Annotated in this window: 105 protein-coding genes, 1 tRNA gene and 8 pseudogenes (1 of these 114 cut by a window edge); 48 read left to right on the top strand and 66 right to left on the bottom strand. The window is 60.0% G+C overall.

Going from position 1 to position 112,018, the window contains the following annotated elements; translation table 11 throughout:
- The 7 genes from P0N66_RS04195 to corA form a co-directional block, all read right to left on the bottom strand.
- Window positions 1-1,056, bottom strand: partial view of an ABC transporter permease gene (locus tag P0N66_RS04195; protein ID WP_431190009.1) — the 5' portion only. 207 nt of this gene lie to the left of the window's left edge; 1,056 of the gene's 1,263 nt are visible here — the first part of the coding sequence; it begins with the start codon at window positions 1,054-1,056; its stop codon lies beyond the left edge, outside the window.
- Window positions 1,053-1,787: an ABC transporter ATP-binding protein gene (locus P0N66_RS04190; protein WP_275802741.1), complete on the bottom strand. Its 735-nt coding sequence runs from the start codon at window positions 1,785-1,787 to the stop codon at window positions 1,053-1,055. The genes P0N66_RS04195 and P0N66_RS04190 overlap by 4 nt, the downstream gene beginning before the upstream one ends.
- 84 nt (window positions 1,788-1,871) lie before the next feature.
- Entirely contained in the window at window positions 1,872-2,432 is a 561-nt protein-coding gene (locus P0N66_RS04185) for a DUF2796 domain-containing protein (protein WP_275802740.1), read from the bottom strand.
- An 85-nt stretch (window positions 2,433-2,517) separates the two neighbouring features.
- Window positions 2,518-2,925, bottom strand: a complete 408-nt coding sequence (locus P0N66_RS04180) for a single-stranded DNA-binding protein (RefSeq protein WP_275802739.1) — start codon at window positions 2,923-2,925, stop codon at window positions 2,518-2,520.
- Window positions 2,926-3,021: 96 nt separating this feature from the next.
- Window positions 3,022-4,203, bottom strand: coding sequence for an SPL family radical SAM protein (locus P0N66_RS04175; RefSeq protein WP_275802738.1), 1,182 nt, complete (start codon window positions 4,201-4,203; stop codon window positions 3,022-3,024).
- A complete protein-coding gene (trxB, locus tag P0N66_RS04170; protein ID WP_275802737.1) occupies window positions 4,200-5,171 on the bottom strand; it encodes a thioredoxin-disulfide reductase in 972 nt (323 codons plus the stop codon). The genes P0N66_RS04175 and trxB overlap by 4 nt, the downstream gene beginning before the upstream one ends.
- A 47-nt stretch (window positions 5,172-5,218) precedes the next feature.
- The gene (corA, locus tag P0N66_RS04165; RefSeq protein ID WP_275802736.1) at window positions 5,219-6,358 is read right to left on the bottom strand and encodes a magnesium/cobalt transporter CorA; all 1,140 of its coding nucleotides are present in this window, start codon (window positions 6,356-6,358) and stop codon (window positions 5,219-5,221) included.
- A gap of 146 nt (window positions 6,359-6,504) precedes the next feature.
- Between corA and P0N66_RS04160 the strand changes: the two genes are divergently transcribed.
- Window positions 6,505-7,341 (top strand): ion transporter, encoded by an 837-nt coding sequence (locus tag P0N66_RS04160; RefSeq protein ID WP_275802735.1) that lies wholly within the window; start codon window positions 6,505-6,507, stop codon window positions 7,339-7,341.
- A gap of 18 nt (window positions 7,342-7,359) precedes the next feature.
- Here the strand turns inward: P0N66_RS04160 and htpX are convergent, their stop codons facing one another.
- The 4 genes from htpX to P0N66_RS04140 form a co-directional block, all read right to left on the bottom strand.
- Window positions 7,360-8,247 (bottom strand): protease HtpX, encoded by an 888-nt coding sequence (htpX, locus tag P0N66_RS04155; RefSeq protein WP_275802734.1) that lies wholly within the window; start codon window positions 8,245-8,247, stop codon window positions 7,360-7,362.
- A 72-nt stretch (window positions 8,248-8,319) separates the two neighbouring features.
- Window positions 8,320-8,976 carry an ABC transporter ATP-binding protein gene (locus P0N66_RS04150; protein WP_275802733.1) on the bottom strand — a complete coding sequence of 219 codons (657 nt, stop codon included), beginning with the start codon at window positions 8,974-8,976 and terminating at the stop codon, window positions 8,320-8,322.
- Window positions 8,977-9,143: 167 nt separating this feature from the next.
- Window positions 9,144-10,313: an ABC transporter permease gene (locus P0N66_RS04145; protein ID WP_275802732.1), complete on the bottom strand. Its 1,170-nt coding sequence runs from the start codon at window positions 10,311-10,313 to the stop codon at window positions 9,144-9,146.
- On the bottom strand, window positions 10,310-10,705 hold the full coding sequence (locus P0N66_RS04140) for a DNA-binding protein (RefSeq protein ID WP_275802731.1): 396 nt from the start codon (window positions 10,703-10,705) through the stop codon (window positions 10,310-10,312). The genes P0N66_RS04145 and P0N66_RS04140 overlap by 4 nt, the downstream gene beginning before the upstream one ends.
- A gap of 552 nt (window positions 10,706-11,257) precedes the next feature.
- Between P0N66_RS04140 and P0N66_RS04135 the strand changes: the two genes are divergently transcribed.
- From P0N66_RS04135 to P0N66_RS04125, 3 genes are all read left to right on the top strand, one after another.
- Window positions 11,258-11,761, top strand: a complete 504-nt coding sequence (locus tag P0N66_RS04135; protein WP_275802730.1) for a GNAT family N-acetyltransferase — start codon at window positions 11,258-11,260, stop codon at window positions 11,759-11,761.
- A 145-nt stretch (window positions 11,762-11,906) separates the two neighbouring features.
- Window positions 11,907-12,212 carry a P-II family nitrogen regulator gene (locus P0N66_RS04130; RefSeq protein WP_275802729.1) on the top strand — a complete coding sequence of 102 codons (306 nt, stop codon included), beginning with the start codon at window positions 11,907-11,909 and terminating at the stop codon, window positions 12,210-12,212.
- Between the two features lie 42 nt (window positions 12,213-12,254).
- A complete protein-coding gene (locus P0N66_RS04125; protein WP_275802728.1) occupies window positions 12,255-12,731 on the top strand; it encodes a hypothetical protein in 477 nt (158 codons plus the stop codon).
- A 48-nt stretch (window positions 12,732-12,779) separates the two neighbouring features.
- Here P0N66_RS04125 and P0N66_RS04120 read toward each other — a convergent pair whose 3' ends face one another.
- The 3 genes from P0N66_RS04120 to P0N66_RS04110 form a co-directional block, all read right to left on the bottom strand.
- The gene (locus P0N66_RS04120) at window positions 12,780-15,497 is read right to left on the bottom strand and encodes a cation-transporting P-type ATPase (RefSeq protein WP_275802727.1); all 2,718 of its coding nucleotides are present in this window, start codon (window positions 15,495-15,497) and stop codon (window positions 12,780-12,782) included.
- A gap of 17 nt (window positions 15,498-15,514) precedes the next feature.
- Window positions 15,515-15,736: a hypothetical protein gene (locus tag P0N66_RS04115; RefSeq protein ID WP_275802726.1), complete on the bottom strand. Its 222-nt coding sequence runs from the start codon at window positions 15,734-15,736 to the stop codon at window positions 15,515-15,517.
- Between the two features lie 253 nt (window positions 15,737-15,989).
- Window positions 15,990-16,433, bottom strand: coding sequence for a Smr/MutS family protein (locus tag P0N66_RS04110; protein ID WP_275802725.1), 444 nt, complete (start codon window positions 16,431-16,433; stop codon window positions 15,990-15,992).
- Window positions 16,434-16,641: 208 nt separating this feature from the next.
- On the opposite strand from P0N66_RS04110, the gene P0N66_RS04105 reads away from it, so the two are divergent.
- Both P0N66_RS04105 and P0N66_RS04100 read left to right on the top strand, forming a co-directional pair.
- Window positions 16,642-17,544, top strand: coding sequence for a M23 family metallopeptidase (locus P0N66_RS04105; RefSeq protein WP_275802724.1), 903 nt, complete (start codon window positions 16,642-16,644; stop codon window positions 17,542-17,544).
- Window positions 17,545-17,553: 9 nt separating this feature from the next.
- A complete protein-coding gene (locus tag P0N66_RS04100; protein ID WP_275802723.1) occupies window positions 17,554-18,075 on the top strand; it encodes a bactofilin family protein in 522 nt (173 codons plus the stop codon).
- Between the two features lie 146 nt (window positions 18,076-18,221).
- On the opposite strand, the gene P0N66_RS04095 is transcribed toward P0N66_RS04100, so the two are convergent.
- Entirely contained in the window at window positions 18,222-19,619 is a 1,398-nt protein-coding gene (locus P0N66_RS04095; protein ID WP_275802722.1) for a DEAD/DEAH box helicase, read from the bottom strand.
- A 172-nt stretch (window positions 19,620-19,791) separates the two neighbouring features.
- On the opposite strand from P0N66_RS04095, the gene ettA reads away from it, so the two are divergent.
- From ettA to P0N66_RS04070, 5 genes are all read left to right on the top strand, one after another.
- Window positions 19,792-21,480: an energy-dependent translational throttle protein EttA gene (gene ettA / locus P0N66_RS04090; protein ID WP_275802721.1), complete on the top strand. Its 1,689-nt coding sequence runs from the start codon at window positions 19,792-19,794 to the stop codon at window positions 21,478-21,480.
- A 4-nt stretch (window positions 21,481-21,484) separates the two neighbouring features.
- Window positions 21,485-23,476 carry an ATP-binding protein gene (locus tag P0N66_RS04085; protein ID WP_275802720.1) on the top strand — a complete coding sequence of 664 codons (1,992 nt, stop codon included), beginning with the start codon at window positions 21,485-21,487 and terminating at the stop codon, window positions 23,474-23,476.
- 77 nt (window positions 23,477-23,553) lie between these two features.
- Entirely contained in the window at window positions 23,554-24,570 is a 1,017-nt protein-coding gene (locus tag P0N66_RS04080; protein ID WP_275802719.1) for a diguanylate cyclase domain-containing protein, read from the top strand.
- Window positions 24,571-24,622: 52 nt separating this feature from the next.
- Window positions 24,623-25,066 carry a LexA family protein gene (locus tag P0N66_RS04075; RefSeq protein ID WP_431190008.1) on the top strand — a complete coding sequence of 148 codons (444 nt, stop codon included), beginning with the start codon at window positions 24,623-24,625 and terminating at the stop codon, window positions 25,064-25,066.
- A gap of 8 nt (window positions 25,067-25,074) precedes the next feature.
- Window positions 25,075-26,370: a Y-family DNA polymerase gene (locus P0N66_RS04070; protein WP_275802717.1), complete on the top strand. Its 1,296-nt coding sequence runs from the start codon at window positions 25,075-25,077 to the stop codon at window positions 26,368-26,370.
- A 236-nt stretch (window positions 26,371-26,606) separates the two neighbouring features.
- Here the strand turns inward: P0N66_RS04070 and P0N66_RS04065 are convergent, their stop codons facing one another.
- The 3 genes from P0N66_RS04065 to P0N66_RS04055 form a co-directional block, all read right to left on the bottom strand.
- Window positions 26,607-27,083: a YbfB/YjiJ family MFS transporter gene (locus P0N66_RS04065; protein WP_275802716.1), complete on the bottom strand. Its 477-nt coding sequence runs from the start codon at window positions 27,081-27,083 to the stop codon at window positions 26,607-26,609.
- A gap of 6 nt (window positions 27,084-27,089) precedes the next feature.
- A complete protein-coding gene (locus tag P0N66_RS04060) occupies window positions 27,090-28,265 on the bottom strand; it encodes a pyridoxal phosphate-dependent aminotransferase (protein WP_275802715.1) in 1,176 nt (391 codons plus the stop codon).
- A gap of 360 nt (window positions 28,266-28,625) precedes the next feature.
- Window positions 28,626-28,701: transfer RNA gene (locus P0N66_RS04055), tRNA-Lys, on the bottom strand.
- Window positions 28,702-28,847: 146 nt separating this feature from the next.
- Here P0N66_RS04055 and P0N66_RS04050 point away from each other — a divergent pair.
- Window positions 28,848-30,035 carry a saccharopine dehydrogenase family protein gene (locus tag P0N66_RS04050; RefSeq protein ID WP_275802714.1) on the top strand — a complete coding sequence of 396 codons (1,188 nt, stop codon included), beginning with the start codon at window positions 28,848-28,850 and terminating at the stop codon, window positions 30,033-30,035.
- A gap of 2 nt (window positions 30,036-30,037) precedes the next feature.
- Complete coding sequence (gene nspC / locus P0N66_RS04045) at window positions 30,038-31,288, top strand: carboxynorspermidine decarboxylase (RefSeq protein WP_275802713.1); 1,251 nt, start codon at window positions 30,038-30,040, stop codon at window positions 31,286-31,288.
- 18 nt (window positions 31,289-31,306) lie between these two features.
- Here nspC and msrB read toward each other — a convergent pair whose 3' ends face one another.
- The gene (gene msrB, locus P0N66_RS04040; protein ID WP_275802712.1) at window positions 31,307-32,347 is read right to left on the bottom strand and encodes a peptide-methionine (R)-S-oxide reductase MsrB; all 1,041 of its coding nucleotides are present in this window, start codon (window positions 32,345-32,347) and stop codon (window positions 31,307-31,309) included.
- A 285-nt stretch (window positions 32,348-32,632) separates the two neighbouring features.
- On the opposite strand from msrB, the gene P0N66_RS04035 reads away from it, so the two are divergent.
- From P0N66_RS04035 to P0N66_RS04025, 3 genes are read left to right on the top strand one after another with little or no spacing between them, the layout of a single operon-like run.
- A complete protein-coding gene (locus P0N66_RS04035; protein WP_275802711.1) occupies window positions 32,633-33,097 on the top strand; it encodes a hypothetical protein in 465 nt (154 codons plus the stop codon).
- Between the two features lie 7 nt (window positions 33,098-33,104).
- Window positions 33,105-33,296 carry a hypothetical protein gene (locus P0N66_RS04030; RefSeq protein WP_275802710.1) on the top strand — a complete coding sequence of 64 codons (192 nt, stop codon included), beginning with the start codon at window positions 33,105-33,107 and terminating at the stop codon, window positions 33,294-33,296.
- A 24-nt stretch (window positions 33,297-33,320) separates the two neighbouring features.
- Window positions 33,321-33,674, top strand: coding sequence for a DsrE family protein (locus P0N66_RS04025; RefSeq protein WP_275802709.1), 354 nt, complete (start codon window positions 33,321-33,323; stop codon window positions 33,672-33,674).
- Here P0N66_RS04025 and P0N66_RS04020 read toward each other — a convergent pair.
- From P0N66_RS04020 to gdhA, 6 genes are all read right to left on the bottom strand, one after another.
- Window positions 33,664-33,843: a hypothetical protein gene (locus P0N66_RS04020; RefSeq protein WP_275802708.1), complete on the bottom strand. Its 180-nt coding sequence runs from the start codon at window positions 33,841-33,843 to the stop codon at window positions 33,664-33,666. The genes P0N66_RS04025 and P0N66_RS04020 overlap by 11 nt on opposite strands.
- Window positions 33,844-34,026: 183 nt before the next feature.
- Window positions 34,027-36,102: an FAD-dependent oxidoreductase gene (locus tag P0N66_RS04015; RefSeq protein ID WP_275802707.1), complete on the bottom strand. Its 2,076-nt coding sequence runs from the start codon at window positions 36,100-36,102 to the stop codon at window positions 34,027-34,029.
- Window positions 36,103-36,234: 132 nt separating this feature from the next.
- A complete protein-coding gene (locus P0N66_RS04010; RefSeq protein ID WP_275802706.1) occupies window positions 36,235-37,890 on the bottom strand; it encodes a glutamate synthase-related protein in 1,656 nt (551 codons plus the stop codon).
- Window positions 37,851-38,984 (bottom strand): class II glutamine amidotransferase domain-containing protein, encoded by a 1,134-nt coding sequence (locus P0N66_RS04005; RefSeq protein ID WP_275802704.1) that lies wholly within the window; start codon window positions 38,982-38,984, stop codon window positions 37,851-37,853. The genes P0N66_RS04010 and P0N66_RS04005 overlap by 40 nt, the downstream gene beginning before the upstream one ends.
- 39 nt (window positions 38,985-39,023) lie before the next feature.
- Window positions 39,024-41,711, bottom strand: a complete 2,688-nt coding sequence (locus P0N66_RS04000) for a PEP/pyruvate-binding domain-containing protein (protein WP_275802703.1) — start codon at window positions 41,709-41,711, stop codon at window positions 39,024-39,026.
- A 367-nt stretch (window positions 41,712-42,078) separates the two neighbouring features.
- Window positions 42,079-43,413, bottom strand: coding sequence for an NADP-specific glutamate dehydrogenase (gene gdhA, locus P0N66_RS03995; protein WP_275802702.1), 1,335 nt, complete (start codon window positions 43,411-43,413; stop codon window positions 42,079-42,081).
- A gap of 29 nt (window positions 43,414-43,442) precedes the next feature.
- Between gdhA and P0N66_RS03990 the strand changes: the two genes are divergently transcribed.
- The gene (locus P0N66_RS03990; protein WP_275802701.1) at window positions 43,443-43,631 is read left to right on the top strand and encodes a hypothetical protein; all 189 of its coding nucleotides are present in this window, start codon (window positions 43,443-43,445) and stop codon (window positions 43,629-43,631) included.
- Here P0N66_RS03990 and P0N66_RS12875 read toward each other — a convergent pair.
- On the bottom strand, window positions 43,569-43,892 hold the full coding sequence (locus P0N66_RS12875; protein ID WP_431190003.1) for an MATE family efflux transporter: 324 nt from the start codon (window positions 43,890-43,892) through the stop codon (window positions 43,569-43,571). The genes P0N66_RS03990 and P0N66_RS12875 overlap by 63 nt on opposite strands.
- Window positions 43,893-44,127: 235 nt before the next feature.
- Between P0N66_RS12875 and P0N66_RS03985 the strand changes: the two genes are divergently transcribed.
- The 4 genes from P0N66_RS03985 to P0N66_RS03970 all read left to right on the top strand — a co-directional run bounded on the left by P0N66_RS03985 (window position 44,128) and on the right by P0N66_RS03970 (window position 48,717).
- On the top strand, window positions 44,128-44,466 hold the full coding sequence (locus P0N66_RS03985) for a P-II family nitrogen regulator (RefSeq protein ID WP_275802700.1): 339 nt from the start codon (window positions 44,128-44,130) through the stop codon (window positions 44,464-44,466).
- A gap of 57 nt (window positions 44,467-44,523) precedes the next feature.
- A complete protein-coding gene (locus P0N66_RS03980; RefSeq protein ID WP_275802699.1) occupies window positions 44,524-45,843 on the top strand; it encodes an ammonium transporter in 1,320 nt (439 codons plus the stop codon).
- Window positions 45,844-46,021: 178 nt separating this feature from the next.
- A complete protein-coding gene (locus P0N66_RS03975; RefSeq protein WP_275802698.1) occupies window positions 46,022-46,741 on the top strand; it encodes a type 1 glutamine amidotransferase in 720 nt (239 codons plus the stop codon).
- A gap of 221 nt (window positions 46,742-46,962) precedes the next feature.
- Entirely contained in the window at window positions 46,963-48,717 is a 1,755-nt protein-coding gene (locus tag P0N66_RS03970; RefSeq protein WP_275802697.1) for a bifunctional diguanylate cyclase/phosphohydrolase, read from the top strand.
- Window positions 48,718-48,842: 125 nt separating this feature from the next.
- On the opposite strand, the gene P0N66_RS03965 is transcribed toward P0N66_RS03970, so the two are convergent.
- The 9 genes from P0N66_RS03965 to nifE form a co-directional block, all read right to left on the bottom strand.
- Window positions 48,843-49,220, bottom strand: coding sequence for a winged helix-turn-helix domain-containing protein (locus P0N66_RS03965; RefSeq protein WP_275802696.1), 378 nt, complete (start codon window positions 49,218-49,220; stop codon window positions 48,843-48,845).
- Between the two features lie 66 nt (window positions 49,221-49,286).
- Complete coding sequence (gene modA, locus P0N66_RS03960) at window positions 49,287-50,090, bottom strand: molybdate ABC transporter substrate-binding protein (RefSeq protein ID WP_275802695.1); 804 nt, start codon at window positions 50,088-50,090, stop codon at window positions 49,287-49,289.
- 82 nt (window positions 50,091-50,172) lie between these two features.
- Entirely contained in the window at window positions 50,173-50,850 is a 678-nt protein-coding gene (gene modB / locus P0N66_RS03955) for a molybdate ABC transporter permease subunit (protein WP_275802694.1), read from the bottom strand.
- Between the two features lie 175 nt (window positions 50,851-51,025).
- Window positions 51,026-52,252 (bottom strand): LeuA family protein, encoded by a 1,227-nt coding sequence (locus tag P0N66_RS03950; RefSeq protein WP_275802693.1) that lies wholly within the window; start codon window positions 52,250-52,252, stop codon window positions 51,026-51,028.
- A gap of 43 nt (window positions 52,253-52,295) precedes the next feature.
- On the bottom strand, window positions 52,296-53,609 hold the full coding sequence (gene nifB, locus P0N66_RS03945; protein ID WP_275802692.1) for a nitrogenase cofactor biosynthesis protein NifB: 1,314 nt from the start codon (window positions 53,607-53,609) through the stop codon (window positions 52,296-52,298).
- 193 nt (window positions 53,610-53,802) lie between these two features.
- Complete coding sequence (locus P0N66_RS03940; protein ID WP_275802691.1) at window positions 53,803-55,257, bottom strand: nitrogenase component 1; 1,455 nt, start codon at window positions 55,255-55,257, stop codon at window positions 53,803-53,805.
- Window positions 55,258-55,506: 249 nt separating this feature from the next.
- Window positions 55,507-56,241: a DNA/RNA nuclease SfsA gene (gene sfsA / locus P0N66_RS03935; RefSeq protein WP_275802690.1), complete on the bottom strand. Its 735-nt coding sequence runs from the start codon at window positions 56,239-56,241 to the stop codon at window positions 55,507-55,509.
- 5 nt (window positions 56,242-56,246) lie between these two features.
- Window positions 56,247-56,408 (bottom strand): HNH endonuclease family protein, encoded by a 162-nt coding sequence (locus P0N66_RS03930; protein ID WP_338140539.1) that lies wholly within the window; start codon window positions 56,406-56,408, stop codon window positions 56,247-56,249.
- 194 nt (window positions 56,409-56,602) lie between these two features.
- Complete coding sequence (gene nifE / locus P0N66_RS03925) at window positions 56,603-57,949, bottom strand: nitrogenase iron-molybdenum cofactor biosynthesis protein NifE (RefSeq protein WP_275802689.1); 1,347 nt, start codon at window positions 57,947-57,949, stop codon at window positions 56,603-56,605.
- 374 nt (window positions 57,950-58,323) lie between these two features.
- On the opposite strand from nifE, the gene P0N66_RS03920 reads away from it, so the two are divergent.
- Complete coding sequence (locus tag P0N66_RS03920; RefSeq protein WP_275802688.1) at window positions 58,324-59,055, top strand: type 1 glutamine amidotransferase; 732 nt, start codon at window positions 58,324-58,326, stop codon at window positions 59,053-59,055.
- Window positions 59,056-59,103: 48 nt separating this feature from the next.
- On the opposite strand, the gene P0N66_RS03915 is transcribed toward P0N66_RS03920, so the two are convergent.
- The 10 genes from P0N66_RS03915 to nifH all read right to left on the bottom strand — a co-directional run bounded on the left by P0N66_RS03915 (window position 59,104) and on the right by nifH (window position 66,173).
- Window positions 59,104-59,562, bottom strand: a complete 459-nt coding sequence (locus tag P0N66_RS03915) for a hypothetical protein (RefSeq protein WP_275802687.1) — start codon at window positions 59,560-59,562, stop codon at window positions 59,104-59,106.
- A 77-nt stretch (window positions 59,563-59,639) separates the two neighbouring features.
- Window positions 59,640-59,939 carry a hypothetical protein gene (locus P0N66_RS03910; protein ID WP_275802686.1) on the bottom strand — a complete coding sequence of 100 codons (300 nt, stop codon included), beginning with the start codon at window positions 59,937-59,939 and terminating at the stop codon, window positions 59,640-59,642.
- 239 nt (window positions 59,940-60,178) lie between these two features.
- Window positions 60,179-60,484, bottom strand: coding sequence for a (2Fe-2S) ferredoxin domain-containing protein (locus tag P0N66_RS03905; RefSeq protein WP_275802685.1), 306 nt, complete (start codon window positions 60,482-60,484; stop codon window positions 60,179-60,181).
- 114 nt (window positions 60,485-60,598) lie between these two features.
- The gene (locus tag P0N66_RS03900; RefSeq protein ID WP_275802684.1) at window positions 60,599-60,820 is read right to left on the bottom strand and encodes a Nif11-like leader peptide family natural product precursor; all 222 of its coding nucleotides are present in this window, start codon (window positions 60,818-60,820) and stop codon (window positions 60,599-60,601) included.
- Between the two features lie 74 nt (window positions 60,821-60,894).
- Window positions 60,895-61,155, bottom strand: a complete 261-nt coding sequence (locus tag P0N66_RS03895) for a hypothetical protein (protein ID WP_275802683.1) — start codon at window positions 61,153-61,155, stop codon at window positions 60,895-60,897.
- 57 nt (window positions 61,156-61,212) lie between these two features.
- Entirely contained in the window at window positions 61,213-62,586 is a 1,374-nt protein-coding gene (gene nifK, locus P0N66_RS03890) for a nitrogenase molybdenum-iron protein subunit beta (RefSeq protein WP_275802682.1), read from the bottom strand.
- Window positions 62,587-62,769: 183 nt separating this feature from the next.
- A complete protein-coding gene (nifD, locus tag P0N66_RS03885; protein ID WP_275802681.1) occupies window positions 62,770-64,407 on the bottom strand; it encodes a nitrogenase molybdenum-iron protein alpha chain in 1,638 nt (545 codons plus the stop codon).
- 143 nt (window positions 64,408-64,550) lie between these two features.
- The gene (locus tag P0N66_RS03880) at window positions 64,551-64,925 is read right to left on the bottom strand and encodes a P-II family nitrogen regulator (RefSeq protein ID WP_275802680.1); all 375 of its coding nucleotides are present in this window, start codon (window positions 64,923-64,925) and stop codon (window positions 64,551-64,553) included.
- Window positions 64,922-65,272 carry a P-II family nitrogen regulator gene (locus P0N66_RS03875; protein ID WP_275802679.1) on the bottom strand — a complete coding sequence of 117 codons (351 nt, stop codon included), beginning with the start codon at window positions 65,270-65,272 and terminating at the stop codon, window positions 64,922-64,924. Before P0N66_RS03875 ends, P0N66_RS03880 begins: the two co-directional genes overlap by 4 nt.
- Before the next feature lie 73 nt (window positions 65,273-65,345).
- Window positions 65,346-66,173 (bottom strand): nitrogenase iron protein, encoded by an 828-nt coding sequence (nifH, locus tag P0N66_RS03870; RefSeq protein WP_275802678.1) that lies wholly within the window; start codon window positions 66,171-66,173, stop codon window positions 65,346-65,348.
- Window positions 66,174-66,769: 596 nt separating this feature from the next.
- Here nifH and nifA point away from each other — a divergent pair.
- The 4 genes from nifA (at window position 66,770) to P0N66_RS03850 (ending at window position 72,758) form a co-directional block, all read left to right on the top strand.
- Entirely contained in the window at window positions 66,770-68,377 is a 1,608-nt protein-coding gene (nifA, locus tag P0N66_RS03865; RefSeq protein ID WP_275802677.1) for a nif-specific transcriptional activator NifA, read from the top strand.
- 140 nt (window positions 68,378-68,517) lie between these two features.
- Entirely contained in the window at window positions 68,518-70,779 is a 2,262-nt protein-coding gene (locus P0N66_RS03860) for a glycoside hydrolase family 15 protein (RefSeq protein ID WP_275802676.1), read from the top strand.
- Between the two features lie 5 nt (window positions 70,780-70,784).
- Window positions 70,785-72,080, top strand: coding sequence for a glycosyltransferase (locus P0N66_RS03855; RefSeq protein ID WP_275802675.1), 1,296 nt, complete (start codon window positions 70,785-70,787; stop codon window positions 72,078-72,080).
- A 3-nt stretch (window positions 72,081-72,083) separates the two neighbouring features.
- On the top strand, window positions 72,084-72,758 hold the full coding sequence (locus P0N66_RS03850) for a TVP38/TMEM64 family protein (RefSeq protein WP_275802674.1): 675 nt from the start codon (window positions 72,084-72,086) through the stop codon (window positions 72,756-72,758).
- Here the strand turns inward: P0N66_RS03850 and P0N66_RS03845 are convergent.
- From P0N66_RS03845 to P0N66_RS03835, 3 genes are all read right to left on the bottom strand, one after another.
- On the bottom strand, window positions 72,755-75,751 hold the full coding sequence (locus tag P0N66_RS03845; RefSeq protein WP_275802673.1) for a pyridoxal phosphate-dependent decarboxylase family protein: 2,997 nt from the start codon (window positions 75,749-75,751) through the stop codon (window positions 72,755-72,757). The genes P0N66_RS03850 and P0N66_RS03845 overlap by 4 nt on opposite strands.
- Before the next feature lie 237 nt (window positions 75,752-75,988).
- Window positions 75,989-77,287, bottom strand: coding sequence for a hypothetical protein (locus tag P0N66_RS03840; protein ID WP_275802672.1), 1,299 nt, complete (start codon window positions 77,285-77,287; stop codon window positions 75,989-75,991).
- Between the two features lie 13 nt (window positions 77,288-77,300).
- Window positions 77,301-78,056, bottom strand: coding sequence for a hypothetical protein (locus tag P0N66_RS03835; protein ID WP_275802671.1), 756 nt, complete (start codon window positions 78,054-78,056; stop codon window positions 77,301-77,303).
- Between the two features lie 375 nt (window positions 78,057-78,431).
- Here P0N66_RS03835 and P0N66_RS03830 point away from each other — a divergent pair, with 375 nt between their 5' ends.
- The 3 genes from P0N66_RS03830 to yedF all read left to right on the top strand — a co-directional run bounded on the left by P0N66_RS03830 (window position 78,432) and on the right by yedF (window position 83,847).
- Window positions 78,432-81,527 carry a S8 family serine peptidase gene (locus P0N66_RS03830; RefSeq protein ID WP_275802670.1) on the top strand — a complete coding sequence of 1,032 codons (3,096 nt, stop codon included), beginning with the start codon at window positions 78,432-78,434 and terminating at the stop codon, window positions 81,525-81,527.
- A gap of 181 nt (window positions 81,528-81,708) precedes the next feature.
- Complete coding sequence (locus P0N66_RS03825) at window positions 81,709-82,977, top strand: hypothetical protein (RefSeq protein ID WP_275802669.1); 1,269 nt, start codon at window positions 81,709-81,711, stop codon at window positions 82,975-82,977.
- Window positions 82,978-83,244: 267 nt separating this feature from the next.
- On the top strand, window positions 83,245-83,847 hold the full coding sequence (gene yedF, locus P0N66_RS03820) for a sulfurtransferase-like selenium metabolism protein YedF (RefSeq protein WP_275802668.1): 603 nt from the start codon (window positions 83,245-83,247) through the stop codon (window positions 83,845-83,847).
- A gap of 32 nt (window positions 83,848-83,879) precedes the next feature.
- Here the strand turns inward: yedF and P0N66_RS03815 are convergent, their stop codons facing one another.
- The 3 genes from P0N66_RS03815 to P0N66_RS03805 all read right to left on the bottom strand — a co-directional run bounded on the left by P0N66_RS03815 (window position 83,880) and on the right by P0N66_RS03805 (window position 86,986).
- Window positions 83,880-84,881 (bottom strand): serine/threonine protein kinase, encoded by a 1,002-nt coding sequence (locus tag P0N66_RS03815; RefSeq protein ID WP_275802667.1) that lies wholly within the window; start codon window positions 84,879-84,881, stop codon window positions 83,880-83,882.
- Window positions 84,882-85,532: 651 nt separating this feature from the next.
- On the bottom strand, window positions 85,533-86,318 hold the full coding sequence (locus P0N66_RS03810; protein WP_275802666.1) for an NF038132 family protein: 786 nt from the start codon (window positions 86,316-86,318) through the stop codon (window positions 85,533-85,535).
- Between the two features lie 470 nt (window positions 86,319-86,788).
- A complete protein-coding gene (locus tag P0N66_RS03805) occupies window positions 86,789-86,986 on the bottom strand; it encodes a hypothetical protein (protein ID WP_275802665.1) in 198 nt (65 codons plus the stop codon).
- Window positions 86,987-87,048: 62 nt separating this feature from the next.
- On the opposite strand from P0N66_RS03805, the gene P0N66_RS03800 reads away from it, so the two are divergent.
- Entirely contained in the window at window positions 87,049-88,215 is a 1,167-nt protein-coding gene (locus tag P0N66_RS03800) for a mechanosensitive ion channel (protein WP_275802664.1), read from the top strand.
- A gap of 3 nt (window positions 88,216-88,218) precedes the next feature.
- On the opposite strand, the gene P0N66_RS03795 is transcribed toward P0N66_RS03800, so the two are convergent.
- Window positions 88,219-88,392 carry a hypothetical protein gene (locus P0N66_RS03795; RefSeq protein WP_275802663.1) on the bottom strand — a complete coding sequence of 58 codons (174 nt, stop codon included), beginning with the start codon at window positions 88,390-88,392 and terminating at the stop codon, window positions 88,219-88,221.
- A gap of 685 nt (window positions 88,393-89,077) precedes the next feature.
- On the opposite strand from P0N66_RS03795, the gene P0N66_RS03790 reads away from it, so the two are divergent.
- Window positions 89,078-89,281, top strand: a complete 204-nt coding sequence (locus tag P0N66_RS03790; protein WP_275802662.1) for a hypothetical protein — start codon at window positions 89,078-89,080, stop codon at window positions 89,279-89,281.
- A 243-nt stretch (window positions 89,282-89,524) separates the two neighbouring features.
- Window positions 89,525-90,715, top strand: a complete 1,191-nt coding sequence (locus P0N66_RS03785; RefSeq protein WP_275802968.1) for an ATP-binding protein — start codon at window positions 89,525-89,527, stop codon at window positions 90,713-90,715.
- Window positions 90,716-90,741: 26 nt separating this feature from the next.
- Here P0N66_RS03785 and P0N66_RS03780 read toward each other — a convergent pair whose 3' ends face one another.
- Both P0N66_RS03780 and P0N66_RS03775 read right to left on the bottom strand, forming a co-directional pair.
- A complete protein-coding gene (locus tag P0N66_RS03780; protein WP_275802661.1) occupies window positions 90,742-90,873 on the bottom strand; it encodes a PIN domain-containing protein in 132 nt (43 codons plus the stop codon).
- 125 nt (window positions 90,874-90,998) lie between these two features.
- The gene (locus P0N66_RS03775) at window positions 90,999-91,265 is read right to left on the bottom strand and encodes a hypothetical protein (RefSeq protein WP_275802660.1); all 267 of its coding nucleotides are present in this window, start codon (window positions 91,263-91,265) and stop codon (window positions 90,999-91,001) included.
- Window positions 91,266-91,288: 23 nt separating this feature from the next.
- On the opposite strand from P0N66_RS03775, the gene P0N66_RS03770 reads away from it, so the two are divergent.
- The 5 genes and pseudogenes from P0N66_RS03770 to P0N66_RS12870 all read left to right on the top strand — a co-directional run.
- Complete coding sequence (locus P0N66_RS03770) at window positions 91,289-91,921, top strand: YchE family NAAT transporter (protein ID WP_275802659.1); 633 nt, start codon at window positions 91,289-91,291, stop codon at window positions 91,919-91,921.
- 203 nt (window positions 91,922-92,124) lie between these two features.
- Window positions 92,125-92,358, top strand: a pseudogene (locus P0N66_RS03765) (hypothetical protein); the annotation flags it as partial.
- Window positions 92,359-92,614: 256 nt separating this feature from the next.
- Complete coding sequence (locus P0N66_RS03760; protein ID WP_275802657.1) at window positions 92,615-93,829, top strand: hypothetical protein; 1,215 nt, start codon at window positions 92,615-92,617, stop codon at window positions 93,827-93,829.
- A gap of 154 nt (window positions 93,830-93,983) precedes the next feature.
- The gene (locus P0N66_RS03755; protein ID WP_275802656.1) at window positions 93,984-95,048 is read left to right on the top strand and encodes a clostripain-related cysteine peptidase; all 1,065 of its coding nucleotides are present in this window, start codon (window positions 93,984-93,986) and stop codon (window positions 95,046-95,048) included.
- Between the two features lie 169 nt (window positions 95,049-95,217).
- Window positions 95,218-95,412 (top strand): annotated as a pseudogene (locus P0N66_RS12870) (hypothetical protein); the annotation flags it as partial.
- A gap of 36 nt (window positions 95,413-95,448) precedes the next feature.
- On the opposite strand, the gene P0N66_RS12965 reads toward P0N66_RS12870, so the two are convergent.
- Complete coding sequence (locus tag P0N66_RS12965; protein ID WP_489667344.1) at window positions 95,449-95,676, bottom strand: PIN domain-containing protein; 228 nt, start codon at window positions 95,674-95,676, stop codon at window positions 95,449-95,451.
- Window positions 95,673-95,981 (bottom strand): UPF0175 family protein, encoded by a 309-nt coding sequence (locus P0N66_RS03745; protein WP_275802654.1) that lies wholly within the window; start codon window positions 95,979-95,981, stop codon window positions 95,673-95,675. Before P0N66_RS03745 ends, P0N66_RS12965 begins: the two co-directional genes overlap by 4 nt.
- Before the next feature lie 147 nt (window positions 95,982-96,128).
- Between P0N66_RS03745 and P0N66_RS03740 the strand changes: the two are divergent.
- From P0N66_RS03740 to P0N66_RS03720, 4 genes and pseudogenes are all read left to right on the top strand, one after another.
- Window positions 96,129-97,012: pseudogene (locus P0N66_RS03740) on the top strand (DEAD/DEAH box helicase family protein); the annotation flags it as partial.
- 79 nt (window positions 97,013-97,091) lie between these two features.
- Window positions 97,092-97,445 carry a transposase gene (locus P0N66_RS03730; RefSeq protein WP_275802651.1) on the top strand — a complete coding sequence of 118 codons (354 nt, stop codon included), beginning with the start codon at window positions 97,092-97,094 and terminating at the stop codon, window positions 97,443-97,445.
- Complete coding sequence (locus P0N66_RS03725; RefSeq protein ID WP_275802650.1) at window positions 97,420-97,608, top strand: hypothetical protein; 189 nt, start codon at window positions 97,420-97,422, stop codon at window positions 97,606-97,608. The genes P0N66_RS03730 and P0N66_RS03725 overlap by 26 nt, the downstream gene beginning before the upstream one ends.
- A gap of 38 nt (window positions 97,609-97,646) precedes the next feature.
- Window positions 97,647-98,231 carry a nucleotidyl transferase family protein gene (locus P0N66_RS03720; protein ID WP_275802649.1) on the top strand — a complete coding sequence of 195 codons (585 nt, stop codon included), beginning with the start codon at window positions 97,647-97,649 and terminating at the stop codon, window positions 98,229-98,231.
- A gap of 127 nt (window positions 98,232-98,358) precedes the next feature.
- Here P0N66_RS03720 and P0N66_RS03715 read toward each other — a convergent pair whose 3' ends face one another.
- The 4 genes from P0N66_RS03715 to phnD form a co-directional block, all read right to left on the bottom strand.
- A complete protein-coding gene (locus tag P0N66_RS03715; RefSeq protein ID WP_275802648.1) occupies window positions 98,359-98,913 on the bottom strand; it encodes a hypothetical protein in 555 nt (184 codons plus the stop codon).
- Between the two features lie 87 nt (window positions 98,914-99,000).
- Entirely contained in the window at window positions 99,001-100,959 is a 1,959-nt protein-coding gene (locus tag P0N66_RS03710; RefSeq protein WP_275802647.1) for a PhnE/PtxC family ABC transporter permease, read from the bottom strand.
- An 18-nt stretch (window positions 100,960-100,977) separates the two neighbouring features.
- Window positions 100,978-101,838, bottom strand: a complete 861-nt coding sequence (locus P0N66_RS03705; protein WP_275802646.1) for a phosphonate ABC transporter ATP-binding protein — start codon at window positions 101,836-101,838, stop codon at window positions 100,978-100,980.
- A gap of 49 nt (window positions 101,839-101,887) precedes the next feature.
- Window positions 101,888-102,793, bottom strand: a complete 906-nt coding sequence (gene phnD / locus P0N66_RS03700; RefSeq protein WP_275802645.1) for a phosphate/phosphite/phosphonate ABC transporter substrate-binding protein — start codon at window positions 102,791-102,793, stop codon at window positions 101,888-101,890.
- Window positions 102,794-103,387: 594 nt separating this feature from the next.
- Here phnD and P0N66_RS03695 point away from each other — a divergent pair.
- Both P0N66_RS03695 and P0N66_RS03690 read left to right on the top strand, forming a co-directional pair.
- On the top strand, window positions 103,388-104,287 hold the full coding sequence (locus P0N66_RS03695; protein ID WP_275802644.1) for a bifunctional nuclease domain-containing protein: 900 nt from the start codon (window positions 103,388-103,390) through the stop codon (window positions 104,285-104,287).
- A gap of 100 nt (window positions 104,288-104,387) precedes the next feature.
- Window positions 104,388-104,813 carry a transposase gene (locus P0N66_RS03690; protein ID WP_275802643.1) on the top strand — a complete coding sequence of 142 codons (426 nt, stop codon included), beginning with the start codon at window positions 104,388-104,390 and terminating at the stop codon, window positions 104,811-104,813.
- A 500-nt stretch (window positions 104,814-105,313) separates the two neighbouring features.
- Here P0N66_RS03690 and P0N66_RS03685 read toward each other — a convergent pair whose 3' ends face one another.
- Window positions 105,314-106,486 (bottom strand): ATP-binding protein, encoded by a 1,173-nt coding sequence (locus tag P0N66_RS03685; protein ID WP_275802642.1) that lies wholly within the window; start codon window positions 106,484-106,486, stop codon window positions 105,314-105,316.
- 360 nt (window positions 106,487-106,846) lie between these two features.
- Between P0N66_RS03685 and P0N66_RS12865 the strand changes: the two are divergent.
- From P0N66_RS12865 to P0N66_RS12860, 4 genes and pseudogenes are all read left to right on the top strand, one after another.
- Window positions 106,847-107,002 (top strand): annotated as a pseudogene (locus P0N66_RS12865) (DEAD/DEAH box helicase family protein); the annotation flags it as partial.
- 249 nt (window positions 107,003-107,251) lie between these two features.
- Window positions 107,252-107,482 carry an antitoxin TumA gene (gene tumA / locus P0N66_RS03675; protein WP_431190007.1) on the top strand — a complete coding sequence of 77 codons (231 nt, stop codon included), beginning with the start codon at window positions 107,252-107,254 and terminating at the stop codon, window positions 107,480-107,482.
- Complete coding sequence (gene tumE, locus P0N66_RS03670) at window positions 107,472-107,870, top strand: toxin TumE (protein ID WP_275802639.1); 399 nt, start codon at window positions 107,472-107,474, stop codon at window positions 107,868-107,870. The genes tumA and tumE overlap by 11 nt, the downstream gene beginning before the upstream one ends.
- A 308-nt stretch (window positions 107,871-108,178) precedes the next feature.
- Window positions 108,179-108,331: pseudogene (locus P0N66_RS12860) on the top strand (DEAD/DEAH box helicase family protein); the annotation flags it as partial.
- A gap of 91 nt (window positions 108,332-108,422) precedes the next feature.
- On the opposite strand, the gene P0N66_RS03660 reads toward P0N66_RS12860, so the two are convergent.
- The 5 genes and pseudogenes from P0N66_RS03660 to P0N66_RS03645 form a co-directional block, all read right to left on the bottom strand.
- Window positions 108,423-108,791, bottom strand: a complete 369-nt coding sequence (locus P0N66_RS03660) for a DUF1638 domain-containing protein (RefSeq protein WP_275802637.1) — start codon at window positions 108,789-108,791, stop codon at window positions 108,423-108,425.
- Complete coding sequence (locus tag P0N66_RS03655) at window positions 108,758-109,159, bottom strand: carboxymuconolactone decarboxylase family protein (protein ID WP_275802636.1); 402 nt, start codon at window positions 109,157-109,159, stop codon at window positions 108,758-108,760. Before P0N66_RS03655 ends, P0N66_RS03660 begins: the two co-directional genes overlap by 34 nt.
- A gap of 33 nt (window positions 109,160-109,192) precedes the next feature.
- Window positions 109,193-109,306: pseudogene (locus P0N66_RS12855) on the bottom strand (EF-P lysine aminoacylase GenX); the annotation flags it as partial.
- 162 nt (window positions 109,307-109,468) lie between these two features.
- On the bottom strand, window positions 109,469-110,209 hold the full coding sequence (locus P0N66_RS03650) for an MEDS domain-containing protein (RefSeq protein ID WP_275802635.1): 741 nt from the start codon (window positions 110,207-110,209) through the stop codon (window positions 109,469-109,471).
- Between the two features lie 147 nt (window positions 110,210-110,356).
- Window positions 110,357-110,551: pseudogene (locus P0N66_RS03645) on the bottom strand (selenoprotein B); the annotation flags it as partial.
- A gap of 198 nt (window positions 110,552-110,749) precedes the next feature.
- Between P0N66_RS03645 and hsdR the strand changes: the two are divergent.
- Window positions 110,750-112,018, top strand: a pseudogene (gene hsdR, locus P0N66_RS03635) (EcoAI/FtnUII family type I restriction enzme subunit R); the annotation flags it as partial.

The raw sequence follows: 112,018 nt of genomic DNA, 5'->3' as shown, positions 1-112,018 counted from the left end.
CAGCACCGCCCCCAGCAGGGCCAGCATTAGTGCTTCCCCACAGATCAGCAGCAGAATATAACGCGGTCCGGCCCCCACCGCCCGTAAAATCGCCATCTCCCGGCGACGGGCCTCCAGGTTGCTGAGTTGGGCGCTGAGCATCCCCAACAGCCCCACTCCCACCACGAACCATGATACCAGCAGCAGGGCCTGTTCCGCCATCCCCAGCAGGTCCCAGAGCTGGTGTAGGGCAACCCCCGGCAGGATGGCGGTCAGGGCCTCGCGGGGGTAGTCGTTGACGTAGCGCTGGAGCTGGAAGCTGGCGGCCCGGGAGTCCAGCCCCACCAGGAAGGCGGTGATCTGGCGGGGGGTGAGGTCCCGCTGCCGGGCCTCATCCGGGGAGACCTGACGGCCGGGCAGCGGAACGCCGGCCTGCCAGCCCAGGTGAATGGCCTCGAAACCCTCCAGGGAAATATGGATGGTGCGGTCCACCGCAGTGCGGGTGGGAGCCAGGATACCCCTCACCGTAAAGGGCATGTCGTCGTGGCGGACGAAGGCGACATCATCGGCACCATGGGCGATAACAATCTCCCGGCCCAGTTCGTAGCTCAATTCTCGGGCCACTTCGTTGCCCAGCACCGCCTCGAAGACACCACTGAACGGTTCACCCTGGCTCAGTTCCAGCGGCCGGGCGTCGGCGTAGCGGTAATATTTAAAATAATCCTGGTTGGTGGCCAACACCGGGTAGCCCCGGTGGGAATCACCAAGGGAGAGGGGAACGGTCCACTGTACTCGTGGATGATCGGCAATCTGCCGATAGCTGCGCCAGGAGATGTTGTTGGTGGCCTCCCCCATGCGGAAAACCGAGTAAAGCAGGAGTTGCACCGGGCTGCTGCGGGCCCCGACGATCAGGTCGGTACCGCTGATGGTGGCGGTAAAGCCGCTGCGGGCCTCGTAACGCAGCCGTTCCACCCCCAGCAGCAGGGCCACCGCCAGGGCGATGGCCAGCACCGTTAGCCCCACGGTATAACGGCGGTTGAGCAGACTTTTCCAGGCCAGGATCAGGGTTGCCATTATGTCTCTCTCACAATTCCCGGCTCCACCCGGTTGATTTGCCCCAGTTGGATGCTGCGGTCGAAGAGATGTTCAAGGCTGCGATCGTGGCTGACCATGACCAGGGTGGCCTGCTGGCGGCTGCATTCGTTGAACAGCAACTTCACAAAAGCCTCCCGCCGGTCCATGTCCAGTGATGAGGTGGGCTCGTCGGCGATCACCAGTTCGGGCCCGCCGATCAAGGCCCGGGCTGCCGCCACCCGCTGTTGCTGACCGACGCTGAGTTCCGCCACCGGCTGCTGCCGCAGTTTTAGGTCACCCAGATCCAGATGGGCCAGCAGCCGCCGGCCTTCTGCGGCCAGGGCGCCGGGGCTGCCGCCGGCGTTAAGGCGTCGTCGCCGGGAAAAACGACAGGGCAGCAGCACGTTTTCCAGCAGAGAGAGATAGGGTAACAGATTGAAAAGCTGGAAGATGTAGCCCAGGTGGTCGGCCCGGAAACGGTCCCGCCGGCTGCCGCTTAAAGCGGCCAAGTCCTGACCCAGTATCGACACCCGGCCGGTTTCGGCGACCCCGACCCCGGTGAGCAGGCTCAGCAGGGTGGTCTTGCCGCTGCCGCTGGGGCCGGCAATGAAGATCTTCTCCCCCCGCTCGACCCTTAGTTCCGGCAAGTCCAGCACCAGCGGGCCGCGCCGGTACCAGCGAAAACGCAGATCACGGCAGTCGATGGCCGGTTTGTCGAGAGTAGCGTTGGGCATGGGCTGTTTTCTTAGGTTCGCTGGGAGTGAATTTGATGATTACAGGATCGTAACGCCTGCCCGAAAGCGTCACAACCGCTGCGCTTACAGGTCCAGGCGGGCGTTTTGCGGCCGCAATTCTGCCCCAGTCTGGCCGGCCGGGGTAATGGCCTGGATCCGGAGACGCTGGGTGGCGGGAAAATGCTCGAACAGCCGGAAATCTATGTAAGTCAGGCTTGCCGGCTGTTCACAGTGAAACTCCCACAGACCCGTAAAATCGGCGTGGTCATGATCATGGTGGGCGGGCTCATGATCTTGCTGGTGGCCATGGTCATGCCTATGCTCATGGCTATGCTCGAGGTCAAAATCCGAACTGATCTCGGCCTTTACTTGACGGCAATGGGCCGTGGCGGGCAGGGCAAAGAGCTTTTTCCCGTCGCTCAGCAGTTCTTTGGCCGCTTTGATGGCTGCCCGCTGTTCGTGGTTGCGGGGCTGGTGCTCGAAGCCAACCAGGTTCATGGCTGGACTGAGCAAATCAATCACCAGCATGGTTTCTTCCACAATCAGGTTGATTTCCGCTCGCCCATGGACATGGGCACCATGCCCCGAGTGAAGTTGGTGATCATGATCATGGTGCTCGTGCGCCGGAACGGTAGCCGGCATCATGAGTAGCCAGGTGGCAAGGATAAAAAAGGTTGTGATTGACGGCCTCAATACGCTTCTTGGTCGCATAGAATGTACTGTCTCCTGATTAAAAAGGTACATCATCACCGATGGGCGGTTCGGGCGGCGGCGGTTCATCCATGAACTGGTTGCCGCTTTCCCCGCTGGCGCCCCGGGGCGAGAGCATCTTCATCTCGCGGGCGACGATTTCCGTGGTGTAACGGTCGTTGCCGTCCTTGTCCTGCCACTTGCGGGTCTGGATCCGGCCTTCGATGTACACCCGGGAGCCTTTGGAGAGATATTCTCCGCAGATCTCCGCCAGCCGTTTGAAGGTCACAATCCGGTGCCATTCGGTCAACTCGTCTTTGCTGCCGTCCTGCTTTTTCCAAACCTCGGTGGTGGCGATGCGGAAGGTGGTAACGGCATCACCGTTTTGAGAGTAGCGGACCTCCGGATCGGCCCCAAGATTGCCGATAAGAATAACTTTATTGATCATGAAACACCTCGCTGGCTGGCTGAATGGATGTTGGCGGCTGGTTGGTAAAAAAATCCTGGCTATTCTAGAAATTACCGCTGGAGTTGTCAACTCCTATCAATTTTTTTCGGCGGTCCGGGAGGCGGCGTCCAGCATGGCCGGCAGGCCGCCTTTGTCCTCCGGTGTGTAGCCGAACACATCCTGCCAGACCTGGTCATTTTCCATGCAGAAGTAGGTACAGGTGTGGCTGGCGGCGTGGCGGGCCAGTTCCTCCACCAGCACTTGGTAAATCCGGGTGCGGTGGGGGCGGAAGTAACGGAACTTGCCGTCCAGCCCCGGCACAAACTCCCCGTGGATAAAGTTGGCGTTGGGGAAACGGCTGGTGATCACTTCTTTAAGGGCGGGGAGAAAACGAAAAGCTCCCAGGCTGATCCAGACGATACTGACGGCCGGGACCAGTTGATACAGGCGGCGGATGGTGGCCCGGTAGCCCTCTTCCCAACCAGGGTGATGGATTATTGGGTCGAAATGAAAGGCCAGGGGGTAACCCCAGGCGGCGCAGCGGGCAGCGGCCTGGAGGCGGGTGTCGAGATCTGCGGTATGCAACTCCAGTTTGTGCATTACCTCGGTGCTGTTCAGCGACCAGGCCATGATGGTGCGGCCCCGGTGGCCGGTGGGCGGCAAGTGGTCCAGCACCACCGCCTTCGATTTCAGTTCCAGCACCGCGTTGGGCTTGTCCGCCATGTATTTGATCAGCCGGGCGCTCAAGCCGGTGAGCCGGTCCAAGGCCATGCTGTCGGTGAACTCACCGGTGCCGATGCGGAAAATTTGTCCGGGTTTGGCGGCCAGGGCTTGGTCCAGCTCATGGAACAAATCATCGATATTGACGTAAAAGCTCAGCCAGGGGTTGTTGAGATAGGCTTGGAGAATGCAGTAGGCACAGTCCATGGGGCAGCCCGCCCCGATGTTGAGCACCTGGTAGTCGCAGCAGCGGTAGTTGCGGGTGGCGGGGCAGGGTTTTAAAAAACGGCCCCGGTTGCGACCCAGGTGCAGCAGGCGTTTGCCCTGGGTAAGACTCTGGGGGTATGGGGCAAGGTCGGGTGCCGGTTCGCCGCCGTCGGGGATCACGGTAAGCGGCAGGTCGCCGGCTCGTGCCAGAATTTCCCGGGTCAGGGGCAGGTCAAGGCAGGATTCCTCCACCAACAGTGAGGATAGCCGGCGGCTGGGATCCTGCAGGCGGTCACGGGGGGAGCCGTGACCGCCTATGGCGGCAGCTCGGCGGTGCTCATTATTGCTCACTGGCCGTCGCCTTTGCGGTTTTCCACATGGCGGGCGGCGGCCTGGGCGGCGATGCAGCCGTCGGCGGCGGCGGTGATGATCTGCTTAACGTATTTTTCCCGCAGGTCGCCCACCACGAAAATGCCGGGCAGCCTGGTTTCGCATTTTTCATCGGTGACCACGAAGCCGTCGGCGTTCATCTTGGTGCCGGCGGGCACCAGGGAGTTGTCCGGCATAAAGCCGATAAAGATAAAAACTCCGTCGCAGGCCAGTTCTCTCTGTTCACCGCTGGTCGTATCTTCCAGGGCCACTCCGGTAACTCCCTGCCGGTCGCTTTGAATGGCGGTCACCACGGCATTCAGGTGGAGTTCGATGTTTTTTTCCGCCTTTACCCTTTTTTGCAGGATCATCCCGCCCCGGAATTCCTCGCGACGGTGCACCAGGTAAACCTTGGCGGCGATTTTGGCCAGGTAAAGGGCTTCCTCCAGGGCGCTGTCGCCGCCGCCCACCACCACCACGGTCTTGTTGCGGAAGAAAAAACCGTCGCAGACCGCGCAGTAAGAGACCCCTTTGCCGTAGTTTGCATCCTCGCCGGGCACCCCCAGCTTGCGGGGGCTGCCGCCGGCAGCGATGATCAGGGCATAGGCGGCCAGCTTGCGGTCGTCGGCCAGATGCACCAGATGGTGGCCCAGGCAGGGTTCGATTTGCCGTACCTCCTGCTGCTGGATCTCCAGGCCGTAAGAGCGGACATGGTCGGCCATGGCGGTGGAGAGTTCGGCGCCGCTGATGGATTCAATACCCGGCCAGTTTTCCACCATATCGGTGTTGTTCATCTGCCCACCGGGAAGGCCCTTTTCAAGCAGCAGGGTATCAAGGGCCGCCCGCTGGGCGTAGATGCCGGCGGTCAGCCCACCGGGGCCGCCGCCGATGATGATCAGGTCGTGGATGTGAATATTGCCGGTTTCTTTCTCGGGTAGCGGACAGGGCATGGTAATCACCAGCTTGGGAACAGGGTTTAAGGTTTGGCGGTTTTTGTCTACAGCCAGTTTTTACGTCGGAAATAAAACAGCATGCCCCCGGCCACAACGGCCATCAACGCCAGGGCCAGGGGATAACCCAGCGGCCAGCTCAGCTCCGGCATATTCCAGGGGCTGGCTTCCGGGTCGAAGTTCATGCCGTAAACTCCGGCGACGAAGGTCAGGGGAATGAAGATGGTGGCGAACATGGTCAGCACCTTCATGGTCTCGTTCATCCGGTTGCTCAGGCTGCTGAGGTAGATATCCAGCAGGCCGGCGGTGAGGTCCCGGTATGTTTCCACCGTATCAATCACCTGGATGGTGTGGTCGTACAGATCTTTCAAGTAAATGGCAATGTCGCCGCTGACCAGGCCGGTTTCATCGTGGCGCAGCAGGCTGTTGAGCACCTCCCGCAGGGGCCAGACCGATTTGCGCAGCAGGATCAGCTCCCTTTTGAGCCGGTGAATTTTTTCCACCGTTTCCCGTTGCGGGGCGTTGATCACCTCTTCTTCCAGGTTTTCTATCTCTTCGCCCAAATGCTCCAGGGCCTGGAAATAATCGTCCACCACCGCGTCCAGCAGGGCGTAGGCCAGGTAATCCGGCCCCATGGTACGGATTTTGCCCTTGCCGCCGATGATCCGGCCCCGAACGCCATTGAATATTTCGGAGGGCTTTTCCCGGAAACTCAAGAGAAAATTTTCGCCCAGGATCAGGCTGACCTGGTCGGCTTCCAGGCTGCGGTTGGCCGGATTGTAGGTCTGCATCCTGACCACCAGGAACAGGTAGTCATCGAAAATATCCAGCTTGGGGCGCTGGGTGGTGTTGCAGATATCTTCCACCGTGAGCGGGTGCAGTTTGAAACAGGCGCAGATCTTTTCGATGACATCCACCTGGTGCAAACCGTCGACGTTGATCCAGGTAATGCCGGGGCGATCCCGGTAGATGCCGCATTCCTCGACCGCTTCCACGGCCACCGTGCGGCAGCCTTCGCGGTCGTAATCCAGGAGGCTGATGGTTACCTGCTCGGTCTTGCGTTCGCCGACATGGATGGTGGTACCCGGCGGCAGCCCGGCCTTGAGCGGGGCGTTACCCAAAATCCGGGAGATGATGCCGGCCGTTTGCTTCAGTCCGGGCACTTCGATTTTGCTGAGACGGATCATGGCTAACTGGATACCATCATTTAACTGCTGCAAGCAAGCCCAAACTGTCGTAAAGTAGCCCGCTGCTGAAGGTTTGCAGATCGCCCTGGCCGGATTTGCCGGCCTGGTGGCGTGGTGGGACTTACGGACAAACAAGGGGTGTGAAAATGGTGGCACAGGTGGATTCCGGCTGGCGGGAGCGACTTTACCAGTGGATCGAACAGCGTTCGGTGCAGCAGGCGGTGATCGCGGTGATCATCATCAACGCGGTGATCCTGGGGTTGGAGACGGTTCCCCAGGTCAACGACCCCTACGGTGAACTGCTGTATACCCTGGACCGGCTGTGCCTGGGCATCTTCGTGGTTGAGTTGAGCCTGGCCATGATCGCCATGGGGCCGGGGCGCTTTTTCCGCGAACCCTGGCGGGTTTTCGACTTTATCGTGGTGGGGATCGCCCTGGTGCCGGCCACCGGCGCCTTCTCGGTGTTGCGCAGCCTGCGGGTGCTGCGAATATTAAGGCTGGTTTCGGCTTCGCCCCGGATGCGCAAGGTGGTTTCCGCTTTGCTGCAAGCCATTCCCGGCTTAAGCTCCATCGTTGCCCTGCTGCTACTGATCTTTTACGTGGCGGCGGTGATGAGCACCAAGCTGTTCGGCGAGTTATTCCCGGAATGGTTCGGCTCCATCGGCGCCTCCATGTACACCCTGTTTCAGATCATGACCCTGGAAAGCTGGTCCATGGGGATTGTCCGGCCGGTGCTCACCGAATTTCCTTACGCCTGGCTCTTCTTCGTGCCCTTTATCATGGTGGCCACCTTCACCATCCTCAATCTCTTCATCGCCGTTATCGTTGAGGCCATGCAGAGTCAGGCCCAGGACGCCCGGGCCGAACAGATGCACGAAATCGAAGCCCTGGCCGAGGAAAAGGAGTCGGCCCTGCACCGGGACATCGATAAACTGCGGGATGAAATTCGAGAGCTTAAGGCCATTCTGGCGCAACCGCGCTGACGGCGGCGGGCCGGGCGCTTACATCTGGCCGCGTTTCAGGGCCGCAATGCGCTCCTCCAGGGGCGGATGAGTCATGAACAGGCGCTTGAGGCCCTGGCCGACGCCACCGGAAATACCGAAGGCCGCCATCTGGTCGGGCAGGTGGGGCTGGTCCACGCCGCGTTTGAGTTTCTCCAGCGCTGCCACCATCTTCTCGCGGCCGGCTAGCCTTGCGCCGCCATGATCGGCTCGGAATTCACGCTGGCGGCTGAACCAGAAGACGATGGTGCTGGCCAGGATACCGAACACCACCTGGGCCAGAATCGAGGTGATGTAAAAGGCCGGGCCATGGCCGCTTTCGGTCTTGAATACCACCCGGTCCACCAGGTGGCCCACCACCCGGGAGGCGACAATAACAAAGGTGTTGACCACCCCCTGGATCAGCGCCAGGGTGATCATGTCGCCGTTGGCCACGTGGCTTACCTCGTGGGCCAGCACCGCCTCCGCCTCGTCCCGGTTCATGCTTCTGAGTAAACCGGTGCTCACCGCCACCAGGGCGTTGTCCCGGCGGGCGCCGGTGGCAAAGGCGTTGACGTCCGGGGCATCGTAAATGGCCACTTCCGGCATGCCGATACCGGCCACCCGGGCCTGATTTTTCACCGTTTCCACCAGCCAGGCCTCGGCTTCGTTGCGCGGCGAGGTAATCACCTTAGCCCCGGTCATTCGCTTGGCGGTCCACTTGGAGATGGCTAAAGAGATAAAGGAGCCGCCAAAGCCAAACACGGCGGCGAAGATGATCAGGTTGCGCATATCCAGCCCAACCCCGGACTCATCCAGGATCCGACCCACCCCCAACAGGCTCAGCACAACACTGAGCACCAGAACAATGGCCAGGTTGGTGGCGATAAAGAGTGCGATCCTTTTCATGCTGCTTCCTCCAAATTGATGGCTTCGCAAAAAACCGCCAAACGTGTTGGTCGGTAACGCAAAAATAAAAAATTACTGTTCGATTATACCGTCTTTGATGCTGATGGTCCGGCCGGCCCGGCCGGCCAGCTCCGGGTTGTGGGTGATCATAATCACCGTCAGCCCGTTTTGGTGCAGTTTATGCAAAATATCAAAAATTTTCTCACTGTTGGCCGAATCGAGATTGCCGGTGGGCTCGTCGGCCAGGATCACCTCCGGGTCGTTGACCAGGGCCCGGGCGATGGCGGTGCGCTGCATCTCGCCGCCACTGAGCTGGGCCGGCACATGGTGCAGTCGATCACTAAGGCCCACCTGGCGGGCCAACTCCTCGATCCGCCCCGGTGCCGGCTTGTTTTTGCTGAACAGCAGCGGCAGGGCGATGTTGTCCACCACGCTCAGCCCAGGGATCAGATAGAACTGCTGAAATATAAAACCTATTTTGTTGCGGCGCAAGGTCACCAGTTCCGATTCCCGCATCCGGTCCACCCGCAGCCCATCGAAATGCAACTCACCGCTGCTGGGCAGGTCCAGGCAACCCAGGATATGCAATAGGGTGGTCTTGCCGGCCCCGGAAGGACCGATCACCGAAGCAAATTCCCCGGCCTGGATCTCCAGATCAATCCCGCGCAGGGCCCGCACCTCCTCGGCCCCCCGCCGGTATTTCTTCTCCACATTTTTCAGCTTGATCATTTTTATATTCCTTGCCTAAATTTCCGTGCTCCAACAAACTTGCTGTTAAGCCGTCCGACCGTCCGTAAACGGGCAGCAGTGCCGCAGATTGCGGCAAGCGGACCGGCGCCGCGTACACCGGTACGCAAGTCGGTCCGATCGCCGCAAGGTGCGGTGCTGCTGCCCGTTTACGAGCCTTTGATGGCTTCTATGGGGTTGATTCGGGAGGCCTTCCAGGCCGGATAGAGCCCGGCGCCGACCCCCACCACCAGGGCGAAACCCACACAGGCCAGGGCCAGCAGCGGATCGAAGCTCAGCATGTCGCCGCCGGGCACATAGGGCATGATCCGGCGTACGTAGTTTTCAATCAACCTGGCGCCCACGGTGGCAAGGGCAATGCCCGCCGCCCCGCCGACCATGGTGAGGATGGTGGTCTCTTTCAGGATGATCTGGAAAATGTTCCAGCGCGAAGCTCCGATGGCCCGCATCATGCCGATTTCCTGGGAGCGTTCAAAAACTGCCATGAGAATCGAGTTCATCACCCCCACCGCGCCGATCACCAGCGCCACCAGGGCGATGGCCAGGCTCAGGGACTTGGCCGAGGCGGCCACGTTGGCCACCGAGTTCATTACCTGGCTCATGGTGACGGTCTGGATGCCGGGCACCGCCTCTTCCAGTTCGCTGATGATGGAACCCATCCGTTCGGGGCTGGCCACCTTGACCCCGATGGCGGTGGCTCCGTCGGGGTTGTCCATCAGCCGCTGGGCGGTGGCGATATCGAGATAGACAAAGGCGTCGTCCTGGCTGTTGGTGCGGCCGATGATGCCGGTGACGACGAAGGTTTCATCGACGGCTGGGTAACGAAACTCGTCACCCAGCGTCAACCCGGCGTGTTCGGCCACGTCGTAGCCCATCAGCATTTCATGGGGGGCGGTGGGAATCTCGCCGGTGATCTGCCAGTCGGGCTTGATCTCCCGCAATACTTCCATCTCCACGCCATAAATCAGGTCGATACGGTGCCGGTCCGGGTTGGGCAACTGGGCCACCAGAATGGGGGTGGCAAACTCCACCCCGTCGGTGCTGCGGACATCATCGATGACCGTGGCATCAAGATATTTGGGCACCACCGTGCCGTGCAGGACCAGAGCCGCCACCTCGTGGGCGCAGCCCACCGGCACCACCATAAAGTGCAGCCCGGTGGCCTGCAGCTCCCGGGCCAGCCCCTGGTCAAAGCCGCGGTTGAAGGAAAAGACCGAGAAAAGCACACCCACTGCGGCGGCAATCCCCAGCATGGTCAAAAAACTGCGGGTCCGGTGGCGCAGCAGGTTCTGGACGGATAGTTTCAACATGCCGCTCATATGGTCTCCACCCCTTGCGCAATCAACAGCAGGTTGTTCTGGAAGGTGGTGACGGTGCCGGTGGCCTGCACCCGGCGGCCGGGCATGGGCGGCAACTCGAAGTTGTTGGTGGAAAGATCGATATAAATCTGGGCGGTGTCATCCTGGAGGACGAACCAGCAGCCGTTTGATTCACACTGGGTATAGACCGTGCCCTGCACCGTAACTTTCTGGTTCAGCAGTTGCGGTTGCAGGAAAATATCCTGCACCGCCACCCGAGGGGCGTTGGGGTCAATCCCCTCACCATAGGTGTCCTTGCCGCAGCCGCTTAGCAGCAGGACGAAAAACAGTAGGCTTAACAGCTTTAATGGGACAAGCAGTTTGATCGTCCTGTTTGATGTTTGTGTTAGCATGCGCAGGTTCTCCGGATTTTGCAGTTGTTGAGTTATACGCCTGATGACAGAGGGCTGTCGGGGCTGCCAAGATGGAGACATAATGTAAACATAATTGTTCCCGGAAAGATCGTACAATGTGGCAGAAGGCAACGATTGGTCATTACTCGAGATCTTCGAAATCTCGCCGTATTTCTTCCAGCTTGCGGCGATAATTCTCGGCGTCGCCATATTCCAGAAATTTGTGGTAGCGGTTGTGGGTGGCCGTCGCAACGAGTTGCAAACTAAGTGATGGCCGCGCAAGTTGCAAGTTTTTCGGCGGACTGGTCCCCTTGACAAAGGAAGAGTAAGCCTTTACCCTGCCCGACTTTTACCGCCGTTCTGGCGACGGGATTATTTGATTAAAAGTAACTGTCAAGCAGCACCCCATCTTGCGGCGATCAGGTCGGCTTGAGTACCTGATGTACGCTACGCCGACCTGGTCGCCGCAACCTGGGGCACTGCTGAACAGTTACGTGCCAGAATGAGCTGGATAGTTACTATTAAAACAAGAACAGAACAAGGAGATGAGTCGTGTTGCAGGAGGGCGTGGAGTTACGGCGCGAGGTTTATCGGCAGGACGTGGAAAAAATGGCCGAGTGGATGGCCGACGAAGATATCACGGAGTATCTTAATGAAGATCAGAATATCGACCATGAACTAAAAAACCTGCTGTCCCGCACGCAGTTACCAATTTATTCCCCTCATTTCAATCGTAACGGCAGCTTTTTTCTGGTCACCCTGCCCTCGGAAGGACCCATCGGCTTTGTCCGGCTGGTGCCCAAAAGGGAACAGGCGGAGATCGTGGTGGTGATCGGTGAGCGCCGCCACTGGAGCCAGGGTTACGGGCGGCAGGCGATCCGCCAGGCGGCTCGGCATGCCTTTTTTGAGTGGCGCAAGGAACAGGTTGTGGCGACCATTCACCGGGAAAATCGGCGTTCCAAAAAGGTGTTTGAAAAAGCCGGTTTTGCTGCGGCGGAAAAACTGGCCACGGAAACCCGCTACACCATGCCGTTGGAACATTATCTGCGGCATTAAGTAATGTTGATGTCGCTGATCGTGCGGCTTTTTTCCTTGACTTTACCGGTGGTCAAGCTGATACTGCAGAGGTATAGTACCTTACTGGCCGGGACGGCAGAGGGCCATATAGGGTCATTTTTAAAACCATGCCAGCGAGAGAAACGTGTCCAATCCCAATCTGATTACCTGTATCGTGCAGCGTGGAGATGCTGACAATGTCGTGGACGCGGCGATTGCGGCCGGGGCTGAAGGGGCCACCATTTATTTCGGCCGTGGCACCGGGATCCGTCAGCAGCTTGGTTTAGCCGGTCGTTTCATTCGGCCGGAAAAGGAAATTGTCCTCATTGTGACCCGGATTGAAGAAACCGATGCGGTGTTCAATGCTGTGGTTAAAGCCGCTCGGCTGGAGGAAAAAGGCCGGGGATTTGCTTTCTTGCATAAACTAGATCGCGCCGTGGGCTTTTTGTAAATACAAAAGTCCTGCCGCATCGCCGGCGGAGTTGAAGCGCGGATGCTGAAAATACTGACCTTTCTCACACTGCTCTGGGTCGCCGCCCGGTTTGTTTACGGGATAGACTTTTTTCCGTTTGTCGATCTGCTGGGGCGGTATGTCTCCGACCAGGCCTATCCGGTGCTGGGTATCGGTACCGTGGTGGCCCTCGCTCTGCCCGGTATTACCCGGGCCTTTGAGGGGTTCGGTTGGTACTCCCTGATGTATTCGCTGGCGAAGCTCTTTTTTTCCCTGAGTACCTTTTTGATTTGTCTGGTGTCGCTGGCGGCGGTGCTGTTCTGGTTTGATCTGGGGGTTGATGTCTGGTCCCTGTTGGGGCTCCCGGCGCTGCTGCCGTTCATTATTGCCAGCAGCGCCGCTTTCAGCCTTCATATTGCCGACTTCAACTATCCGGTGAAAGAGGCCCTGGTGCCTCTTTTCATGCTGGCCGGTCTTTCCTTATTTATTGTTATCCTGGCCGTTTTTTACGGCGTTTGAAGCCGGTCTCCCCGGTCTCCTCTTTTTTGAAGCCCTGTCGGCGGATCTTTAGTGATGGGCCTGCACCCGGCGCTTGAGGAAAGCCTTTTCCACCTCCACCAGCACGAACAGCAGCAGTCCGAAGGCCAGGATGCGGCCCCAGTCGCTAAGCCCGATGGGGGCGGTGCCGAACAGGAACTGGAGCGGCGGGGCGTAGGTGAAAAGCCCCTGCAGGACGATCAGCACGCCGATGGCGATGAGCACCGCCCGGCTGCCCAGCAGCCCGGCGCGGTTGAACACCGGCTCCAGGATGTAGCGGCTGTTGAAGAGATAGAAGAGCTGGCCCATCACCAGGGTATTGATGGCCACGGTGCGGGCGAACTCCACCGACACCTGCTGCTGCTCCAGCCACAGAAAATGCCCGAAGGTGCCGGCCACCAGCAGCACCGAAACAAAGGCCACCCGCCAGATCAGAAAACCCGATAGTATGGGGGTTTCCGGTGGGCGCGGGGGGCGCTCCATGGCGCCGGGTTCGGTGGGCTCGAAGGCCAGGGCCAAAGCCAGGGTGACGGCGGTGACCATGTTCACCCACAGCACCTGCACCGGGGTCAGTGGCAGGGTCAGGCCCAGCAGGATGGCGGCGACGATGGTGAAGGCCTGGCCGCCGTTGGTGGGCAGTAAAAACAGGATGGCCTTGCGCAAATTGTCGTAGACCGTTCGGCCTTCCTCTACGGCGTGGGCGATGGAGGCGAAGTTGTCGTCGGCCAGCACCATCTCGGCCACCTCCTTGGTGGCCTCGGTGCCCTTGATGCCCATGGCGACCCCCACGTCGGCGCGCTTTAAGGCCGGGGCGTCGTTGACCCCGTCGCCGGTCATGGCCACCACCTGCCGGTTGGCCTGGATGGCGCGCACCAGGCGCAGCTTGTGCTCAGGGGTGGCGCGGGCGAAGACATCCACCTCGCGCACCGCCTGCTCCATCTCCGCGTCGGACATCTGCTCCAGCTGCTGGCCGGTGATTACCCCGCCGGCGGTGGCAATGCCCAATGCGTCGGCGATGGCCCGGGCGGTAACCCCGTGATCGCCGGTGATCATCTTCACCCTTATGCCGGCTCCCTGGCACAGGCGTACCGCCTCGATGGCCTCGTCCCGAGGTGGGTCGATGATGCCGCACAGCGCCAGCATGGTGAGCCCGCCGTCCTCGATGTCCGGAAATTCCAGGGTGTTCTTGTCCGCCGCCACCTCCTTGACCGCCACCGCCAGCAGCCGCTGGCCGCGGGCGGCGATTTCATCCATCTGTTGCTGCCAGCGGTCGGTGTCTATTTCCCGGTCACCGTCTACGGTGCGCTCCTTGTCGCAGACGGCCAGCACCCGCTCCGGCGCCCCCTTGAGGAAGATAAAACGGTGGTTGTTCTCGTGGTGGTGGTGCAGGGTGGCCATGAATTTGTAGGATGATTCGAAGGGGATCACGTCATCCCGGCTGTAGGTTGCATTGGTCTTCCGCTGGTCCAGCCCCGCCTTGCGGGCGGCGGTGACCAGGGAGCCCTCGGTGGGGTCGCCCTCCAGCACCCATTGTCCCTCCCGCTGGTGCAGTTCGGCGTCGTTACAGAGCAGGATGCCGCGCAGGGCCTCGGCCAGCACCGGCTGCTCGTCCGGGTCGACATCCTGGCCATCCAGGGAAAAACCGCCGTGGGGTTCGTAGCCGACGCCGCCGATCTCGAAGGTGTGCTCGGCGGTTACCATGGATTTGACGGTCATTTCGTTGCGGGTCAGGGTGCCGGTCTTGTCCGAGCAGATGGTGGTCACCGAGCCCAGGGTTTCCACCGCCGGCAGGCGGCGGATGATGGCGTTGCGGGCCGCCATGCGCTGCACCCCGATGGCCAGGGTGATGGTCATGATGGCCGGCAGACCCTCGGGGATGGCGGCGACGGCCAGGCTGACCGTCGCCAGGAAGGTCTCCATGATGTCGTAATCGCGCACCCAGTAGCCGAAGGCGAAGGTGACGGCGGCCAGCCCCACGATGGCCGCCGACAGCCAGCGGCCGAACACCGCGATATCACGCAGCAGCGGCGTGGTGAGGGTTTCCACCTCGCCCAGCATGGTCGAAATCCGACCGATCTGGGTATCAGCGCCGGTGCCCACCACCACCCCGCGACCCTGGCCGAAGGCCACCAGGGTGCCGGAAAAGGCCATGCCCATCCGGTCGCCCAGGTCGGCCTCTTTGGCCACCGCTTCCGTCCCCTTGTCCGCCGCCACCGATTCACCGGTGAGTACCGCCTCGTCGATGCGCAGGTTGTGGGCGCGCAGCAGGCGCAGGTCGGCGGGCACCCGGTCGCCGGCCTGGAGGAAGACGATGTCGCCGGGCACCAGATCTTCGGCCGGTACCGTGCGGCGCTGGCCATCGCGCAGGGCCAGCGCCTTGGGCGAGAGCATGTTGCGGATGGCATCCAGGGCCTCTTCCGCCTTGCCTTCCTGGATAAAACCGATGATGGCGTTGATCAGCACCACCCCGAGGATCACTCCGGTATCCACCCAGTGCTGCAAAAAGGCGGTGCCGGCGGCGGCGACGATGAGGACATAGATCAGCACGTTGTGGAACTGCAGCAGGAAACGCTTAAGCGGCCCGGTTCTTTCCGGCTGCGGCAGCTGGTTGGGGCCGAAGCGTTCCAGGCGGCGCTTGATTTCCTCAGTCGGCAGGCCCTTTTCCTGGTCGGCGGTCAATTGCCCGATAACCTGTTCCGGGGCCAAGGCGTGCCATGGCTGGTCGGTGACTTTGCTTTGTTCCGGCATAGAACCTCCTGCTCTGGTTAATCCTGCTGAGGCCAGGTCTCTTCGGCGTGGTCTTCAGCGAAGTAGCAGAAGCGGTCCCAGTTGAACAGGCGTCCTGAGACCGGGCAGCGCAAAGTTATTTTATGTTCGGTGATTTCCATGACCTCCCAGTCGCCCCGGCGAGGGCCGGCGGTGATCCGGATTTTCTGCCCCTGGGAGAATGGGTAGGGGGTGAAAAAAGTAACCTGCAGGCTCGTCATAATAGGCTTTAGCTCCAAGGACAAAAGTTGAAAGTTGTCGGCGTCGCCAAAAGCGGCGGCGCCGACTGGGCACGCATTGTAACTGCTTGTTTCCGCATAGCCGACCAATATATTTGGTAGTTTTTTGCGAGAGTGTCAAAGTTGTCGGCGTCGCAAAAAGCGGCGGCGCCGACTTGGGACGCTTTTTAACTATTTGTTTTACATTGATAAATAATATGGTCGACGGCTTTTGCAAGGCCATCAACATTGGCTGTCAAGGCAGATAGACAATTAATGCGCCACCCCGCTTGTGACGTTTTTTCTCCCAGTGGAAGGAGGCCACTTTTTTGTCTTCCTTTAGTGTTTCCAGGGTGGCTTCCGCCACCGGTGGCAGCACCGGCGGGCCCTGGGAGTGCAGTCCTTTGCCGGTGATGATCCGTAGGGTGGTCAGACGCAGTTCCCGGCAGCCGGAGACAAAACGTTTGATGGCTTTTTCCGCTTCCGGGGTGGTAAGGCCGTGGAGGTCCAATTCCTCTTGGGGAGGGAGGGGCTTTTGCCGACGCTGATCAAGGGGCGGGATGGGTAGGCGGCTTTTGGTTCTTACCTCCATCTCCAGACCGTCAAGATAACGGTCAACCAAGGCGGCAAAGCCGGCTACCGGCCCCGCCTGCTTTGGTGGGTTGACTTGGCTTTCGAGGGTGTTTTTGGGGGTAGTCATAAGGTCGGTAAAAAAAACTGGTGGCCGTTGCAATAGTGTTATGTTTTTTTGTTATAATTGTGGCTCCATAAAAAAAAGGCCGAACAAATAAGGACAAGGTGGAAGAGGCGTCATTTTTTTATGGTTCGGGTCGTTGGTTCCTGCTATTATGACGTCGCCGAACTGTTTCAGTCAATAGAAGAATTTTTAAATCTGCGTGGGGGCTAGCATGGGAAGGAAACTGCATTTCATGGTTACCAGTGAATATGGCAGGACCCGTTCCTTTTCCGTTCGAAAACGGCGCATCATGGCTTTGGGATCGGTGCTGGTGGCCTTGCTGGTAATCAGTGGGGTGGGTTGGCAGGCGGCGGTTGAAAACGTCACCCTGCGGGCCAAAAGTGCGGCGGTTAAATACGAACTGGCGGCGGTCAAGGACAAGCATCGGCAGATGCTGGCCCAGGCGGTCGAAAAGGAAGAAAAGCAACGTTTGATGCTTGACACGGCCATGGAAGAACTGCGCAAACGCAGCGAGGCCATTGAGTCCATTTTGAGCGCCGTGGACATTGATATCGAGGTCGGAGAAAGCGAGAGCAATATCGGTGGTCCTTATATCGGTCTGGATGATGGCACCTACGGAGACCTGACTTTCAAGGTTGATCACTACCTTAATTTTCTCGAATCCATGCCTTTGGGTACGCCGGTTCCGGGTACTTTGACTTCCCCATTCGGCCGTCGCAGCGATCCCTTTACCGGCCAGCCGGCCATGCATGACGGCCTGGATATTCATAACCGGGTAGGGACCAAAATCAAGGCGCCTGCCGCCGGCGTGGTTACCACCAGTAAGTACACCCGATTCAATGGCAATTATATGGTTATTGACCATGGCAACGGTTTTGAAACCCGTTATCTCCACTTGCAGCGCAGTCTGGTCCAGAAGGGAGATCGGGTGGAACGTGGCCAGGAAATCGCCCAGTTGGGCAATACCGGCCGAAGCACCGGGCCACATCTGCATTACACCATTCTTTACAACGGTGAGGCCATTGATCCTTACCGTTTTGTCCGGGTGGCCTCGGTGCTGGATGGTTCTGTATCAGCCAGCGGCGGTACGGTCCGCGGTCAGGAAGTACGCTAAGGGGGAGTCATGGTTTTCTGGAGAAAGAAGAAAGGCGAGGTTGAGGCCGGAGCGGTAACGAGTATTCTCGGGCAGGAACTGCAACTGGAGGGCGATGTCTCCTTCAAGGGCAAGCTCCGACTGGATGGCAGGGTGAAAGGTAATGTTCGCGGGGATTACCTGATCCTGGGGGAAAACGGGGTAGTTATCGGTGATGTACTGGTTAATACTTTCGTCTGTTCCGGCCGGGTGGATGGTAACGTCAACGCCAAGAAGTTTCAGATTTCCAACCGGGGCGTGATCAACGGCAAGGTTGAGGCCTCCGACCTGGCGGTGGAATCCGGGGCGGCGCTGAACGGCGAAGTCAAATCCCGCAGTAAGGAGTTGCGGTTGGTGCCAGGGACTTCCATTCCCAAAGAGGAATGGGATGCCCAAGTTAAAGGCGCTGCCACCGGAGCCGCCGCCGCAAAGAAGGCCGCTACCGGGGATGGTGCCGACGACAAGCCGGTGAAACAGGAAGCCGTTGCTGCGGCCGCCTCCGCTGGCGGCTGATTGTACCAGCTGGAAAACAGCCTTTTTTAAAAAAATCGGCCTTCTTTTGCCAGGAGGCCGATTTTTTGTTTGCAGCAGCGGCCTCCCGGGCAGGTCAGCAGTTGCAGCGTAACCGTTGCCGCCGCATCTTTGCTGAACAGTTGCGCTTATTGCAGGGCCAGAGCCCGGGAGTTGGCCGAGTACTGTAAAACCCCCACCGGATCAACATAATCATATACCTTGGGCTTTTTCCCGGCGGCCGGCCGCAGAATACGGCCCACTACCTGCAGCAGGCGCCCGGTAAACTTGATGGGGGTGGTCAGAAAGAGTGAGCGTAGCCCTGGGCAGTCAAAGCCTTCGCCGATCAGTTGCACCGTGGAGATCAGCACCCGGACCCGACCGGCCTGGATGGCCGCCACAAGTTCAGCCCGCTGCTCCGCCGGGGTGGCTCCGGTCAACACCCGGCAATCAATGTCGCGCCGCTCCAGCAGTTCGGCCAGTTCCCGGCAGTGCTGAACACGGTCGCTGACCACCAGGATGGTGCCCGAATCCAGGGCGCCGTCGCCCTCGGTCAGGACTTGCACTTCCCGGGCAATGTCGTCGGCGATCAGTTGATTGCGTTTTTTGTCGGCGGTCAGGGCTTTCATTAGGGCCTGGTAATTGCCGCGATAGACATAGCGAAATTGGGTGGGTCGCTGAATGAGCTGCGCTTTAAGTATCGCTCCGCTGCGTTGTAAAGCGCCGGTATCGATGCGGTGAACCCGGTCGCCCAAGTAAAAGTTGATCAGTTGGGTCAGGCCGTCGCGGCGGTAAGCGGTGGCCGACAGCCCCAACATGTAGCGGCAGTCAAAGGCAGTGACCACCTCGGTGAACAGCGAGGATGGTACCCGGTGGCATTCGTCGACGCAAAGCTGGCCGAAAAGCGCCGGCAATTCCTGCACCCGGCGTCGGGCCGAATTGACAATGGCCACGGTGATGGACTTAAGCTGCCGGTGCCCGTCTCCCAGCAGCCCGGCTTCAACGCCCAAAAATTCGTCGATGCGTTCGGCCCACTGATAGAGCAGCTCTTTGGTGTGGACCAAAATAATGGTGGGTTGCCGGCGGGCGGCTATTACCGCGCAGGCGACTACGGTTTTACCGGAACCGGTACCGGCTTCCAGCACCCCGAAATCCCGGCCTGAAAAGGCCTCCAGGGCCTGTTGCTGGTAAGGTCGCAACTGCCCTCGGAAGGTAAAGACGTGCGGTTCAACTTCCCGGCGCTGGTCGATGATTTGCGGGTCTCTTCCCAGTTCCTGTCGGCACAACAGTACCGCTTGTTTGGCCCAGCCACGGGGGAAGGCGAGGGAATCGGCGTTCTCCTGGTAAAAATGCAGCCTGGGTGGCAGGTTCTTGCCGATCCAGCGACCGTATTTGCGCGCATCTCGATACTTGGGGTTTTCCAGGGTCAACTGCCCTTTGAGCAGTTCACGTAATCTGGCGTTACCGCCGCTGAGCCGCGCCTGGTGGTCCACCGTCAGGGTCGGGGGATTGGTTGATTGGGGTGATGCCGAGGTTGGGCTTGTCATCTTGTCGCTAACCATGCAGCATATTGTGTTTTATTTCAAGGAATTAGTGCTGGGCTTGCCACTGCCGCCCGGGCCGTCTTGGTCGTCGGTTGCAAAAAAAGGTTGATTGAGGTTAAACTGCGCGGTTCATGGTGTAGCCGCTGCTTAACGTTTATTGAGAAAGGAAGGGAATATGAGCAATAACGAGCCGGACAAAATCATCTATTCGATGATCAAGGTAAGCAAATTCTACGACAAGCAACCGATCCTCAAGGATATCAGTCTTTCTTATTTTTATGGCGCCAAAATCGGGGTCATCGGCATGAATGGCTCCGGCAAGTCCTCGCTGCTGCGGATTCTGGCCGGCGAGGACACCGAGTTCAACGGCGAGACCCACATCTCACCAGGCTACACGGTGGGCTACCTGTCCCAGGAGCCGCAACTGGACGACAGTCTGACGGTGCGTCAGGTGGTGGAGCAGGGAGTGCAATCCACGGTGGACCTGGTCAACGAGTTCAACGAGATCAATATGAAGTTCGCCGAGCCCATGGACGATGAGGCCATGGACAAGCTGATCGCTCGCCAGGCCGAAGTGCAGGAAAAGCTCGACGCTCTGAACGCCTGGGACCTGGATTCCCGGCTGGAGATGGCCATGGATGCCCTGCGCTGCCCGCCGGCGGATGCTGAGATCAAGGTGCTCTCCGGTGGTGAAAAACGACGAGTGGCCCTGTGCCGACTGCTGTTGCAGCAACCGGACATTCTGCTGCTGGACGAGCCCACCAACCATCTCGACGCCGAAACCGTGGCCTGGCTGGAACACCACCTGCAGCGCTACGCCGGCACCATCATCGCGGTGACCCATGACCGCTACTTCCTGGACAACGTCGCCGGCTGGATCCTGGAGCTGGACCGGGGCCACGGTATTCCCTGGAAGGGCAACTACTCCTCCTGGTTGGAGCAGAAGCAAAAGCGCCTGGCCCGAGAAGAAAAACAGGAAAGCGACCGGCAGAAGACCCTGGCTCGGGAGTTGGAATGGATTCGCATGACCCCCAAGGGGCGGCACGCCAAGGCCAAGGCCCGGATCAATGCTTATGAGGAGTTGCTGGGTCAGGAAGGGGAAAAGCGCGGGCGGGAGCTGGAAATTTACATCCCCCCCGGCCCGCGCCTGGGCAAAACCGTTATCGAGGCCGAGGGGCTGAGTAAATCCTTCGGCGACCAGTTGCTCTTCGACAACCTTTCGTTTTCCCTGCCCCCCGGCGGCATTGTCGGGGTGATCGGCCCCAACGGGGCCGGCAAGACCACCCTGTTTAAGTTGATCAACGGCCAGGAGCAGCCCGATGCCGGCACCATCAAAGTGGGGGAATCGGTGCAGTTGGCCAGTGTTGACCAGCATCGGGACGCCTTGAACCCGGAAGAAACCATCTGGCAGGCCATTTCCGAGGGCCAGGAGACCATAACTTTGGGTAACCGCGAGGTCAACTCCCGGGCCTACGTGGCCCGTTTCAACTTCTCCGGCACCGAGCAGCAGCGCAAGGTGGGGATGATGTCCGGCGGTCAGCGCAACCGGGTGCACCTGGCCCGGATGCTCAAAAGCGGTGCCAACGTCATCCTGCTGGACGAGCCCACCAACGATCTGGACGTCAACACCCTGCGGGCCCTGGAAGAGGCATTGGAAAACTTTGCCGGCTGCGCGGTGGTGATCAGCCATGACCGCTGGTTTCTAGACCGCATTGCCACCCACATGCTGGCCTTCGAGGGTGATTCCCGGGTGGTCTGGTTTGACGGCAACTACTCGGAGTACGAGGAAGACCGCCGTCGGCGGCTGGGGGCCGATGCCGACCAGCCCCATCGCATCAAGTACCGTCATTTGACCCGGGCCTGAGCGCATGGCCTTGGCCACCAAGATCAAAAGACGCCTGCTGGCATTGCTGGGCCGTGGTCCCGATGTTTCTTCCGATGCCGAGGAACGCCTGCGGGACAGCGAAGGACGATTGTCGGCGATTTTGCAAAGCATTGGGGCTGGAGTCATCGCCACCGATCAACAGGGGCGGGTGGCTTTCCTCAACCCGGTGGCCGAACGGCTCACCGGTTGGGACTTGGTGGACGCTTTAAACCGCCCGGTAATGGAGGTGTTGAACCTGGTGGATGAAGGAAGTGGGCGGCCCCTGTCGGCCCCCATGCAGCGGGTGCAGGAAGATGGTGAAATCATCGATTGCAGTGGCGAACTGGTGCTGCGTTCCCGCCAGGGTAAAAATTATCCGGTCGCCTGCACGGTGGCCCCCATTGCCAGCTTCTCCGGGATTATTGGTAGCGTTTTTGTTTTTCGTGATACCATTCGCGAACGGGAAAGCCAGCGCAATTTGCTCAGCGCCAAGGAGGAAGCCGAGCGGGCCTCCCAGGCCAAAAGCGAATTTCTCGCCAGCATGAGCCATGAAATTCGGACCCCTCTTACCACCATCCTGGGCATGGCCGACCTGTTGGAAAAAAGTCCTCTGGATACCAAGCAGCGCCAGTATGTGTGGGCTTCCCGGGCCGCCGGCGAGAACCTGCTGGACCTGATTAACGGTATTCTCGATCTGTCCAAGATCGAGGCCGGTAAGCTGGAGATTGAGGTGGTGGAGTTTGATCTCAATCACCTTCTGCGCCAGACCTGTGAAATTATGGCTCTGCGGGCCCACCAGAAGGGATTGAAGTTTACCAGCCGTCTTTCCTGGCAGGGTCCATGCCTGGTGCTTGGCGATGCCACCCGGATCAGGCAGATCCTGGTCAACCTGATCGGGAATGCCATTAAATTTACCGAACGGGGCAAAGTGACGTTGGAGGCGGTACGCTGGTCGGCTAAAGAAACGGGGGAAAACACCCGGTTCAGCTTTGTGGTCAGCGACACCGGGATCGGGATTCCACCGGATAAACAGGAGATGGTTTTTGAAGACTTTGTCCAGGTGGACTCTTCCACCAGCCGCCGTTATGGTGGTACCGGCCTGGGGTTGGCCATTTCCCGCAAACTGGTGCAGATGATGGGCGGCGCTATCCGGCTGGCCAGCCGGGAAGGGGAGGGCAGTATTTTTACGGTGGAAATTCCTTTGCCTTGGCTTGGTAAGAGTTTAGCTGAGTCCAGCAGTTGCGGAGGGAGGGAATGTGTCGCGCCGACCGCCGGGATGGCGACTGATTCGGCGGCCCGGCGGCTGCTGTTGGCCGAAGACGCGCCGGAAAACCGCCTGCTGTTCAAGGCTTATCTAAATGACACGCCATACCAGCTGGAGACAGCGGTTAACGGCGAGGAGGCGGTGGAGAAATTCCAGCAGAGCCGATATGATTTGGTCCTGCTGGACATCCAGATGCCCGGCATGGATGGCTATACCGCTGCCCGGACTATGCGGGTATGGGAGGCCGAACGGGGGCGGGAGCCCACCCCGATTGTGGCTTTAACGGCCCATGCCTTTCGGGAGGATATCCGCAAAAGCCGGGAAGCCGGCTGTGACGGTCACATGGTCAAACCCATCAAGATGGAGGATTTTCTCCGGATCATCGGCCGCTATCTTGGTGCAGCCGGACCGGCCGTTCCGATAGCGGGAGCGGAAAACCAGCCCGAGCAGCCTGATGATCTGCTGGCCGACCTGGTTCCCGGCTATCTGGCCCGGGTAAGCAATGACCTGGGCGAGATGAAGGCGGCGCTGGCCGCCCAAGACTATCAAAAATTGCGCCGTTTGGCCCATACTCTGAAGGGTACCGGCGGTGGCTACGGTTTTAACCGGCTCAGTGAACTGGGAGCGGTGCTGGAAGAGGTGGCCGATCGGGCCGACGACGAAAAGATAGGATTTTATCTTGAAGAATTACACCTTTATCTTGACAAGATAAGGGTGCGTCATGGTATATAGGTAATAGTTCCTAATAATATCACGTTCTGTTGATAAATATAATTGGTAAATATTACGAGGGCGGGCCGGGTTTTGCCATGGGCAGCAATTCTATCCTGATTGTTGATGATGCACTGGAGAGTCGTTTGATCTTGCGCCGGATGTTGAGCGGCAACGGCTACGACAATCTCCATGAAGCCGACGGCGCCGAGGCCACCTTTGCCTTTTTCGGCCTTGGTGCCCAGGGAGCAGGCATCCCCCGCTATAATCTCGATCTTGATCTGATTCTGCTGGATATCGTCATGCCGGACATCGACGGTATCGAGCTATGTCGCCGGCTGAAGGCCAATGAGCAGTTGCGGGATATTCCTGTGATCATGGTGACGGCGGACGACTCCGATGACAACCTGCGTACCGTTTTCGAGCTGGGGGTGGCGGATTACATTCAAAAACCTGTGAAACAGGTGGAGTTGTGCGCCCGGGTTAAATCGGCCCTGCGTCTCAAGCGGGAGATGGATCGCCGCCGGGATTTGACGGAAGCCCTGGAAGAGGCCAACCGCCGTTTGCAGAGGATGGCTCTGGTGGACGGCTTGACCGGCATCGCCAACCGCCGTAACTTCGATGATTTTCTGGACCGGGAGTGGCGCCGTTGCCAGCGGGATGGCCAACCAATTGCCCTTTGTCTGTTCGATATCGATTATTTCAAGCTTTACAATGACTTTTACGGTCACCTGTCGGGTGATGAGGTTCTCAAGCAGGTGGCTACCGCCCTGCAGCAGGTGGCCAGCCGTCCCGGAGACCTGGTGGCCCGTTTTGGCGGCGAGGAGTTTATCTACGTGCTTTCCGGGGCCGATCAGGAAGGGGCGCAACTGGTGGTGCAGCGGGCCATTACGAAGATTAAGGAACTGGCCATTCTCCACCCCCAGTCGCCGGTTAGCGAGTATATCACCGTTTCCTGCGGTATTTCCGCAGTGCGTCCCCACCCCGGACTTTACCCCAACCTGCTGCTGGATTGTGCCGACAAAGCCTTGTACGAGGCCAAGGAGATTCGCAACAATCAGGTGGTAACCCTGCTGCCGCCAGCCGCAGGGGATCTGCCCCTCCAACCCAAGTGAATTGATGCAAAAGCAGGCCAAGGCAGTTATACTGCCGGCCATGAAGCCGCCCATGCCCGCCGCCGACATTGCCGCCGTCTACACCTTTGCCCCGGACTCCCACCAGCAGGAGCTGCGCCGGCCGCTGTTCGTTTGCTCGGTGTCCGCCGGTTTTCCCTCGCCGGCCGATGATTACATCGAAGGCGAGCTGGACCTCAACCGCCTGCTGGTGGACAACCCGCCGGCCACCTTCTTCGTGCGGGTGGCCGGGGATTCCATGACCGGCGCCGGGATTCACCACCACGATATCCTGGTGGTGGACCGCTCGCTTGCGCCAACGCCCGGCAAGGTGGTGATCGCCGTGGTGGATGGTGAACTCACCGTCAAACGCTTCTGTAAAGACGGCGACCGGCTCCGTCTGGCCGCCGCCAACCCCGACTACCCCGACCTGGTGCCCGCCGAGGAAAGCTCCGTGACCATCTGGGGTGTGGTGGTCCACGTCATCCATTCTCTCTAGCCTTAGCCATGCCGACGAGCCTGCCCGCCGCCACTGCCGCCAGATCGGGGCTGTTCGCCCTGCTGGACTGCAACAATTTCTACGTCTCCTGTGAGCGGGTTTTCGATCCTTCTCTTGAAGGGATGCCGGTGGTGGTGCTCTCCAACAACGACGGCTGTGTCATCGCCCGCTCCAACGAGGCCAAGGCCTTGGGCATCGGCATGGGGGTGCCTTACTTTCAGGTGCGCGATTTGCTGGAGTTTCACCGGGTGCGGGTTTTTTCTTCCAACTACGCCCTCTATGGCGACATGTCCCGGCGGGTGATGAGCCTGCTGATGGCCCTGGAGCCGGAGGTGGAGGTCTATTCCATCGACGAGGCCTTTATCCGCCTGCCGGTGGCCGGGCGGCAGCAGCTTGTAAAGATTGCCGCCGATATTCGCCGGGCCATGTGGCGGCAGCTCGGTCTTCCCGTTTCCATCGGCCTGGGGGCCACCAAGACCCTGGCCAAGATTGCCAACCGTGAGGCCAAGCGGGATCCGGCCGGCGGCGGGATTTGCTGTCTGCTGCCGGGGGAGGATCACCGGGAGTTGCTGAGTAAAACGTTGGCGACCGAGGTTTGGGGGATTGGCGCCCGCAGCGCCCGCCGCCTGGCCGCAGGCGGGATTCGCACCGCCCTGGACCTGGCCCTGGCCGATGAGGATTGGGTGCGCCGCCGGCTCAGCATCACCGCCGCCCGCACCCGGTTGGAGTTGCAGGGGATCTCCTGCCTGGCCATGGAAGAGACCCCGCCGGCCAAGCAATCCATCGCCTGTTCCCGTTCCTTCGGCTTGCCCATCACCGAGGCGGCGGAGCTCAAGGCGGCGGTCTTCACCTTCCTGGCCCGGGCGGCGGAAAAACTGCGTAAGCAGCAACTGCTGGCCGGTTGTCTGCAGGTGTATGTCGGCCATCGCGGGGCGCCGGGCGAACGCCGCCTGCGGCTGACCGCCCGTACCGTGGAACTGGCCCCGGCCGGTGCCGACACCGCCGCCCTGAACCGGGCGGCCGGCGCCATTTTAAAAGAACTTTTTCAGCCCGGACAGCAGTACCGCAAGGCCGGGGTGGTGCTGGCGGGGCTGACCCCGGCCGCCGCCCGCCAGGGGCACCTCTTTGCCCCCCAGCCCCGCGCCGCCGAGCCGCTGATGGGGGCCCTGGACCGTATCAACCGCCGCTGGGGGCGAGATACCATCCAGTACGCCGCCGGTTTGGCTCGCTCCTGGCTGCCCCGCCAGGCCCGGCGTTCCCCGGCCTACACCACCGACTGGCACCAACTGCCGGTGGTGCGGTAACTATTCAGTAGCACCCCATCTTGCGGCGATCAGGTCGGCTTGCGTACCGGTGTACGCGGCACCGACCTGCTTGCCGCAACCTGGGGCACTTCTGAATAGTTACCAGCCGGCTTAACAGTCCGTTGAAAACTGGCTGTTAGCGGAAACCGCGTTTTTGCTTTCTGGGGAGCATAAAGTCCATGGACGGACTTTTTGCGACATCATCAATCATCGGTTGGGCGGCTGCCCCCGTGTTGTTACGGTCTGGCCGGTTTCAGGCGCAGGGCCAGGAGCAGGCCGAGGATGGTGCAGAGGCCGGCCATCAGGAAGCTGCCGGTTTTTTCGGCCATCACCTCGGCGATGGCCGGGCCGGCGATCTGGCCGATGGCGAAGATGAAGGTGACCAGGCCGAACAGGCAGACCGAAAGCAGCAGCAGGATGACGGGCAGGCTGCTGCTGAAGCCGATCAGGACCATGGTGAGCCCGCTTAAGCTCAGGGCCAGGGAGATCAGCAGCCGGTAGCCCAGCCGCTCGGCCAGGGCGCCGCAGAAGAGCACGGCGGCCAGGTAGCCCGCGAAGTTCATGGTGCCGATCAGCCCCATCTGGCTGTAGCTCAGCCCCAGGCCCTGGCCCATGCCGGGCAGAATCATCCCCAGGGCAAAGCGGGCCAGCCCCAGGCAGGCAAACACACAGAAGGTGCCGGCCAGAACGATATACCAGCCGTAGTGGGTCAATTACTTCTACTTTTGCTGGGCCGTTACCAATGCGGCGGCAAAGCCGGGGGCGGCACGGCTGATAACATCATCTTCGACACAGAAGGCCAGGCGGAAATACCCCGGCATGCCGAAACCCCGGCCCGGTACGGCCAGGATCTTCTGCTCGGCCAGCAGGCCGACAAACTCGGCGTCATCGGCCAGCGGTGATTTGGGGAAAAGGTAAAAGGCGCCCTTGGGCGGGATAAACTGGTAGCCGGCTTCCTGCAGTACTTTACAGAAAAGCTCCCGCCGCCGGGTATAGGTTTCGGTGTCCACCGTCACCCCCTGCAGTTCGGCCACCACCCGCTGCATCAGGGCCGGGGCGTTGACAAAGCCCAGGATGCGGTTGGCCAGGGTCATGGCTCCCAGCAGTTGCCCCTTGTCGGCAATTTCCGGGTGCACGGCGATATAGCCGATGCGCTCGCCGGGCAGGGAAAGGTCTTTGGAGTAGGAAGAGACCACCAGACTGTGGCGATAGGCCTTGAAGATGCTGGGCACCTCATGGTTATCAAAGACGATCTTGCGGTAGGGCTCGTCGGCGATCAGGTAGATGGGCTGTGCCGCAGATTCCAGTACCGCCGCCAGTTGGGCCAGTTCATCGGCGCTGTAGATCTGGCCGGTGGGGTTGTTGGGGCTGTTAATGATGATGGCCTTGGTCTTGGGGCCGATGGCCGCCTGGATGGCCGCGATATCCAGGCTGAAGTCCTCCCGGGTGTTGACCACTTTGGCGGTGCCGCCGTGGTTGTCGACGTAGAAGTTGTACTCCACGAAGAAGGGAGCCAGGATGATCACCTCGTCGCCCGGGTCCAGCAGGGCCTTTAGAATGACGTTGAGGCCGCCGGCGGCACCCACGGTCATCAGGATCTCCTCTTCGCCCAGGGTCATCTCCTGCTCCTTGCCGATCTGGGCGGCCACCGCCGCCCGCACGAAGGGATAACCGCCGTTGGGCATGTAGCTGTGGCGGCCGGGACCGGCCTGGGCCGCCAACTTCTGCAGCGCCGTGGCGAATTGTGCGGGGGGAGGCAAATCGGGGTTGCCCAGGCTGAAGTCGAAAACGTTGTCGGCGCCATGCACGGCCTTGAGCTTGGCCCCCTCCTCGAACATCTTGCGGATCCAGGAGGAGCGCTCGGCAAAGGCGATCATTTTTTGCGAAATAGCCATGGGGTAGTCCTCTATTTGAGTTCTCGGTTAATTATCCATCTGCATACCAACCGGTAAACGAACAGCCGCGCCGCAGGTTCGGGCAAGCAGCCGGGTGCCGAAATAATTCCCGTTTGGGGGGTGGACACCTGCCGGGTGGCGCTCATTCTCGGCTGGCATCCTGCCCGCCTCCGAAGCGTCCGGGGAGAAGTTGATCGCTGTAACGGGCCAGGAGAGCACTGGTTGAGGCGGGGAGCAGGTTGTTGTTGAGTACTGGTCGGCCCCTGTGTTATGGTCGGTGGCGTTGGGGGCCGGGGCGTCGAAATGGTAGAAGGCGAACAAAAAGGGGCTACGGAATTAACCGCAACCCCTTGCTTTTACTGGTGGGCCGTCGGGGGCTCGAACCCCAAACCTACTGATTAAGAGTCAGTTGCTCTACCAGTTGAGCTAACGGCCCTTTTTTGGCTGATCAAGCCGTGAAAGAGGCTTATTTAGCACACCGCGGGCGGGGCGTCAAGGGTGATTGTCGCCTGATGGTGTGGTTGTTGGTAATAATAAGCGCCGGAGTTTGAAAAAGCGCAACAATGCAGGAGGTTTTCAGTTATGTCGAAGGTTTTGATTATCGGAGCAGGGGGCGTGGGCAGCGTGGCGGCCCATAAATGTGCCCAGGTGCCGGAGGTGTTCAGTGAGATTGTGCTGGCCAGTCGCAGTCTGGACAAGTGTGAGGCCATCCGCGATTCGGTCAGGCAGCGTACGGGCCGCGAGATCGAAGTGGCCCGGGTGGATGCCGACAACAAGGCGGAACTCATTGAGCTGATCCGCCGAACCAGTCCAGTCTTGGTGCTGCACCTGGCCCTGCCGTACCAGGACCTGACCATCATGGATGCCTGCCTGGAATGCGGCGTCGATTACCTGGACACCGCCAACTACGAGTCCCCGGATAACCCCATTTTTAATTATTCCAAGCAGTGGCCCTACCACGATTCCTACCGCGACAAGGGGATCATGGGCCTGCTGGGCAGCGGTTTCGACCCCGGGGTGACCAACGTCTTCTGCGCCTATGCCGCCAAGCATTATTTCGATGAGATTCACTACATCGACATCCTGGACGCCAACGGCGGCGACCACGGCTACCCCTTTGCCACCAACTTCAACCCGGAGATCAACATCCGCGAGGTCACTGCTCGCGGGCGTTACTGGGAAAACGGCCAGTGGGTGGACACCGAACCCATGGAAAAAAAATGGGTTTTTGATTTCCCCGGCGTCGGCCCTAAAGACGCCTACCTGCTGTACCACGAAGAGCTGGAATCACTGGTAAAAAACATCAAGGGGCTCAAGCGCATCCGTTTCTGGATGACCTTTTCCGAGCAGTATCTCAAGCACCTGGAGGTGCTGGGCAATGTCGGCATGACCTCCATCGAACCGGTGATGTTTGAAGGCAAAGAGATCGTGCCGCTGCAGTTTCTCAAGGCCCTGCTGCCGGACCCCGCCTCGCTGGGGCCACGCACCAGGGGCAAGACCTGCATCGGCAACATCATGGAAGGGGTCAAGGACGGCAAGCCTCGCAAGATCTACATCTACAACAACTGCGACCATGAAGAATGCTACCGGGAGGTGGGCAGCCAGGCGGTTTCTTACACCACCGGGGTGCCGGCCATGATCGGGGCGATGCTGATGGTCAACGGCACCTGGAGAAAGCCCGGCATCTACAACATGGAGCAGTTGGACCCCGACCCCTTCATGGAACAGCTCAACCGGCACGGACTGCCCTGGCAGGTTAAAGAGCTGTAAGCGTGGCGCCGATTTCCCAATTTCCTTTTGTCGAGCGGGTGCCCACGCCCTGCTACGTGTGCGACACCGGCAGGCTGGCGGCCAACCTGGCGGTGCTGGACCAGGTGCAACGGCGCACCGGGGCCAGGATCATCCTGGCCTTTAAGGGCTTTGCCATGTGGAGCCTGTTTCCGCAGATTCGGGCGGTGTTGCCGGGAGCCAGCGCCAGCTCCTTGGATGAGGCCCGGCTGGCCGCCGAGGAGTTCGGCGGCCAGGTCCATGTCTACTGCCCGGCCTACCGGGAGGAGGACTTTGCCGAGATGCTGGGGTATGCCGACCATCTGGTGTTCAACTCCTTCAACCAGTGGCAGCACTACAAAGATCAGGTGGCGGCCCATAATCGGGCAATTATAACGGCTGACGGGGGCCAGGGGGTAAGCGGTCACGGGGTGCCGCAGGCTCGATCGTCGCAACCTGCGGTGCCCCGTGATCGCTTACGGGCGATTTCCTGCGGTGTTCGGGTGAACCCGGAATATTCCGAGGTGGAGGTCGATCTTTACAACCCCTGCGGCCGCTATTCCCGCCTGGGGGTCACCCGTGCGCAATTCCGCCCGGAACTGCTGGATGGTATCGAGGGGTTGCATTTCCACGCCCTGTGCGAGCAGAACGCCGACGCCCTGGCCGGTACCCTGGCTTCTTTTAACAAGAAGTTCGGCGATTTTGCCCACGGCATGAAGTGGCTCAACTTCGGCGGCGGCCATCATATCACCCGGGATGACTACGACCGCGAACTGCTCTGCCGCCTGATCGACGAAACCCAGCAGCGCTACGGGCTGCAGGTATATCTCGAGCCCGGTGAGGCCATTGCCCTTAATACCGGGGTGCTGGTGGCCCGGGTGCTGGATATAGTGGAAAACGAAATCAGTATCGCCATTCTCGACACCTCCGCCGCCTGTCATATGCCCGATGTGCTGGAAATGCCCTACCGGCCGGAGATCTTCGGGGCCGGGGAGCCGGGCCGCTACCCCCACACCTACCGGCTGGGCGGCTTAAGCTGCCTGGCCGGCGACATCATCGGCGACTACTCCTTCCCGGAGCCGCTTGTCCCCGGCCAACGCCTGGTCTTCGGCGACATGGCCCACTACACCATGGTCAAGAACACCACCTTCAACGGCGTGCGCCTGCCCAATATCGCCACCTACGACCCCTCCACCGACCACCTGGCGGTTATCCGCCGCTTCGGCTACCAGGATTACCGCAGCCGTTTATCCTGAGAAAGAAATACTCAATAGCTAGAGCTCATCATTGAACTCTGCATAGCCCTCGGCGGCCAGTTGCTCTTTGGGGATAAAGCGCAGGGCGGCGGAGTTGACGCAGTAGCGCAGCCCGGTGGGGGCGGGGCCGTCGGGGAAGACGTGGCCCAGGTGGGAGTCACCCTGGCGGCTGCGCACTTCGGTGCGGACCTGGAAAAGCCGGCGGTCCCGGCGCTCGACAATGTTTTCCGGCACCAGCGGGCGGCTGAAACTGGGCCAGCCGGTACCGGAATCATACTTGTCCCTTGAGCTGAACAGCGGTTCACCGGAGACGAGGTCAACATAGATCCCCTGCCGCTTGTTATCCCAGTATTCATTGTTGAAAGCCGGTTCGGTGCCGTCCTCCCGGGTGACATGGTACTGTAACGGGGTGAGCTGGTCCCGCAAGACCTCCTTTCCTGCGTCCTTCCCTTTGCTTTCCTTTTCCCGGCCCCAGATGCGGGCCAGAAAACCCTCCCGGCCGGAGCCGATGCGGTATTTCTGGTAGTGGCGGGGGTTTTTGCGATAATAAGCCTGATGATACTCCTCGGCCGGGTAAAAGGGGCCGGCGGGGAGAATGGCCGTCACCAGGGGCTGGCTAAAGATGCCCTGCCGGGCCAGCTCCTGCTTGGACTCTTCCGCCTGGCGGCGTTGTTCTTCGTTATGATAAAAAATGGCCGTGGAGTAGCCCCGGCCCCGGTCGGCAAACTGGCCGTCGGGATCGGTGGGGTCGATCTGGCGCCAGAAAATATCCAGCAGTTGCCGGTAAGAGATCACCTGGGGGTCGAAGGTTATTTCCACCGCCTCCAGATGGCCGCCGGCGGCATAATCCTCGTAGGTCGGGTCGGGACTCTCGCCGCCGGTATAGCCGGCAGTAACGGCCAGCACTCCGTCCCGCCGGGCAAAGGGGTTTTCCAGGCACCAGAAACAGCCCCCGGCTAAAGTCGCCCGGCTCGGGGGCGCCGTTGCCCGCCCGCCGGCCAGGGCCAGCGTGCTTCCGAATACCAAGGAAACAAGTATGAAAATTAACAGTAGCTGCATAATCGGCCTCCCGAGGCAGATGTTTTATCTTTTATGAGATTGTTTAATTGAAGGTAATCATTAATTGTGCTGCCACAAGGTGGGCCGGCAAATGATACCAGGCGACCTGGTTGATGGAGGTTGCAGCAAAGGTCGGGGCAAAACCGAAGATTATGCCCTTGACTTCTACGGTCTATCTGCCTAGCCTGTTGTAGGTCTTTGCTGTGACCAGTTCTGATGGACAGGCTTTACCCTGCAATTGACGTAGAGCTAATCCAACCAGATCAACTTGAAGGAGAATAAACCATGAAAAAAATGTCTATGGCGGCTATTACCCTTTTCATGCTGGGTGGGGGATCGGCATTGGCCGGTTCTCACGGTGATTTAACCTATAACGACCACATCAAACCGGTAATGGAGCAGCAGTGCTATGCCTGCCACGGTGCAAGTTCTCCCGGCATTGAGGAGTTTGATGCCGATAAGAAAAAGTACACCTCCATGATGGTGGGGCCAAGGATTACCACCTACAAAGAGCTGGTCGTCTTCATCAATGGTGACGATGCCGGGGCGATCATGCGTCGCTTGGATGATGGTGAAAATACCCCCACTGGCAAGCCCGGCAATATGAATATTTATCTGGGTGACAGTGCGGAAGAGCGGGCCAAGAACCTGGATCTGTTTAAACGCTGGATTGGTAACTGGACCCTGAAGCGGCAGGCGGAGTTGACCGCCGAGGACCAGAAACTTTTCAAGATTATGGAGAAGCGCTAGGCTCAACATGACTGATCAATCCAACCCCAAAGTCAAGCCCAATCCACAGAAGGTGGCCTTTTTGCGGGAGCTGCCCCAGGAGATCAAGGAGCAGATCACCGGTGAGGAGGCCCAGGCCTTTATTTATGATCAGGAAGTGCCGGATTCCATGCTGGATAAACTGAAAGATTATCTGGTGGACGACGAATCACAGCCATGAGCGGCTGCTTAATCAGGAGGAGGCATGATGACTGAAAAACAGATCCTGTTTGCCTTTCGCGGCGATTCCCTCTGTTTTATCCACGTACTATTAAACGCCCTGGACCTGGATGAACACGGGTATGGGGGACAGATTGTCATTGAAGGAGAGGCGGTCAAGCTGGTGGGGGAGATGAGCCGGCCGGAGCATTCCCTCAACGCCCTTTACCGGCAAGTACGGGAAAAGGGGTTGATCGTGGCGGTCTGCAAGGCCTGTTCGGCCAAAATGGAAGCCACCGCCGCCGTGGAGGCCGAAGGGTTGCCGCTGGTGGGGCATATATCCGGGCACCCCTCCATGGCCCATTATCTGGCGGAAGGATACCGGGTGATCACTTTTTAAAGATAATCCGGGTAACCGCCTGGTCGGCCATCTCGGCTATGTCCATCAGTTTTTCCAGGTTGTCGAGCATCTTTAGCCGCTGTTCTTCCGGGGCGGCGGCAAACTCCTGTTCCAACCGGCCCGAGGCGATATACTGCTCCAGGGCCTGCAGATACTCTTCGTCCTGCATGAAATTTTTCGCTCCTGTTGATAATAGGTAACCGTTCGGTAGTTACAGGGTAACTGATCACGGGGTCTACGGGGTAAGCGGTCACAGGGTGCCGCAGGTTGTGGTGAGCGGGACGGCGAAGCGTACCTCAGTACGTGAGCTGGCCCGATCGCCGCAAGATGCGGTGCCCTGTGATCGCTTACGTTACAGGTTCTCTTCCATTTCCCAGATGCCGCAGGGGCAGGTGCCGGCGCAGAAGCCGCAGCCGATGCAGCGGGCTGGGTCCACCACGTACTCGAATTCGCCCGCTCCCAGATCCCGGCGGGAGATGGCGCCGTAGTGGCAGGTGTTTTCGCAGATGTGGCAGTCCCGGCAGAGGCCGCAGGAGACGCAGCGGCCGGCCTCGCTCTCCGGGGTGTCGGCGGGCTTGGCGGCGGGGATGATCGGCCCGATAACCGGCCCGATAACCGGGGTGGTGCCGGCGCCGGTGCCGCCAGTGCCTGTAGTACCGCCGCCGTCGGCGGTGCTGCACTCGCCCCGCTGGAAGGCGAAATATTCCAGCTTGAGGCCGGCATAGGGGATGGTGGGTCGGCTTTCCGGGTGATACTGGCTGTCGGTGAGCAGGGCGTGCAGGGCCAGGGCGGCCCGGCGGCCGCTGCCGATGAGGTGGGTGGGCAGGCCGCGGCTGACCACGTCGCCGGCGGCAAAGACCTGCAATTCATTGGTCTGGCCCTGGTGATTGGTTTTGATTTTGCCCTGCTGCTGGTGGATTTCCGGCCCCAGGAAGCTCAGCCCTTTGCCTTCCTTGTCCTGGGCGCCGCAGGCGATGATGATACCGTCCTGTTCCCGGCGCAGGCTCTGGAAGCGGTCGGCCTCCACGGTGGTGTCGAGTTTGAGCTCTATCCCGCTGGCGCTGATCCGGGCCAGATCCTCCTCCAGGATGTCGGCGGCCACCTTGCCCTGTTCCACGCTCTGCCAAAGCCGGCCGCCCAAGCGGGAGCCGGCTTCGTATAATGTCACCTTATGGCCCTTGAGCCACAGCTGCCAGGCGGCCGACAGCCCGGCGGGGCCGCCGCCGATCACCGCCACCTGCTTGCCGCCGGTTGCTTCCGGTTGGGTCAGGGTCAGGTCGCGGCTGGCCCGGCCCAGGCCCTTGATGTCCAAGGGGCGGTCCACCACCTTGCGGCTGCAGGCCTTCATGCAGATATTGGGACAAAGTTCGCCGCAGACCGTGGCCGCCAGGGGGCTGTATTGCAACACCAGGTCCAGGGCCTCCTGCCGCTTGCCCTGGCGCAGCAACTGAAAGCGGTGGTGCGAGGGAATATCGGAAGGGCAGACCGCCACACAGGGCGGCAGCTGTTTTTCGTTGTTCCACACCGGCTTAAAGCGTCGCTCCCGGCCGGTGGTGATGAAGGGCAGCAGGGTGAAGGGCTTTTCGATCATGTCGCCGAAAATGCCGCCTTTGCCCACTGCCGGCTCCCACTGGCTGCGGCGAAACTCCCAGGTGGACAGACGATGCCCGCTGCGTTCCTTCTTCTCCGCCGGGGTGTAGGCGATGAGCTTGCGCCAGTCGGCGGCGGACCTGGTCAGTTCCGGCAGATGGTCCAGCCGGTCGATGGCCTCGAGATAGGGCTTGATGTTTTCGCACAGCCACTGCCAGTCCTGGTCGCTCAGTTCCAGCAGTTGCACGTCCTTTTCGCTGTAGCCTTCGGTCTTGCCCCGGAAATAGACGGTGCCGCCCACCATGCCGACGCAGGGGCGATAGCCCAGCACATTTTCCGAGTGCCGGGGGTTAACCCCGCAGACCACGGCAATACCGCCGGCCTTGAACTCGGCAAAGGAGTCGCCCACATCGCGGAAGTACCAGGACTGCAAGGGCTCAAAACGGGGGTTGTGCTTGGTCATGGTGTCGCAGCGGGCGCCGCCGCCGCCCTGGACGTAAAGCACTCCCTGGGCCCCGGCGTTGTGGGCGCCGTTGGTGACATCGCCCAGCACGGTGATTTTCGCCCCGCAGTTGAGCCAGCCCACGTCGTCGGAGGAGCCGCCTTCGGCCACCACCTCGGTGCCCATCATGCCCATGGCCCCCAGTCGCTGGCCGATGGGGCCTTGCACCCGGATTTTCACCGGCGCATGCTTGGGCCAGATCCGCCCGCCGATGCCGTGCTGGCCCCGGGCCTCGATCTCCAGTTCATGGGCGCCGCCGTTAACCGCCGCCTGAATCGTCTCTTCCAGCTCCCGGGAAGAAACCCGCTTGCCGTCAATGGTGCCAACAATTTTCATAACTCGTCTCGTTATGCTGGTTGTCATATTTGTAATTCTACTTCATGCCAAGAAAACGTTCAGCAGTGCCGCGTACCCCGGTTACGTAAGCTGGCCCGATCGCCGCAAGATTCGGTGCTGCTGGACGTTTTCCTAGCAGACGTAGCTGATTGATAAGCGATCGGCGATGGCCTGGTCGCCGACGCCCAGGCCGTCGGACATGCCGATGGGCAACTGGGTGCTGCGGCCCATGGGGGCGAAGATCTTTTTCAGCTCCACCTCCGCCGTCTTGAACACATCCACCACCCTTTCGGCCACCCGGTCGGCGTCCAACCGGCGATAGAGCCGGGGATCCTGGGTGGTGATGCCCCGCGGGCAGCGGCCCAGGTTGCAGAGGTTGCAGCGGTTGCGCTCATCACCGTAACACTCCGCCGCCGCCTGCATGATGTACTTGCCGATATCCACCCCCGAGGCGCCCAGCAGGATCAGGGCGGCGGCGTTGGCCGCCAGATTGGCCTCCTTGCCCACCCCGCCGGCGGCAAACAGCGGCAATTCGTTCTGCTGGCCGGATCTGACCAGCTCCAGGTAACAGTCCCGCAGGTTGCTGGCGATGGGGTGGCCCATCTTGTCCATGGAGACGTTGTAGGCCGCCCCGGTGGCGCCGTCTTCGCCGTCGATGGTAAGTGCTGCCGCGTAGGGGTTGCGGGCCAGGTTGTTGAGCACCGCCAACGCCGTCTTGGTACCGGATATTTTAGGATAAACCGGCACCCGGAAGCCCCAGGCCATGCTCACCGACTGGATCATCTTGGCCACCGCCTCCTCAATGGAGTACTTGGTCTGATGGGTCGGCGGCGAGGCCAGGTCCACGTACATGGGCACCCCGCGGATCTTGGCAATCAGCTTGAGCACCTTGTAGGCCATCAGCAGGCCGCCATCTCCCGGCTTGGCCCCCTGGCCGTACTTGATCTCGATGGCCGCCGGTTCCTCGATCATGTCCGGCAGGGCGTGGATAATTTCATCCCAGCCGAAATAACCCGAGGCGATCTGGGGAATAAAATATTTCAGGTAGCGCGATTTGAGCAGCCGTGGCGGTAGCCCCCCCTCGCCGGAGCACATCACCACCGGAATATTTTCCACCTCATTGAGATAGGCCACCCCCATGGCCAGCCCTTCCCACATGGGCGGTGAGAGCGCCCCGATGGACATGCCGCCGATGCGGATGGGGAAAATCTCCCGTACCGGCGGGATAAAGCCGTCGGGTTTGAGCTGCAGCAGCTCGCCGGCGCGCTCGATGGGCAGGGCCTCGGCGGGCAAGCTGCGGCCCAGCAGGGTGCGAATATGAAACTCGTGGCGGCCGGCATCCAGCGAGGGGTCGGTGAGCATGGAGATGCGGGTGAATTTCAGCTTGTCCAGGGTCGAGGTGCCGGGGGCGTTGCGCCGGCCGCCCCGGGCGTAGGGAATGCCGCCCCGGTTCTTGTGAAAGAGGAACTTGTGGCTGGGGTTGTACTCCGGCATGATGGCCATGTTGGGGCAGACCAGGCTGCAGGTGCCGCAACCCACGCAATGGCGGTCGATGTCGTTGACCTGGCGGATCACCTGGCTGACCCGCCGGATGGTGTCGGGCAGCGGCGTGTCGCCCTGGGAGTTGACCAGGCGCTGGGCCATCACCGAGGCCTCGATGGCCTTGCTGGGGCAGACCGCCGTGCAGCGGCCGCAGCGGCTGCAGCGGTCCTCGCGCCAGCGGATGATGAAGGGAAACTCCAGCAGGGTCAGTTCGGAGTTGTGATCGAGCCGTTGAGCTGATTCCATACCTTAACCTCCTGCGCTCCGGGGGGGATGATCACCATATCGGCGCGCATGGGAATTATATCGTTTTCACGCCGGCGCTGGGGCAAAACCTGCTCCAGGCCGCACTCTTCACTCATCAGCCCGTATTTGCCGGGTACTCCACCGACAATGCCGGGCCGCAGTTTCTTGGCATCCTGGGTCAAAAATATGGTGCCGTCGGGGAGAAAACCGATGATGCAGTTGGGGCCGTCGATGCATAACTGGCGCAGGGAACGCTTGAGCAGCCCCAGTACCTGGCCGTCGGCTCGCCCCGAGAGTTCGCTGTCCTTCAAGGGAGTGACCACATCCTTGTAGTAGGGCAGGGGATATTTAAGCTGGTGATGCACGTAATGCAGGGTATGGCAAAAAACCTCGGAGTCGGAGCTGTAGCCGGTGTAGCCGTCCACTCCGCGACCGGTGAGGTAATCCCGGTTGGGGATAAAGGCGGTGTTCTCGCCGTTGGTCATGGTGCAGTAACCCTGCAAGAAAAAGGGGTGGCAGGCGTAAAGCTGGATGGCGTAGTTGGTGTTCTGCCGCCCCTGGGCCAAAATTACCTTGGCGGTGAGCGGGTGGGTGTCGAAACCGAAAAACAGCCCCACCTCCAGCGGGTCGCCCACCTCCTTTAAAGTGATGACATCGGGCCAGAAGGAAAAGACATACAAGGAATCATCGTCGCTTCCCTGGCGGCGCAGTTCCAGGCGGGTGCGGGTGAGCAGTTCCTCTTTCTCCGCCTGGGGGCGATCCAGGTAATGGTCCGGGTACTGGTAGGCGGTGGCCAGGTAATGGCCCCGCTTTTTAACGTTGATCCCCGGACCTTCCTTGATCCGCGGCTCCCACATGAACTTGACCTTGAACCCCTGGGATTCCATGTAGTCGTCGATCTTGCGGCGACCGGCGTCGGTGCAGATGCCCGACAAAATGGGATATTCCTTGAGGTGTTCAAACTCGCCGCCCAGGTTCTGCAGGGTGACGCCGAGGCCGGAGCCGTCGTGGCCCTCCTTCATGGTGTCCAGGGCCAGGATGTTCTCCATCACGGAAAAATACTCGCCGGCGGCGATGGCGCTTAAGCGGCACATAGGTTACTCCTTGCCGGAGAAGATAAATGGAAAGCTCTGTCAGGGAACATTGTTGAAATCCTCTTTGCCTGCTGCGGGTACGCGGTAGAGCTGGTAGTTCTGCTGCACGATATCGGCGGCCAGCACCAGTTCATCCGGGGAAAAATCCACCACCGTGATGATCTCGGCCAGGGTGCGGTACTCCGCCTCGGGCACCAGGTCCAGAAAACGGTTGCGGAAACCGGCCAGCCGCTGGCGGTTAAGTTCGCTGCCCTGCTTGCCGGGGTAGAAGGCCAGGTACATGATGTCGAACTCCACCAGGTCGTTGAAGAAATGGGTACCCAGTGAGACATCGGGGATCAGGCCCTCGTGCATGGCCACCACCTCAATAACACAGGCGGCCTGGCAGATTTCGGAAAAGGTAACCGGAATGCCCAGGGAGACGGTGGTGGTGCCCCAGCGCCCGGGGCCAATGAGCACCGCCGGCAGCTCTTTCGGGGTAACCTTCATGATCTTGCCGATGGCCCGAGCCACCAGGTGTTTCTGGCCCACCGCCAGGGCGCCGTAATGGTCCGGCGAGACCAGCACCAGGCGGCGGGGGCTCAAGGCCCGGCTGCGGCCGATCACCGTGCCTTGCCGGGCGGACAGCAGCACCTGCTTGTCCGCCGCGTCGGCAAAATCGACGCTGGTCTCCTCGTTCTTGCGGACCTCGAAGGGGCGGCACTGGACCAGGTTGATGCGGTAGTTGGCCGCCGGGTCGCAGGCCGCCACCTCTTCGCCGCGGCTCTCCTGGGAGGCGGCCAGGCTGCGACAGCCCTCTTCACCGGTGAAGTTCAGGGTGAATTCTATGTCCACCGGGTACTGGTAGGCGGCATCCAGGGTGCTGAGCACCCGGCGCATGTGGGCCACGAAAGGAGTATCTTTGAACAGGCCGTTGAAGCTGACGTACGGCGCCCCGGTTTCCGGGTCTTGTGAGGCGGCCAGCCGCAGCTCCTGGGGCGGGCTGTGCTTGGCAATTTCATCGAAATCCACCGGCAGCAGGCGGTTGGCGGTGAGATCAATGGCGTCCACCCGTTTCTGGGAAAATTTGCGTAGTTCGTCAATTCCCGATTCGGGCCGTTTGTCCGGGGCGCTCAGGGCGGCGATGCGGGTGTAGTCGTCGTCGGAGCGATCCACCGCCCGGGTGCCCATGCCGTAAACAATACGGATCACCCCGGATTCCGGCTTGATGTCCGGGTGCCAGGCATAGGGGTTGTAGGAATACCCCACGCCGCCCACGGCGGGGAAAAAATAATTGCCATGCAGATCGCCGCTGACCCGCTGGATCAGCAGTGACATCTGCTCGTCCTTGTCCAAGATGTTCATCTGCTCCCGGTAATGCAGGGCCTTCTCGCTCAGGGTGGAGGCGTAGACCAGCTTGATGGCGGTAATCAGGTTCTCCAGCCGCCGTTCGCTGGACCCCTGATTGGGGCAGAAGACCGACTCGTACTTGCCGGAAAAGGCGTTGCCGTAGTTGTCTTCGAGCAAACTGGAGGAACGGACGATGATCGGCGACTGGCCGAAATAATCCAGCATGTCGGAGAGCTTTTTGACGATATCGTCGGGAAAATGGCCGGTCAGGATCACCCGCCGGGCGTATTCGGCCACCCCCAGCAGGGTTTCGGTATCCTTCTGCTGGCGGCGGATCCACCAGCAACCGTTGATCACCATGTAGGTGTAAAAGACATCGGAGCCGACGTAAAAGGAGTCATGCACCTCCACCACGTCGCGCAACTCCGGCGCGTCTTTCTGCAAAATGGCCCGGGCCAGCAGCATGCCGGTGGCCTTGCCGCCGATCAGCCCGGTGCCGATCATCCGCTTGCCGATCTCCAGCAGGTCTTCAATCTCCAGGTAACGGGCGGCCAGCTCCTGCATCCGCTCACTGCGGGTTACCACCATCTCCAACAGGCGCCGCAGGTGTAAGCGCTCACGGGGCACCGCATCTTGGTCTATTTCATTTTTGTTGCTTTGTTGTACCGCCAGGGCCGCCTCCTGGAAGTAGCGGTTCCAGCGGTCCCGCTCCTCAAAGGCGTGGTCGGTGCTGTGAAAAGGGGTAAAGGCCAGGATTTCGGAGTTCAGGGCGCTGTTGGTCACCGGCACGAAGTCGTTGTCCCGCAGGGCGTGCAGCATGTACATGGTGGAAGAATAGCGCTGCTGGGCCTTGAGGGGATGGACGTAAATGTTGTCCCGGCTCTTGTAGATGTCGAAAATCACCTGGGCCGTTTCATGCACCGGGCTCAGGGCGTTGTAGGAATGCTGGTCCCGCAGCAGGGCGAAAAAGGCCAGGGCCTCCATGTCCAGCAGGTAAGGGCAGGTGAGCATGAAGAAGTTGCCCAGCATGCGGTCGCTGTACCAGGCATCGGCCAGATCGCTTAACGAGTCGAAAACATAGTAGCCGCCCCGGCCGTGGCTTTTGATGGTCTCGTGAATCTGGGTGATGAAGGGCTCAAAACCCTCTTCGGGGTCGGGGGTGTAAATTTCGGCGGCGGGGAACTCTTCGGGGTCAAGCAGGGGAGGGTGGGAGGCGAAGCGGAAGTAAACCAGGCGCTGGTTCTTGAGATCGGCGAATTTGGCGTACCGTTGCACGAAGTAGCGGTAGTCGTCGATCTCCCTGACCTGCCAGACGATATTATCCCCCGGCATCACCCCTTTGATGACGCGGTCCAGACCCCGGATGCCGGTGGATAGATGACTGTAATTGTATGACATTTAAAACATGTCCAAGCGGACGGGCGGCAGGTTGCCCGGCGGCAAATCCACCGGACAGCAATTGTCACCATTTTGTAGGGTTCAGCAATGACTCGCAAACGTTAAATAACGGGCATGCAGGGACCCGTCATTGGGTAACTGATCACGGGGGCGACTAGGTAGCGGTCACGGGGTGCCGCAGGTTGCGGCAAGCGAGACGGCGATGCGTACATCGGTACGTGCGCCGGCTCGATCGCCGCAAGATGCGGTGCCCCGTGATCGCTTACGTCATTGGTTGTGGCGCCGGGGTGGGGGCCGTGAAGCCCGGTAGCGGCTCATTCTCGGCCGGCATCCTGCCGGCCTCAAACGGGCGCGGTTGGATCCCCGTCTAAATCACACCCTGCTCAATCATCGCATCGGCCACCTTGACAAAACCGGCGATGTTGGCGCCCTTGACGTAATTGACATAGTCGCCTTCCTTGCCGAACTTGTAGCATGATTCATGGATTCCTTCCATGATCTGCTTGAGCCGGCCTTCCACCTCGTCCCGGGTCCAGGAAAGCTTGAGGCTGTTCTGGCTCATCTCCAGGCCGCTGGTGGCCACGCCGCCGGCGTTGGCCGCCTTGCCGGGGCCGTACATGATCCGGGCCTTCTGGAAAACCCGCACCGCATCGCTGGTGGAAGGCATGTTGGCCCCTTCCGAAACGCAGACGCAGCCGTTCTTGACCAGGGTCTCGGCGTCGTTGGCGTCGATCTCGTTCTGGGTGGCGCTGGGGAAGGCGGCGTCGCAGGGAATCCCCCAGGGCCGCTCATCGGGGTAGTACTTGCAGTCGTACTTTTCGGCGTACTCGGAAATGCGACCCCGCTTGACGTTTTTCAACTCCATTACGTAAGCCAGTTTGTCGGCGTCAATCCCGGCCGGATCGTGGACAAAACCGCCGGAGTCGGAGAGGGTCACGCACTTGCCGCCCAACTCGTTGACCTTTTCAATGGTGTATTGGGCCACGTTGCCGGAGCCGGAAACCACGCAGGTCTTGCCTTCCAGGGAAGTGCCCCGCACCTTGAACATCTCTTCGGCAAAGTAAACCGCGCCATAGCCGGTGGCCTCGGGCCGGATCAGGCTGCCGCCCCAGTTGCGGCTCTTGCCGGTGAGCACGCCGGTGAATTGGTTGGTGATCCGCCGGTACTGGCCGAACATGAAGCCTATCTCCCGGGCGCCGACGCCGATATCGCCGGCGGGCACGTCGGTCTCAGCACCGATGTGCTTGCTCAATTCGGTCATGAAGCTCTGGCAGAAGCGCATTACCTCGTTGTCGCTCTTGCCCTTGGGGTCGAAGTCCGAGCCGCCTTTGCCGCCGCCCATGGGCAGGGTGGTAAGGCTGTTTTTGAAGACCTGTTCAAAGGCCAGGAATTTCAAGATGCTCAAATTGACGCTGGGGTGGAAGCGCAGGCCGCCCTTATAGGGGCCGATGGCGCTGTTCATCTGGATGCGGTAACCGCGGTTAACCTGGACCTCGCCCCGGTCATCAACCCAAGGCACCCGGAAGATGATCACCCGCTCGGGCTCCACCATGCGCTCCAGGATCTTGGCTTCTTTGTATTTGGGGTGCTTGTCGATGAAGGGCATCAGGGTTTCCACCACTTCCAGCACCGCCTGGTGAAATTCGCTTTCCCCGGGGTTCTTCTCGATAACCTTGTTCATGAACTCGGTGACCTGTTCCATCTCTGCGCTTCCCTCCAGATAATTGAGTTTTGAAGACCACCGGCTCGAACTCCAGCGACTGGTTGCTCGGCGGCTGTTTAACACCGACGCTCGCTGGTGGACTACCCCGGCCCGATGCCGATATGCAGCTTGTTAAATTATACGAGCCTGAAAAATTAGCGGGGGATGAATTTACCAGTTTTATGCTCCTGGTGCAAATCATTATCGCTAAAAAATGACTTTGGTCGCAGCAGGCCGGGAATTTGTCGGTGGTTGGTTTCGCCAAAATGCTGGGCCACGATGGGGGTAATGGCCATCAGGATACCGGCGGCAAAGAAAAAGACCGGCAACCAGATGCTGCCGCCAATTGTCACCGCTGCCAGATCCGCCGGGCTGGTGTGTCGGTTAGCCGGGTCAGCATAAAGGATTTTGGGTCCAGCACAAGAGGTTATTGGGGGGGTTGCAAAAACGTAATAATCATGGCGCTGCTGTCCGGGCAAGACACAAAATTGTAAAAACGAAACAGCTCGTGATCGGCTGACAAACGGAAGTTTGTTGTGGTTATTTCGTTAAATCAGTGTGTTAAGAAAATCCGATGGCCGGTGGTGCGGCCTGGCACGCTTCTTGATATCTCCTCCAACTGAACAGACCACGAAACGCTTTCTCTCCGGGTCGGAACCGGAGGGGGAAATTAACGCAGGTCATAAAACAAGCATCAGAACAGGAGGAACAGCAATGAAAAAGGTGGAAGCGATTATCAAGCCTTTCAAGCTGGACGCGGTCAAGGAGGCGGTTACGGCCTTGGGCGTGCACGGCATGACGGTTACCGAGGTCAAGGGCTTTGGCCGCCAGAAGGGCCATACCGAGGTCTATCGCGGCGCCGAGTACGTGGTGGACTTCGTGCCCAAAGTGAAATTGGAAATTGTGGTGGAAAGCGAGCTGGCCAGCCAGGTGGTGGAGACCATCGTGCAGGCGGCCCGCAACGGCAAGATCGGCGATGGCAAGATATTTGTCCTGCCGGTGGAGTCGGTTTGCCGCATTCGTACCGGTGAGCAGGATGGCGAGGCAATCTGAGTCCCGCAGGTAATAACAAAAACAAGTAGTAAAAACCATATTTGCAAGGAGCATGTCATGAACGCCAAAAAAATCTTCGGGGCCGCCGCCTGCGGCCTGCTAATCACCGGCCTACCGCTTACTGTCTGGGCCGGCGACCAGGGCGTGAGCGGGTCCGATGCCATCTTCACCGCCAACAACACCTGGATGCTGGTGGCCACCTTCCTGGTCTTTTTGATGCACCTGGGCTTTGCCTCGCTGGAGGCGGGGATGACCCGAGCCAAAAACACCGTCAACATCCTTTACAAGAACACCGCCATCATCGCCATCGGCCTTCTCACCTACGCCGTGGTGGGCTTCAACCTGATGTACCCGGAAAGCTTTTCGCTGGGTTCCTGGTTCGGCTTTGCCGGCTTCGGGGTGGGAACCTCGCCGGAGGACTTAAAGATTTTGGAAGACGGGGTGGGGGTTTACACCTACTGGACCGACTTCATCTTCCAGGCGATGTTTGCCGCCACCGCCGCCACCATTGTCTCCGGCGCCGTGGCCGAACGGATCAAGCTGCCCAGTTTTTTAATCTTCACTGCCCTGTATGTGGCCTTCATTTATCCCTGGCTGGGCAGTTGGCAGTGGGGCGGCGGTTGGCTTGATGAAATGGGCTTTTACGATTTCGCCGGTTCCACCCTGGTTCACTCGGTGGGCGGTTGGGCGGCCCTGGCCGGGGTGATTGTGCTGGGGCCGCGGCTGGGCAAGTACATAGGCGGCAAAATCAGGCCAATTCCCGGCCACAACATGCCGCTGGCCACCATCGGGGTCTTTCTGCTGTGGCTGGGCTGGTTCGGCTTCAACGGCGGCTCGGTGCTCTCCGCCGACCCGGCCATGGTTTCCTTTGTCTTCGTAACCACGGCCCTGGCCGCCGCCGCCGGGGTGATCAGCGCCATGTTCACTTCCTGGACGGTGACCAAAAAGCCCGACCTGACCATGGCCTTGAACGGTGCCCTGGCCGGTCTGGTGGGCATCACCGCTGGGGCCGACGCGGTGAGTGTGGGCGCGGCGGTAATTATCGGCCTGATCGCCGGCATCCTGGTGGTCTTTTCCATCCTGATCCTTGATCGGCTCAAGCTCGACGACCCGGTGGGCGCCATCTCGGTGCATCTGACCTGCGGCATCTGGGGCACCCTGGCGGTGGGCATTTTCGCCGCCGAGTACTCGGTGATGATCCAGTTGCTGGGAGTAGTGTCCTACGGGGTAGTGGCCTTTGTCGCCGCCCTGGCGATCTTCTACGCCATCAAGAGCACCATCGGCCTGCGGGTGGACGAGGAAGAGGAGCGGCTGGGGCTGGATATCACCGAACACGGCATGGAGGCCTATGCCGGGTTTGAGATGAACACCAAGTAGTCCTGCCGATTCAACCGTGAAACCATGGACGGATAGCTCGTAAAAAGGTTCCGGGTGCCGCTGCCGTAAGGTGGCGCCCGGAACCTTTTTTGTGGCCGTCGTAATGTCAGCGATAAGGTCCGGCTTGTGGCGGCAGCTTTGCTGTTACGGGCTGGGCGTCAGCAAGAGGGAACAGACAATGAACTTTCTGATTTTACAGCACGCCCCCTGGGAAGGCCCAGGGCAGATTCTGCTGGCGGCGGCCCGTAAATTGAAAATACGGCTGCAGGTTGCCCGGGTCTGGCAGGAGGCCATTCCCGATCCGTTGGGCTTTGACGCCCTGCTGATTTTGGGTGGAGGCGCCAACGTCGACCAGGAAGAGCAGTTTCCCTACCTGCGGGAAGAAAAGGCGGTGATTCGCCGGGCGGTGGCCGCCGACCGGCCCTGCCTGGGGATTTGCCTGGGTCATCAGTTGCTGGCCGAGGCCCTGGGCGCTCGAGTGGGGCCCAATTTCCGCAGCAGTGTCGGTTTTGCCGAAGGCCACCTGACCGGCCACGGCCGGGCGCATCCGGCCTTTGCCGGCCTGCAAAGCCCGCTGCCGCTGTTCAAGTGGCACGGCTATACGGTGCTGGAGCCTTTGCCCGCCCATGTGCAGGTGCTGATGACCTCGGGTCATTGCCAGGTGGAGGCCCTGTCGGTGGCGGGCCGCCCCCACCTGCTGGGGTTGCAGTCCGACAACCACGCCGCCGACCCCCGCGATGTCGGCCTCTGGCTGGAGCAAGACCGCCAGTGGCTGGCCTCGCTCCGCGACCAGAAGGTGGACCCTGCCGAGGTTCTTGCCAGGAGCCGGCAGCATCGCGCTGCCATTGCCGGTGATTTTCAACGTCTGCTTAAAAATTATCTGTGTCTGTTGACCTGAGAGAAAAAGCGCTTAATCCAGGTGCCGACTGCCGGTCAGCCCCAAAGGTCAGGCTGGCGATTTGTTCTTTGCGATCAGTCGATCACTCTTGCTCCGAAAGATTGCGGAATATGTGACTTTCTGCTTAACTTATACTGTTGGTTAATTGGCCCCACGGGTACCCTGCCGCATAAGTTGTCCGGCGGACGATCTCAACCTGGCATTTTTTCAAGGTTTTCCCCATGCCCGTCGCTTCACCGGCTATGCCTTTTTCTTACAACCGAGCGATCGTTGCTCTGCTGTTATTGTTGCTGATGACCCTGGCGGTGATCAATTTCTGGGTTATGCAGCAGCAGCGGCGCAGTATCATGGCGGAACTGGAGAGCCGCACCGCGGTTGAACTGGAGCAGGCGGCCACCTTTATGACCGAACCCCTGTTGCGCTACCGTTTTGCCGACGTGGAGTTGTTCATTCAGCATTGGTCGGCCAACAACCCGGAAGTCATCCGTTTTGCCGCCTTTACCCCGCAAGGTTATCTCCTCACCGTTTTTGAACGGCCCGCCGTTTCACCACATCACCTGGTCCGGGAAAAGCGGATTGAGCTGGCTGGCCGGCACCTGCTGACCCTTGAACTGGTCAGAGATTATGGGGAACTGGAACAAATCCTGACGCAACTGCGCAACCGGCTGCTACTGGCCTCTCTATTGATAGCCGGGGCGCTGGGGGTTGGCCTTTGGTGGATTTTTCGCTGGCTGGCCATTCATCCCTTGGAGCAGGAGGTGCTGCGGCGTCGCCGGGCCGAGGAAAAACTGGCTGCGGCCAACCATTTGCTGGAGCAGCGGGTGGAGGAGCGAACCCGTGAAATCGCTGGGCTGCTGGAGCAGGAAAAACAATTGCGTCGGGACAATCTGGCCAGTTACGAGGAGGTTGTCTTCACTTTTGTCGGGATGATCGAACAGCGGGATACCTATACCGCCGGCCATACCGAGCGGGTGGCCTATTATAGCCGCCGGATCGCCCGGGAAATGGGGCTTGATACGGGAGAGGTCTACCGCCTTTACCGGGCTGCCTCGTTGCATGATATCGGTAAGATCGCCACTCCGGACGCGGTCCTGCTCAAGCCCGGCAAGCTCGATGACCTGGAGCGCGACCTGATCAAGCTGCATGTGGTGGCCGGCTATGAAATGCTGGTCAATGTCGAGATGTACCGGGATCTGGCCGAGATTATTCTCCGTCATCATGAACATTATGACGGTGGGGGCTATCCCGACGGCCTGCGGGGAGAGGAGATTCCTCTGTTGGCCCGTATTTTAAGCGTGGCCGATAGCTTCGATGCCATGACCACCAATCGCATTTACAAGCCACGGATGGGCGTGGAAGGGGCTCTGTCCCTGCTTCAGAAGCACAGCGGCGGGCAGTTTGATCCTGCGGTGGTAGTGGCGGCGGTGCGGGTGCTGGATCGGGTGGCGGTCCCGGAAGTGCTGGCCGAAGACAATGAAGACAACCGGTTCTGCGCCGGTCATCGGGGGTTGTGCCGTATCAGCCAAACCCCGGTCAAGGATTTGGAGGAGAAAAGGCTGTCATATTTCTTCAGTGATCACCTAACTGGTCTGTTTAACGAGGATTACCTGAAGATGATGCTGTACAATAACCAGGGGGAGTTCACTTATCAGTGCCTCCATCATCTCCACCTGCAGGGTCTGGCGGCTTACAACCGGCATGGAGGCTGGGAGAAAGGCAACCGGCTGCTCAAAGAATTTGCCGCCGAGTTGCGGAGTAATTTTGCCGATAACCTGCTGTTCAGGGTTTACGGCAATGACTTTATCGTCGTCTGCCGCCGAGACCGGGCCGTGCTCAGTGAGGATTTTAAGGCCTTTGCCAGTCTGCAAGGCACCGGGGTCGAGGTGGTTTGCCACCGGTTGGAACTGGCCCCGGGGCAGCAGTACACCATAGACAAGCTGGAGCGGATCATTCTTCGTCGCGAATCGACTTCATGACAGGAACAGGCTTAAGGGGCACGGCCTGCTGGGTGCTTTAAGGCCTCGGCTGCACTGGACGGTTTTGTTCGAGAAGACGTGCACTCTGGATCAGCAAAAAATGACTTTTCCGAGCTCCAATCCCGTTACCAGGGCAGTTTTGTTGTTTGGGCCGCCAGGAAGGCGTTAAGTTCGGCGTGGACTTTTTTGAATTGGCTGATGACTTCCGCTCCGGCCCCGGTGAGACGGGCACCACCGCCGCCCTTGCCGCCCCGGCAGGAAATTACCAGGGGTTCGGCGGCGTGGCGGTTCATGGCGTTAACCAGATCCCAGGCGTGCTTGTAGGACATGCCCATGGCGGCGGCGGCCTGATTGATGGAGCCCAGTTCCCGGATCTTCTCCAGCAGCACCATCCGGCCGAAACCGATAAAGGTCTCGCCGTTGTGCTCGATCCAGACCCTCCCCCGGCAGTGGTAACCGGGGCGGATTTCCTTGGGCTTGTTTTCAGCGTGGCGTCTTTTCATAATCAGGGCAGACTCTCTGGAGCCGGGGGGTAAGCAAGCAGATTGCCCGTTCCTGGGCGCAAGCGCTCAGTCGGTCGCCCCGGCGACCGGTTTAAAGCCGTGGCGGGCCAGGATTGCTTCGCCCCGCTCCGAGACGCTCAGCTCAACAAAGCGGCGGGCTAATTCCGGTTGCCGGCCCCCTGCCAGGGGGGCGATGAGATAAGCCGGTTCTTCGTCTGACGGCATGATCTCCACCACTTGCACCGCCTCTCCGCCCTTGACCGCATCGGTGGCGTAAACAAAGCCGGCATCCACCTCGCCCCGGCGCAGGTAATCCAGAACCTGGCGCACGTTTTCCCCGAAAATCATCTTGCCGGTCAACTCATGCCAGATGCCGGCCGCCTCCAGAGCATCCCTGGCATAACGCCCGGCCGGCACCGTCTCCGGGGTACCGATACCCACCCTGGTCACGGCCGGAGACTTGAGGTCGCCCAAGTCGGAGATGGTCACCCGCCCGGCGGCTGGTACCGCCAGAACCAAATCGTTGGTAACAAATTGATGTGATTCTTCCCGTTGTACCAATCCCCGCCCGATGGCCTCCGCCATCCAGCGGGGATTGGCCGAGGCAAACACATCCGCCGGCGCTCCTTGAGCAAGCTGGCGATAAAGTGCCCCCGAGGAGGCGAAGTTGCCGATCACCTTTACCCCTGGGTTCTCCTGTTCAAAGAGGGTTGCAAGCTCCGTGAAGGCGTCGTTCAGGGAGGCCGCTGCCGAAACCAGCAGTTCGGCGGCCCGTGCCGGTGAAGCGCTAAGGACGGCGCCGCCCAGCAACATTGCCAGCATCAGCTTGGTCAGGGATCCTTTAACCTTTTGTAATGCAGTTACTTTCATTGTCTTTGTTCCGTGTTGGTGTTTGTCTTTGCTGTCCGGTGGCCCCGGGCCTGTTTGCCCGCAAGCGCTGGCTGGGTTAACCTTAATGGGGATGCCATCGGGTTTTGAGCATCTTGCCGGATGTCCAGAGAATCACCACGCAGACCATCGACAGCAGCAACACCAGGCTGTGGGCCAGGGTGTCATCGCCCCGTTGCACGGCGCTGTAAATGGCCAGGGGCATGGTCTGGGTTCTGCCGGGCAGGTTGCCGGCCACCATCAGGGTGGCGCCGAATTCCCCCATGGCCCGGGCACAGGCCAGCATGGTCCCGGCCAGGATGCCGCGCCCGGCCAGGGGCAGGGTAATCCGCCAAAAGACCTGCCAGGGGTTGCAGCCCAAAGAGCGGGCCGCGTTTTCGTAGTTGTGGCTTACGTTTTCAAAGGCGCTGCGGGCCGCCTTGAAGACCAGGGGGAAAGCTACCACTGTGGCCGCCACCACCGCCCCCTGCCAGGTGAAGATCAGGGTGATGCCGAAGGTCTCCTCCAGCCAGCGCCCCAGCCAGCTGTTGCGGCCCAGGGCCACCAGCAGGTAATAACCCAGCACCGTGGGCGGCAGGACCAGGGGCAGGGAGAAAAGGGCATCCAGCAATTCCCGGCCGGGGAAGCGATAACGATACAGCACCCAGGCGGCGGCCACCCCGAAAATCAGGGCCAGCAGGGTGGCCAACCCCGCCACCCGCAGGGTGAGCTGTAATGGAACAAGAAAGGATGACTCCAGCATGATAACTCACCGGGAATTTTTTAGTAAACCGTTCCGCAGGCAGCCGGCCCTGGTTAACGGTGATGTAAACTCGATCCCAATGTCGTTATGTATAGTTGAATATAACGATAGGCGCAATAAAAGATCACCGTCAATCTGCTCCCCGCAAACTTCACCGGATGGGCAATCCGATTATTCAGGCGTAATTTAGAAAAACCTGTTGCAACTCGTCACAGGTCAGGGGCCGGCGCAAGTCGCGGGCCGCCTGGCGCACCCGGATCATCAGGGCAACGGGGATGGTGCTGTTTTTCGGACCCTCGGCAGTGGTGGCTGGCGCACTCTGCTCTGCGGGACAGTGGGCGCGCCGGCAGCGCTCCCATTGCCGGGCGATGGCCCGGCGGCCGGCCTTGATCCCGTAGAGCAGGGTGCGCCGCCGCCCCACCAGTTCCGGCGCGAAAGGTTCGTAGCTGGCCGGGTCGACCTGCATGGCTGCCAGGTGCAGCCCGGTTTCACAGCTGAACACATCCCGGCCCACCACCGGCCGCCAGGGCGGAATCTCCCGGCCGCAGAAGCCGGCCAGTTGTCGGGCCATTTCCGGCAGCCGCTCCAGGCGGTAGGGATGATCCCGGCGCAGGGCCAGGTAGGCGGCCACCTCTTCCAGGCGGGCCAGGCCGGCCCGTTCGCCCAGGCCAAGCAGAGAAACATCGGCCCAGTCGGCTCCGGCTTCCAGGGCGGCGATGGCATTGGCCGACGCCAGGCCGAAATCGTTGTGAGTATGCACTCCGATGCTTATCGGTTTTCCCGTCGCGCATCCCGCCGGCCTGCCTCTTGCCGCCCTTCCTGCAGCGACATAGCCGCGCACCCGTTCCACCAGTTCGGCAATTTCACCCGGGGCGGCAATCCCCACCGTATCGGCCAGGCGCAGGCGATCCACTCCATGGCTGACCGCCAGCTCCACCATTTGCCGCAGAAAATCCGGTTCCGCCCGGGTGGCGTCTTCCAGGCCCAGGGCCAGGCAGGGCACCAGCCCCCGTGCCCGGGTCAGAGCGGCCTCAACCAGGTTTAAGACCGCTGTCGCCGGCTGGCCCAGCTTGCTTGCCATCTGCAGGGGCGAAACCGGAATGGAGAGGGACAGCACGTCGGGCGCCAGGGCCAGGGAACGCTCAATATCCGCCGGCACACAGCGACACCAGACGGCCAGTCGCCGGACTTCGGCCTCCCGGCGGAGCCGGGGGATCAGGAGCGCCAGCGGGTCAACAGGCTCTCCGCCTGCGGCTTGCGTCAGGCCCACCGGCCCCACTTCCAACTCTTCGATGCCCAGCTTCACCAGTCCGGTGGCCACGACCAACTGTTGTGCAGGGCTCAACTCAACCCTCACCCCCTGGAGCCCTTCCCGCAAAGTGCTGTCGATTAATCCCGGCATGGTTGCTTCCTCTGGTGTATTGGTTGACAACATTCAACAAAACTCAGCCACACCCCACTCCCGTGCCGCTACAGCCGCCCGAGGAGCAGGATTTTACCTGCCGGGTTTTGAGAACAGCCGGGTTGCCGCCTTTGTAAATCGCCTTCAGGCCTTCGTTGATGAAGCCGTTCATCTCCACCACCCGCAGGCCGGATTCTCGCAGGATCTCGGCCGGGGTCTGGCCTACGGCGCTGACCAGCAGTGCCCGACAGTCGTTGAGGGTCCGGCCCACGGAAATCCAGCGGCGGACGCCGCCCCCCTGGGGTGGCGCCGGGCGTTCGGCAACCAGGCGGTATTCCTCGCCTTGGCGCTCGAAAACTTGAAAAGTCTCGGCTTCCCCCAGGTGCTGGTTGACCAGAATGCCTTCCATGGTGGCCACCGCCACATAGGGTCGGTCGGCCGGAGCCGGTGGTGGCAGGGTGGCGCAGGCGGCCAGACAGCCCTGCATTTCGGTGCTGCGGTCCTCCCCCAGCAGGCCCACGGCATCGGCCCGACAACGGGTACAGTGGCGCATCTGGGGCAGAAACTCCTCGGCCCTGGCCCGCATGGCCGCCAGTTCCTGTTTGCCGGGCTCGAGGATGTCGGCAAAGGGGGTGCCGGCGTTGGGAAACAGGGCCATACAGTTGAAGAGATCGGCCCCCAAATCCCGCATCGCTTCCGCCACGGCCGGGATATGGTGGTCGTTAATACCGGGGATCATGATACAGTTGATCTTGACCGTGATCCCGGCCGCCTTCAGCCGCCGCACCGCCTCCAACTGGCGGCTGAGCAGCAGTTCGGCGGCCTGGCGTCCCCGGTAAAGGATTTTGCCGTCCCGCACCCAGCCGTAAATCTTTTCCCCCACCGCCGGGTCCACCGCGTTGACGGTGATGGTAACATGGGAAACATTAAGGGCTGCCAGTTCGAGGATATGGGGGCCGATGTTCATGCCGTTGCTGGAAAGGCAGAGCAGCATTTGCGGGTGTTTTTCACTGATCAGCCGCACGGTTTCCATGGTGGCCTCGGCATTGGCGAAGGGATCGCCGGGGCCGGCAATACCGGCCACGCTGATCCGCGGTTCCTTTTCCAGCACCCGGTCCAGGTAAACCAGGGCCTGATCGGGAGCAAGCACGGTGGAGGTCACTCCGGGCCGCGATTCGTTGACGCAGTCGTACTTGCGGTCGCAGTAGTTGCACTTGATGTTGCAGTGGGGGGCCACCGGCAGGTGAACCCGCCCGAATTGGCCCTTGACCGCCGGATTGAAGCATGGATGCTGTAAGCGATCACGGGGCACCACATCTTGCGGCGATCGGGCCGGCTCACGTGCTGGAGCACGCATCGCCGTCCCGCTTGCCGCAACCTGCGGCACCCGGTGACCGCTTACCTGCGGATGACTCCCGTGATCAGTTATGGGGCCCTGGGCACTGTCCGTTTTTATATTCATTACCTTGCTCCTTTGCTGTTGAGTTAACCGGTTGTAAGCGTTTTGTGTTTGCCAGGTTCCAGGCGGTAATGCCGCCGGGTCAGCTTCTTTACATGTAGCTGTAGCCCACCGGTGAATCGTCTTGTTTACGGGCAATCACCGTATTGACGATGGTGTCGAAAAGTTGCTGGGCTCCCTGGTAGCCGAGATGGAGAATCCGCTGGCCGCCCAGGCGGTCGTGAATGGGGAAACCCACCCGGATCAGGGGAATCCCCAGCTCTCGAGCCAGGGAGTAGCCCTTGCTGTGGCCGATGAGCAGGTCCGGCTTGAGTTGCCGAGCGCGGGCGGCGATATCAAAAAAATCGCAATCTTCCTCAACTTCGGGAAGTTCCGGCAGGAGATCGGCGGCCACTTCCTTAACGGCGGCGGCCAGTTTGCCGCTTTTGCCGCCGGAGGCGCAAAGCACCGTCCGCACCCCGCATTCAGCCAACAGGGAAACCAGCCCCACCACCAGATCCTCTTCGCCGTAAACCACCGCCTGTTTGCCGGCCAGGTACTTGTGGCCGTCCACCATGGCATCCAGTAACCGGCCTCGGGCGGCGGCCTGAAAAGGAGGCAGGGACGAGCGTGAGTCACGCAATTGTGAGTCACGGAGACGGGCGCCGGCGGCAAGCGGCCCGGTGTTGGTCAAATCAGCCAACAGGGCCAGAAAACGATCGGTTTCCCGCAGGCCCAGGGGTAGGCCCAGGCGATGGCATTCCACCCCGTGCTTGCTTGCCAGCCAACCGGCGGCGGATAACGGTTCAGGCAGGGTCCGGCCGAATTCAATACTGGCCTCAGCCCGCCCCATTCGGCGGATAGCGCAGATTTCGGTGCCGCCTTGGGGGATCAGGGGGTAGTCGTCCAGGGCCGGGCCATCCAGGGTCTCGGAAATGTCGGGCAGGATGGTGGCCGACAGTTGAAATTCAGCCATAATCTCTTTAAGCAGCCGCAAATCAGCCGGGGAAACCAGACCGGGAAGCAGGTTGATTACCGGCCCGGCTTGCTCCTTGTCCGTCGCCAACCCGGCTTCTGCCGCATCAGCATCGACTAACTGCTCCACCAGGGCTCGCACCGCCCCGTGGAAGCCTTCCATGTGGCTGCCGGCGTAGCTGGGGGTGGAAACACGGACCAAGAGGGGATCGGATTGATCGCCGGCCAGGAACTCCCGGCGGTACTCACCCAACAGTTGATGGAGGTCGTCACCGATGGTTTCAGTGAGACAGGTGGTGGCGATGCCGATCAGCTCCGGCCGGTACTTGGCGGTAACGTTTTTCAGGCCCATCTTGAGATTGGCGCCGCCGCCGTAGATCGCATTCTTCTCCCCCAAAGAGGAGGAGGCGATATCGATAGGTTCATTGAAATGACTGATGATGTAGCGCCGCATGTAGGTGGCGCAACCCTGGGAGCCATGCAGATAAGGCACGGCCCCGGCCACCCCACGAAAGGCCAGCACCGCCCCCAGGGGCCGGCACAGCTTGCAGGCGTTGGTAGTGGAAACAAAATCCGGTGTTTTCTTGCTCATGACATTCTCCCGCTTTTGACCGAGATTGATCAACTTGCAACGGGACTAGAGCAATGGGCATGCCAAGGTGGGCCCGCACCGATGAAAAGCAGCGAATAAAAACCAGCAATAGTTTTAATAAAATATGTATTTACAAAGAAATAGAAAGAGAGTCCCGGCCGATAATGAGTCCGGAGCCGGCTTCTAACCGGCAGCGAAGATGGGCCGCCGTAGGTCTGGCTTGCGACAAAATGGAAGCACTACCGACATTCAGGTGGCCCGGCCACCCGGACCGCATGGATCTCCGGACAGGTTGACCGGCAGGGGGTGGAGCAGGCGGATTGCGGTGGGGCCGACCTCGGCCCGGTAGGCCAGAACCAGGACGCCTTTGGCTGCGGCGTTGGCCAGGGCGGCGGCATAGGTCGGATCGATCCGGGCGGCCGGCGCGAAGCGGCGAACATCACGGCGCTGGACGCAGAAAAGCACCGCCGCGCCATTACCCTCCTCTCGCAGGCGGATCAGTTCGGTCAGGTGTTTGGCGCCCCGGCTGGTGACGGCATCGGGGAACATGGCGATGCCGTTTTCGGCCAGGGTGCAGTTCTTGACCTCCAGGTAGGTGGTCCGGCCATTATCATGGTCGATCAGGAAATCGAGCCGGCTGCGGGCGGAAACCTTGACTTCGGCCCGGATCGCGGCCACCGGCTGCAGTTCGTCGATCACCCCGTTTTCCAGGGCCTCCCGTACCAGGGCATTGGTCCGGGAGGTGTTGATCCCGATCCAAACCCCGTCCACCCGGACCAATTCCAGGGTGTGGCGGTACTTGCGGGCGGGGTTGGCGGCCGTCGAAAGCAGCACCGGTCCGTCCGTCTCCACGCACCCCATCATGCTGCCGGAATTGGGGCAGTGGACGGTTAGTTCGCTTCCGTCGGACAGCCGAACATCGGCCAGAAAACGTTTGTAACGCCGGATCATCCTGGCCGGGATTAAGTTTTCGCTAAAATCCATGGTGATCAGGTTTTTCGCGGTTCGCTGCCGCCGAGCGGGTTGTTGTTGTGGTGGTCCTTGTGGTGGACCGTCAGTTCCCGCAGCTTCTTGCCGGCAAACTCCCGGCCGCATTTGGCGCATACCCGGGGCAGGATCTTCAGGGTTTGATTGCGGTAGTCCGGTATCATGGTTTTTGCGGGTTATGGTGACAGGTGACGGTGAGGTGATAGGAATTTCCTTTGCTTCATGTCGATAACGACTGCCGACTGGCATGTCAACGAAAAACCCCCTCAAAACGACCTGGTTGCGGAGCGTGAGCAGGAACAGCCTGATCGTTGCCACCCAGGGACCTGCGCCGGGCGGCATAGGCGGAGCACAAGACCTATGCCGCCCGGCGAGGCAGCAGGCGCCAGATCGGGCTCATTACCGAGGCGTGAACCTCGCGGGCGAAGTTGAGCATCCCGGCAAAGCCGGCCAGGATCTCCTTGCGTTCGTGGTTGTGGTCGCAGAAGGCCACCCCCAGCTTGTAGGCGATGGGCCGTTCCTTGACCCCGCCGACGAAGAGGTCCACCTTCTTGTCGCGCAGGAAGGAGGCCAGTTCCAACGGGTTGGAGTCGTCGACGATGATGGTGCCGGGATCGGTGATATCCGCCAGTTCCTGGTAGTCTTCGGCGGTGCCGGTCTGGGAGCCCACCATCACCACCTCCATGCCGATGGTGCGGAAGGCTTTGACCAAAGAAAAGGCCTTGAAGGCCCCGCCCACGTAGATGGCCGCCTTTTTACCCTGTAAGTCCCGGCGGTACTGCTCCAACTCCGGCAGCAGAGTGGCCAGCTCTTCTCGCACCAACTCCTTGGTCCGGGCCATGATGGCCGGCTCCTGTTTGAAAAAATCCGCCACCGCATACAGGGCTGCGGCCATGTCCTCGATGCCGAAATAGGAAACCTTGATGACCGGGATGCCGAAATCTTCCTTCATCATGGTGGCCAGATCCATGGTGGCCCCGGAACACTGGACGACGTTGAGGGCCGCCCCATGGGCCCGCTGGATATCCGCTACCCGGCCATCTCCGGTGATGTTGGCCACCACCTCCACCCCCATGCGGGCAAAGTAGTCGCGAATCAGCCACAACTCGCCGGCCAGGTTGAAATCTCCCAGGATGTTGATGCTGTAAGGTGAAATTCCAGCCGTATCGCCGGTCCCCACCAGACGGCGCATGGCCAGGCAAGCGGCCTGGTAGCCGGCCCGTTTGTTGCCCTTGAACCCTTCCGACTGCACCGGCAGCACCGGAATCCCTTTCTCGGCGCTAACCTGGCGGCAGACCGCCTCCAGATCATCACCGATGATTCCGACAATGCAGGTGGAGTAAACAAAGGCCGCCGCCGGGGCATGACGGTCGATCAACTCCACCAAGGCCCGGTAGAGCTTCTTTTCCCCCCCGAAAATCACATCCCGCTCCTGCATGTCGGTGGAAAAGCTGAGCCGGTGCAACTCCGGCCCCGAAGAGAGGGCCCCGCGGATATCCCAGGTATAAACGGCGCAGCCGATGGGGCCATGCACCAGGTGCAGGGCATCGGCAATGGGGTAGAGCACCACCCGGGAGCCGCAGAACACGCAGGCCCGCTGGCTCACCGCCCCGGCCAGGCTGTCCTTGTCGCAATCCATCACCATGGGGTTGTCGTCCTTGCACCATATCTGCTTTTGTCTGGCTTCTAATGCTGTTGCTTCCATGGTTTTTCCCTCGCTGTAGTGTCCTGTGGCTTTGCATCTTTGCCCCGCACGGCATATTCCAGTTGCGGAGAAAAGACCGGTTCCCGGCCCAACCGGGAACCGTGGTGCCTCATTATGTTTGGAACAAGAGAGCAAGGCCTGTGCCAACCCGCCAATTGTTCACCATGTGGCCGTTCCTGGCCGGTTTTGGGTTTTACTGGAGGCAACTGTAAGGTGCCGAAGATGACGAATAGGTAAGGTAAGCGACAAATTTGTTGGTGTCGAACCTGCTAAACGACTGGTCAGCGTAGCGGCTTGTCGGTTAAATCTCCCTGCCCGGCAGGGTTGGCGGATTATGGCGCTGCTGGCATGGAATTTGTAACCGGTCCGGTGGCATGAAGATCGGTATTCTGTGCACCGGCCGGGCGCCGGCCAGTTTGCGATCGCTCCATGGCGATTATGGCTCCATGTTTCGCCGGCTGCTGGCGGGTAATGGCCTTGAGCTGCAGGAATGGGACGTGGAAAACCGGCACTTTCCGACCACTGTCCATGCCGCCGATGGCTGGCTGATCACCGGCTCCCGTCACGGTGTTTACGAAGATCACCCCTTCATCCCGCCACTGGAAGATTTTATTCTGGCCGCCCGCCAGGCTGACGTGGTGATGGTGGGAGTTTGCTTCGGCCACCAGGTGATGGCCCAGGCCCTGGGCGGCCGGGTGGATAAGTTTGCCGGCGGCTGGGCGGTTGGGCCGCAGCAGTACTCGTTTGCCGGAGAACGATTGACCCTCAACGCCTGGCACCAGGACCAGGTAACCGAGCCGCCGCCAGGGGCGCAATGTGTCGCCGGTAATGACTTTTGCCGCTACGCGGCCTTGGTCTATGGCCATTGGGGGTTCTCGGTCCAGCCGCATCCCGAGTTCTCCCGCTCGTTCATGCGGGAAATGCTGACCCGGCGTGGGCCGGAGCTGGTGCCCGGAGCCCGGCTGCGCACCGCCATCGCCCGACTGGACGCGCCGCTGGATCAACAACGGCTCGCTGGCTTGATGATAAGATTTTTCCGCCGCCGGCATCTCTGCCTGGGTGGCATCCTTCAGGCAGTGCCGACACCCGAGGTAAGCAGGCGGTGACGGATGGTTTCCGGGCTGAGAATGATCAGCAGTTGCTTGCTGTGTTGATTAACGATCAATAACAGAGTTCATGACGCGTGCCTGGATCTCCAAGGCCAGGGTGAGCATACCGCCTATCTGCTCCATGGTCGGGGGGCTGATGGAGTAACTCTCCAGGTCGCAGATATCCTGAAATCCATCCAGCCCCTTGAGCTCTTCGCCAAGCCCCGCCAGTTCGCCGGGCAGAAACTCGTCAATGGCCGCCACCAGATCGTGCATGGTGTGGTTGTACGGCAGCTTGCCGCTTTTCATGAGCAAGGCCATGATCAGTTTTTCAATGGCCATGGCCACCAGGTTATAGAGAATCGCGGTGGTGAAGGCCTCTTTCCGCTGCGCGTAGGCATTGTTGGCCGTGGCCAGAAACTGATTGCCCTCCCGCAGAAAATCCTCCCACCCTTTGATGGGTTCGCTTCCCGGAGCGGGAAACCCGGCCAAGCTGGCAATCACCCCCTTGCGTGATTCCGACATAATGCTCCCTCCTTGCGTAGCAGCCGGTTGCGAAATCGCTCCAGCGGCACAGGGATGCGCCGCCTGATTTCTAAGGTTCAGTCACTGAATTCGATGCGGAGGGAATCCTCCCCCTCCGGAACCAGGGTGTAACGCCCCCCTCGGGTAAGTTGCATCGCGTGGTCGAGCGCGCTCTCCTGCAGGCGAGCTATATCGCCTTGCACCACGGCCTCGTCCGCCTCCCTGTTCACGTGGACCGTAATTTCCCTCTCGTTGTCGGTGAACTGGAGTAAAAAGGAGTTGTGCTCCAGGAAGATCAGATCATCATAGACATAGGAGATACCCATCCCCGCCGCCTCGACGATGGTTTTGACTACCCCCAAGGGTTTGAGAGCCATTATGAATTCCCCCCATGTTTGTCCAAAATCTTCTCCTCGGATTATAAATCCTCAGACTTGCTCAGTGTATAAGTGTCCCGCCATCTGGCGCCGCAGGTCGCGCAGAACATGGCAACCTGCATCTGACCGGGGCCTGTCTTTTCCGCTGGCGCACTCGCCTTAATCGCCGTGGAACCGCATTTAGGGCACTGAGTTCCCCCTGACTCGAGATAGGATCGAAAGGTCATCTGCTTGCCACCCTATGCCGTGATCAGGTACTTGGCCGGGGGCTCGCCATCCTCAAGCCCGTCCAGAATCGCGTCGATCGCCTCTTCGCTGTCCACCCCCTTGAACCACCAGTTCTCCGGTTGGATCACCATGATCGGCCCCGATTCGCATTGCTTGAGGCAGGTGGTGGCACTGATCAGGCAGTCAAGCCCCCGGTCGAGCACCTCTTCTTCGATGTATTGCAGAAACCCTTCGGTCTGCTTGTGGCAAATGCCCTTCTTGTCGCCGGCAACCCGGAAACTCTGGCAAACGATGATCTGACGCGTTGGTATGGCCATTTCCTTTGTCTCCTGCGTTATGTTTTGAATACACTATTTCCTGCACTTACCTTTCTTGCCGCCGCCGTACAGCAGATCCACCGTGCCTTCGGCATTGTTCTTCAGCCTCCTTTTTTATACCCACCAGATCATCCGTTTGGCGGGATTGCCGATCAGATCGAAAGAATCGCCGGCCTCCCGCAGGACTTCGTTGAATTCATCGATGGTGAAATCGTAGCCTTCGCCGTTGGCGGCGGCCACGAAGTCTTCCATGTTTTTGATGGCATCGTAGCGGGCCCGCATTTTGAGGTCTTCGCCGCCGGCAATGAGAAAATCTTCCGCGTTTTTCTTGGCCATGATCTTGCTCCTGGCATTAGTGGTGGACAGATTGGCAATCTGTCCCTGTTTATTGTTGCTTGTTAATTCTTGCCTTAACCTTGATGCTTCTCCTCTCTTTGGCTGTAGGTGCCAATGGAGCGGATGCCGGCCCAGTCATAATAGGCGTTCAAAACCTGCATGTCGTCGCCATCCTGGGTGATGCGAACGAACTCCTCACCGAGAAAGATCACGGCCTTTTCATAGACCTTGCCTTCGTTGATCTGCAGGGAAACCCCCTTGCGCAACTTGCGTGACATGGTGCCATGCAGCGGCATCGAGGCGTACTCGAAAATTTTTTCCCAGTTTTTTTTCATGGTCTCACTCCTTGTTTTTGTTGATGGCTAAAAGCTGCCTGAAATTACCGTTAGCCCTTAGAGGACCAATTCAAACTGGCTTTCCGAATCATCGCGGTCCTTGCGGTCCATCAGCTCCCCGAGGATCTTTTCCAGCAGGCGCAAGCCCCCCTTGTAACCCACGGTGGGGAAGTACTGATGGCCCTGGCGATCCAGGATGGGGAAGCCCCAGCGGACAAAGGGCAGATCCTCGTCGCGGGCGATATATTTGCCGTAGGTGTTGCCGATCAGCAGGTCCACCGGCTCCTGCTTGATCCACTGGTGGAGCAGGAACATGTCGCCCCTGGCCTTGACGTTGACCGGACGGCCCATCTCATTGGTGATCTCCTTGATCCGTTTTTCAAACTTCTTGCCCGGCGTGCCGGTGACAATGTGGATCGGCTCCATATCCAAAGAGACCAGAAAGTCGGTCATGGCGATGAGCTGGTCCGGGTCGCCGAAGATGGCCACCTTTTTCTTATAAAGGTACTGGTGCATGTCGGTGATCAGATCCACCAACTGGCCCCGTTCCAAGGCGACCTCATCGGAGACTGTGACCCCGGCCACGGTGCGCAGGGCGTCGATGAAGCGGTCGGTGGCCTTGAGCCCGAAGGGCATATCGAGAACCTGGCAGGGCACCTTGTGCGCCTTGTCCAGGTAGCGGGCGGCCTCACCGGAACACCAATCGCCCAGGGCCAAGGTGGCATTGGCATCGCCGGTGGCCTTCAATTCGGCCACCGTGGTGCCACCGTCAGGGAACATCTTGTACTCGCCGGAAAGCGGGCCGTTGAGTACCCCGGAGGTGTCGGGAAAAACGATGCTCTTGACCCCCACCAGGCCGGCCAGCCGCTTGATCTCTTCCATGTCCGCCGGCTCCACCCAACCGGGGATGATGTTGACCTTGCCGTTCTTTTTGCCGGTGGACTCGGCCATCCCGGCCATGGAAGTCACCATGCTGCTGAACCCGGTGACGTGGGAACCGGCATAGCTGGGGGTGGAGGCGCTGATGACGTACTTGCCGTCGGGAACCTTGCCCTCCAACTGGGCCTTCTTCTTGATCTGGGGCAGATCATCACCGATGGTCTCGGAGAGACAGGTGGTGTGGACGGCGATGACCTCCGGGTTGTAAACGGTGAAGATGTTGTTAATGGCCTGGAGCATATTGGCCGAACCACCGAACACCGAGGCCCCTTCGGTAAAGGAACTGGTGGAGGCGGATACCGGCTCCTTGTAATGCCGGGTCAGGGTACTGCGATGATAGGCGCAGCACCCCTGGGAGCCATGGCTGTGGGGCAGGCAGCCGTGAATCCCCAAGGCCGCGTACATCGCCCCGATGGGCTGGCAAGTCTTGGCCGGGTTAATGGTCAGGGCCTTGCGCTCCGTGATCTCTACAGGGGTATGTCGTAGTAGCATTGCTTTATCCTCAAAAATACGTGGTTGGCGGCTGGTGGAGAGAGATTTAACATCAGTCCCCTTGGGTTAAGCTCGCGGTAATCGTCCAGCAGTGCCGCAGATTTGGTCTTGCAGCCCGGTGCCGCGTACTCCAGTACGCAAGCTGGGCTGATCGCCCGAAGGTGTGGTGCTGCTGGACGATTACTAATAGTTGTAAGAAGCGGAGAGCTGGGGGTTCCGCTGCCAGGGGGCCTGCAAATAGCCCCAGACTTTGGAATTCACCAGCCGGTCGATCTCGTGGTAGAAGTTGACCGCGCCTTTGAAGCCGGCGTAAGGACCGCCGGAATCGTAGCTGTGGAGCTGCTTCATGGGCACCCCCAGCTTCTGAATGGAGAATTTCTCCTTGATCCCGGCGCAGAAGATATCCGGCTTCAGCAACTCCACCAGCTTTTCGGCCTCGTACTGGTTGAGGTCGTCGATGATCATCGTCCCCTTATCCATATCCGGCATCAGCCCGTCGTAATGCTTGAAGCTGTAGCCCGCCTTTTCGAGAGCCGCGATCTCCTTGGCGCTCTTGCGAGGCTGGTAGCGGGTGGGGTCGGCTTCCACCTCGATCTCCTCGATGTTACGGCTGTCGGCATCCACCTTGATCTCGGGGATCACCCGGCGGCCCTCGTAATCGTCCCGGTGTCCGAACTCGTAACCGGCCGAGATGGTCTGCATCCCCATCTCGTTGAACAACTCCTTGTAGTGGTGAGCCCGCGAGCCGCCGACAAACATCATGGCGGTCTTGCCATCGGTGCGGGGGAGAACCTCGGCGGCGGCGGCCTCCACCGCCGGCATCTCCTCGGCGATCACCTCCTCCACCCGGGCGATCAGCTCCTTATCGCCGAAGTACTCGGCGATCTTACGCAGCGACTTGGCGGTGGCCTCGGCGCCGATAAAGTTGACCTTGATCCAGGGAATACCGAACCTGGTCTCCAGCATGTCGGCCACGTAGTTGATGGAACGGTGGCACATTACCGCGTTAAGATCGGCGGTATGGGCCGAGGCGAACTGATCGTAGGTCGAGTTGCCGGAGAAGGTGGAGATACAGGTGATCCCGCACTTGTCGAAAATCCGGTCGATCTCGAAACCATCGCCGCCGATGTTGTATTCCCCCAGCAAATTGATCTTGAATTTGCCGGGCTTGACCTCATCGTTTTCCCCCACGATATGGCGGAAAACCTGGTTGTTGGCGATATGGTGGCCGGCGGACTGGCTGACCCCCTTGTAGCCTTCACAGGAGAAAGCGTAGACGTTGCAATCGCCGAGCTTCTTCTTCATGTTGGCAGCCACGGTGTGAATATCATCACCGATCAGACCCACCGGGCAGGTGGCGAAGATCGCAATCGACTTGGGATGAAACAGATCGTAGGCCTCCTGAATAGCCGCCGCCAGCTTCTTCTCGCCGCCGAAAATGATGTCCTGCTCCTGCATGTCGGTGGAGAAGCAGTAGGTCATGTAGTTTTCGCCGTCCGGGCCGGCGTCGGTCTGGTTGCGCCGGGTCAGCCAGGCGTAAAAGCTGCACCCGATGGGGCCATGGACCAGGTTGACGATATCCCGGGTCGGCCCCATGATCACCCCCTTGCAGCCGGCATAGGTACAGCCGCGCATGGTGATAATGCCGGGGATGGTCCGGACGTTGGCGGTGATTTCCGGAGTTTCGTTCTCCAGGGCCTCATTAATCATTATCTGCTTGGCGCGCTTGCGGGCGACCTTGGGCGGATATTGCTTCAACAACTCCGCTTTAACCTCGGCCGGATCCCAGGAAGCCGCTTTACTGCTGGTTGCTGTTGCCATTTTGCTAACTCCCGTTATTCCTGATGGTTAAAAGATTGTTTGCTTATGTCCCGCGCGTGTTCGGCGCGTGTTCGGGGACAGATTTAAAATCTGTCCCCTGGAGTGGCAGCCTGATCGCCGCACGGCGGGGTGCTGCCGGGCCGTCACGATATGGCCTTCTGCCCGGTTTCTCCGGTGCGTACCCGGATGGCATCACTGATGGGCAGGACGAAAATCTTGCCATCACCGGGCTTGCCGGTCTTGTTGACGTTGATGATGGTGTCCACCGCACATTTCACCATGCCGTCGTCCACCACGGCGGTGAGCACCCGTTTGGGATAGAGCTTGCCCTTTTCGCCCAGAATGGCGGCGGCCTCCTCGTAACCCTGCTCCACCCCTTCAAGGATCATGGGGTTGACAAAACCCTTGCCCCGGCCCTGGGCCTCGTGGGCGAAGAAGGCGTCCAGGCCGCAGTCGGTTAGGGCTTGCTTGGTCTGGTTCATCATGTTGATCCGGACAATGGCGATGATCTCTTTCATGCCTCCACCTCCTCCGCCGCCGGCTCCTTAATGCCCGAGCTGATGGTATAAGCTTCTTCCACCGGGGTGACGAAGATCTTGCCGTCGCCGAAGGCCCCCTTGCCCTTGCTGCGGGCGGTATCCATGATGGCCTGGATCACGAAATCCTTGTCCGTGTCTTTGACCACGCTCATCAGCATCACCTTGGGCAATTCATCGTAGGTGACATCACCGATCTTGATCCCCCGCTGCTTACCTCGTCCGGCCACGGCATACTTGGTCACGGCGGGAAAACCGGCGTCCATCAGGGCCGCCAGCACCGCATCCGATTTTTCCGGCCGCACAATCGCACGAATCATATACATCATTGTTATCTCTCCCAAAGGTTCCCGGCCCGGCGCCAATGCCCGACCGATTTATTTCATTAATTTGCTGCTTTCCTTAGGCTTCCATCAGGCCGTAGTCCATGAGCAGTTTTTCCAGCTCCTCGATTTCAAGCGGGGTGGGAATGACCATATTCTTGTTCTCGTCGATGGCTTTGGCCAGGCCCCGGTAGGCGTCGGCCTGCTCGACTTCCGGTTTCCATTCGATTACGGTCTTGCGGTTGATCTCCGCCCTTTGCACATCGTTGTGCCGGGGGACGAAGTAGATCATCTTGGTGCCCAGTTTCCTGGCAAGCTCCTCGATCATATCGGCCTCGTTGTCCACCGCCCGGGAGTTGCAGATCAGGCCGCCCAGGCGCACGCCACCGGACTGGGCGAACTTGGTGATCCCCTTGCAGATGTTGTTGGCGGCGTACATGGCCATCATCTCGCCGGAAACCACGATGTAGATTTCTTCGGCCTTGCCGTCGCGGATGGGCATGGCGAAACCGCCGCAGACCACGTCTCCGAGAACATCATAGAAGGCATAATCCAAGCCCTCGCTCTCCTCGTAGGCCCCCAAAGACTCCAGCATATTGATGGAGGTGATGATCCCCCGGCCAGCGCAACCCACCCCCGGCTCGGGGCCGCCGGACTCCACGCACCAGGAATCGCCGTAACCCTTCTTGCGGATATCATCGAGCTCGACATCCTCGCCCTCCTCCCGCAGGGTGTCCAGTACCGATTTCTGGGACAGACCGCCCAGCAGCAGCCGGGTGGAGTCCGCCTTGGGATCGCAGCCCACCACCATTACTTTGCGGCCGAACTCCGCCAAACCGGCCACCGTGTTCTGGGTGGTGGTGGATTTGCCGATTCCGCCCTTGCCGTAAATTGCTATCTTGCGCATCTTCTGGCCTCCTGCTTCTGTTTGGGTTGTTTTTTGTCAACATGGAACGGCCGCCATGACCGCCAGTTGCTTTGCTTCAGTTGCATTGCTGTAAAGGCAAGGGTTGTGCCAAAGCTTCACATTGACGGAACAAAAGTTTTATCTTGTTGATGTGGGGAGGATGTTATGGAGGAATGATTTCTTGCGCCGGGGCTGAGAGTTTGATCCTTAGGGGTTGGGCCCACCATTTTGTCTGGTGCTCAACAAAATGGTGGCTGTATCGACATTTCCTAAAATGTAAGTCCGGGTGTGCTGTTTTTCGCTGTCATGACAATTTTGTGTAAAAGTGAGGCAAGGTTACATGGTCCGCCTGCCCGCGTGGGTTCGGCGTCGATTTTTATCATGGTTTAACTTTTTGTTTAAACGATGTTTGTGGTGGTGCGGGAGGTTTTTGGGGCAAATTGGTACGTTTCTTGAAGTTACGAGAGAACGATCGGAAAATTACCGGCGCGGTAGTTCAGGAGATCGTCGGGGTTGGTAAGTGGTTACCACCCCCGGCGGTTTAAACGACGTTTGCATGGTCGTAATGGTTGTTTTGTTAACCCGGAAGGTGAAACGTGTCGTCCACTAATATCGAGCATTTGGAACTGCAGGCCCTCTACCAGATCAGCCAGTTGGTGGGCTCGGCCATGGATATCGCCAAAACCCTGGGGGAAACCCTGCGGGTGCTGCATGAAACCCTGCGCATGGAGCGGGCCACCCTGGTGCTGCAGGACCACGACAGCGGCCGGTTGTCCATCGTCGCTTCCTACGGCCTGAACGAGCAGGAAATCCGGCGCGGCGTTTACCGGCCGGAAGAAGGGGTGATCGGTCGAATTTTCCAGAGTGGCCATCCCTTCGTGGTGCCGGATATCGACGCCGAGCCGTTGTTTCTCAACCGTACCGGCGCTCGGGCCAAGCTGCCCAAGGGCGGTATCTCTTTTATCGGGGTGCCGGTGGTGGCGGAGGAACAACCGGTGGGGGTGCTGTCGGTGGATCGTTTGTTCGGGGCGGAGATATCGTTTGAGGAAGATATCCGTTTTCTTACCGTGGTGGCCACCCTGGTCGGCCAGTTTCTCAAGCTGCACCGGGCGCTGAGCGTCAGCCAGCAGAGTCTGCGGGAGGAAAACTGGCAGTTGAAAGAGGAGTTGCGGGGCCGTTTTAACCGCTACAATATCATCGGCCAGTGCAAGCGTATCCAGGAAGTTTATCATTATATCGGCAAGGTGGCCCCCAGCCGGGCCACCGCCCTTTTGCTGGGGGAATCCGGCACCGGCAAAGAACTGGTGGCCCGGGCCATCCACGAAGCCGGACCTCGCCGCGATTGTCCCTTTATCAAACTCAACTGTGCCGCCCTGCCGGAAAACCTGCTTGAAAGCGAGTTGCTGGGCCATGAAAAAGGGGCCTTCACCGGGGCTGTTGAACGTAAGAAAGGGCGTTTTGAGCTGGCCGACGGCGGTACTCTTTTTTTGGACGAAGTGGGGGAGTTGCCGCTGGCCCTGCAGGCCAAGTTGTTGCGGGTCCTGCAGGAGCAGACGTTCGAGCGGCTGGGCGGGATCCAAACCATCCGAGTCGATGTCCGAATCATTGCCGCCACCAACCGCAGCCTGGACCAGTGCGTGGCCCGGGGCACCTTCCGGGACGATCTTTACTACCGCCTGAATGTGGTGCCGGTGGTGTTGCCCCCGCTGCGGGAACGTCGGGAGGATATCCCGCTGCTGCTGGACTTTTTTCTGGCCCGGAGCAACAAGGAAAATCAGCGCCGGGCGAGCCTGAGCGGCCCGGTGGTGCGCCGGCTCGTCGAATATTCCTGGCCCGGCAACGTGCGGGAATTACAGAACCTGGTTGAACGGCTGGTGATCATGAACGACGACGACAGTATCAAGCTGGATGATCTGCCAGCCTACATCGATGACGAAGCAGGGGAGGGAATGGCGGAGCCGGCTCCGGTCGGAGAAAGCCGGGCGGCAGCCGGGTTCAATTCGTCCCCGGCCGCCGATGGCGGTTTAACGGCCTCATCGCCCGCCCCTTCATCGCTACAGGAAATGGAAAAACAGCAACTGCTGGTCGCCCTCCAGCGCCACGGCTGGGTCCAGGCCAGGGCGGCTCGCCAACTGGGCCTGACCCCCCGCCAGATCGGCTACCGGATCAAAAAACTGGGTATTGTCGTCCCCGATCTCTACTGAGTCCTGCGTCCCGCCTTCCGATCGTTCCGCCCTTCCTGTTGTCGCCTACGGGCTGGGGATACTCTTTTTCGCCGAGCAGCCCCACCCTGCTTTGAGGCCGCCATCTCATGGCTTGCCAAGATCGGCCTGTGGCTACTACAATGGCCTTTATGATTACTCGATTTTTGCCATGGAAATTTCTGGTCAAGTGGGCCGCCCGGCGCTACGGTTTCATCGACCCCCTGAACATCATCGCCCGGGCGCGCAGTTTCGCCCAGCCCTCCGAGGTGCAGGAGCCCATCGAGCTGCTCCGGGCCGGCATTATCTTTCATGCCCGGGGGCTGATCAACGCTCGGGCGATCCAGTACAACCTGGACTGGGTATGGCCGTACTGGGCGGAAAGGCAGTTCAACCCCGATGATCTGTCCTTTATTCCCCGGGCGTTTTCCTTCTCCCACGTCAATTTAACCCACCGCAACTGGACCGCCGTGGGGCTGCCGGATGTTCCGGCCTATCCCATTGTCGATCCCCAGGGGATGTTTACCCCTTTATACGACGGCTGGTCCATCGACTGCTGGATCATCGACGAGCACGGCAACGGCTTTTTCCCCTCCCGCCAGGCCGATGCCGAGCAGTTTCTGGCCGATGACCCGCGGCTTACTGTCCGGACCCGCCTTGCCGAAGGCGGCTTCCGGCTCGATTCGGCGGCCTCCATGCGGTGCGAGGACGGCAAGTACTATGCCTGCCTGGAGGTCGAGGCGGAAGCGGCCACCAACGCCTGGCTGGTGGTGGCCGTGCGGCCGTATAATCCGGAAGGGGTGCAGTTCATTGAAAATATCAAGTTTGTGAAAAGCCCGTCGCCGGGCTGGCAGGTTAACCGGCGGAACCGAATCCATCTTGACCGGGAGCCGGAAAAGGTCCTCTTTTCAAAGTACCATGAAGGCGACGTGATCGATAAATGGGACCAGCCGGAAGATGACCTGCAAGTCCACTGCGGCGTCGGCCTGGCCACCTCCGCTGCGTTTTTCCCTATCTCCGGGGGCAGCGGTAAAATACGTATTTTAACCGATCTGGAGCGGGATATACCTGCCGGTTGTCCCGCCCCCCAATCGGGTGATGGTTCGTGGGAGCATCACCTGCAAGGCGCCGCCCGGCTGCGGGGAGTGGACAGTCGTACCCAGAAGCTCTACGACACCGCCCTGCAGACCCTTATACTGCTGTCGGCCGGGGAAGTGGTTCCCGGACCCTATACTTACTTCCGCTTCTGGTTCCGGGATGCCTGCCTGATGATCAACAGCCTGCTGGCGGTCAACCTGGTCGACCGGGCCCACCAGCGCCTGGACGTCTTTCCCGGACGCCAGAAATTCAGCGGCTATTTCCAGAGCCAGCAGGGTGAATGGGACTCCAACGGCCAGGTGCTCTGGATCATGGAGCGCTATCTCGACCTCAGCGGCCACAGCCCTTCACCGGGGTGGCTGAAGGCCATTGACAAAGGGGCCAAGTGGATCGAGAACAAACGGGTGCGCCGGAAGCAAGGACTGCCCCACGAAGGGCTGCTGCCGGCGGGATTCTCAGCCGAGCATCTGGGGCCCAACGACTATTATTACTGGGATGACTTCTGGGGCCTGGCCGGTTTGCAGGCCGCGTCCAGGATTATGGGCCGTTACGGCTCGGCGGCCCCGGCCGATCGGTTCAGCCAATATGCCAGGGACTTCGAGCAGGTGATTTTCGCCACCATCGACAACATTCCGCCCTCCCGGAGCCGGGGCTGTATCCCCGCGTCTCCATATCGCCGGATGGATGCCGGTGCGGTGGGATCACTGGTAGCGGATTACCCGCTGCAACTGCTGCCGCCCGATGATGAACGGATCACCAGCACCGTTGAGTACATGATGAACCATTGCTTCCACCGGGGGGCGTTTTTCCAGGATATGATCCATTCCGGCATCAACGCCTACCTCACCCTGGATATCGCCCAGAGCCTGTTGCGCCGTGGCGACCCGCGCTACCGCCAGCTGCTGGAAACGGTCATGGAACTGGCCTCGCCCACGGGCCAGTGGCCCGAGGCGATCCATCCCTTCACCGGTGGTGGCTGCATGGGCGATGGTCAGCATGGCTGGGCCGCCTCGGAGTTTCTGATGTTGATCCGCAACCTCTTTGTCCGAGAGGAAGCGGGGAAACTGATCATCGGCTCCGGAATCTTTCCCGAGTGGCTGGAAAACCCTGAGGGGATCTTCTTCGGGCCTACGCCCACGGTGTTCGGCCCGCTATCGGTGACCATCAAAAAAACCGTCGCCGGGATTGCCGTTATTATTGATAATACCTGGCGAACCGTCCCTCCGCGGATAGAGGTCCGGATTCCCGGTCGCGACCCCGGTGTTTTTGCCGATACTTCCCCGGCCCGGCTGGAAATGGAGATTTGACTGCCATGAATATCTGCATGTTTACCAATACCTATCTGCCCCATGTGGGCGGGGTGGCCAGGTCGGTTTCCTGCTTTGCACAGGACCTGCGGCGGCTGGGCCATCAGGTGCTGGTCATCGCCCCGACTTTTCCCGACCAACCCGAGGATGAAGACCCGGCTCTGGTCCTCCGGGTGCCGGCCATCCAGAATTTTAACGGCAGCGATTTTTCCGCCTCGATTCCGGCCCCTTGGCTGATCAATAAGAGGGTCGATGAATTCGCCCCCGATGTCATTCACAGCCATCACCCCTATCTGCTGGGTGACGCCGCCATGCGGGCGGGCCGGCACCGTGATCTGCCCGTCATTTTCACCCATCATACGCGCTATGAGGAGTACGCCCATTATGTGCTGTCGTCTGAAACCATGCAAAATTTCGTCATCAATCTGGCCACTGCTTATGCCAATGGCTGTAGCCGGGTCATCGCCCCCAGCGACAGTATTGCCGAACTGATCAAGGAACGGGGGGTGAAGGTGCCGGTGGAGGTAATACCCACCGGCGTCGACGTTCAGCGGTATCAACAGGGTGATGGCGGTCGTTTTCGGCAAAAAGCGGGTATTGCCGGCGACGTTGAGCTCATCGGCCACGTGGGGCGGCTGGCGCCGGAAAAAAATCTGGATTTTCTGGCCTCGGCGGTCAAGATTCATCTTCAGCAAAACCCCGGGGCAAAATTTCTGGTGGTGGGCGACGGCCCCGGCGCCACGGAACTCAAGGAATCGTTTGCCCGGGATGACCTGAGCGACCAGCTGATCATGGCCGGCAAAAAAACCGGCGATGACCTGGTCGATGCCTACTGCGCCATGGACATCTTTGTCTTTTCGTCGCACTCGGAAACCCAGGGGCTGGTGGTGGCCGAGGCCATGGCCGCTGGCTGCCCGGTGATCGCGCTTGATGCCTCCGGCGTTAGAGAGGTGGTGGAAGACAACCGCAACGGCCGGCTGCTGCCGGCTGCCGCCAGCACCGAGGATTTTGCCAAAGCCCTGTCGGACTATTTCGCCGCCGGCGAACTCGCTACCCGGTGGCGCCAGAGCGCCCAAGCCACGGCCGGGGAGTTTGATCGGTTGAAAGCGGCGCAAAAATTGTTAGATCTTTATCAACGCGCCCAGCAGCAACAGCTTGAAAACGCCCAGGAACATCACAGCTTCTTCAAGGGCTGGGAACATCTTCTGGAGGGGGTCAAGACCGAATGGGACATGCTTTCCAGCAAGGTCGGCGCCATCGCGGATACTTTCGGCCCCGATGACAACGATCACCGGCAATAAGATATGACTGAGAGATTCTACTGGCGCCTGTTTCTTGGCTTTGCCGCCGGCGCTGTTATGTTGCTGCTTGTACTGCTGGTATATTTTGGTGAGCCGGCGGAATGGGTGGATTTTTTCGTGGACCGCCAGGTTCGGCCGTGGCTGTTTGTCGTTCTGATGTTGTTGTTGCCGCTGATGGGATTTCCCCTAACGGTATTTTTGCTGGCGGCGGGCATCAAGTTTGGATTTCTGGAAGGGTTCGCCATAACCGCCGTGATCATCGGGGTGCATCTGGTTATCACTTATCTGCTGACCAATTCGCTGCTGCGTCCTTATATCTGGAAACTGCTGGCCCGCACCCGTTATGATTTGCCGGAGATCAGCGCTCGGCACCGGCTGGTTTTTTCCCTGGTCTTCATGGCGGTGCCGGCGTTGCCTTACACCGTGAAGAACTTTTCCCTGGCCCTGCTCAATGTCCCGTTGCGCATTTATCTGCCCGTGGCCTGGGGGGCCAACCTGCTGCTTGCCATCCCGTTTATCGGCATCGGCTACTCGGTTATAGCCAATCCCGCCCTGTTGTGGATATTCGTTGTCCTGCTGGGCGGCGGCTACTTTCTCGTCGCCAAACTGTGGCAAAAATACGGGGCGAAAAAGGATCCTCCGACGGCGGGCGGCGATGACGGATGCAGCCACCGTTAAGACTGTGAAACCAGCGGGTCGGGGGTGTCCACGCACAGGGAGATCTTGTCCAGGATGGTCGAGATCTGCTCCAGTTCCTCTTCGATCTTGGCCATGTTGCCGTCGCCGTCCTGCCAGCACTGGGAGATGATCCGGGCACCGGCGCTGATGCGCAGGGCGGCGGTTTTTTTGCCCGGTATTTCGGTGGGCTGGCCGATATGGCAGCATTTGGCGGCCAGTTCCTTTTCCGCCGCCGGAATCCCCGGTTCGTCCCCGATGTCGCAGTTGAGCTTTTCATACAGGGTGCGGGCCTCTTCCGGGGTCAGGTAGCTGCCGTCGTGGTGGCGCACCAGGAAGGGAAAGATGGTGCGCCGAATGGAGAGTTCGTCGCCCAACATGTCGGTTCTGGCAAAGCAGGGGTGCGATGGCTCGACCAGGAGTTCCAGCAGCGGATGGGCGGTAATGCGGCCCATGACCTCTTCGCAGAAGCGCCCCAGGCCCTGCAGCCGCTGTTCTTTGGGAACCAGGTAGTAGCGCCGGGCCTCTTCCAGGGCCGCCTGCCAGCGCAGGTACATGCCGGTGTTGGGTGGGTGCTGGGCTTCGGGCAGGCACTCCTGCCAGCTTCCCAGGTCGGCATGGGGAATGTAGTCCGCCAGGCCACGGGGCAATGAGTGGCGGGGGCAGTCCAGGCGCTGGGTGAAGCTTTGGGGAAAGACGGCCACCCCGCTGAAGGTCGGGCCGGTGAAAAACTTAGAGCCGGTCAGCAGCAGGATATCGCCCTTTTCGAGATGATCACGCAGGTCTTCGGCGTCCAGCCGCAACTGGCAGGCATCGACAATGACCTGGACCGCCTCGCCGAAATGACGGCGGATACGGTTCAGCATGGGGGGCGAGGGCGCCCAACTACCCATCCGGGACTGGTCCATGGCATGCAGGATCACCCGCCGGCCCGCCTCCACTGTTTCGCTGACCGCCTGCCAGATCATGGCGTCGACATGATCCAGGGTATGCAGCTCACCATCTTCACCCCGGAAGGGAACACCGAGAAAGGCCACCTCCGGCATGCCCTCCAGCCGCCCGCCCTTTTCCGCCTCCACTCCCAGACAGGTGGTCTCGTCGAAATGCCGACCGGTGACCGCCAGTTCGGTGCCGCTGCCGGTTTCATCTGAACCGCAGACGATACTGGTCCACTGTTCATCCGGCTTGGTGGCCACAATGGCGGCCACTGCCTGCATCTGGGAGTCGGTTCCTGACGGCGAGAGGTGCAGGTCCGCCTCCAGGTCGTGGAAGCCGAAGGTGGTGGCGATGGTATCGGCCAGTTCCTGGCTGTAGCGGCGCAGGGGGGCCAGGGAGCCGGCCAGAGCGCAGTCGTGCAGCAGGCGCTGGCGGCACTGTTCCGCTTCGGCATAAGCCTGGGAGGAAACCGAGGTGGCGGTGGAAGCGGAAAAGGTGATCGCTTCGTCCCGGGGGTAGGGCAGGGAGCCGTAACGGTTAAAGCCGGTTTCCTGGTCCAGTTCCAGGCGGGTGTCGCCGCCCTCGGCCAGGTACCAGCGGGTGGTTTTCATCAGCGGCTTGAGGGTGGTGTCGAACAGCCGGCCCAGTTTCAGCACGGCGTCCAGCAGGTCGTTTAACTGCTTGGCTTCGGTGCGGTGGTTGACGATGGCCACCCGGATCGCCGCTCGGCCGTTGAGGGTAGTGCTGGAGGGGGCGGCCAGCCCACGCAGGTGCAGTTGGGTGACGATTGCCCGGTTGAGAGCATCGCCGATGCTGGGGTCATCGGCCCGGTAACGGAAGCATACGATATTCAGGCTGACCGGGGCCAGCCGCTCCAGTTGCGGTTCGGCGTCGATCCGCTGGGCCAGTTCGTCAGCCAGGCGGCAGTGTTTGCGGACCACCGCGGCCAGCCGCTCGGTGCCCAGCCCCTGGAAGGTAAACCAAACCTTGAGGGCCAGAAAACTCCGGGACAGCTCGGGGCCGAATTCGCAGAACCAGGGGGCGCCGCCGGCCAACCCCAGGGTTGCCGGGGCCAGGTATTCCTTGCGCTCGGAAAAGGTGGCCTGGTGCAGATCGCCGTCTCTGACCAGCAGGCCGCCCACCGAATAGGGCACCTGGAACCATTTGTGAAAATCAAAGGCCACCGAGTCGGCTCGGCTGATGCCGGCCAGGGCCTCCTGGTATTCCTCCAGCAGAATTGCGGTGCCACCGAAGGCGGCATCAATGTGCAGCCACAGTTGTTCCCGGGTGCAGATCTCCTGGATGGCGACCAGGTCGTCGATGGCGCCGGTGTTGACCGTGCCCGCCGTGGCAATCGCACAAAAAGGAGTCAGACCGTTTTGGCGGTCGGTGCGGATCTGCTCAGCCAGCGCCTCGGTATCCATGGTGAAATCATCGTTCACCGGCACCGCACGCAGGTGTTCACCGCCCAGGCCCAGCAACTGAAAGGCCTTCAGCACCGAGTTGTGGCTTTGCTCCGAGGCGTAGCCGACCAGCGGCGCAGTCATGCTCGTTAGCCCTTTGGCTTTCACCTCATCACCTGCCGCCCGCTGCCGGGCCACCGCCAGGGCCAGCAGGGTGGCCATGGCGGTGCCGGTGGTCAGAATCCCCGAGGAAGAAGCCGGAAAATTGAAGAGCTGGCGGCACCACTGCAGCACCTGCCGTTCAACATAAACCGCTACGTGGTCGCGGCCGCCCAGGTTGCTGTTCATCAGGGCGGCGCACATCTCGCCCAAAGCCCCATACAGGTTGCCGCCGCCATGCACCCAGCCGAAGAAGCCGGGGTGGGTGTTGCCGTTGCTGTAGGGCAGCATCCGGTCGCGAAACAGCCCGACCAGTTCGGCTACGGGCCGGCCGGTGCGCGGCACCGGGGTGCGGAAAGAGTCTTTCACCTCTTCGGGGCAGGGGCGCCATACAGGCCCCTGGTCCAGGGTTTGGTAATGCTCAAAGCCGGCCTGCATGGCCTGCTGCCAGGCGGCTTCCAGTTCCGCCCAACTGTCGGGATCAAGATTGTCGGTCATGGTCTAAGTCCCCGGCTTGCGGCGGCCGGATCGCAAATCGAGCCGGCGCCCAAACGGTTGGCTGCCATTTTTAAGATGTTGCGGCTCAAGGTGGGGTTGCCGGTTTGTTGCCTGAGCCTGGTGAAGGGCAGGCGGAAAAGCCTGTCCGTCGGAAATCATACTCAGTGTTGCCCGGCTTGTAAACAGGGAGGGTGGAACTTTTGCGGCTGAAAGGCGGTGCTGACACCGGAGGCGGGGTCAGATTTCTTCGATACGGTTGCGGAACCAGCGGATCAGGGAGTCTTTCTTTTCGCCGATGTCGATTTCGTAGATGTCGCGGGGGAAGAGCAGGTCGGCCACCCCGGAATCGAAGATGCGCTTGACCTCGTATTCGTCGTGGGAAACGCCCCTCTGGTAGATGTAGTTGAGGAAAGAGCGATTGGTGTGTACGATGAACTCCACCCGCATGCCGCCCATACGGGCGAAAAACTTGTACATGGCGGTCCCGCCGGAACTGCCCGGGGTGCTGCTGCGGTATTCGCCGCCGGCTAAAGTGTCGCTGAGGTCTTCCAGGGTCATCAGCGATCCGGCCCGGCCGGCGCTGGCGGTGAGGTGCTGCTGGAAGATCTTGACCTCAGCGGGGGAGTCCGCCACCGCCATCAGCCCCAGCTCATCGTCCACCGCCACCGCCGGATTTTCTTCCCCTTTGCGTAGCAGTTTCAGTACTTTGGCCTCGGGCGGTTTTTTACGGATACTGACGTACACCGGAACTTCCCGGCCCCGCCAGGGAAAGCAGCGGCGCTTGATCATGGTGATTTTTTCACCCGGCCCCGGCTGCTCCGGCAGCTCGTGGCGGCGCTTGACCGTTACTTCCTCGCAGGCAAAGCTTTCAGGATGGTGGCGGCTGTGCAGGTAAACGATTTCCAGTTCGCCGATCTTGGTTTTGCGGCTCCACACCTGATCGTTGAGAAAATCCAAAAAGCGCAGGAATTTCTGTTCCACTTCGGTTTCCCGTTCCCGCTGGTCGATGGCCCCGGCCAGGCTCATCAGGATCAGCTTGCGCTTGGCCTCGAAACGGGCCTTGCGGTGATAGCGGTCGTCGAAGAGGATCAGCAGCAGATCGACGGGGCTGCGGGTGGAGTCGATCTCGTTGGTCATTTCGATATATGAGGCGTAATTGGCCAGCACTCGGCCCCGCAGGTAGTTGATCACCCCGTCGGCGATCCGGGAGTAGGAGTGGATGCTGGCGGTTATCTCCCGCTCACTGCCGTTCAGCCCGAACATGTTGCCCAGCAGCTGGTAGGCCCGTTTTTCCACCGCCCGGCGGCGGGGGGGATCGGTGAGCAGATCGGGGATTTCAGCAAAAGAGCGGATCTGCAGCAGCTCGAAAAGCTGGTTGCGGGTCACCCGGTACTTGCTGAGCAGGCCGCGCCGCTGCAATTCGGTAAAACGGCGCCGGGAGGAGCCGGCCAGCAGGCGCTCCTCCCGGACGCTTTCTTCCACCCGAAACGGTCCCTCCTGATCAAGCAGGGCAAAGATGTTTCTGCTTCGGTCCATTTAAAGGTCTCATTTAAAAAGTCATGCTAAGGGACAGGCCGCCGTAAACAAAGTTGGCCTTATCGTGCTCGATGGCCTCGTCGTTGGCGGCTTCCAACTCGTCCTTGGCGTCGCTGCTCAAGGCGAAGGAGTAGGCGACCACCGGGGCAACGGTGAAGTACTCGCCGACCAGGTAGGGCAGGGCGACGGAAATTACCCCGTCATGCAGGGCGTCATAGTCGCTGGTGTAAACATAGCCGGCCTGGGCGCCTAAATCCAGCGAAAGGTTGTCGGCCAACGGGATGCTGTGACCGATGGCCAGGCTGACGTACCAGCCGGGAGCGCCGTCGATGTCCCGGTAAACGGTCAGGCTGGGGGCCAGCAGGGTATCATAGCCAGCGGCCAGATACACTTCCTGGGTGTCGTCCTCGCCGCCCAGGCCGTAGTAAATATAGCCGGCGCTGAGGTCCACGGGGCCGATGGTGTGGTCGTAGGCCAGGGTCAGGTCAGTTTCGTTCCAGACACTGGTGTCGACACCGTAAAGGTCGGTGTCCAGGTTGCCCCAGAGATTAACCGAAAAACCTTGCCAGCCGACGGTCATGGAGGGCTGGATGATCAGGCTGTCCCGGCTGAAGGCGTAACCCCGCCAGATGTACTGGCTGTATGTGTCCACCGCCAACTCGGCCCAGGGCTCTTCTTCCTGGGCCATGGCGCCGGTGGCGGTGACGGCCAGCAGGCCGCATCCCAATAGTCCGCCGGTGATTCCCTGCAGATAACGTTTTGCTTTCATTTTGCTGCTCCTGTGTTGAAGGTTAAATGCCATGACCTCGCCAGTGAGGTCCTTTCCTGGGGGGAGTGCTTTACAGGAACCGTGCCAATGGTTTTAAGGGCTGAAAAACGATTTTGTTTTAATGTGTTAGTTGGGAGGAGTGAGGCCTGTGCCCGGGGCGGTTAGTTACATTTTTGTTATTAAGCGATTGCCACCTGTAGCTGGTTGCACATAATTGTTGTTTTTTCTTGCCGACGCCAGTCGGCCGTTGGCCGCTCCCCTCCCTCTGCGGATTTTTGCCGGGGAAGCTTGCGTCGATTTGTTGCATGGGGTAGGAAGGTTTGAGGGTCGTTGCCCAAGGGCGATGGCGCAATCCTGCCAAAGGAGAGGATAGTGATGATAAAAAGATCTCGGGGCATGTTTTTGCTGGCTGGAGTGGCGGCAGTCGGGCTGCTGCTGCCCGGTAACGGGGTGGTGGCCGAGCCGTTGCCGGTCGCGGCTCAGGTTTTGGCGGCGGAGGCTGAGCAGGCCGACGCCGTCGAAGGGCTCTTGGAGCAGCCGCTCTTGGCAGAATGGCGGCTGGCTTTGGACGAGCCCGCCCCGGCGGCGACCGCGACCGGCAGAGCAGGCGGCATGAGCCGAGGATTTAAGATCGGCGCGATGGTTACCGGTGGGGTGGTGGTTACCAGTGCGGCGGTGGTTGCTTTGGCGGGCAGTGGTGACAGCGGCGACAGTAAAAATGGTAACGGTGATCCGCCCGCTAATGGCGATATCCCGGATGATTCGGATGATAATGAGCAACCTTTGCTTCCCTGGTACCAACAGCAGGCGATAAAGCAGCCGGACGCTGGGCTGGCGGCGGAGATCAGGGCGAGCGACGATTATCTTTTCATTAACAAATGGTGGAGGGATAACTATGGGGGGGGGATGCCCCGGATCAACCCTTACGATCTCATGGGCCTGTCTTACGCCCACGCCGCCGGTTACCGCGGCGAGGGGATCATTATCGGCCTGTTGGATGATACCTTTCAGCTTGATCATCCGATGCTGAAAGATCAGGTGGCCGGAGTGGTCGGTAACTTACCGGAGGTCACTGCCAGTTCCGATCACGGTACCCATGTAGCCGGCCTGGCGGGGGGCCACAGTGACACCATGATCGGGGTGGCGCCGGAGGCTCAGCTTTACTTGGCCTCATTTAGAAACTCCACCCCGACTGGCTGGGGAGAAAAATTTCAAGCTGCCCAGGCCGCCGGGGCCCGGGTTCACAGCAACAGCTGGGGCTGGGACAATAAGGCCCTGCTTGACACCAGGCTGGTGCGGGAACTGATCGACGACCCGGAAGCGGCCCTGGCAAGCTGGGAGGACACGGTTTTTGAGGAGTGGCGGCAAGGAGTCGTCAAATATGCCGAGGATGAAAACTTCGAGGTAACCGATTATGCCAATAATCCAGGCCTGGCGTTGGAGGCGTACTTCAGGATTCTTTATAACAGCAACAGCCCCGAGTCGGGTTGGGACGCCTTTGCCGAGGCCATGCATAATTTTCAGACCCAGGGTAACGGGGTAATTTTGTGGGCTCTGGAAAACTACCGTGTGCAAGCGCCCGACGGAGCGTTTATTGCCGACGCCTCTGCCGCCTTCCCTGAAATTTACCAGCAACTGCAGGGGGCCTGGTTGACGGTCGCCAATGTTAATGTGGGTCCTTGGGGTGACAGTGATGAAGATTTGGCAATTCTGTTCTCTTCCGGCTGCCATCAGACGGCCAGTTATTGCCTCTCCCATAACGGCAGCTATGTAAATTCGGCCGTCCCTTTTGGTGACTATGAAGAAAAAACCGGCACCTCCATGGCCACCCCCCAGGTGGCCGGCGCGGTGGCCATTCTGGCCGAGGCCTTTCCCGGCCACAGCGGCGAACAGTTGGTCAACCGGCTGCTGGCCACCGCCAGCAACTTCGATGACTGGCAAGCGGTGGAACGGCGGGGCAATCGTTGGTACGGCACCCTGACCCTGCCCGACGGCAACACTCAGGAGGTGGAGTTTATGGTCTGGCCGGTTGAGGCCGCCCAGGCGTCTCCCCTGGACCCCGGAGAAATCGGGGTGGTGGACTTCGGCAACGGCATTACCCATGCCTATTCGGAGCTGCTGGGCCACGGCTTTGTCAACCTGCGGGCGGCCCTGCAGCCGGTGGGCGAGGTGGCGGTGCCGATGGGCCAGCAACTGGCCACCGTCCGGCGGCTGGAACTGCCGGCCAGCCGGGTTTTGCTGGGGCCGGCCTTTGGCGACGGCCTGGCCGCCGGGCTGGCCGGCCGCAGCGTGGCGGTGCTGGACGGCCTGGACGGCGCCTTCCCGGTACCCCTGGAGTATTTTGTGCAGCCCGCCGAGCCAGGTAGCGACCTTGGCGCCCTGCTGGCCGACTTCGGCCGACCGCCGACCATGAGCCAAATGCAGTGGGGGCGTAACGGCCGGCTGGGAGCCGCCCTGCGGCCGGCGGATGAAAAGCGGTTGCCGACGCCGTCGGGCTGGGCGGATCTGGCCGGCCAGGAAGATCGGCACCAGGTGTTGGCGGAACTGAGCTTCCGCCAGCAGATCGGTCACCGCTCGGCGCTGCGTTTCGACTACAACCGCAACCCCGCCCTGGCTTTTGGCTTGCCGGCCGGCGGTACCCTCCAGCCGGAGTGGATGATCAGTCGGCAGGCCTTTGTCAACCCGCTGCTGAGCATGGCTGAACGGAGTGAAAGCCTGGGGGCTGATTTGGCGTTGCGCCGCTGGGCAACCTTGCGCCTGGGGGCCTTCCAGGGTGACCGGCAACAGCAATGGCAGCCGGATGAGTTGAGCCCCCGGGAAGATTATCAGCGGGCCCGGCTCCGGGGCGCGGCCGCCGAACTGGCCCTGGGCTTTGGTTCGGCGGCCCTGCCCGCCGCCGGTTTGGCTATGCAGGCTGCCCTGCTGCAAGAGGAGAACACTCTGCTGGGCAGCCACAGCGGCGGCGCCTTCGAGCTTGCCGACGGTGCTTCGAGTTACACCGTGGGACTGGCCGGTGAGCTGGCCCTGGGGCAATGGCCGACCGGTGCCGACTGGCGGCTGGTGGCCAGCGCCCATGCCGCCTTTTCGCGGCCGGAAACGGCATCCTCGTCGCTCTTTACCGGGGTGTCAACCATTGCCAGCCGGGCTTTCAGTGTGGGGCTGCTGGCCCGCCATCTGGCCATCCCGGCCGATCACTGGGGGCTGGTGCTGCATCAACCCCTGCGGGTGGTTGACGGCCAGGCCGAACTGAACCTGCCGGTGGGGCACGATGGCACGGCGCTGAGGCACGATACGGTCAGGGTTGACCTCCGGCCCACCGGTCGGGAAACCCGGCTGGAAATGTTCTACGGCCTGCCCCTGGCGCCGGGGGCCAATCTGCGCGGCAGTCTGATGCTGCGTCGGCAGCCCGGCCATGTTCGCGAGGCGCCGGCGGAAGGGGTCGCCCTGCTGCGGATCACCGTCAGTTTTTAGCCGATGGTCTGTTTGATTGCCAGGTTTTCGGGGTTGACAGACGGAGTTGCGATTGATACAAAGTGGTAAAATAATGCAGGCTGGGTATAGGCGGGGTGTCATGCGATGTGTCATGGCGCCCCGTTTTTTACCAGTGTCGACAAACGCGTAACAACGCCTATGTACCGACTGGAGGACGAACATGAAGAAGAAGGAAACGATGAAATGGATGGGGGGTTTGGTCTTTGCCGTCTTGGCGCTGGGTCTGGCCGGCTGCAGCAGCGGTAGCAGCGGTAGCAGCGGCGGCGGTAACGGCGATAACGACGAAACGGTGGCGGGCGATGAGCCCAATGGAACTCCCAGTGAAATCTATACGTTGAGTGAAGAAGAGCAGGCTTTTGCCGCCGCCTTGGCCGGGCCAGGCGTTATGGATATGGCCAGTGATTTTGCCGCCGCCGCCGCCGCGCCGCCGGAAAATCCTTCCGCCCAGAACGGCGATGACGCCGCCGATACCCTGAGCATAACCACCCGCGTCACCTCGGATGGCAACGTGCCGGTGCTGTTTGAGTGCCCCCACCCTGATTCCGAGGGCTTCATCGGCGATGGCGATATCCGCTTTGATGAGGGTAATCTGATTGTCATCAGCGAAATGCCTTTCCCGGCCATTTTCAGCAACGCCAATTCATTGCCGGCCGGCCAGCATGACAATGCTGCCGCGGCGGATTACGCCCATGATATCCTGCTGCGGGCCGACTGTGAGGTCAGTGCCGAAGAGTACGATCTGGGCCTGCTTTTAACCGGCGGCATGGATGCGGCCCAGCTTGATAACATCAACGGCACGGCCGGCCGGGCGGTGGCGGCAATAATTGGTGACTTCACCGGGACCGGGGTGGCCGACACTCCGGACCCCAGTGAAGATATGGAGTACTCCATCTCCTATGACTTGGGTGGAGAAGCCCAGACTCTGACTTCTTTGTATCGTGGCGAACTGTACGCCTGTACCGGCTGTGTCGGCGGGAATCTCGCTGACTTCACCGGTAATCCGGCCCTCGACGGTACCTCCCAGAGCTTCCTGGAAATGAGCCTCCAGTTGCCCGGAGGCGTCGAGTTTGAATTCCAGGTCGGCGAAGACCTGGATAATCCCTTTACCATGCAGGCCGCCGCCACCGGGACTTCCGGGCAGGCGACAGTAACCATGGATGGCCGCCTGGCTTACCTGGAACCGCCGACCGGCTGCGGCTTCGACGTGACCTACGAGACGGTGCAGCCGCTGCTGATCGACGGCTACGACCAGGACAACGCCGAAACCGTCGGCGGTGAATTGAACGTAACCATTAACGAAACCGGCAACATCTACACGGTGGTGTTCCTCAACGGCCAGAGCACGGTCTACGACCCCGCCGGCAACGAAGTAACCCCGGATCCCGACGCGGCAGCTCAGGAATGCGACTTTCTGGCGGAGGAGATTTAAGAAGCGGCACACCGGTACAGTTCTCAGCTTTGAACCTGATCCGGCCTGGCTGGCTTTGAGCCAGGCCGGATAAATCTTCCGCCAGGACATTCAGATTACCGTCTTCCGAAGTGAGAATGGAGACGTGGCGGTTTTTTTTAACGTGGTGCCCATCAGCAATAGCTATACCAAGGCGCCTTCTGAATCAATATTACCTATTAGACATTCCCCTCTCATCGCGGCATGCTTACCGCATTATTCCTGAACATCAAGATGAGGTAAGCGAAAATGTCAGAGCTCAACTGTCGGGGGTTGGCCTGCCCGGCCCCGGTGACGCAGGTTCGCGACCTGCTGGCGCAGGGGAAACCACCGACCATTGCGGTGATGGTGGACAACGAGGCGGCCAAAGAAAACGTCAGCCGTTTTCTGGTCTACCAGGGCTATCAGGTGACGGTGGAGAAGGCCGGCGACGGTTTCCGGGTGATCGGCACCGGTGGCGATGAAACCTGCGAGATCATGGACGAAGGGGAACTGGCGGCGGCCGCCGGCGACGGTCGCAAGATCCTGGTGATGATCGCCACTGATCGCATGGGGCACGGCGACGACAATCTGGGTGATGGGCTGATGTTCAACTTTTTAAAAACCCTTAAGGAGATGGGCCCGGAACTATGGCGCCTGGTCTTTATCAACGCCGGAGTCAAGCTGACCGTGGCCGGGGCAGAGACCTTGGTCCCCCTGCGGGAGTTGGCCGGCGGCGGGGTCTCCATCCTGGTCTGCGGCACCTGCCTTAATCATTTCAACTTGCTCGACCAAAAACAGGTGGGCGAGACCACCAATATGCTGGATATCGTCACCTCCCTGCAGTTGGCCGATAAGGTCATCAATATCTGAGCGGTATAAGTCATTCCAGCCTGGGGGCGGATTCAGCGCCAGTTGCCCTGGGGTTCTGGCGCGGCCTTGATCCGGGCCAACTGCTCGGCAAGATCACGCAATTCCCGTTGCCAGTAGTCGCGGGTGCCGAAATCCGGGGCCACCCGGCTCAACCCCTCCTCGGCCACCTGATAGGCGCACCAGGCCATGTAATGGATGTAACGCATGGCCCGCAGCGGTTCAATCAGGCGGAGAGTGCGCCGATCGAAATCCCGGAAGGTCTCGTAGCCCTCCAGGAAAAGTTCGATTTCGGGCCTGCTGTCTTCCCGGTAACCGGGCAGCAGCATCCAGAAATCCTGCACCGGCGGCCCCAGAGCCATATCGTCAAAATCAATGAGATAGAAGGATACGCCGGGTCGGTAGATGAGGTTCGAGAAGTGGCAGTCGCCGTGGATGCGGATCATCTCGATGCCGGCGAAAAGGGGGCTGATGGCGGCAATCAGCTCGGCGGTCAGTTCGGCGAATTGGGGGGCCAGGTCGTCCGGCATGAACTTGCCGGCCAGGAGATAATCCGTTTGCTGGCGGGTGGAGTGGTCCGGGGCCATGACAATGCGGCCGGCAGGAATCCGGCCGGCTCCCACCGCGTGGATGCGGCCGAGCAGGCGACCTATTTCCAGCCACTGCTCATTGCTGAACTCATCCCAACTGCGGCCTCCGCACTTGGGAAAGACCGCGAAAAAGGTCCCTTGATGCTCACCCAAGCTGCTCCCTTCCGCCAGCCGCAGGGGGGCAATGACCGGAATTTCCCGGTCGGCCAGCTCCAGTAGAAAATCATGTTCGTCGACCAGCGCATCGCGGCTCCAGCGACCGGGCCGATAGAATTTGACCACCAGCCCGTCTCCGTCCTCGGCCTCCAGTTCATAAACCCGGTTGATGTAGCTGGCCAGGGGCCGGCAGAGATTGGTGCAGCGAATACCCATGGCCTTTTCCACCAGATCAAGCACCACATCCGGGGTCAGGCAGTGAAAGGCGGAGTGCGCCTGCGAAACGACCATGCGGTTCATTGTCCCCCGATACCAGGTGTGCTTCCACGGCGGAAAACCCGCCGGGCGCAGCCGATAACGGACGTCAACGCCGCTTGCAACTCTTGAGACGATATCTGTTTTGGCATTATTCGAGGATTATGGCACGATTCACCAAAACGAGCTACTCAAAACTTTTATCTGGCGCAATTCAACCCCTGAACTGTCGTGATAGTTTTTAACTTTTATCGCCTTCATGTTTCGCCCTTTCGGTCCCCGAGGCAGGATCATCACCGATAAACAGATTAATGCCCTGTGCGACCGGGAAGGGGTCTGGTGCGCGCCCCGGGCGCTTGCCTGTGCAAAGCGACATAAACCGTTCGACGATGGCTGGCCGTAGTACAAAGAGCCGTTGGTCACGGTGTAGTGGGGATAGCGAAAGGGACATCTGCACCAAGTTCTTAACCCCGGCCATCGCAGGGGCCGGGTGGGATTTGCTGCCCTGACAACCGATGGTGTTCGAACCGGGGCCGGGGGGCGGGCGAACCGCCAGGCCGAAGCCCCCCTCCCCCAGTCACCGCCTCCGGTCGCAGTGGAAGTGCTGGACGTATCCCCAACTATATGACGATTTCGACAGGGCGAGAGATGCTGAATCAGGGCCAGGTAGGCGCATAAGCAAGATCATTATGTGCTTTTATTTCTTCTCAACCTGGCCCCGGCCAGGCTGATCATGCCGGTTGCGAACAGCAGCATGGTGGCGGGTGCGGGAACGGGCGCGGGGCCGTCACCGCCGATATCGATGCCGGCGATGGTCGCTCCGTCAAAGGCCATCCCGGTATCGTACGCCGTGTCGCCCCAGTTGACGACGCCGATCTGCAGGGCGTACATGCCGGGATCAGTGATGGTGTATGAGGCCTTGATCCAGTCGGTATATCCGCAGCCACCGGAAAAGCATGAGCCGGAAGAACCGCCGAGCGGGCTCCAGGAGGGGCCGCCGCCAATGATGGGGGTACTCGCGGGTTCCAGGGTGGCATTCAAGGCGGGCATGCCAAAACCGGGAACCGTGTCGCCGCCGGGGGTGGTGCGAGCGGTAAAGAGCAGGGCGTAGTCGTTTCCGGTGTCGTCAAGCAGTTTGGCCCAACCATAATCGGCGTACCCCGCCCCGTCCGAGGTGACGTAGTTGAAATAAAATTCGAGGAGATCGTTCGTTTCGGCGCTGAACAGCGGCGAACTGATGACCGAGCCGTTGGTTTCGCTACCCAGGCCCAGGCCAACGCCGGAGACTCCTCCATTGGTCGAAACCCAGCCGTACTGAGAATCGCCGGAAGGTGGAGCCGTGACCACGCCATTTGCGCCGAGACTGCCATAACTGCCGACGCCGCCCCAGCCGGTGATGTCGATGGCGTGGGCGGGATTGGCCAGCATGATACCGGCTAGCCATACTGCATGTACAAGCAACCTCTTTTTCATGGTGTGCCTCCTTATATTGAGTGTTGTTTAGTTGGGGCTGCCCGATACTACCTGGGCGCATGCAAAATATGCACCAGTGGTTTGTTCGTTTCAATTATCCAGCTGAAATAAGATGGAAAAAATGTTCAGAGAGTTTTGCTTGTGAAAGAATAAGATAAAAAAATGGGTTCCGGTTCCCGAATGCCGGACTCAAATAGTTCTTGAATCCGGATGAATAGGACGAATGGATTGGAAGGCAAGGGGCTTCCTTCGGCAAGAATTCCGCGATGACCTGAAGAAAATATGGGGAGTTTCCTGGAGTTCCTGGGAAGAAAATATGGAGAATTCCCGGGTTTCCCCTGGGTTTCTATGTTTTCTAGCGCAAAAGCGTCGGCTTTTGAGGGGCAAGTTGCACGGGGGATTCGGGGTATTCGCTGATGCTCCGTTTTTTTGCCAGGGTCGAGAAAAGCAGCCTCCTATCACCTCACCTATCACCATTTGGCACTGTAAAGCTCTTTTTTTGTCTTCATCCGGCGCTTTCGGCCAAGTGGGCAAAATTGCGCTTGACAGGTAATCCCATGCTGTGATGCCATGTCGATGGCTAATTGTTTTTCCATGTAAATTAAAAGCACTGGCAAAAAAATGGCTATTAGCTGGCCTGGGCTGCACCCTGTAAGCTCCATTTTCATGAATGAAATCCAAGATAAAGAGGTGAGTTATGGACGCTATACGCCAATTTTTTGAGCCTGTTGTGAGCACAATTGGAGAATATCTGCCAAGCCTTCTGGCCGCTCTTGTGGTGCTGGTTCTTGGTTGGCTGTTGATCGAGGTGATCTGCCGCAGCGTGGGCAAGCTACTGGGCCTGATCAAGCTGGATCAGCGCCTGCAAGGCGAGAAGGCGGAGCCAGCGGTCAAGATGGAAGGCATCCTGGTGCAAATCCTGCGCTACGTCCTGCTGATCTCCCTTTTCCTGCTGGTGCTGGATATCCTGGGCGTGACGGACGCCCTGGCCCCGGTCCGTGACATGTTCACCGCCTTTCTCAGCGCCATTCCCAATATCCTGGCCGCCATCCTGATTGGTGTTCTGGGTTATATCCTGGCGCAAATTGCCAGCAGCATGGTCACGCTGCTGTTCAAAGGGGTCGACAGGTTTAACACTCAACTGGGACTGGCCGAGGGCTTCAGCCTGTCGCGGTTGCTCGGGCAACTGGTTTTCATCATTATTTTCGTCCCGCTTCTCATCGTGGCTTTCGATGCCCTGCGGCTGGAGGCCATATCGGTTCCCGCCACCGCCATGCTCGAGGCTCTGATGCGGGCCATCCCCAATATCCTCGGGGCGGCGCTGATTCTGGTCGTGGCCTTTTTCATCGGCCGCTTCGTCGTCGGCATTATCGGCGATTTACTTAAAAACCTCGGCGCCGATGAGCTTCCGGCCAAGCTGGGAATCGATCAGGCATTCAGCGAAGAATTCACCTTTTCGAAACTGGTCGCCTATGTCGCCTTCATCTTCATCATGTTGGGCGCCGCCATTTCCGCCGTGGAAATGCTCGAACTGCAGCGGGTGTCTGACCTGCTGGCCCAGCTGACCCAGTTCGCCTTCCAGATAGCCCTGGGTGTGGTGGTCCTGGCCGTGGGCAGTTTCCTGGCCACCATTGCCTACCGAGCACTTCTGTCCGCCGGCACCAATGAGTTTCTGGCAATGCTGGCTCGGGTGGCAATAATCGGCCTGGTCGTTGCCATGGGCCTGCGGCAAATGGGGATCGCCGACGACATCGTGCGCCTGGCCTTTGGGCTGACCATCGGTAGCGTGGCTGTCGCTTTTGCCCTGGCGTTCGGTCTCGGCGGGCGTGAGGCCGCCGGCAAACAACTCGAGATCTGGTTCAAGAAGTTAAACAAGGAAGAGCAAAGCGGGGATTAACTTTCATAGGTCTTTCAACCTCCATACCTCGTAGGCCGGTTTCTCATATGTGTGGGCCCTTTTCAGGGCCCACACGGCCTCGCTGATAAGTTCGTCGGAGCACACCAGTTCCACCTTCAACTCCACCACCCGCGCCAGTTCCTCCACCCTGCCCGTGTGTGGGTTGGCGCCGGCCATGGGGCGAAACTGCTCGGGAACTCATGGCACAATTATTCAGCAAAATAAAAGGCCACTTTGCCTACTACGAGGCCCGGTCACGGTGACTACCGGATATTGCCCGCTCAGCTTTAAAATCAGTATCTTTCCTCCAATCCTCGTGTCACCCCCAGTGAGCGAAAACAGGCCTGGCCGGACCGGTTACGACGCCTCAGGTCCCAGTGCACGATTCCCTCACCGAAAACGATGAGAAAAAGCCCCGTGTACTGGGGGTGTTGCACACGAGCATAAACTCCATCGGTCATGAGCTTGCCGGCGCGGCGGGGGTGCCGAATAGTTGTTCCCACAGGTTGCCGCCCTGGGTCACCGCCCGGGGTTTGTAGTGGCTTGCCAGGGGAGGGTGGTGCCATGAACAATAACACAATTTTTATTGACATTTTATTATATTGACAAGCTGCTAATCCAACCCCCATAGTAAGGTCATTGGCTTTTTCCCTAGGGCCGTACGGAATATCGTTGTCGGGGTATCCTGAGTCAGGATCGAAGATGACGATATAAAGTCCTAACCACCTTAATGGGGGAAGTATTCGATGAAGAAAATTCTCTGCAACGCCCTGCTGTTTTTTCCGGTAACCATGTTGGGAGCGTTGCCGGCTTTGGTCGCCTTCATGCAAACCCTCTCCGATGGTTATCGGCCGCCCGCCAGATGGAAGTCACTGACAAGCGGCTGTGGCGGGTAGTCTTCCACTATGTGAGCAAGGCCATGGAGAAGCTTGACCTGCAAAGCCTCAAGGCCCTTGCCATGGACGAGACCAAGTCCCGGCGCCGGCACAAGTATGTCACCATCTTCATCGACCTGGACCGCTACCTGATTGGGGCGCCCATTCAGGGTTTACTCGTTTCCACATGAAACGTCGAGGAGCCGCAATTATATGGCTTAAGGTCTGGGGCAAAGCAGGGAATGGAAGCGAAAGGGACATCTGCGCCAAGTTCATTACCCCGGCCATCGAGCGGGCCGGGTGGGACTTGCAGCAAAGAGGAACAGAACATCTACAAACAACTCAAGGTTGACAGCCATGATATTTACGAGTAGCCTGCAAATATCATGGACAAAAAACGATTTGTTGCGGATAAAGTTAACAGCTTGCTCGAGATGTTTCCGGTGGTGGCGATCATCGGTCCCCGGCAATGCGGCAAATCAACCCTGGTCAGACGACTGCGGCCGGAGTGGCAGTACTACGATTTGGAAAGCCCGGATGATTACCAGTTGATCAGCAGTGACCCTGGGAGATTCTTGACGCTCCATCCCGGTGAGCTGATTTTTGACGAGGCCCAGCAATATCCGGAACTGTTCAGGACGCTGCGCGGGGCGATAGACGCCGACCGCGGCCGCAAGGGAAGATATCTGCTCACCGGTTCCAGTTCGCCGGAAATCGTCCGGGGCATAAGCGAAAGCCTGGCCGGCCGGATCGCGACCGTGGAGCTGTGGCCCTTCAAGCAAAGCGAATTCCAGGAAACGGGGATTCCCGACTGCTACCAGCGTCTTCTGGCAAAAAACGCTGACCCCCGCGATTTTCTAAACCTGAAGCCGGTACTGCCTTTGCCGGAAAGTCTGGAGATCTGGCGGCGCGGCGGTTTCCCCGAGCCGCTCATCGCCGGAGCCGAGCAGGAGGGCTTCTACCGGCAATGGATGGAAAATTATCTGATCAATTATGTCGGCCGCGACATCCGCCAGCTTTTCCCTCGCCTGAATGTCCATAACTTCCGCCGGTTCCTCACCCTGCTGGCCCAGTTTTCCGGCCATCAGCTCAATATGAGCGATATCGCCAGAACTCTCGAGGTCAGCGTTTCGACCGTCAAGGATTACCTGGATATCATTCACCAGACCTTTCTCTGGCGCAACCTGCCGCCCTACACTGGCAACCGCCTGAAAAAAGTGCAAAAGGCCAAAAAGGGTTTCTTCCGGGACCAGGGCCTGCTGCACTTCTTTCTCCGGATAAACGATCTGGATAGCCTGCTGCTCCATCCGGTTGCCGGTTTTTCTTTTGAAAGTTTCGTCACCGAGGAGATCATCCGGGGCCTGCAGGCGACCATGGCGACCCAACTGGAATTTTCCTATTACCGGACCATCGACCGCTCGGAGGTTGACCTGATCATCGAGGGCGATTTCGGCACGGTGCCGGTGGAAATCAAGCTTGGCTCGGTGGCTAAGAAGGCGGCCCTGCGCGGGTTGGAGAACTTTCTTGCCGATACCGGCAGCCCCTTCGGGATCGTGGTCAACAGCGGCAAAAGACCGGAGTTGCTGACGGAAAAGATCGTGCAGCTTCCGGTTAATTACCTTTAACCGCCATGTTAAAGTGGACCCATAAGTCAAGTTAGCAGCAGCAGACCGGGAATTTTTTGAAAATGGGCGTCCAGGGTGTAGAGGATGTTGCCGTGCTGCGTGGCGGAGGCGGCGATCCAGATGTCGTTGGTCGGAATCGGTTGGCCCTGGCGGCGCAACTGATCCAGGATGGCCGCGTAAAATTCCGCCGTGTCTTGATTGATGGGGTGCCGCGCAGGGCATGGGAATAGAGGAAACCTGTTTCAAGTTCCCCCTCTCGCCTTGCGGCCTGCTTGCCCTTTTTTTATTCAATGCGGGCCTTGGCCGTCTTAAGAGCAAGCTTCTTATCCCTGGTAAAAAGCCACCATCTCATTTTGCTGGAATGAATACCGGCTTTCTTGCCCTGGCCCCGGGCCCGATACCAGTGGCCGAAGCGTTCGACCGTGGCAAATCGGAAATTTTCATCTGCCTTGATCTCCTTCCTGTTTTTAACCGGGTTTGTGCTCGGCGGTCTTTCCCTATACAATGTGGCAAATGGTTCCCGGTTTCGTTGCCGGATCAGCCTGCCCATCCATGCCGTCCGGGGTTCACGCCATGCTCGATTATTCCGACAACCTCAAGTTTGTCATCTCCCTGCTGGCCATTGTCAACCCCATTGGCGCCCTCCCTATCTACATCAGCCTCACCGACGGCTACCGGCCGCAAGAGCGGGCCAGGATAATCCTGCTCACTTCCGTTGCCGTGGTGGCCATTCTGCTGGTGACCCTGCTCAGTGGTGAGTTGATCCTCCGTTTTTTCGGAATCTCCATTGACTCCTTCCAGGTCGGAGGCGGCCTTCTCCTGCTGCTCATGGCCATCTCCATGCTCCAGGCCAGGACCAGCCGCGTCGCCCATACCAGCGATGAGGCCGAGGAAACCGCCGATCGCGAGACCATCGCCGTGGTGCCTCTGGCCATTCCTCTGCTCTCCGGGCCGGGGGCCATCAGCGCGGTTATCGTTTATGCCGACAAGGCCAAGGAGCCGCTGGCCTATCTGATTACCAGCGCGGGCATTTTCATCATCGGCCTGTCCATCTTTCTTTCCCTGCTGGCCGCCCCCTTCATTGCCAGAAAGCTGGGCAGAACCGGGATCAACATCGTCACCCGGATCATGGGGTTGATCCTGGCGGCCATTGCCGTGGAGTTTATCACCACCGGCCTGAAGAACATCTTCCTGCCCCTGGCCTGACCTATAAGGAAGATGCCCCATTCTCTACGTGCCCCACAGCGTCGATAAGGGCGCCGCCCAGTATAATGCTTACGCATTCCGGTGCACGGCTGTCCAGCAAGGAGTTGGGCCGACTGGCCGGGACGTAGAACAAGGGGCGGGAACTGATTGCATTTTGGCCGCTCCTGGTTTTTACTGCCCCGCTGGGGGTAACCATATAGATGATGGACGGCCAGACCAAAAGACAACTCAGCGAAAGGGACATCTGCACCAAGTTCATCACCCCGGCCATTGAGCAGGCCGGTTGGGACTTGCTTCGGCAGGTGCGGGAAGATGTCTCCTTCACCGCCGGGCGGATTATCGTGCGGGGGCGGCTCCATGCCTGGGGGCAAAAGCGGCGGGCCGATTATGTGCTGGGCTTGCAGCCCAACCAGCCCATCGCCGTTATCGAAGCCAAGAAAATATGGGGATTGTCCCGAGTTTTCGACCGTTTTTGGGGTGGATTTTTTAGTTGACATGCTGGTCGGCAGCCGTTATTGACAAAAGTGTCGGCTTTTGAAGAGGTAAGTTGCACGGGGTATTCGCTGATGTCCCGTTTTTTGCCATGGTCGAGAAAAGCAACTTCCTATCACCCCTATCACCTCACCTTGTCAGGACGAGGTTTTATTTTTTCGTAAAATATTTCAACGAACCCATAAACCGAAAGGGGGAGCAATGAAAGAGACATCATCCATCGCCAAACTTATGGTGCTCATTCCACTCATCTTGGCCATCGCTGCCTGCAGTAGCGGCAGCAGCTCCTCGAAAGATCCCGTCACCAACGATTCCTTGGACGATCCCGTCATCATCGGTTCCCTGGTCGATACCATGACCCGGATAATTCCGACTACTGGCAGCAGCGGACCCATTTTCGCCGACTGGGAGAACTGGAATCCCAACACGGAGGGCGAGCAGAACTACCGCCTGCTCGGACGGATGTTCAACGAAGACGAAGGCAGCGCGCAGAGCATCTTCTTCGGGCCAGTGATGGTCGATGAAATCACCTCGGTGTTGAGCACCATCCTGCGAGAATCCGATCTGAAGATGGAGGCCGACGACGCGCCGAGGACCGACGAGATCGAAATCGATGAAGATGGTGAGAATATCACCTTGACGGTGGCCTGGCAAAGGGCTCCGGCATCGGTCTCCCTGCCGGACTGGACCGGACTCCCTGCCGTGACCGACTTCCAGATCGAGATTACGGTCTACGACGCGGATGGTGCGGATGGCAGCGAACAGAATACCACTATCTTCTACTTTCGTGACGCCGACGGCGACAAGCTCTTGGGGTTGTTTCCCTTTATTCCTGAAAATGAAGGTTTCGGACGCGAACTCGTCTATGCCGAACGTAGTTTCGTCGACGCCCAGGAAACCAAGGTGTGGTCGGGATACGCTGCCGAATACAAGGAGGCGAGCGAAGGCGCTGAAGTCACCTCGCTGTCCAACACCTATGTCGAACTGGACGACACCACCTTCCGTTTTGCCCAGAAGTTCAGCCAGGGGGGGAGAAGCTGGCTGGTATTCGGCGGCGGTGTGGGCGAGGAAGACAACAACGGCGATATGATCCCGGAAGAGAGCTACATGGCCGTCCGGATGATCGATGAGATCGACGATATCTTCTTGGATAATACGAGAGATGTGGAGGGAGAGGGATATACCGTGATCCTGTCCTATGCCGACTTTCTTGATGCGACGTATGACGGCGAAACCCTCTACGGTGGGGGTACCTATTCGTATCCGATCGATGATGCCACTCTGGCCTCTGGTACCCACCCCCCCTTCGCCGATCTCGTGAGGATCCCCAGCAGCGGCGAGATGGCCTGCATCTTCGCCACCGAGAATGACCTCGCGGACTTCGAATATCCGACCCTGGAAAACATCTTCCCCTGACGCCCTGCCGCTTCGAGCGGATGGGACGGAAAGGAGTCAACGCCGGGGCCTGCTCATGCAGGCCCCGGCGTTGTGATGGAACAAAACACGCCCGGGAGGGTCGAGCGTCAACTCGACCCTCCCGGGCGTGTTTCATGATAGGAGCGCGATGCGCATGATCCGGTGGCTTGTCGTGGTGGTGTTGGTGGTGGCGGTGGTGGTCGGCGGCACGCTGGCTTGGCGGCTGCTTGGCTTCATCGACCCGGCAACCCGAACCGATACCTGGACCTTCGCCTTCTATCTTGATGGCAACAACAACCTCTCCCGCCAACAACTGCAGAACCTGCGCGAGCTGATCGCGGGCCAGCCAGGATTGGAAGGGGTCAACATCGTCGTGGCCATTGACATCGGCCGGGGGCGAAGCCGCTTGTTGCTGCGGCCCTTTTCCGGCCGACGGGTGTTCGAGATCGACGGGCGCTCGTATCACGAGACGGTGTCCAGCTCCCTCTCCGTTGAACTGCCCGATGTCGGCACCCACGATCCTGAACGGATGCGGGCCTTCTTCGCCTTCGTGCGCGAGCGCTATCCGGCCACCCATCACGCGGTGGTCTTCACCGGCCACGGCTACGGTCCTTTCGGAGCAGACCTGGAGTTGCCCTCCGAGTACGGTCGGCCCTTCACGGCCGAGGCCATGCGGGAGGGACTGCGCGATCACCGGGTGGATCTGCTCGTCCTCGACATGTGCCTGATGGCCGACACCGCCGGCATCGCCACCCTGAAGGATCGCACCGACTTCCTGGTGGTGCAGCAGGGGCGTTATCCTTCCGGAGCCCAGGATTACACCCTGCTCTTACAGAACCTCTCCGAATTGGAGGAGCGCAGCCCGGCGGCGGTGGCCGAGGTCGCCTTCACCTCGGCCGCCACGGCCTTGCGCCGGGGGCATCCGCTGGGGGCCACCGCTTTGCTGCGCACCGGTCCGGAGTTGGATGCCATGCTGGAGCGGGTGGATACACACCTCAGCGATCCCACACACCGTGCGGCTGTGCTGGGGGACGACCTCCACCGGCTCGGCAGCTTCGGAGTGCCTTTCCGCAGCATGGTCGACATCGCCGCCGTGGTCGCCCACATCAACGCCTCCGACGACCGGCCGCCCCTGGAGTTGGATCGCGTCATCCTGCGGCTCGCGAGCAAACGCGAGGCGATGCACGGGTTGTCGGTGTTCCTGCCCGACGAGCGCTGATCAGACGGAGATGAGGCCCGAACGGAAGGCGGCCACCACCGCCGCCGGGTCGGGATTCTCCACCGTCTCGCCTTGGAGGTAGCGGCGGTACCGGACCACCCGGAGGGTGCCTGGCGCCTGACCACCATCGACTTCCGGCCAGGCCAAAAAACAACTCAGCGGAAGGGACATCTGCACCAAGTTCATCACCCCGGCCATCGAAGGGGCCGGGTGGGACTTGCTGCGGCAGGTGCGGGAAGAGGTCTCCTTTACCGCCGGGCGGATCATCGTGCGGGGGCGGCTCCATGCCCGGGGGCGCAAGCGGCGGGCCGATTATGTGTTGGGCTTGCAGCCCAACCAGCCCATCGCCGTTATCGAAGCCAAGAGCTTCAGCGGGAAGTTTATTTTTCGCCGGCCAGCATTAGGGCTTTGGCAAGTAGTTCGTCAGACAGGTAGTAGCGGTGCTTTTCGCCTCCGGGGTGAGGTTCGATACGTGCAACCAACCGGGCACTTCGTAACCGCCCGGTCGCAGCCATTCCTGGTCAACCGCAGGTGGAATTGCCACTGTTTGACAGAGTTTTCCCAGGATCCACAAACACCCCGCTTTTTCGAGCAGTATCAAGGGACTTGTGTCGGCTACCGCCTTCATGCCGATTTTTCCAGCATTGCGATCTCGTTTTCCAGTTCGTCGGGCGACATCCGGATGTAAGGTATTCCTTTCTTGCCGGCATACCGGATAAACTCAAAGCGATCCATCTCCAGGATGTCGGCGGCCTTGCCGGCGGAAATTCTCCCTTCCCGATATAATTCGAGCACGGCGGCTTCTTTAATTACATCGGCATTGTCCTGATAAGTTGCCGCCAGTGCATCCAACACCTCGGACGGAAATGATATTTCCACGGTTCTCAACGGCATCGCATATCTCCCTTGGCAGGTAAAAAGATGGCCTTCCACAAGTGCTTGTCCTTGTAATACTACTTAGTCGGTTCGCGACTGTCCAGCAAGTAGTTGGGAGGGCTGGTCATAATGGGACGAGGGGCTGGAACTGATTGCATTTTGGCCGCTCCTGGTTTTTGCTGCCCCGATGGGGGTAACCAGTAGATGATTGACGGCCAGGCCAAAAGACAACTCAGCGAAAGGGACATCTGCACCAAGTTCATCACCCCGGCCATCGAGCAGGCCGGGTGGGACTTGCTGCGGCAGGTGCGGGAAGAGGTCTCCTTTACCGCCGGGCGGATCATCGTGCGGGGAAGGCTCCATGCCCGGGGGAAAAAGCGGCGGGCCGATTATGTGTTGAGCTTGCAGCCCAACCAGCCCATCGCCGTTATCGAAGCCAAGGACAACAACCACACCTTAGGCGACGGCATGCAGCAGGCCCTGGCCTACGCCGAGGTCCTGGATGTCCCCTTCGTCTTCAGCAGCAACGGCGACGGCTTTCTCTTCCACGACCGCACCGGCCTGAGTGGCCAGACCGAAACCACCCTGGCCCTGAATGAGTTCCCCGCACCCCAAACCCTATGGGAACTCTACTGCCGCCACCACGGCCTGGCCGACCCCGCCAGCCGCCGCATCGTCGAACAACCCTATTACGACGACGGCTCCGGCCGCACCCCCCGCTACTACCAGGTCAACGCCGTCAACCGCACGGTGGAAGCCGTTGTCAAGGGCCAGAACCGCATCCTGCTGGTGATGGCCACCGGCACCGGCAAGACCTACACCGCCTTCCAGATCATCTGGCGGCTCTGGAAGGCCCGGCGCAAAATCTGGACAAGGACCTCCAGGGCTGGCGCCCCACCCAAGGCCAGACCGACAAGCACGGCCAACTGATCGAAGACCGCATCTACAACCAAAAAGATTTCGACCGCCGCCTGGTCCTGGAACAGCGCACCATCACGGTGGCGACCAAGGTCAGCGAGTTGCTCACCCAAACCGACCCCATGCAGAAAACCATCATCTTCTGTGAGGATATCGACCACGCCGAACGGCAGCCTAAGGTGAAGAATTTCATCCTGACAACCGAAGAAGTCCAGAGAGGCAAAGCGAGCAACCTGCAAGAGGCCTTGCATGCACTGGACGGACACGGCGGCGGTTTACCATAACCCGGCCAGCGGCATGGTTATCTACAAATCCAAGCCGACCCCGTCGCGCAGTAAAGGCGGCCGCAGGAACTTCCAGGTCTTCAGCGCCACCGAGTTCATCGCCGCCATCACCCAGCACATCCCGGAGAAGTCGTTCCAACTGGTGCGCTACTACGGCTGGTACTCGAACCGGGGCCGGGGGGTAGGGCAAACCGCCAGGCCGATGCCGCCGCCCAGTCTCCACCCCCAGCGCCGGCCCCCTGGTTCACTGCGGCGAAGCGGTGCCGCTGACCATGGTCGGGGAAGGGATCAGGGTGGACAGGATCACCGCCTTCGATGAGGTGGCGGTGGCCGGCGGCGCCCTGGGCACGGTCCGGGGCGGAGAGCTGATGGCCCTGGTGATCAACGCCCTGGACCGGGCCAAACTGGTGGGCCTGCGCGACCACCCCGCCGACCTGCCCTACTGGCCTGGCCCCTGTGAAGCATTCAAGTTAGAAGGGTAACACTGAGCAGAAGCAAACAGCGGGATGAAAATTAACCGATGAACAACGGTAAACCATATGAAACCGGGGTCATCCACGGCCGTTTCCAGGTGCTGCACAACGACCACCGGCGCTATCTGCTGGCCGGGGCCGAACTGTGCCGTCACCTGGTGGTGGGCATTACCAACCCGGACCCGGGACTGACCAAGGATGACCCCACCGACCCGGAACGCAGCCAACCGGCGGCCAACCCCCTGACCTACTTCGAGCGCTACCAACTGGTACGGGCGGTGCTGGTGGCGGCGGGTCGGCCGGAAAACACCTTCTCGGTGGTGCCCCTGCCCATCAACCGGCCCGAGCTTTACCGCCATTACGTGCCGCTCGACGCCGTCTTCCTGCTCAGCATCTACGACGACTGGGGCCGCAAAAAGCTGGCCACCTTCCGGCAACTGGGCCTTAAAACCCACATCTTATGGGAAGTCAGCCCGGCGGAAAAGGGCCTGAGCGCCGTCGACATCCGTCAGCTGATAATGGAAGGTAAGCCATGGGAACATTTGTTGCCGCCGATCGCCGCCGAGCTGCTCAAGCAATGGCAACTGCCCGCCCGCCTGGCCGCTGTTACTCGGTCTGCGACAAAGGATTGATGTGGACAACTCCGGCAAACCGCTTGAACCGGAAAGTTGATCTCTAATGATAATCGGCCCCGAAAACGCCGGAAATCAATGCAGATGAAGTCGCAAAAAGTCCGTCCATGGACTTCTTGCGAAGTCATCAAGGCAGGGAGATGGCCACATACCCCTTCTGGCCAAAACCCATGGCCGAAAGGAAGGTATTGCCCACCGTGTTGACTCCGGGCATCATCTTGCCCGGCTCCAAGGGCACCCGGCCCATGGCGATGTAGCAGGCCTCCAGGCGGACTCCCGGCCGCTCCTGCAACTCCTGCAGGCGACGCTGCACGTCGGCGGCGCCGGCCCGCTGCTCGGCCGGCACCATGGCCAAATCAGCGGCCAGCAGCCGGACCGCCCCGCCACGGAAGGCCAGGACCATTTCCGGGGTTACCCCCTGGCGCACCATATCCTCATAGGTGGTGACCACCACCCCCAACCGCCCGGCCAGGCGGTAAGCATCGGCGATGGTTATATCCCAGAAAATACGCCCGGTCTCCACCCCCGTCAAAGCCACCCGGTCATCGGGGCGGTCGCTTTGACCCTTGCCGGCTGCGGCCGGCCCGGATCCCGCCGCCGGCCCGGCCGCGACCGCCAGCAACACGGCAACCACCATGACCCCAAACCATCCAAACCGCACCTTAGCTTTTCTATCCACCATTTCCCTCCCGGTTGTGCCGTTGATCAATAACTGCAGTCTACCGCAAAACTATGACGGCGCAAAGCACAGAGGGATATAAAAACAACTTCAGCGGCTGACCCGGGAGAAACGCAGCAGCCGGGAAATGCGGTCGATGATGATGGTTAAAGCAATGATCATCATCAGATAGGTGGCGGCTTTTTCAAAGCGGAACCATTCGAAGTTGAAACTGAACTGGAACCCCAGGCCGCCGGCGCCGACGATGCCCAGGACCACGGCGGTGCGGACATTGGCTTCGAACTGGAAAAAGGAATAGGTCAGCCAGTCGCGCCAGGCCACCGGTACCGCCACCAGGCCGAAACAAGCGGCCCGCGAACCGCTGAAAGACTGCTCGAAGCGGCGATAGGGGATATTGTCGATGCTTTCGCTGAACACCCGCACCAGCACTCCGGTGCTGTGGATGGCGATGGCCATCATTCCAGCCAGCAGCCCCGGCCCGAAAAAAGAGATAAAGAGGAAGGCCCACATTACCTCCGGCACCCCCCGGGAGATCAGGCCGGTGAGCCGGGCGATCACCATCTGCAGACGCCGGAGCAATTTCAGCCACCAGGGCGGGCTTTCGCCCGTGAAATGGCTGGATTCCCACATAAAGGAGAAGGAATGCGGATAACTGAGCAGGCCGGCCGCCGCTACCCCCAGCAAGGTGCCCACCAGGGCCATGGCCAAAGGCACGGCGGCGGACTTGATTACCCGCCAGCCGAACCAGTGGCTCAACTCCTCTTCCCAGGCCCGCCAGGCCGCCGGTCGCCAGGCCGAGAGCGGGCCATATTCGGCAAAAAGATTAACGCTGGTGCCCGCCGCCCGCCGGGCTTCCACCTCGTCGGCATCACCGATCCCCACGGCCGCCAGATCAATTTCCGGTTGCAGCATCCGCTCAAAAAAACTGATATTGCGCCAGGCCTCGCCGGAAACCAGTTCCACCGCCGGCAGCAGAAAGTTGCGGCGCTCCTGACCCGGCGGGGCATTGTTGCCCCAGCCCATGAACCAGAACGACCAGCCGACAATGGCCAGGGCCACCCCCACCGCCACATAGCTGCGAGCCAGCTGTCGAAAAAGCGAACCTGTACGGACCGCCCGGGGGTGGTTAGAATCGCTGCGCAACTGACGGCGAATAAAGTTACTCACCAGGTCGGCACTCAACGTCAGGGCCAGGGTAAAGAGCAGCAGGGTGGTCACCTTGGACCAGGCCCCAAACTGGATCTGATACCAGATATCGGAACCAAGGCCTCCACCCCCAACCGCCCCGATCACCGCCGCGTTGCGGATGGCGCATTCGGCCCGCATCAGGGTAAAACTTTGCACGCTGCGAGCCGCCAGGGGGCCGATTCCGTAAAAAAGGGCCGTCAGCCGCCCGGCGCCGCTGGCCCGCACCTGTTCGTATGATTTCTCATCCACCGAATCCCACAGCTCACTGTATATCTTGGCCAGGATACCGGTGATGTTGAGCGCCAGCGCCAGGGCCCCGGTGAGCGGCCCCAACCCGATGATGGCCACCAGAATCACCGCCCAGACGAAATCTGGCACCGCCCGCAGCACATCCTGGATGATCCGGCACAGGGAGCAAAAGAGCGCCGCCGGCCGTCGCAGGGGGAAATCCCGCCGCCAGCCTTTAAGGTTTTCTTCGCCCACGCTCACCGCCCGGGATGACCCCAACGCCAGCAGAATCGCCGCGATGATGGCGAGAAAGGTGCCGATCACCGCCGCCGACAAGGTCTGCAGGGTCAGGGCCCAACTGTGGCGGAGAAATTCGGGGCTGAAATCGGGGTGACGAAAGGCGGCCATCCATGACCACATACGTCCCAAAGCCAAACGGCGCTGGTCGGGATCGGTGAGGGAGGAAAAATCCCATTCCACGGCGGTGAAGGCGGCCACCAGCAGAACGGCGATGGTGAAGATGGCGGCCCAGACTCCCCAGGGCCGTTTGTCACCTTCCGGTGAAAAAGGGGGGGCTGCCGGCGGCCGATGGGTAGTGGCCACATTACAGGTTATGGGTGGTTGGGTCCGCATGGCAGATCGGCACCGGATTCAGTTTACCGTCTGCTCGACGCCGGCCGCCGCCGGGACTTGATGTGGCCCTGCCACTGCCTCCATCTGATCAGCAGCCCCGACACCGCCGGCCGGTTCGGCGATATTTTCGCCCTTCCGGCCCTCTTCCAGATGCAGGCTCTGATACTCGGTGCCGTACAATTCCCGCAATAAATCATGACTTAAGGCGGCAGGCGGTCCCTGCCAGAAAAGCCGACCATCTTTCAAGGCCAGCAGCCGCTGAAAGTGACCCTGCAACAACTCCAGGGTATGCAGGTTGACCAGCAGCGTATTGCCCAGTGAGGTGGCAATGGAGGCCAACAGCTCGATAATTTCCCGGCCCAGGCGGATGTCAAGCTGGCTTACCGGCTCATCGGCCAGCATGATTTTGGGTTGCTGCACCAGCAGCCGGGCCAGGGCCACCCGCTGCTGCTGCCCGCCGGAGAGTTCCCCCGGCATGGCCCAGAGCCGATCGGCCAGTTCGACCCGCGCTAAAGCCGCCCGGGCCGTCGGCAGATCCTGGGGCCAGAGCAGGGACAGCAGGGCCCGGGGCAGACTCCAGCGACCCAACTTGCCCATCAGCACATTATGGACCACCCGTAACTGGGGAATCAGGTTATCGGACTGGTAGAGCACCCCGATCTCCCGCCGCAGCCGCCGCAAGCGCCGCCCGTGCAAGCCGGTGCAGTCTTGTCCGAAAACCTCGACGGAGCCGCCGTCGGGCTGCAGCACGGCGCACAGCAGCCGAAAGAGGGTGGTCTTACCGGCCCCGGAAGGACCGATAATGGCCACCCGCTCGCCGGCGGCGATGGTGAAGGAGATATCGGCAAGCACCCGCTGGCCGCCAAAATCCTTGTTCACCCCTCGAACCCTGAAGGCCGGGGGGGTGGGGAGTACCGAAGAGGATGAATCAGTTGCCAATGTCCACCCCGGACTTGAGCAGTTCGACATAACCCATCCACTCGCTGATGTCGGCATCGACAAAACCCTCGGACTTGAGGTAACCCAGGGCCTGGCGCCCTTCTTCCGATTCATGCAGGCCCAGCAGGGCGGCATGGATTTGGTCGATGGTTTCCCGGCCAAGGCTTGCGCGGGTGGCAAAGCAGTAGTTGGTGAACTTGGGGGTGGTGTAAATGATGGGGGCTTTGGCCTGGAGTTCAGCGGAAGCCCGATCGTAAGGGGGCTGCCCCAGGCCGCCCAGGTGAAATTCCCCGTTGGCCACCTTCTGCAGCACCACGTCGTGACTGCCGCTGTAGGCCACGGTGCGGAACACCTGCTCCGGGCGCTTGCCGCTTTGGTCGGCAAAAAAGTTGCGAGGCATCAGATGACTGGAGGTGCTGCTCTTGCTGCCGAAGGTGAAGGTCCAGTTTTTGCCGGCGGCCATTTCGGCCAGTTCCTTGAGGTCGCTGACCGGGCCGATGCCGGCCTCGGCGTTGGCAATGAAGTAGCTGATAAATTCCTTGTCGATATCGCGAGCCGCCACCACTTCCAGTTCATCGCCCATCATCAGATAGGCCTGGGCGGTGGTCACGGCGCCGAACCAGGCCAACTGGGCCCGACCGGTGGCCAAGGCGGTAACCGTGGCGGCATAGTTTTCCACGTGGACGTATTCGGTGGGAATACCGGTGGCGGCCTCAATATGGCGGGCGATCAGTCCAAAAAACTCCCGCATGTTCTCGGCGCTGTCGTCGGGGATGGCGACGATGGTGATTTTATCCGGCGCCTGGGCCGCCGAAACCGACAACGGGGTAAAAATCAAGGCCATAACAGCCAGGGCCATAGTCAGGACCAGGGAATCGAAAAATTTTTGTCGCATTACTGTTCTCCTTGTGCTTGCCAGCAGGTTGTAAAATTGACCGTAATCATGCAAACCGTACGCCGCCGGGACTTCGCCACCAGGCGACTCATGCCGCCACTCAAAGGCAGTCTGCAGTACGGTTACGCCCCTCGAAAGTCGTGGACTATAGCAAACAAAAAGAAAACAGGTCCAACAGGTAATTATAATTATTAACCACCTTTATCATCGATAAAAACAATTACATGGATCAATTAAATTTATCAACCTAGCTGCCGGTACTCGCGCCAGACCCTGATTTTATTTTTCCCGTCAAGGGTGCGGTCCGCCATGTCGGCGGGGAGCAACTCCTCTTTGCCCACCGCAAGCTGGCGCTGAAAAGCCTCAATCGCCGCGATGTCCTCGCGATCTTAAGATAAGTCAGAAAGTTGAGGTAGAAGGTAAACCCTGGGAACAGCTGCTCCCGCCGGCCGCCGCCGAGCTGCTCAAGCAGTGGCGACTGCCCGCTCGCCTGGCCGCCCTACGATAACAAAACCGGGGGGCCAATCCGTTTGACAACGGGCCGGCCGCTTGTTCTAATGAGCCGGCAACGTTAAAAAGCACCCGGAGGCGCGCATGGTTTTTTCCCGATACCTTCCCCTGCTGTTTGGCGGGCTGGTGCTGGCCCTGCTGGCACTTTCCCCCCTGCCCGGTCAGAGCCGGGACGGGCGCGAACTGGCGCTGGAGCCGGACCAACTGGTGGAGGTCGAGGTGGCCACGGTGGCCATCGCCGACAACGGCTCGCCGGTGGTGCTGTTGCGTGAACCCCACGCCAACGAGGTGGTGCCCATCTTCATCGGCCCGGAGCAGGCCCTGGCCATCAGCCAGGCCTTGCGGGGAGCGGCCATGCCGCGCCCCATGACCCACGATCTGCTGCTCAACGTTGTCGCTACCCTGGATGCCCAACTGCTGCGGGTTTACATCGACGACCTGCGCGACAACACCTTTTACGGGATGCTGGAACTGGCCGTATCGGGGCGCGACCAACCCCTGCATATCGACTCCCGCCCCAGCGATGCCCTGGCCCTGGCCGTCCGCGCCGGCGCCGGCATCCTCATCGTCCCCAAAGTGCTGCAGATAGCCCGGACCATCCAGTACCGGGGGCTGGAGCACGAGGTGGTTACCGCGCTCGGGATCACCGTCAACCAGGTTACCAAGGAGTTGCAGGCCGCCCTCTCGCTGCCGGACAACCAGGGCGTGCTGGTCAGCAACGTCACCGGCCCGGCCGGCGAGGCCGGGTTGCGCCCCGGCGCCCTGATCACCGAGGTCAACGAACAGACCCCGACCAACCCCATGGAGTTTCTGGAACTGGTCCGCGCCACCCCGGAGGGGAAAAAGGCGGCCATGGCCTACTGGCAGGACGGACAGCAGCACCGGCTGGAACTCTCCACCGAGGTTCCGGCCCCGCGCCCGCCGAGGCAACGGAGCAGCCCCGGCATCACGCTTTATCATCCTGCGCCGCTTTTTCAAGTATGACCGCAAGCTGCTGGGCAAGCTCTGCCGCTCTACCAACCAGAGCCTGCTCAAGTTTTTCCGCACCGCAACCGGCCTGAAGAGCGGAGCCCTGGGGGCGGTCATGGCGATCCAGACCTTCGGCGACTATGCCCGCTGGCACCCTCATGTCCATGTCCTGCTGGCCGACGGCCTGTTCCGGGAGAGCGGCGTTTTTTACGTGATGCCGAAAGTGGACCTCGCGCCATTGGCCGAAATGTTCCGGGCCAAGGTACTGGCGATGCTCAAGAAGGAAGGCCGGATCGATGATGCCCTGATCGCCAAGCTGCTTACCTGGCGGCACAACTCCGGTTTTTCGGTGCATAACGGGGTCCGGCTGGCCCGCTATGACGAGGCCGGCCGGGAGGCCCTGGCCCAGCACATCCCGGAGAAGTCATTCCAACTGGTGCGCTACTACGGCTGGTATTCGAACCGGGGCCGGGGGGTAGGGCAAACCGCCAGGCCGATGCTGCCGCCCAGTCTCCACCCCCGGCCGAGGTGGAAGTGCTGAACGTATCCGACTACCGACCCCGCAAGATTCCGTCCCCGACCTGGCGGGAGTGCATCAAGAAGGTCTGGGAAGTTGACCCGCTCGCCTGCCCCAAGTGCGGCGGGGAGATGAAGATCATCAGCTTCAGTATGAAGAGCCGTTGGTCACGGTGTAGCAGGGGGGTAGGGACTGGGGCCTGTTTTTTGCGAGGGGATTCAGGCGGCTGGTGTGGTGCATGCTCTTTTGCCGGTCGCTGGCGCAAAATGCGGGGATCTTCCGAAATCAGGCTGTTTTGGGGGTGGATTTTTTCGTCGACATGCCGAACGGCAGCCGTTATTGACAAAAGCATCGGCTTTTGAGGGGCAAGTTGCACGGGGTATTCGCTGATGCCCCGTTTTTTTGCCAGGGTCGAGAAAAGCAAGCAACTTCCTATCACCATCACCTATCACCTCACCTATCACCATCACCCTCACCTATCACCTATCACCCTCACCCACCCATCACCCACCTCACCTAACGAGTCATTGCCCGAAACTCTGCATCATGGCAGCCACCTCCGCCGCCCGCCAGATTGACACCTCGCTGCGGCGCTGGTTTTCCTCGCCGCCGTACACCAGGGCCGAGGCTGCGGGAGGGGTGAGAGAGGCTGCGGCGAAGGTTTTAAGGCCCTTGAAATAATCGCCGCTGATGGTCGCCCCGGCTTTGATCTCGACGGGAAACACCTCCGGGCCGCCGGCCAGCAGCAGGTCCACCTCGTTGCCCCGAACATCCCGCCAGAAGTAAAGATTGCTCCTTTTACCACGGTTGTAGCGGTATTTCAGGGCCTCAACCACCACCATATTTTCAAAGAGGTTGCCTTTAAGAGGGTGGCGGTTGATATGCAGTTCGCTCTCCGCGCCCAGCAGGTACGATGCCAGCCCCACATCATAAAAATAGAGCTTGGGAGTTTTTACCTGCCGCTTGGAGATATTGACGTGCCAGGGTTGCAGCAGAAACACCACGTAACTGGCTTCCAGCAGGGTCAGCCAGTTGCGGGCGGTGGTATGGGAAATGCCGGTATCGTTGCCCAGGCTTTGCAGGTTGAGCAGTTGCCCGACGCGACCGGCGCAGAGGCGGACGAATTTTTCAAACAGGGCCAGGTCCTTGATCGCCATCAGTCGGCGAATATCGCGCTCGACATAGGTTTCCATGTAGTCGCCCATGGTCCGGGTCGGATCGAGGCCGGCGTCATAAATGCGGGGATAAAAGCCGGTAAACAGGGCGTTGTCGATTCCGCTTTCGATGCCCGCCAGGGCAAGTTCCTCCATGCTCAACGGCAGCAGCTTCAGCAGAGTGGTCCGCCCCGCCAGGGACTGGGTAATGGTGTTCATCACCTCGAACTGCTGGCTGCCGATAAGGATGTAGCGCCCCGGCTCCCGACTTTCATCGACCAGCGGCTGCAGGTAGGAAGTGAGTTCGGGCACCCGTTGCACCTCATCCAGAATCACCCCGCCGGGATATGAGGCCAGAAACCCCCGAGGGTCGGTGCGGGCGAATTCGCGGACACCGGGCGTCTCCAGGTTGACATAGGCATAATCCGGAAACACCGCCCGGCAGAGGGTGGTTTTGCCGCTTTGCCGAGGCCCGGTCACGGTGACCACCGGATATTGCCCGGCCAGCTTTTTAAGGGTCGGCTGGAGAATTCGAGTAATCATCAACCCTCGATAATTGAAAATAGGGAAATCTGAAACTCAAACTTTCACATTTCCCGAATTGAAGAGCGGAATGAACATCTTTCTTGATGTATTGTAAAGCTCGAGGGTTGACCAATCGCCAGCCTGGTAATCTGGACTGGGCAGGCCGTGCGGTCAGGTCTAGACGGAACAAGCAGCGGGAACTTATTGCATTTTGGCCGCTGCTGGTTTTTATTGCCCCCAGGGGGTAACAAGTAGATGATGGACGGCCGGGCCAAAAGAGAACTCAGCGAAAGAGACATCTGCACCAAGTTCATCACCCCGGCCATCGAAGGGGCCGGGTGGGACTTGCTGCGGCAGGTGCGGAAAGAGGTCTCCTTCACCGGTAAGACCTACACCGCCTTCCAGATCATCTGGCGGCTCTGGAAGGCCCGGCGCAAAAAGCGCATCCTCTTCCTGGCCGACCGCAACATCCTGATCGACCAGACCAAAAGCAACGACTTCAAACCCTTCGGCCAGGCCATGGCCAAGGTCAGCCACCAGTGCATGCTCTTTTGCCGGTCGCTGGCGTAAATGCGTGCAACTTCTGGAAACAGGCCGTTTTGGGGTGGTTTTTTCGTTGACATGCCGGTCGGCAGCCGTTATTGACAAAAACGTCGGCTTTTGGGGGGCAAGTTGCACAAGGTGTTCGGGGTATTCGCTGATGCCCCGTTTTTTGCCAGGGCTGGAAAAAGCAACTTCCTATCACCACCTCACCCACCCATTCAAGGCGAATTGGAGGAAAATATGCGTAAAGATACAGTTGTTTATACATCGCCTTTAGATGCCTTGGTGGCGGTTACCAAGCGGTTGAGCTCTTATGAAAGTCAACGCAATATGGATTCGGAAGAATTTTTCAATCGTTATAACCGCGGAGAGCTTGGCGATGAACTTGATTTCGTGGAATGGGCCAACGATTACCGGCACTACCTGGAATTGCGGCGCCAACTCAGCAACGAACTAAAAAATGCTGCATAAAGAGCTGGCGGAATACCTGTCTTTGGTTGAAAAGACCGTTGTCGACTGTCAGCAGGCCTATGTTGAGCGGTATCTTGAAGAAGTCCTTACGCCATCACGGGTTAATCTGCGAATCAGAGTTCGTTTTGATCAAGGTGCCCTGCTTGAGATCAACGAATCGGTGGTAGTTAAAAACGACCGGCTTTCGTCCCTCGATTACCGCTACCACTGTCAGGATGAGCAGAACCGGCTGGTGTTCCGTTATGACAGCACCCCTCATTTTCCCGCAATATCGAGCTTTCCCCACCATAAGCATTTGCCCGAAGGCGTTATCGCCACTGCGAAACCTGGTATCTGGCAGGTTTTCCAGGAAGTGAAGGAATTCGTTGGCCTTTGTGCTCGGCGCTGAAAATTGGTTTTGCGGTACCGACAATAACCGTAAAACGACTTAGTCGTTTCACGGCTGTCCAGCAAGTAATTGGGCGGGCAGGCCGACAAGGAGTTGGGCCGACGGGCCGAGACGGAACGAAGGGCTGGAACTGATTGCATTTTGGCCGCTCCTGGTTTTTATTGCCCCGAGGGGGTAACAAGTAGATGATGGACGGCCGGGCCAAAAGAGAACTCAGCGAAAGAGGCATCTGCACCAAGTTCATCACCCCGGCCATCGAAGGGGCTGGGTGGGACTTGCTGCGGCAGGTGCGGAAAGAGGTCTCCTTCACCGGCAAGACCTACACCGCCTTCCAGATCATCTGGCGGCTCTGGAAGGCCCGGCGCAAAAAGCGCATCCTCTTCCTGGCCGACCGCAACATCCTGATCGACCAGACCAAAAGCAACGTCTTCAAGCCCTTCGGCCAGGCCATGGCCAAGGTCTTTACACCTACTCCCTGAAACAGGGTATCGAAGACGGCATAGAAAATATGGGGAGTGCCCCGGGATTCAACAGGGGAAGCGGTCACGGGGCTCAAGAAAACCACTGTTGAACGTGCCCCTGCAAGGAACTCAGATCAAAGGACCTGACTTCCACATAAAGGCCGGTAACCTCGAAAAACCAGAGAATCTCCTCGTCGCTGAGTAACGGTTCCACTCCGGCATCAAAGAGCACCGCTTTACTGTAACGCCCCAAGTTGAGGCGGGTATCAACTTCATCCCAGCCCATGGCCTCCATGATGGACGGCCAGGCCCGGAGCCACCCCGGTGTCAGCACGAAGGCCCCTTCGTTCTCCGCCTCAGTCTTCCGCGGTCCCAGCAGGGCATCCAGGCAATTGTCCGCATTCAGGCAGGAGGCACGGTGTTTTTTTAACTTTTCACCATGGCAGGTGTCACGTCGCACGGGACCTCCAGAGAGCTGGCAATGGAGGAAAAACTGGTGAACAGCTCCATGATCATGGCGGTTTCGTTGAGTTCTTCTTCGGTGGCCCCGGCCATCATGGCCATGGTCTTGTGGGCCAGGTGACAGTACTGGCAGTTGGTCATCACGGCGACCACCATGGCGATGAGTTCCTTGGTCTTGCGGTCCAGGGCCCCCTCCTTCAGCATGATCTGTTTAACCCGGACCCAGTTGTTTAAGGCCCAGTCCGGATCAACGGCCGCCTGGGCCTTGAAGAAGTTGGGTACCATACCGAACTTGGACCGAATCTCGTCGTAGAGTTCTGCCGTTTTTCCCGTGGCCTGTTCTTCTTCCAGCATTTTGCATTCCATCTTTGGTTGTCTCCCGGTGTATTTGTTTTAATGTAAGCGATCACGGGGCACCACATCTTGCGGCGATCGAGCCGGCTCACGTACTGATGCACGCATCGCCGACTCGCTTGCCGCAACCTGCGGCACCCCGTGACCGCTTACTCCATGATGAACCCCGTGATCACTTACGTTTTAATGATTGTCGCCGACTGGGCGCGCTTGGTAATTCTTTGCCTGGCGTTGCCGGCCAGGGCGGTCGGCGGGATGTTGCCAGGCCTTATCAGTCATCATATCCTCCTGGCAATTTTCCCATCGTATCCGGTCTTCCGGTCAGACCAGCAAGTTTTCCCGGAGTCTTCCTTTGTAGATCGCGTAGCGGTGTGTTTCTACGGCCATCATGGTTTCCCGGCCCGAAAATTCCGCCAGGCCGTACTGACAGAGAAAAAGATGACCGGCCCGCAGCCTGGTGTTGGTCGTCTCTTCTACACTCCTGATCAGTTCCAGCGGCCATTGCTTACTTCGGGTCCAGGCCATGTCGCCCAGCAGCCGCAGACGTCCGGGGGCCGAGGCGGCGATTTGGGCTATATACGCCGCCAGCTCGGCCGGAGTTTCCCGGCCCCCGTCATGATACAACCGCTGGCGATCCATGAACGCCATGACCTCCAGGCCGTCCCGTTCCAGGGTCCGCCAGAGGACCTCCCGGCTCCGATCCGGGGCGATCACCAGTACGGTCTCCCCCTTCTCCAGTCCCTGCCGAACATAGGAGGCCTGGAGCCCCAGCGCCTCCTCGTCGTCAAAATAGAGGTGGGTCAGATGTGCCCCGTCGGGCACCTCGATGCCGGCAAAACCCAGGGAGACCCGGCCGGATTCATCCGCCGTCCCGCCGGCCCCAGCCCCGTCGACCCCGCCGGCAAGATACTGCTGCAGATCTTGCCGGCGGAAGCGGCGCTCGCGCTTTTTACCCAGACGATAACAGTTGAGCGCGCCGGTGTTGGTCCAACGCCGGATGGTCATTTCCGAAACGTTCAACAATGCCGCCGCCTCTTTAACATTCAACAACTTGTCCATCATCTCAGCTCTGGTCCATGGGAATCAGCAGCATGCAGCCAGTCATCCGGAGTTGTTCATCATCGGAGGCCAGGCAGGTATCTCTGACAAGCCTGAGTACTTTGCCGGCCACACTCTTTTGCCAGAACCAGCGGTTAAACTCGGCCTTCGAATGACCCGGTAATCTCCCGCCATTCCCTCGAAGGGACGATCACTGCGCCGATGGAGCCCGGCCATGGAGATAATCGCCACCCGGCGGCGCGCCAAAGAAGGGCTGGTAACCCGGGGGTGGTCGTTAAATGTGGGGCAGGGAAGTGAAACCAAATGTGAACGCATGGATTCCGGTAGTTCTGCAAGTCTGACCATGATGGCTCCTCCCCATTAAATGTTAACTTGTTTTATACATTCCTATACAATGCTATACACGGACCGTCGTGTCAATCCCAAAAAATGAGGAGCTTTCCGCCCAAAGTAAGACGGTGGGCCGAGACGGAACAAGAGGCGGGAACTGATTGCATTTTGGCCGCTACTGGTTTTTACTGCCCAGATGGGGGTAACCAGTAGATGATGGGCAGCGCAACCAAAAAACAACTCAGCGAACGGGACATCTGCAGCAAGTTCATCACCCCGGCCATCGAGCAGGCCGGGTGGGACTTGCTGCGGCAGGTGCGGGAAGAGGTCTCCTTTTCCCACCCCTGAAACCCTCTGGGAACTCTACTGCCGCCACCACGGCCTGGCCGACCCCGCCAGCCGCCGCATCGTCGAACAACCGTACTACGACGACGGCTCCGGCCGCACCCCCCGCTACTACCAGGTCAACGCCGTCAACCGCACGGTGGAAGCCGTGGCCCGCGGCCAGAACCGCATCCTGCTGGTGATGGCCACCGGCACCGGCAAAACCTACACCGCCTTCCAGATCATCTGGCGGCTCTGGAAGGCCCGGCGCAAAAAGCGCATCCTCTTCCTGGCCGACCGCAACATTCTGATCGACCAGACCAAAAGCAACGACTTCAAGCCCTTCGGCCAGGCCATGACCAAGGTCAGCCACCGCACGGTGGACAAGTCCTACGAGATCTACCTCTCGCTCTACCAGGCGGTCACCGGCAGCGAAGAGGAACAGAACATCTACAAACAGTTCTCGCCGGACTTCTTCGACCTGGTGATCATCGACGAATGCCACCGGGGCAGCGCGGCGGCGGATTCCGCCTGGCGGGCGATCCTGGAATATTTTTCCTCGGCCACCCACATCGGCCTCACCGCCACCCCCAAGGAGACCAAAGAAGTCTCCAACATCGACTACTTCGGCGAACCGGTTTACACCTACTCCCTGAAACAGGGGATCGAAGACGGCTTCCTGGCCCCCTACAAGGTGATCCGGGTCGATCTGGACAAGGACCTCCAGGGCTGGCGCCCCACCCAAGGCCAGACCGACAAGCACGGCCAACTCATCGAAGACCGCATCTACAACCAAAAAGACTTCGACCGCCGCCTGGTCCTGGAACAGCGCACCATCACGGTGGCGGCCAAGGTCAGCGAGTTGCTCACCCAGACCGACCCCATGCAGAAAACCATCATCTTCTGCGAAGATATCGACCACGCCGAACGGATGCGCCAGGCCCTGGTCAACCTCAACCCGGAGCGGGTGCGGGAAAACCGCAAGTACGTGATGCGGATCACCGGCGACGAACTGGAAGGCGAGAAGGAACAGTACGATATTTCAAGGCAGCCTAAGGTGAAGAATTTCATCCTGACAACCGAAGAAGTCCAGAGAGGCAAAGCGAGCAACCTGCAAGAGGCCTTGCATGCACTGGACGGACACGGCGGCGGTTTACC

The sequence above is a fragment of the Desulfurivibrio dismutans genome (genome assembly GCF_029210385.1).
In the GTDB taxonomy this organism is placed as follows: Bacteria; Desulfobacterota; Desulfobulbia; order Desulfobulbales; family Desulfurivibrionaceae; genus Desulfurivibrio; species Desulfurivibrio dismutans.
The sequence above is the reverse complement of the archived record's forward strand: the minus strand, read 5'-3'. Positions and strand labels throughout refer to the sequence as shown.

Coding starts and splice junctions, on each gene's coding strand:
- P0N66_RS04190 (WP_275802741.1), bottom strand. CDS start 1,787: ATGCCCAACGCTACTCTCGACAAACCGGCCATCGACTGCCGTGATCTG.
- P0N66_RS04185 (WP_275802740.1), bottom strand. CDS start 2,432: ATGATGCCGGCTACCGTTCCGGCGCACGAGCACCATGATCATGATCAC.
- P0N66_RS04180 (WP_275802739.1), bottom strand. CDS start 2,925: ATGATCAATAAAGTTATTCTTATCGGCAATCTTGGGGCCGATCCGGAG.
- trxB (WP_275802737.1), bottom strand. CDS start 5,171: ATGCCCTGTCCGCTACCCGAGAAAGAAACCGGCAATATTCACATCCAC.
- corA (WP_275802736.1), bottom strand. CDS start 6,358: ATGATCCGTCTCAGCAAAATCGAAGTGCCCGGACTGAAGCAAACGGCC.
- P0N66_RS04160 (WP_275802735.1), top strand. CDS start 6,505: ATGGTGGCACAGGTGGATTCCGGCTGGCGGGAGCGACTTTACCAGTGG.
- htpX (WP_275802734.1), bottom strand. CDS start 8,247: ATGAAAAGGATCGCACTCTTTATCGCCACCAACCTGGCCATTGTTCTG.
- P0N66_RS04150 (WP_275802733.1), bottom strand. CDS start 8,976: ATGATCAAGCTGAAAAATGTGGAGAAGAAATACCGGCGGGGGGCCGAG.
- P0N66_RS04145 (WP_275802732.1), bottom strand. CDS start 10,313: ATGAGCGGCATGTTGAAACTATCCGTCCAGAACCTGCTGCGCCACCGG.
- P0N66_RS04140 (WP_275802731.1), bottom strand. CDS start 10,705: ATGCTAACACAAACATCAAACAGGACGATCAAACTGCTTGTCCCATTA.
- P0N66_RS04125 (WP_275802728.1), top strand. CDS start 12,255: ATGCTGAAAATACTGACCTTTCTCACACTGCTCTGGGTCGCCGCCCGG.
- P0N66_RS04120 (WP_275802727.1), bottom strand. CDS start 15,497: ATGCCGGAACAAAGCAAAGTCACCGACCAGCCATGGCACGCCTTGGCC.
- P0N66_RS04115 (WP_275802726.1), bottom strand. CDS start 15,736: ATGACGAGCCTGCAGGTTACTTTTTTCACCCCCTACCCATTCTCCCAG.
- P0N66_RS04110 (WP_275802725.1), bottom strand. CDS start 16,433: ATGACTACCCCCAAAAACACCCTCGAAAGCCAAGTCAACCCACCAAAG.
- P0N66_RS04105 (WP_275802724.1), top strand. CDS start 16,642: ATGGGAAGGAAACTGCATTTCATGGTTACCAGTGAATATGGCAGGACC.
- P0N66_RS04100 (WP_275802723.1), top strand. CDS start 17,554: ATGGTTTTCTGGAGAAAGAAGAAAGGCGAGGTTGAGGCCGGAGCGGTA.
- P0N66_RS04095 (WP_275802722.1), bottom strand. CDS start 19,619: ATGACAAGCCCAACCTCGGCATCACCCCAATCAACCAATCCCCCGACC.
- ettA (WP_275802721.1), top strand. CDS start 19,792: ATGAGCAATAACGAGCCGGACAAAATCATCTATTCGATGATCAAGGTA.
- P0N66_RS04085 (WP_275802720.1), top strand. CDS start 21,485: ATGGCCTTGGCCACCAAGATCAAAAGACGCCTGCTGGCATTGCTGGGC.
- P0N66_RS04080 (WP_275802719.1), top strand. CDS start 23,554: ATGGGCAGCAATTCTATCCTGATTGTTGATGATGCACTGGAGAGTCGT.
- P0N66_RS04075 (WP_431190008.1), top strand. CDS start 24,623: ATGCCCGCCGCCGACATTGCCGCCGTCTACACCTTTGCCCCGGACTCC.
- P0N66_RS04070 (WP_275802717.1), top strand. CDS start 25,075: ATGCCGACGAGCCTGCCCGCCGCCACTGCCGCCAGATCGGGGCTGTTC.
- P0N66_RS04060 (WP_275802715.1), bottom strand. CDS start 28,265: ATGGCTATTTCGCAAAAAATGATCGCCTTTGCCGAGCGCTCCTCCTGG.
- P0N66_RS04050 (WP_275802714.1), top strand. CDS start 28,848: ATGTCGAAGGTTTTGATTATCGGAGCAGGGGGCGTGGGCAGCGTGGCG.
- msrB (WP_275802712.1), bottom strand. CDS start 32,347: ATGCAGCTACTGTTAATTTTCATACTTGTTTCCTTGGTATTCGGAAGC.
- P0N66_RS04035 (WP_275802711.1), top strand. CDS start 32,633: ATGAAAAAAATGTCTATGGCGGCTATTACCCTTTTCATGCTGGGTGGG.
- P0N66_RS04030 (WP_275802710.1), top strand. CDS start 33,105: ATGACTGATCAATCCAACCCCAAAGTCAAGCCCAATCCACAGAAGGTG.
- P0N66_RS04025 (WP_275802709.1), top strand. CDS start 33,321: ATGATGACTGAAAAACAGATCCTGTTTGCCTTTCGCGGCGATTCCCTC.
- P0N66_RS04020 (WP_275802708.1), bottom strand. CDS start 33,843: ATGCAGGACGAAGAGTATCTGCAGGCCCTGGAGCAGTATATCGCCTCG.
- P0N66_RS04015 (WP_275802707.1), bottom strand. CDS start 36,102: ATGAAAATTGTTGGCACCATTGACGGCAAGCGGGTTTCTTCCCGGGAG.
- P0N66_RS04010 (WP_275802706.1), bottom strand. CDS start 37,890: ATGGAATCAGCTCAACGGCTCGATCACAACTCCGAACTGACCCTGCTG.
- P0N66_RS04005 (WP_275802704.1), bottom strand. CDS start 38,984: ATGTGCCGCTTAAGCGCCATCGCCGCCGGCGAGTATTTTTCCGTGATG.
- P0N66_RS04000 (WP_275802703.1), bottom strand. CDS start 41,711: ATGTCATACAATTACAGTCATCTATCCACCGGCATCCGGGGTCTGGAC.
- gdhA (WP_275802702.1), bottom strand. CDS start 43,413: ATGGAACAGGTCACCGAGTTCATGAACAAGGTTATCGAGAAGAACCCC.
- P0N66_RS03985 (WP_275802700.1), top strand. CDS start 44,128: ATGAAAAAGGTGGAAGCGATTATCAAGCCTTTCAAGCTGGACGCGGTC.
- P0N66_RS03980 (WP_275802699.1), top strand. CDS start 44,524: ATGAACGCCAAAAAAATCTTCGGGGCCGCCGCCTGCGGCCTGCTAATC.
- P0N66_RS03975 (WP_275802698.1), top strand. CDS start 46,022: ATGAACTTTCTGATTTTACAGCACGCCCCCTGGGAAGGCCCAGGGCAG.
- P0N66_RS03970 (WP_275802697.1), top strand. CDS start 46,963: ATGCCCGTCGCTTCACCGGCTATGCCTTTTTCTTACAACCGAGCGATC.
- P0N66_RS03965 (WP_275802696.1), bottom strand. CDS start 49,220: ATGAAAAGACGCCACGCTGAAAACAAGCCCAAGGAAATCCGCCCCGGT.
- modA (WP_275802695.1), bottom strand. CDS start 50,090: ATGAAAGTAACTGCATTACAAAAGGTTAAAGGATCCCTGACCAAGCTG.
- modB (WP_275802694.1), bottom strand. CDS start 50,850: ATGCTGGAGTCATCCTTTCTTGTTCCATTACAGCTCACCCTGCGGGTG.
- P0N66_RS03950 (WP_275802693.1), bottom strand. CDS start 52,252: ATGCCGGGATTAATCGACAGCACTTTGCGGGAAGGGCTCCAGGGGGTG.
- nifB (WP_275802692.1), bottom strand. CDS start 53,609: ATGCGTGCTCCAGCACGTGAGCCGGCCCGATCGCCGCAAGATGTGGTG.
- P0N66_RS03940 (WP_275802691.1), bottom strand. CDS start 55,257: ATGAGCAAGAAAACACCGGATTTTGTTTCCACTACCAACGCCTGCAAG.
- sfsA (WP_275802690.1), bottom strand. CDS start 56,241: ATGGATTTTAGCGAAAACTTAATCCCGGCCAGGATGATCCGGCGTTAC.
- P0N66_RS03930 (WP_338140539.1), bottom strand. CDS start 56,408: ATGATACCGGACTACCGCAATCAAACCCTGAAGATCCTGCCCCGGGTA.
- nifE (WP_275802689.1), bottom strand. CDS start 57,949: ATGGAAGCAACAGCATTAGAAGCCAGACAAAAGCAGATATGGTGCAAG.
- P0N66_RS03920 (WP_275802688.1), top strand. CDS start 58,324: ATGAAGATCGGTATTCTGTGCACCGGCCGGGCGCCGGCCAGTTTGCGA.
- P0N66_RS03915 (WP_275802687.1), bottom strand. CDS start 59,562: ATGTCGGAATCACGCAAGGGGGTGATTGCCAGCTTGGCCGGGTTTCCC.
- P0N66_RS03910 (WP_275802686.1), bottom strand. CDS start 59,939: ATGGCTCTCAAACCCTTGGGGGTAGTCAAAACCATCGTCGAGGCGGCG.
- P0N66_RS03905 (WP_275802685.1), bottom strand. CDS start 60,484: ATGGCCATACCAACGCGTCAGATCATCGTTTGCCAGAGTTTCCGGGTT.
- P0N66_RS03900 (WP_275802684.1), bottom strand. CDS start 60,820: ATGGCCAAGAAAAACGCGGAAGATTTTCTCATTGCCGGCGGCGAAGAC.
- P0N66_RS03895 (WP_275802683.1), bottom strand. CDS start 61,155: ATGAAAAAAAACTGGGAAAAAATTTTCGAGTACGCCTCGATGCCGCTG.
- nifK (WP_275802682.1), bottom strand. CDS start 62,586: ATGCTACTACGACATACCCCTGTAGAGATCACGGAGCGCAAGGCCCTG.
- nifD (WP_275802681.1), bottom strand. CDS start 64,407: ATGGCAACAGCAACCAGCAGTAAAGCGGCTTCCTGGGATCCGGCCGAG.
- P0N66_RS03880 (WP_275802680.1), bottom strand. CDS start 64,925: ATGAAAGAGATCATCGCCATTGTCCGGATCAACATGATGAACCAGACC.
- P0N66_RS03875 (WP_275802679.1), bottom strand. CDS start 65,272: ATGATGTATATGATTCGTGCGATTGTGCGGCCGGAAAAATCGGATGCG.
- nifH (WP_275802678.1), bottom strand. CDS start 66,173: ATGCGCAAGATAGCAATTTACGGCAAGGGCGGAATCGGCAAATCCACC.
- P0N66_RS03860 (WP_275802676.1), top strand. CDS start 68,518: ATGGCCTTTATGATTACTCGATTTTTGCCATGGAAATTTCTGGTCAAG.
- P0N66_RS03855 (WP_275802675.1), top strand. CDS start 70,785: ATGAATATCTGCATGTTTACCAATACCTATCTGCCCCATGTGGGCGGG.
- P0N66_RS03850 (WP_275802674.1), top strand. CDS start 72,084: ATGACTGAGAGATTCTACTGGCGCCTGTTTCTTGGCTTTGCCGCCGGC.
- P0N66_RS03845 (WP_275802673.1), bottom strand. CDS start 75,751: ATGACCGACAATCTTGATCCCGACAGTTGGGCGGAACTGGAAGCCGCC.
- P0N66_RS03840 (WP_275802672.1), bottom strand. CDS start 77,287: ATGGACCGAAGCAGAAACATCTTTGCCCTGCTTGATCAGGAGGGACCG.
- P0N66_RS03835 (WP_275802671.1), bottom strand. CDS start 78,056: ATGAAAGCAAAACGTTATCTGCAGGGAATCACCGGCGGACTATTGGGA.
- P0N66_RS03830 (WP_275802670.1), top strand. CDS start 78,432: ATGATAAAAAGATCTCGGGGCATGTTTTTGCTGGCTGGAGTGGCGGCA.
- P0N66_RS03825 (WP_275802669.1), top strand. CDS start 81,709: ATGAAGAAGAAGGAAACGATGAAATGGATGGGGGGTTTGGTCTTTGCC.
- yedF (WP_275802668.1), top strand. CDS start 83,245: ATGTCAGAGCTCAACTGTCGGGGGTTGGCCTGCCCGGCCCCGGTGACG.
- P0N66_RS03815 (WP_275802667.1), bottom strand. CDS start 84,881: ATGGTCGTTTCGCAGGCGCACTCCGCCTTTCACTGCCTGACCCCGGAT.
- P0N66_RS03810 (WP_275802666.1), bottom strand. CDS start 86,318: ATGAAAAAGAGGTTGCTTGTACATGCAGTATGGCTAGCCGGTATCATG.
- P0N66_RS03805 (WP_275802665.1), bottom strand. CDS start 86,986: ATGAAAATGGAGCTTACAGGGTGCAGCCCAGGCCAGCTAATAGCCATT.
- P0N66_RS03795 (WP_275802663.1), bottom strand. CDS start 88,392: ATGGCCGGCGCCAACCCACACACGGGCAGGGTGGAGGAACTGGCGCGG.
- P0N66_RS03790 (WP_275802662.1), top strand. CDS start 89,078: ATGGAAGTCACTGACAAGCGGCTGTGGCGGGTAGTCTTCCACTATGTG.
- P0N66_RS03785 (WP_275802968.1), top strand. CDS start 89,525: ATGTTTCCGGTGGTGGCGATCATCGGTCCCCGGCAATGCGGCAAATCA.
- P0N66_RS03775 (WP_275802660.1), bottom strand. CDS start 91,265: ATGGGCAGGCTGATCCGGCAACGAAACCGGGAACCATTTGCCACATTG.
- P0N66_RS03770 (WP_275802659.1), top strand. CDS start 91,289: ATGCTCGATTATTCCGACAACCTCAAGTTTGTCATCTCCCTGCTGGCC.
- P0N66_RS03760 (WP_275802657.1), top strand. CDS start 92,615: ATGAAAGAGACATCATCCATCGCCAAACTTATGGTGCTCATTCCACTC.
- P0N66_RS03755 (WP_275802656.1), top strand. CDS start 93,984: ATGATCCGGTGGCTTGTCGTGGTGGTGTTGGTGGTGGCGGTGGTGGTC.
- P0N66_RS12965 (WP_489667344.1), bottom strand. CDS start 95,676: ATGAAGGCGGTAGCCGACACAAGTCCCTTGATACTGCTCGAAAAAGCG.
- P0N66_RS03730 (WP_275802651.1), top strand. CDS start 97,092: ATGCACTGGACGGACACGGCGGCGGTTTACCATAACCCGGCCAGCGGC.
- P0N66_RS03720 (WP_275802649.1), top strand. CDS start 97,647: ATGAACAACGGTAAACCATATGAAACCGGGGTCATCCACGGCCGTTTC.
- P0N66_RS03715 (WP_275802648.1), bottom strand. CDS start 98,913: ATGGTGGATAGAAAAGCTAAGGTGCGGTTTGGATGGTTTGGGGTCATG.
- P0N66_RS03710 (WP_275802647.1), bottom strand. CDS start 100,959: ATGCGGACCCAACCACCCATAACCTGTAATGTGGCCACTACCCATCGG.
- phnD (WP_275802645.1), bottom strand. CDS start 102,793: ATGCGACAAAAATTTTTCGATTCCCTGGTCCTGACTATGGCCCTGGCT.
- P0N66_RS03695 (WP_275802644.1), top strand. CDS start 103,388: ATGGTTTTTTCCCGATACCTTCCCCTGCTGTTTGGCGGGCTGGTGCTG.
- P0N66_RS03690 (WP_275802643.1), top strand. CDS start 104,388: ATGGCGATCCAGACCTTCGGCGACTATGCCCGCTGGCACCCTCATGTC.
- P0N66_RS03685 (WP_275802642.1), bottom strand. CDS start 106,486: ATGATTACTCGAATTCTCCAGCCGACCCTTAAAAAGCTGGCCGGGCAA.
- tumA (WP_431190007.1), top strand. CDS start 107,252: ATGCGTAAAGATACAGTTGTTTATACATCGCCTTTAGATGCCTTGGTG.
- tumE (WP_275802639.1), top strand. CDS start 107,472: ATGCTGCATAAAGAGCTGGCGGAATACCTGTCTTTGGTTGAAAAGACC.
- P0N66_RS03655 (WP_275802636.1), bottom strand. CDS start 109,159: ATGGAATGCAAAATGCTGGAAGAAGAACAGGCCACGGGAAAAACGGCA.
- P0N66_RS03650 (WP_275802635.1), bottom strand. CDS start 110,209: ATGATGGACAAGTTGTTGAATGTTAAAGAGGCGGCGGCATTGTTGAAC.